At 58.3% G+C, this 92,456-nt stretch carries 81 protein-coding genes, 2 tRNA genes, 2 pseudogenes and 1 other annotated feature; of the genes and pseudogenes, 49 read left to right on the forward strand and 36 right to left on the reverse strand.

All coding sequences use genetic code 11. From position 1 onward, the window contains the following. Window positions 1–93: 93 nt before the first annotated feature. A pseudogene (locus ACVW0B_RS04870) lies at window positions 94–441 on the reverse strand (RNA-guided endonuclease TnpB family protein); the annotation flags it as partial. 256 nt (window positions 442–697) lie between these two features. Between ACVW0B_RS04870 and gcvT the strand changes: the two are divergent. Then, the gene (gene gcvT, locus ACVW0B_RS04875) at window positions 698–1,822 is read left to right on the forward strand and encodes a glycine cleavage system aminomethyltransferase GcvT (protein ID WP_414413391.1); all 1,125 of its coding nucleotides are present in this window, start codon (window positions 698–700) and stop codon (window positions 1,820–1,822) included. Window positions 1,823–1,831: 9 nt separating this feature from the next. Here the strand turns inward: gcvT and ACVW0B_RS04880 are convergent, their stop codons facing one another. Continuing rightward, the gene (locus ACVW0B_RS04880) at window positions 1,832–2,791 is read right to left on the reverse strand and encodes a sigma-70 family RNA polymerase sigma factor (protein ID WP_011432772.1); all 960 of its coding nucleotides are present in this window, start codon (window positions 2,789–2,791) and stop codon (window positions 1,832–1,834) included. Window positions 2,792–3,725: 934 nt separating this feature from the next. Here ACVW0B_RS04880 and ACVW0B_RS04885 point away from each other — a divergent pair. The 5 genes from ACVW0B_RS04885 (at window position 3,726) to ACVW0B_RS04905 (ending at window position 11,807) form a co-directional block, all read left to right on the forward strand. Next, the gene (locus tag ACVW0B_RS04885) at window positions 3,726–4,100 is read left to right on the forward strand and encodes a DUF1257 domain-containing protein (RefSeq protein ID WP_457384385.1); all 375 of its coding nucleotides are present in this window, start codon (window positions 3,726–3,728) and stop codon (window positions 4,098–4,100) included. A 22-nt stretch (window positions 4,101–4,122) separates the two neighbouring features. Then, window positions 4,123–5,238 (forward strand): pentapeptide repeat-containing protein, encoded by a 1,116-nt coding sequence (locus ACVW0B_RS04890; RefSeq protein WP_457491095.1) that lies wholly within the window; start codon window positions 4,123–4,125, stop codon window positions 5,236–5,238. A 111-nt stretch (window positions 5,239–5,349) separates the two neighbouring features. Then, window positions 5,350–7,725, forward strand: a complete 2,376-nt coding sequence (locus ACVW0B_RS04895; RefSeq protein ID WP_457491096.1) for a phosphoketolase family protein — start codon at window positions 5,350–5,352, stop codon at window positions 7,723–7,725. Window positions 7,726–7,873: 148 nt separating this feature from the next. Beyond that, complete coding sequence (mraY, locus tag ACVW0B_RS04900) at window positions 7,874–8,920, forward strand: phospho-N-acetylmuramoyl-pentapeptide-transferase (RefSeq protein ID WP_414342713.1); 1,047 nt, start codon at window positions 7,874–7,876, stop codon at window positions 8,918–8,920. Between the two features lie 295 nt (window positions 8,921–9,215). After that, on the forward strand, window positions 9,216–11,807 hold the full coding sequence (locus tag ACVW0B_RS04905; RefSeq protein ID WP_457491097.1) for a DUF3536 domain-containing protein: 2,592 nt from the start codon (window positions 9,216–9,218) through the stop codon (window positions 11,805–11,807). Window positions 11,808–11,989: 182 nt separating this feature from the next. Here ACVW0B_RS04905 and ACVW0B_RS04910 read toward each other — a convergent pair. Further along, window positions 11,990–12,063: transfer RNA gene (locus ACVW0B_RS04910), tRNA-Pro, on the reverse strand. Window positions 12,064–12,206: 143 nt separating this feature from the next. Here ACVW0B_RS04910 and ACVW0B_RS04915 point away from each other — a divergent pair. Beyond that, complete coding sequence (locus tag ACVW0B_RS04915; RefSeq protein ID WP_457491098.1) at window positions 12,207–12,662, forward strand: HHL1-like protein; 456 nt, start codon at window positions 12,207–12,209, stop codon at window positions 12,660–12,662. Here the strand turns inward: ACVW0B_RS04915 and ACVW0B_RS04920 are convergent. Beyond that, the gene (locus ACVW0B_RS04920) at window positions 12,659–13,570 is read right to left on the reverse strand and encodes an alpha/beta fold hydrolase (RefSeq protein ID WP_457491099.1); all 912 of its coding nucleotides are present in this window, start codon (window positions 13,568–13,570) and stop codon (window positions 12,659–12,661) included. The two genes, ACVW0B_RS04915 and ACVW0B_RS04920, sit on opposite strands and share 4 nt — an antisense overlap. A 308-nt stretch (window positions 13,571–13,878) precedes the next feature. On the opposite strand from ACVW0B_RS04920, the gene ACVW0B_RS04925 reads away from it, so the two are divergent. From ACVW0B_RS04925 to ACVW0B_RS04935, 3 genes are all read left to right on the forward strand, one after another. Beyond that, the gene (locus ACVW0B_RS04925) at window positions 13,879–15,072 is read left to right on the forward strand and encodes an RNA-guided endonuclease InsQ/TnpB family protein (RefSeq protein ID WP_457491100.1); all 1,194 of its coding nucleotides are present in this window, start codon (window positions 13,879–13,881) and stop codon (window positions 15,070–15,072) included. A gap of 235 nt (window positions 15,073–15,307) precedes the next feature. Then, complete coding sequence (locus ACVW0B_RS04930; RefSeq protein ID WP_457491101.1) at window positions 15,308–16,735, forward strand: folate/biopterin family MFS transporter; 1,428 nt, start codon at window positions 15,308–15,310, stop codon at window positions 16,733–16,735. Between the two features lie 117 nt (window positions 16,736–16,852). Next, window positions 16,853–17,308, forward strand: a complete 456-nt coding sequence (locus tag ACVW0B_RS04935; RefSeq protein WP_457491102.1) for a DUF6679 family protein — start codon at window positions 16,853–16,855, stop codon at window positions 17,306–17,308. Window positions 17,309–17,459: 151 nt separating this feature from the next. On the opposite strand, the gene ACVW0B_RS04940 is transcribed toward ACVW0B_RS04935, so the two are convergent. Next, window positions 17,460–18,212 (reverse strand): segregation/condensation protein A, encoded by a 753-nt coding sequence (locus tag ACVW0B_RS04940; protein WP_414349871.1) that lies wholly within the window; start codon window positions 18,210–18,212, stop codon window positions 17,460–17,462. Between the two features lie 156 nt (window positions 18,213–18,368). Here ACVW0B_RS04940 and ACVW0B_RS04945 point away from each other — a divergent pair. After that, window positions 18,369–18,440: transfer RNA gene (locus ACVW0B_RS04945), tRNA-Val, on the forward strand. A 125-nt stretch (window positions 18,441–18,565) separates the two neighbouring features. Here the strand turns inward: ACVW0B_RS04945 and ACVW0B_RS04950 are convergent. Beyond that, the gene (locus ACVW0B_RS04950; protein ID WP_457491103.1) at window positions 18,566–19,759 is read right to left on the reverse strand and encodes an RNA-guided endonuclease InsQ/TnpB family protein; all 1,194 of its coding nucleotides are present in this window, start codon (window positions 19,757–19,759) and stop codon (window positions 18,566–18,568) included. Between the two features lie 275 nt (window positions 19,760–20,034). Between ACVW0B_RS04950 and ACVW0B_RS04955 the strand changes: the two genes are divergently transcribed. Both ACVW0B_RS04955 and ACVW0B_RS04960 read left to right on the forward strand, forming a co-directional pair. Further along, the gene (locus ACVW0B_RS04955; RefSeq protein ID WP_238376922.1) at window positions 20,035–20,475 is read left to right on the forward strand and encodes a hypothetical protein; all 441 of its coding nucleotides are present in this window, start codon (window positions 20,035–20,037) and stop codon (window positions 20,473–20,475) included. After that, window positions 20,463–21,359, forward strand: coding sequence for a sulfatase-like hydrolase/transferase (locus tag ACVW0B_RS04960; RefSeq protein ID WP_011432786.1), 897 nt, complete (start codon window positions 20,463–20,465; stop codon window positions 21,357–21,359). The genes ACVW0B_RS04955 and ACVW0B_RS04960 overlap by 13 nt, the downstream gene beginning before the upstream one ends. A gap of 153 nt (window positions 21,360–21,512) precedes the next feature. Here the strand turns inward: ACVW0B_RS04960 and ACVW0B_RS04965 are convergent, their stop codons facing one another. The 4 genes from ACVW0B_RS04965 to ACVW0B_RS04980 form a co-directional block, all read right to left on the reverse strand. After that, window positions 21,513–22,661, reverse strand: coding sequence for an AI-2E family transporter (locus ACVW0B_RS04965; protein ID WP_414341734.1), 1,149 nt, complete (start codon window positions 22,659–22,661; stop codon window positions 21,513–21,515). A gap of 32 nt (window positions 22,662–22,693) precedes the next feature. Next, window positions 22,694–23,470 (reverse strand): enoyl-ACP reductase FabI, encoded by a 777-nt coding sequence (fabI, locus tag ACVW0B_RS04970; protein WP_011432788.1) that lies wholly within the window; start codon window positions 23,468–23,470, stop codon window positions 22,694–22,696. Between the two features lie 219 nt (window positions 23,471–23,689). Next, the gene (aspS, locus tag ACVW0B_RS04975; protein WP_011432789.1) at window positions 23,690–25,495 is read right to left on the reverse strand and encodes an aspartate--tRNA ligase; all 1,806 of its coding nucleotides are present in this window, start codon (window positions 25,493–25,495) and stop codon (window positions 23,690–23,692) included. A gap of 72 nt (window positions 25,496–25,567) precedes the next feature. Continuing rightward, window positions 25,568–26,506: a metal ABC transporter solute-binding protein, Zn/Mn family gene (locus ACVW0B_RS04980; RefSeq protein ID WP_457491104.1), complete on the reverse strand. Its 939-nt coding sequence runs from the start codon at window positions 26,504–26,506 to the stop codon at window positions 25,568–25,570. A gap of 63 nt (window positions 26,507–26,569) precedes the next feature. Between ACVW0B_RS04980 and ACVW0B_RS04985 the strand changes: the two genes are divergently transcribed. Further along, window positions 26,570–27,331 (forward strand): metal ABC transporter ATP-binding protein, encoded by a 762-nt coding sequence (locus ACVW0B_RS04985; protein ID WP_457491105.1) that lies wholly within the window; start codon window positions 26,570–26,572, stop codon window positions 27,329–27,331. A 24-nt stretch (window positions 27,332–27,355) separates the two neighbouring features. Next, complete coding sequence (locus ACVW0B_RS04990; RefSeq protein WP_011432792.1) at window positions 27,356–28,189, forward strand: metal ABC transporter permease; 834 nt, start codon at window positions 27,356–27,358, stop codon at window positions 28,187–28,189. Window positions 28,190–28,257: 68 nt separating this feature from the next. Here ACVW0B_RS04990 and ACVW0B_RS04995 read toward each other — a convergent pair whose 3' ends face one another. The 3 genes from ACVW0B_RS04995 to ACVW0B_RS05005 form a co-directional block, all read right to left on the reverse strand. After that, window positions 28,258–28,542, reverse strand: coding sequence for an RNA recognition motif domain-containing protein (locus tag ACVW0B_RS04995; RefSeq protein ID WP_011432793.1), 285 nt, complete (start codon window positions 28,540–28,542; stop codon window positions 28,258–28,260). A gap of 196 nt (window positions 28,543–28,738) precedes the next feature. Continuing rightward, a complete protein-coding gene (rsmG, locus tag ACVW0B_RS05000; protein ID WP_414341738.1) occupies window positions 28,739–29,521 on the reverse strand; it encodes a 16S rRNA (guanine(527)-N(7))-methyltransferase RsmG in 783 nt (260 codons plus the stop codon). Then, window positions 29,518–30,507 (reverse strand): hypothetical protein, encoded by a 990-nt coding sequence (locus tag ACVW0B_RS05005; RefSeq protein ID WP_457384376.1) that lies wholly within the window; start codon window positions 30,505–30,507, stop codon window positions 29,518–29,520. Before ACVW0B_RS05005 ends, rsmG begins: the two co-directional genes overlap by 4 nt. 420 nt (window positions 30,508–30,927) lie before the next feature. Between ACVW0B_RS05005 and guaA the strand changes: the two genes are divergently transcribed. Continuing rightward, window positions 30,928–32,478: a glutamine-hydrolyzing GMP synthase gene (gene guaA, locus ACVW0B_RS05010; RefSeq protein ID WP_414331898.1), complete on the forward strand. Its 1,551-nt coding sequence runs from the start codon at window positions 30,928–30,930 to the stop codon at window positions 32,476–32,478. A gap of 45 nt (window positions 32,479–32,523) precedes the next feature. Here the strand turns inward: guaA and ACVW0B_RS05015 are convergent, their stop codons facing one another. The 5 genes from ACVW0B_RS05015 to ACVW0B_RS05035 all read right to left on the reverse strand — a co-directional run bounded on the left by ACVW0B_RS05015 (window position 32,524) and on the right by ACVW0B_RS05035 (window position 36,306). After that, window positions 32,524–32,745 (reverse strand): hypothetical protein, encoded by a 222-nt coding sequence (locus ACVW0B_RS05015; protein WP_011432797.1) that lies wholly within the window; start codon window positions 32,743–32,745, stop codon window positions 32,524–32,526. A 2-nt stretch (window positions 32,746–32,747) separates the two neighbouring features. Further along, a complete protein-coding gene (locus ACVW0B_RS05020) occupies window positions 32,748–33,074 on the reverse strand; it encodes a hypothetical protein (RefSeq protein ID WP_414329244.1) in 327 nt (108 codons plus the stop codon). A gap of 91 nt (window positions 33,075–33,165) precedes the next feature. Next, window positions 33,166–34,203 carry a CobW family GTP-binding protein gene (locus ACVW0B_RS05025; RefSeq protein ID WP_457491106.1) on the reverse strand — a complete coding sequence of 346 codons (1,038 nt, stop codon included), beginning with the start codon at window positions 34,201–34,203 and terminating at the stop codon, window positions 33,166–33,168. Between the two features lie 449 nt (window positions 34,204–34,652). Next, entirely contained in the window at window positions 34,653–35,600 is a 948-nt protein-coding gene (locus ACVW0B_RS05030; protein WP_457491107.1) for a DUF4335 domain-containing protein, read from the reverse strand. A 61-nt stretch (window positions 35,601–35,661) separates the two neighbouring features. Continuing rightward, window positions 35,662–36,306 carry a DUF3038 domain-containing protein gene (locus ACVW0B_RS05035; RefSeq protein ID WP_414341745.1) on the reverse strand — a complete coding sequence of 215 codons (645 nt, stop codon included), beginning with the start codon at window positions 36,304–36,306 and terminating at the stop codon, window positions 35,662–35,664. 391 nt (window positions 36,307–36,697) lie between these two features. On the opposite strand from ACVW0B_RS05035, the gene ACVW0B_RS05040 reads away from it, so the two are divergent. From ACVW0B_RS05040 to ACVW0B_RS05080, 9 genes are all read left to right on the forward strand, one after another. Then, window positions 36,698–37,225, forward strand: coding sequence for an FHA domain-containing protein (locus tag ACVW0B_RS05040; RefSeq protein ID WP_011432802.1), 528 nt, complete (start codon window positions 36,698–36,700; stop codon window positions 37,223–37,225). Window positions 37,226–37,255: 30 nt separating this feature from the next. Beyond that, window positions 37,256–37,999: a class I SAM-dependent methyltransferase gene (locus ACVW0B_RS05045; protein ID WP_457403382.1), complete on the forward strand. Its 744-nt coding sequence runs from the start codon at window positions 37,256–37,258 to the stop codon at window positions 37,997–37,999. A 17-nt stretch (window positions 38,000–38,016) separates the two neighbouring features. Beyond that, window positions 38,017–38,799 (forward strand): ABC transporter permease, encoded by a 783-nt coding sequence (locus ACVW0B_RS05050; RefSeq protein WP_414349888.1) that lies wholly within the window; start codon window positions 38,017–38,019, stop codon window positions 38,797–38,799. Between the two features lie 341 nt (window positions 38,800–39,140). Further along, the gene (locus ACVW0B_RS05055; RefSeq protein ID WP_457491108.1) at window positions 39,141–39,854 is read left to right on the forward strand and encodes a DUF4394 domain-containing protein; all 714 of its coding nucleotides are present in this window, start codon (window positions 39,141–39,143) and stop codon (window positions 39,852–39,854) included. 555 nt (window positions 39,855–40,409) lie between these two features. Then, the gene (locus ACVW0B_RS05060; protein ID WP_457385903.1) at window positions 40,410–40,991 is read left to right on the forward strand and encodes a sigma-70 family RNA polymerase sigma factor; all 582 of its coding nucleotides are present in this window, start codon (window positions 40,410–40,412) and stop codon (window positions 40,989–40,991) included. Beyond that, window positions 40,988–41,743, forward strand: a complete 756-nt coding sequence (locus tag ACVW0B_RS05065; RefSeq protein ID WP_457491109.1) for an anti-sigma factor domain-containing protein — start codon at window positions 40,988–40,990, stop codon at window positions 41,741–41,743. The genes ACVW0B_RS05060 and ACVW0B_RS05065 overlap by 4 nt, the downstream gene beginning before the upstream one ends. 149 nt (window positions 41,744–41,892) lie before the next feature. Next, window positions 41,893–42,114, forward strand: coding sequence for a DUF2839 domain-containing protein (locus tag ACVW0B_RS05070; RefSeq protein WP_414329235.1), 222 nt, complete (start codon window positions 41,893–41,895; stop codon window positions 42,112–42,114). 40 nt (window positions 42,115–42,154) lie between these two features. Next, on the forward strand, window positions 42,155–42,982 hold the full coding sequence (locus ACVW0B_RS05075; protein ID WP_011432809.1) for a carbon-nitrogen hydrolase family protein: 828 nt from the start codon (window positions 42,155–42,157) through the stop codon (window positions 42,980–42,982). A 9-nt stretch (window positions 42,983–42,991) separates the two neighbouring features. After that, window positions 42,992–43,252 (forward strand): glutaredoxin family protein, encoded by a 261-nt coding sequence (locus ACVW0B_RS05080; RefSeq protein ID WP_011432810.1) that lies wholly within the window; start codon window positions 42,992–42,994, stop codon window positions 43,250–43,252. Between the two features lie 37 nt (window positions 43,253–43,289). Here ACVW0B_RS05080 and ACVW0B_RS05085 read toward each other — a convergent pair whose 3' ends face one another. Further along, window positions 43,290–46,787 carry a DNA polymerase III subunit alpha gene (locus ACVW0B_RS05085; RefSeq protein WP_457440610.1) on the reverse strand — a complete coding sequence of 1,166 codons (3,498 nt, stop codon included), beginning with the start codon at window positions 46,785–46,787 and terminating at the stop codon, window positions 43,290–43,292. Between the two features lie 112 nt (window positions 46,788–46,899). On the opposite strand from ACVW0B_RS05085, the gene selD reads away from it, so the two are divergent. The 3 genes from selD to ACVW0B_RS05100 all read left to right on the forward strand — a co-directional run bounded on the left by selD (window position 46,900) and on the right by ACVW0B_RS05100 (window position 49,887). After that, entirely contained in the window at window positions 46,900–47,967 is a 1,068-nt protein-coding gene (gene selD, locus ACVW0B_RS05090; RefSeq protein ID WP_414406871.1) for a selenide, water dikinase SelD, read from the forward strand. Window positions 47,968–48,110: 143 nt separating this feature from the next. Then, on the forward strand, window positions 48,111–48,608 hold the full coding sequence (locus ACVW0B_RS05095; protein ID WP_457392207.1) for a hypothetical protein: 498 nt from the start codon (window positions 48,111–48,113) through the stop codon (window positions 48,606–48,608). Window positions 48,609–48,750: 142 nt separating this feature from the next. Then, window positions 48,751–49,887: an ABC transporter permease gene (locus ACVW0B_RS05100; protein WP_457491110.1), complete on the forward strand. Its 1,137-nt coding sequence runs from the start codon at window positions 48,751–48,753 to the stop codon at window positions 49,885–49,887. Window positions 49,888–49,934: 47 nt separating this feature from the next. On the opposite strand, the gene ACVW0B_RS05105 is transcribed toward ACVW0B_RS05100, so the two are convergent. Then, on the reverse strand, window positions 49,935–50,876 hold the full coding sequence (locus tag ACVW0B_RS05105) for a hypothetical protein (protein WP_457442968.1): 942 nt from the start codon (window positions 50,874–50,876) through the stop codon (window positions 49,935–49,937). A gap of 307 nt (window positions 50,877–51,183) precedes the next feature. On the opposite strand from ACVW0B_RS05105, the gene ACVW0B_RS05110 reads away from it, so the two are divergent. Further along, complete coding sequence (locus ACVW0B_RS05110) at window positions 51,184–51,771, forward strand: hypothetical protein (RefSeq protein ID WP_414329849.1); 588 nt, start codon at window positions 51,184–51,186, stop codon at window positions 51,769–51,771. A 221-nt stretch (window positions 51,772–51,992) separates the two neighbouring features. Here ACVW0B_RS05110 and ACVW0B_RS05115 read toward each other — a convergent pair whose 3' ends face one another. Beyond that, a complete protein-coding gene (locus ACVW0B_RS05115) occupies window positions 51,993–52,877 on the reverse strand; it encodes a hypothetical protein (RefSeq protein WP_457440618.1) in 885 nt (294 codons plus the stop codon). A gap of 503 nt (window positions 52,878–53,380) precedes the next feature. Here ACVW0B_RS05115 and ACVW0B_RS05120 point away from each other — a divergent pair. Both ACVW0B_RS05120 and mnmA read left to right on the forward strand, forming a co-directional pair. After that, window positions 53,381–54,130 carry a HEAT repeat domain-containing protein gene (locus ACVW0B_RS05120; RefSeq protein WP_457491111.1) on the forward strand — a complete coding sequence of 250 codons (750 nt, stop codon included), beginning with the start codon at window positions 53,381–53,383 and terminating at the stop codon, window positions 54,128–54,130. A gap of 102 nt (window positions 54,131–54,232) precedes the next feature. After that, on the forward strand, window positions 54,233–55,339 hold the full coding sequence (gene mnmA / locus ACVW0B_RS05125) for a tRNA 2-thiouridine(34) synthase MnmA (protein ID WP_457491112.1): 1,107 nt from the start codon (window positions 54,233–54,235) through the stop codon (window positions 55,337–55,339). A 58-nt stretch (window positions 55,340–55,397) separates the two neighbouring features. Here the strand turns inward: mnmA and ACVW0B_RS05130 are convergent, their stop codons facing one another. The 5 genes from ACVW0B_RS05130 to uvrA all read right to left on the reverse strand — a co-directional run bounded on the left by ACVW0B_RS05130 (window position 55,398) and on the right by uvrA (window position 63,750). Beyond that, on the reverse strand, window positions 55,398–56,123 hold the full coding sequence (locus ACVW0B_RS05130) for a glycerophosphoryl diester phosphodiesterase membrane domain-containing protein (RefSeq protein ID WP_457491113.1): 726 nt from the start codon (window positions 56,121–56,123) through the stop codon (window positions 55,398–55,400). 110 nt (window positions 56,124–56,233) lie between these two features. Continuing rightward, entirely contained in the window at window positions 56,234–56,953 is a 720-nt protein-coding gene (locus tag ACVW0B_RS05135; RefSeq protein WP_457491114.1) for a hypothetical protein, read from the reverse strand. A 65-nt stretch (window positions 56,954–57,018) separates the two neighbouring features. Then, window positions 57,019–58,332 (reverse strand): FAD-dependent oxidoreductase, encoded by a 1,314-nt coding sequence (locus ACVW0B_RS05140; RefSeq protein WP_457491115.1) that lies wholly within the window; start codon window positions 58,330–58,332, stop codon window positions 57,019–57,021. 50 nt (window positions 58,333–58,382) lie between these two features. Beyond that, window positions 58,383–60,623, reverse strand: a complete 2,241-nt coding sequence (locus tag ACVW0B_RS05145) for a WD40 repeat domain-containing serine/threonine-protein kinase (RefSeq protein ID WP_457491116.1) — start codon at window positions 60,621–60,623, stop codon at window positions 58,383–58,385. Window positions 60,624–60,846: 223 nt separating this feature from the next. After that, the gene (gene uvrA, locus ACVW0B_RS05150; protein ID WP_457491117.1) at window positions 60,847–63,750 is read right to left on the reverse strand and encodes an excinuclease ABC subunit UvrA; all 2,904 of its coding nucleotides are present in this window, start codon (window positions 63,748–63,750) and stop codon (window positions 60,847–60,849) included. Window positions 63,751–63,933: 183 nt separating this feature from the next. Here uvrA and ACVW0B_RS05155 point away from each other — a divergent pair, with 183 nt between their 5' ends. The 4 genes from ACVW0B_RS05155 (at window position 63,934) to ACVW0B_RS05170 (ending at window position 69,953) form a co-directional block, all read left to right on the forward strand. Continuing rightward, window positions 63,934–66,300, forward strand: coding sequence for a transglutaminase TgpA family protein (locus ACVW0B_RS05155; RefSeq protein WP_457491118.1), 2,367 nt, complete (start codon window positions 63,934–63,936; stop codon window positions 66,298–66,300). A gap of 246 nt (window positions 66,301–66,546) precedes the next feature. After that, window positions 66,547–67,896 (forward strand): alkaline phosphatase, encoded by a 1,350-nt coding sequence (locus ACVW0B_RS05160; RefSeq protein ID WP_457491119.1) that lies wholly within the window; start codon window positions 66,547–66,549, stop codon window positions 67,894–67,896. Window positions 67,897–68,232: 336 nt separating this feature from the next. Further along, the gene (locus ACVW0B_RS05165) at window positions 68,233–68,658 is read left to right on the forward strand and encodes a MarR family winged helix-turn-helix transcriptional regulator (RefSeq protein WP_011432828.1); all 426 of its coding nucleotides are present in this window, start codon (window positions 68,233–68,235) and stop codon (window positions 68,656–68,658) included. Between the two features lie 83 nt (window positions 68,659–68,741). Next, window positions 68,742–69,953, forward strand: a complete 1,212-nt coding sequence (locus ACVW0B_RS05170; RefSeq protein ID WP_457491120.1) for an RNA-guided endonuclease InsQ/TnpB family protein — start codon at window positions 68,742–68,744, stop codon at window positions 69,951–69,953. Between the two features lie 64 nt (window positions 69,954–70,017). Here ACVW0B_RS05170 and ACVW0B_RS05175 read toward each other — a convergent pair whose 3' ends face one another. Next, window positions 70,018–70,992 (reverse strand): ABC transporter permease, encoded by a 975-nt coding sequence (locus ACVW0B_RS05175; RefSeq protein WP_457491121.1) that lies wholly within the window; start codon window positions 70,990–70,992, stop codon window positions 70,018–70,020. 80 nt (window positions 70,993–71,072) lie between these two features. Then, on the reverse strand, window positions 71,073–71,348 hold the full coding sequence (locus ACVW0B_RS05180; protein ID WP_041436392.1) for a hypothetical protein: 276 nt from the start codon (window positions 71,346–71,348) through the stop codon (window positions 71,073–71,075). Between the two features lie 246 nt (window positions 71,349–71,594). Here ACVW0B_RS05180 and ACVW0B_RS05185 point away from each other — a divergent pair, with 246 nt between their 5' ends. Beyond that, window positions 71,595–72,128, forward strand: a complete 534-nt coding sequence (locus ACVW0B_RS05185; RefSeq protein WP_414342801.1) for a TM2 domain-containing protein — start codon at window positions 71,595–71,597, stop codon at window positions 72,126–72,128. Window positions 72,129–72,146: 18 nt separating this feature from the next. Here ACVW0B_RS05185 and ACVW0B_RS05190 read toward each other — a convergent pair whose 3' ends face one another. The 3 genes from ACVW0B_RS05190 to mfd form a co-directional block, all read right to left on the reverse strand. Beyond that, the gene (locus tag ACVW0B_RS05190; RefSeq protein WP_414355804.1) at window positions 72,147–72,929 is read right to left on the reverse strand and encodes an ABC transporter permease; all 783 of its coding nucleotides are present in this window, start codon (window positions 72,927–72,929) and stop codon (window positions 72,147–72,149) included. After that, window positions 72,926–73,861, reverse strand: coding sequence for an ABC transporter ATP-binding protein (locus ACVW0B_RS05195; RefSeq protein ID WP_457491122.1), 936 nt, complete (start codon window positions 73,859–73,861; stop codon window positions 72,926–72,928). The genes ACVW0B_RS05190 and ACVW0B_RS05195 overlap by 4 nt, the downstream gene beginning before the upstream one ends. A 120-nt stretch (window positions 73,862–73,981) precedes the next feature. Next, the gene (mfd, locus tag ACVW0B_RS05200; RefSeq protein WP_457491123.1) at window positions 73,982–77,470 is read right to left on the reverse strand and encodes a transcription-repair coupling factor; all 3,489 of its coding nucleotides are present in this window, start codon (window positions 77,468–77,470) and stop codon (window positions 73,982–73,984) included. Between the two features lie 465 nt (window positions 77,471–77,935). On the opposite strand from mfd, the gene ACVW0B_RS05205 reads away from it, so the two are divergent. Together ACVW0B_RS05205 and cydB are read left to right on the forward strand one after the other, a co-directional pair. Further along, window positions 77,936–79,369 (forward strand): cytochrome ubiquinol oxidase subunit I, encoded by a 1,434-nt coding sequence (locus ACVW0B_RS05205; RefSeq protein ID WP_457491124.1) that lies wholly within the window; start codon window positions 77,936–77,938, stop codon window positions 79,367–79,369. 193 nt (window positions 79,370–79,562) lie between these two features. After that, window positions 79,563–80,612: a cytochrome d ubiquinol oxidase subunit II gene (cydB, locus tag ACVW0B_RS05210; protein ID WP_011432837.1), complete on the forward strand. Its 1,050-nt coding sequence runs from the start codon at window positions 79,563–79,565 to the stop codon at window positions 80,610–80,612. An 87-nt stretch (window positions 80,613–80,699) separates the two neighbouring features. Here the strand turns inward: cydB and ACVW0B_RS05215 are convergent, their stop codons facing one another. From ACVW0B_RS05215 to ACVW0B_RS05230, 4 genes are all read right to left on the reverse strand, one after another. Further along, a complete protein-coding gene (locus ACVW0B_RS05215; RefSeq protein WP_457491125.1) occupies window positions 80,700–82,292 on the reverse strand; it encodes a mechanosensitive ion channel in 1,593 nt (530 codons plus the stop codon). A gap of 547 nt (window positions 82,293–82,839) precedes the next feature. Further along, entirely contained in the window at window positions 82,840–83,373 is a 534-nt protein-coding gene (gene rimI / locus ACVW0B_RS05220) for a ribosomal protein S18-alanine N-acetyltransferase (protein ID WP_414523126.1), read from the reverse strand. Window positions 83,374–83,379: 6 nt separating this feature from the next. Further along, entirely contained in the window at window positions 83,380–83,829 is a 450-nt protein-coding gene (locus ACVW0B_RS05225; protein WP_414342784.1) for a hypothetical protein, read from the reverse strand. Continuing rightward, window positions 83,826–85,010, reverse strand: a complete 1,185-nt coding sequence (locus ACVW0B_RS05230; protein ID WP_457394142.1) for a 5-(carboxyamino)imidazole ribonucleotide synthase — start codon at window positions 85,008–85,010, stop codon at window positions 83,826–83,828. Before ACVW0B_RS05230 ends, ACVW0B_RS05225 begins: the two co-directional genes overlap by 4 nt. A gap of 108 nt (window positions 85,011–85,118) precedes the next feature. Between ACVW0B_RS05230 and ACVW0B_RS05235 the strand changes: the two genes are divergently transcribed. The 11 genes from ACVW0B_RS05235 (at window position 85,119) to rplL (ending at window position 91,975) form a co-directional block, all read left to right on the forward strand. After that, window positions 85,119–85,313, forward strand: a complete 195-nt coding sequence (locus ACVW0B_RS05235) for a hypothetical protein (protein ID WP_414329471.1) — start codon at window positions 85,119–85,121, stop codon at window positions 85,311–85,313. 159 nt (window positions 85,314–85,472) lie between these two features. Further along, the gene (locus ACVW0B_RS05240) at window positions 85,473–86,627 is read left to right on the forward strand and encodes an RNA-guided endonuclease InsQ/TnpB family protein (RefSeq protein ID WP_457491126.1); all 1,155 of its coding nucleotides are present in this window, start codon (window positions 85,473–85,475) and stop codon (window positions 86,625–86,627) included. 116 nt (window positions 86,628–86,743) lie between these two features. After that, on the forward strand, window positions 86,744–87,142 hold the full coding sequence (locus ACVW0B_RS05245; RefSeq protein ID WP_414329472.1) for a hypothetical protein: 399 nt from the start codon (window positions 86,744–86,746) through the stop codon (window positions 87,140–87,142). Between the two features lie 5 nt (window positions 87,143–87,147). Continuing rightward, window positions 87,148–87,903, forward strand: coding sequence for a tRNA (guanosine(37)-N1)-methyltransferase TrmD (gene trmD, locus ACVW0B_RS05250; RefSeq protein WP_414522949.1), 756 nt, complete (start codon window positions 87,148–87,150; stop codon window positions 87,901–87,903). Between the two features lie 3 nt (window positions 87,904–87,906). Continuing rightward, window positions 87,907–88,284 carry a hypothetical protein gene (locus tag ACVW0B_RS05255; protein ID WP_414351005.1) on the forward strand — a complete coding sequence of 126 codons (378 nt, stop codon included), beginning with the start codon at window positions 87,907–87,909 and terminating at the stop codon, window positions 88,282–88,284. Between the two features lie 103 nt (window positions 88,285–88,387). Next, window positions 88,388–88,660 carry a preprotein translocase subunit SecE gene (gene secE, locus ACVW0B_RS05260; protein ID WP_414329112.1) on the forward strand — a complete coding sequence of 91 codons (273 nt, stop codon included), beginning with the start codon at window positions 88,388–88,390 and terminating at the stop codon, window positions 88,658–88,660. Between the two features lie 62 nt (window positions 88,661–88,722). After that, window positions 88,723–89,388, forward strand: coding sequence for a transcription termination/antitermination protein NusG (nusG, locus tag ACVW0B_RS05265; protein WP_011432848.1), 666 nt, complete (start codon window positions 88,723–88,725; stop codon window positions 89,386–89,388). 9 nt (window positions 89,389–89,397) lie between these two features. Further along, window positions 89,398–89,823: a 50S ribosomal protein L11 gene (gene rplK, locus ACVW0B_RS05270; protein WP_011432849.1), complete on the forward strand. Its 426-nt coding sequence runs from the start codon at window positions 89,398–89,400 to the stop codon at window positions 89,821–89,823. A gap of 106 nt (window positions 89,824–89,929) precedes the next feature. Next, window positions 89,930–90,640 (forward strand): 50S ribosomal protein L1, encoded by a 711-nt coding sequence (gene rplA / locus ACVW0B_RS05275; RefSeq protein ID WP_414421788.1) that lies wholly within the window; start codon window positions 89,930–89,932, stop codon window positions 90,638–90,640. A 79-nt stretch (window positions 90,641–90,719) separates the two neighbouring features. After that, window positions 90,720–90,879, forward strand: a sequence feature (ribosomal protein L10 leader region). A 58-nt stretch (window positions 90,880–90,937) separates the two neighbouring features. Beyond that, window positions 90,938–91,501: a 50S ribosomal protein L10 gene (gene rplJ / locus ACVW0B_RS05280; protein WP_011432851.1), complete on the forward strand. Its 564-nt coding sequence runs from the start codon at window positions 90,938–90,940 to the stop codon at window positions 91,499–91,501. Between the two features lie 63 nt (window positions 91,502–91,564). Continuing rightward, window positions 91,565–91,975, forward strand: coding sequence for a 50S ribosomal protein L7/L12 (rplL, locus tag ACVW0B_RS05285; protein ID WP_414350999.1), 411 nt, complete (start codon window positions 91,565–91,567; stop codon window positions 91,973–91,975). A gap of 57 nt (window positions 91,976–92,032) precedes the next feature. Here rplL and ACVW0B_RS05290 read toward each other — a convergent pair. Then, window positions 92,033–92,296 (reverse strand): annotated as a pseudogene (locus ACVW0B_RS05290) (hypothetical protein); the annotation flags it as partial. Window positions 92,297–92,456: the final 160 nt, after the last annotated feature.

Consider the following 92,456-nt stretch of genomic DNA (forward strand, 5'->3'; position numbering starts at 1 on the left):
GTGAAGACTTCTTTACTACTGATCAATCCATCCTCCTTCCGAAGTTGGTTTGCTAAGTGCTGCTATTGTACCCCTTGAGCCCTTAACAGGCTGTAGCTTCCAGCCGGACAGCTTGTACTCGACCGACCGACAGTTCTTCTTGAACTGCGGATAGCCTTTCCTTGGCTCTTTGTTCTTGCAACGGCGGTAGAAGTTGGAGAGGGCAGACCAAGCTCTTTCGGCACTAGCTTGACGGGCGGCAGAGTTGAGCTGGCGGGCGAAGGGGAACTCTTTGGCCAAGTCCTTGCAGAGGGAATACAGAACCGCTTTGGTCGCGCCCCGGTTATCCATCCAGTACCGTAGACACTTGTTTTGCACAAACTGCGCAGTGCGAATGGCTTCATCCAGAGCTTGGTACTGCTCTGCTGTGCCGTTGAGCAGCTTGGCTTCTCTGACCAACATATTGCTATTTTAAAGTGCTACGCACCGCTACCGCGAACAGCGTTCCTGAAGGGATAAAACGGTCTGCGCCTTACATCCCTACCCTCAAGGGCAGGGCTTTACGGCGTTTTTTCGGTAAAACCGCAGGGAGCGCTCCAGGTTGCCGACGCGGATCATGGTGTGGAGAAGGCGCATGGCACAAGCTCCGAGAAATGGGCGATGCTGCACTTATTTTAGTCTTTGACCTTTTAGTCTTTAGACCGCTGAGGATCCCTTGATGAGCCAAACGCCTCTGCAACGCACCCCCTTGTTCTCCCTTCATCAAGCTTTGGGGGCGCGATTTGTCTCTTTTGCCGGCTGGGAAATGCCGCTGCAGTATCGGGGAGTGATAGCAGAACATCGGGCAGTGCGGGAGAGGGTGGGGACATTCGACATTTCCCACATGGGCAAGTTCACCCTCTGGGGGCCGGAGCTGGGATCCCACCTCAGCCGTCTGGTTCCCAGCGATCTGAGCGCCGTTCCTGTGGGATCCGGTCGCTACACCGTCCTGCTCAATCCACTGGGGGGCATTTTGGATGATGTCATCTTCTACCGGCATCCACCGGAGGGTGAGCTGGAGCACTGGAGCGTGATCGTCAATGCAGCTACCCGGCAGAAGGATTGGGATTGGCTCAACCACCACTTCCAAGGGATCCCCGGAGTCAACCTTCAGGATCACTCCGACACTCGGGTCTTGTTGGCGGTGCAGGGGCCGGCAGCCGAACAGGTTCTCCAGCCCTTTTTGGAGGGATCCCTGAAGGCTTTGCGCCGGTTTCAGCACGGTCAGTTTGCCGGAGCGGCGGGAGCCTTGGGAGAGTCTATCTTCGTGGCCCGCACTGGCTACACCGGAGAAGATGGCTTTGAAGTCATGCTCAGCCCCGAAGACGGCATCCGCCTTTGGGAGCAACTGATTCAGGCCGGCGTACAACCCTGTGGGCTGGGCTGCCGCGATACCCTGCGCCTGGAGGCTGCCTTCCATCTTTACGGGCAGGACATGGACGAGAGCACCACTCCCTTAGAAGCCGGCTTGGGCTGGTTGGTGAACAACCCAGGGGACTACATCGGCAAGCCCGCCATCGAAAGCCAACGGCAGCAAGGGATCCCTCGCCACCTGGTGGGGTTTCGCATGCTGCATCCGGCCATCCCCCGCAGCGGCTATGCCATCTACGCTCCCAACTCCCCTGAGCCGATCGGACGGGTAACCAGCGGCACCCATTCTCCCAGTTTGGGCTACGGCATCGGCTTGGGCTATGTCGCTCCGGCTTGGGCCAAGGTGGGATCCCGGCTGGAAATTGAAATTCGGGGGCAGCGCCAGCCTGCCGAAGTGGTGAAAAAACCTTTCTACAGTGCTGCGCACCGCTGACGCAAACGGTTACAGGTTCCCGTTAACCCAGGGTTTGGCAGCTTTGGGCGTGGAGTATTCCTGTTGCAGCCGCCGCAATTTCCGCAAGGCCCGCCGCTCAATTTGTCGGACTCGCTCTCGCGAAAGGCCGATGTGCTCCCCAATTTCCCGCAGCGTTAGGCCCCTCGATCCATCCAGCCCATAGCGAGCCACGATCACCTGTCGTTCTCGTTCACTCAGTTGGCCCACCAGCGCGCGGACTTCCTCTCGACGGGCAAGCTGGGTTAGGTGTTCAACAGGGTCGTTGTCTTCATCTGGGATGAAGTGCTGCAGCTCGGTGCCGTCTTCATCCCCTACCCCCACATTCAAGGAACGCATCTCTGCCATGTGGCGGGTGATCAGCTCCCGGTAGTTATCGCCAATATCCAGAGAATCAAAAACTTCTTCCGCTTGGGGACGGGATCCCCTTTCGGCAGATAACTCGCGGTAGCGCCGCTTCACCTGGGAGACCTTTTCGTACATGTGGGCCGGCAGACGGATCATCCGCCCCTTGTTTTGGATGCCCCGGTTCACGCTTTGCCGGATCCACCAAGTGGCATAGGTGGAGAACTTGTAGCCACGGGTGGGATCGAACTTTTCCACGGCGCGGGTGAGGCCGATGGTGCCTTCCTGAATCAGATCCAGAAACGGCAAGCCTCGATTGCGATAGCGCTTGGCAATCGACACCACCAAGCGGAGGTTACACTCCACCATTCGTTTCTTGGCTGCTTCCCCCTGCCGCAGGATCTGCTGCAGCTCTGCTAAAGGGATCCCCAGCCGCTGGCTCCAACCTTCCACAGACTCATGGGGCTGCCGTTGCTCCAAGAGCGTCACCATCCGCTGCACCTGGTGAGCCAGGCGGAGCTCTTCTTCAGCGGTGAGCAACGAGTAGCGGCCAATCGTCTTTAAGAAACGCCCCACCGCATCTTGCAAGTCAAGACTTTCTGACATATCAAACCCCACACCATAAATTCATGTCCTGTCAGAATCTCTACTTCTCCTGCTGCATCGGGCCCTCTTCCTACACACGAAGCTGACCTTTCTGCAAACGGCACCTTATTCATACCAGCACAAAAGCCTTTTCGTAAAGGCTTTGACTTCGAAAAATCTAATCCAGAACTCGGTGTTTGACTCACTAAATTTATTGAGGCTGCTTCACTAGACACTACCGGCAGTGCTTTAAGTCCTTTTTTATTGAGTAGTAACTCTACCTTAAGTAGGAGGGAAGAGATCAACTATTTTATAAACTCAATCTTAAGTTCTAGATAGATTGAAAAAATTATTCCACTTGCTTGACCAGTTTTTGGTACCAAATCAGATCTTCAAGAGATCTTCAAGAGACAAAAAAGCAATTTTTTCATCCAATTTGTGGGACTAGAGATGAGTATTTTTGTTCGCAGAGCCATCGGAAAAGCTTACTTGGCAAGGCACAGCAAGGGTCATCGGCGGGTTTTTGGAACGGCTTGGGGCTGGTTTGGTACCTCATCGCCGGCAATTCCAGCCGGAGACAGACGAGAACAGATCCCTGTGGGACAGATTTTTGCTGCTGCCTCCAAACATAGTGGAGACTATCGTCAATTCTTGACTTTAGACTCTAGATGTAGATCCAAGATTTCTGTGTTACCGAACACGCCAGGCGCGGATGCCTCAGCCTTGGTGCTCCGTACCGCTATCGCGAATGCCGCAGCGCGCGCCTACATAAGAAGGCAGGTCAGGCCAGCCCAGCGACCCTCCAGGCCCAGGTGTGTTGCACTCCTGCGGGAGAAAGGGGGAGCTGCGTTCCGCTCGCTCGACCCACCGCAGGATGGTTTACATTTCTTCCACCACCCCAAGGGCGCTTTATAGTGAGGATCCGGTCTCCATCGGTCAAAGGATTGGAAGGGCCATGTCTCACTTCACCACCCTGCAAGTGCAAATCAAAGACGCCGATCTCCTGGAAGAGACTCTGAAGGAATTGGGCTACGCTGTGCAGCGGAATGCCAGCCTGCGGGGCTATCTCTGGAACCGCACCCGCGCCGATCTGGTGATCCGGCAAAAGAATGGCTTCGACATCGGGTTTCGTCGCAACGGGGATCACTACGAGCTGGTGGCCGATCTGTGGGGGGCGGGCATCGATCCCAAGACCTTCCTGGAGCCGATTTTGCAGCGCTACGCCCACAAAAGTTTGCTGCGCTCAGCCCGTGAGCAGGGCTATACCATCGAGGCCGAAGAAGTGCTGGAGGATGGCACCATCCGCGTGGTGGTGGGGCGTTGGGTATAGCTAGGCCCATCGGCATCCGCCCATGGTAGGTAAGCCTCAGCCGGCTGTCAGGACTGACCAGGGATCCCGGCCCCAACCTTGGGATCTGGTGTTGGGGGGGCAAATGGCAACCGGGAGCGCCCCGGCCCATGCCTTAGTGCTGGGAGGTCTCGAGGGGGCGCGGCGACGACTCGCCCACAGCGATGAAGCCGTGCGCTTGGCCACCCTGCCCCAGTTGCTGCAGTACGGGTCGGCGGGCCTGGCCGAACTCATTGAAGCCCTCGCCGGCAATAGCTCTTGGGCAGTCCGCTTGGCAGCTTGGCGGCTGTTGTCTCAGCTTGGCCAGCCGGAGGCAGAACGGGCCTGTCGCACCTACAGCCCTTTTCGCCCGGTGGGGGGAGCGCAAGGGGTGATCGTGGCCTATCGGCGGGGGGAGCGGGATTTTGCCTATGCAGACCTGGAGGGAGCCGACCTTCAAGAAGCACGGCTGGGGGGGATCAACCTGTGGGAGGCCAACCTGAGGCGGGCCAACTTGCGCTTTTGCAACTTCAACGGCGCCCGGCTGCGCCGGGCGGATCTGCGCCAAGCGGATTTGCAAGGGGCCAAGCTGAGCGGAGCCGACTTACAGGGAGCCGATCTGCGGGGATCCGACCTGAGGGGGGTAAAAGTTAGCGGCACCAGCCTGCGGGGATCCCGGCTTTCGGAAGAGACCCACCTAGAAGAACGGGTGCGCCACATCTGGCAGTTGCAGAACTGGGGGGGACAGGGACAGGATTTCTCCGGCCAAGACCTGAGCAAAGCCGATCTGCGGGAACTGGTGCTCTGTCAGATCCGGCTGAGGGGAGCGGATCTGAACCGGGCCGATCTGCGTGGATCCAACCTGGAGGGAGCGGACTTGGGGGGAGCCAACCTACAGCGGGCGGACTTGCGGGGGGCCAACTTGCAAAATGCCGACCTGGAAGGGGCCAATCTCAGCGGCGCCGAGCTGCGTCAGGCCCAGTTTCAGGGGGCTAACCTGCGGCGGGCCGATGTCAGCGGGGCCAACCTAACCCAAGCCAACCTGGAAGGAGCTCAGATCGAAGGGTTAAAGCACAGCGGATCCCGGATTGCCGGCCTGATCTTTCCCGACGGCACCCCGATCAAGCCCTGGTGGTGGTAACAGGTGCCTACCGCTCACCCAATGAGCCAAATCCAAAGGAATCCCAAGATCCCCCGGCAATTGGGCAAACCCGGATCACCATAGGAGTAGAGATACCTATGGGGTACAGCTATGGTTCTGGCAGAACAGCTCTCGACAAAACCGCTCACCGCCGACGAGCTTCGCAAAATGGATGCCTACTGGCGGGCCGCCAACTATCTGTCGGTCGGGCAAATCTATTTGATGGACAACCCGCTGCTGCGAGAACCCCTAAAACTGGAACATGTGAAGCCACGCCTGCTGGGGCACTGGGGCACCACACCCGGGTTGAACTTCATCTACGTGCATCTCAACCGCATCATCAAACGGGAAAACCTCAACATCCTCTACATCACCGGCCCCGGCCACGGTGGCCCTGCTCTGGTGGCCAACACCTACTTGGAAGGCACCTACAGCGAGGTGTATCCCAACATCGGCCAAGACGCCGAAGGCATGCGCAAGCTGTTCAAGCAATTCTCCTTCCCCGGCGGCGTGCCCAGCCACGTGGCTCCGGAAACCCCTGGCTCCATCCACGAGGGGGGAGAACTGGGCTATGCCCTGGCCCACGCCTTTGGGGCTGCCTTTGATAACCCCGATCTGCTGGTGGCCTGTGTGGTGGGGGATGGAGAAGCGGAAACCGGCCCCTTGGCCGCTTCCTGGCATTCCAACAAGTTCCTCAACCCCATCCACGATGGAGCAGTGCTGCCGATTCTGCACCTGAACGGCTACAAGATCGCCAATCCCACTGTTTTGGCCCGCCTCAGCCGTGAAGAGCTGCAAAGCCTGTTTGTGGGCTACGGCTACAAGCCCTACTTTGTGGAAGGCTGCGAGCCGGCAGAGATGCACCAGTTGATGGCCGCCACTTTGGACACGGTGATCCACGAGATCCAAGAAATCCAGCAGCATGCCCGCAGCAAAGGGGATCCCACTCGTCCCCAATGGCCGATGATCATCCTGCGCACCCCCAAAGGCTGGACCGGCCCCAAAGAGGTGGACGGCAAAAAGGTGGAAGATTTCTGGCGCTCCCACCAAGTGCCCCTGGCGGATCTGGCCAAAAAACCCGATCACCTCAAAGCTCTGGAAGACTGGATGCGCAGCTACAAGCCGGAAGAACTCTTCGATGAAAATGGCCGTCTGCTGCCGGAGCTGCAAGAGCTGGCCCCCAAAGGGGAAAAACGCATGGGCGCTTTGCCCCACGCCAACGGCGGCCTGCTGACGCAGGAGCTGAAAATGCCAGATTTCCGCCGCTACGCCGTGCCTGTCCCCCGCCCCGGCACCACCGAAGCCGAGGCCACGCGAGTGCTGGGGCAATTTCTGCAGGATGTGATGAAGCTCAACCCCCACAACTTCCGCCTCTTTGGCCCCGACGAGACGGCTTCCAACCGCTTGGATGCTGTGTTTGAGGCCAGTGACCGCACCTGGGTAGCTCCCATCTACGATTGCGACGAGCACCTCTCCCCAGATGGACGGGTGATGGAGATCCTCAGCGAGCACGTCTGTCAGGGCTGGCTAGAAGGCTACCTGTTGACCGGGCGACACGGGTTCTTCTCCTGTTACGAAGCCTTCATCCACCTGGTGGACTCCATGTTCAACCAACACGCCAAGTGGCTGAAAACCACCCGTCACATTCCTTGGCGGCGGCCCATCCCTTCCCTCAACTACCTGCTGACTTCCCACGTGTGGCGGCAGGATCACAACGGCTTTAGCCATCAGGATCCCGGCTTTTTGGATCACGTGGTCAACAAAAAGGCCGAAATCATCCGCGTCTACCTGCCCCCGGATACCAATACTCTGCTCTCGGTGGCCGACCACTGTCTGCGCAGTCGCCACTACGTGAACGTGATCGTGGCAGGCAAACAGCCGGCCCTGCAGTACCTGGATATGGATGCGGCCATCAAACACTGCACCCAGGGCTTGGGAATCTGGGAATGGGCCAGCAATGATCAGGGTTCAGAGCCGGATGTGGTCATGGCCTGCTGTGGCGATGTGCCCACCATGGAAACCCTGGCGGCGGTGGACTTTTTGCGGCAGCACCTGCCGGAGATCAAGATCCGGGTGGTGAACGTGGTGAACCTAATGAAGCTGCAGCCGCCCAGCGAACACCCCCACGGCATTAGCGACAAGGAGTTTGTCAGTATCTTCACCCCCGACAAGCCCATCGTGTTTGCCTTCCACGGCTATCCTTGGCTCATCCACCGCCTCACCTACCGCCGTCCCAACCACCACAACCTGCACGTGCGCGGCTACAAGGAGGAAGGCACCACCACCACCCCCTTCGACATGTGCGTTCTCAACCAGGTGGATCGCTTTAACTTGGCCAACGACGTCTTGGAGCGGGTGGATCGCTTCAAGTACCGGCGGGATCACGTCCAGCAGCTTATCCGGGACAAGCTGGTGGAGCACAAGCAGTACATCTGCAAACACGGGGAAGATCTGCCGGAGGTGCGCAACTGGAAGTGGCCCTATTGAAGGGATCCCCACTCAACTAACTTTCGCCTCTGAGCTCTGGCAGGATAGAGTTTTTGAGGGTTTGGAGGTTGAGGGTGTGAGGGGTTCAGAAAGGGTGGATGCGGATACACTTCCCGATCTGGAGGTGGAAGAAACAGAGTGGGGCGGGATGGCGCTCTCGCTGGGGCTGGGTTTAGCCCTCTCGGCCCTTGTGATTGGGATCCGCCCCCAGGTGGTCGTTCCTTTTGGATTGAGCGCGTTGGGTTCGGCCCTGCTGGGATCCCTGCTCATCCCCGGGTTGCGGCGCTGGAAGGCGGGGCAAGTGATCCGCCAGGAGGGGCCCCAATCCCACCAGAAAAAAGCAGGCACACCCACCATGGGCGGGATCAGCTTTTTGCCCGTGGGGCTGCTGGTGGCCGGGATCTGGAAAGGCCTACGGCCCGCTTACGCGAACGGCTGGGATCCCCATTGGCTGGCCGTCGCGCTGCTCACGCTGGCCTACAGCTTTGTCGGCTGGCTGGACGATTGGCTGGTGATCCGACAGCAATCCAACAAGGGGTTGTCTCCCCAACACAAGCTGTTGCTCCAGGTGGGAGTTGCCCTTGGGTTTTGTGTCTACCTGGCCTGGCAGGGGATCCCGACCAGTCTGACCTTGCCGGGGATAGGCACCCTCTCTCTGGGCTGGCTGTTCTGGCCCTTGGCCCTGTTTGTGTTGGTGGGCACCAATAATGCCGTAAACCTCACCGATGGTATGGACGGCTTGGCGGCAGGGGTGGTGGCCATCCTGCTGATTGGGCTGGGGCTCCTTCACAGGGATCCAGAGCTATCGGTGTTGGCTTTCACCCTGAGCGGTGCCTGCTTGGGGTTCCTGGTTCACAACCACCACCGGGCGCGGCTGTTCATGGGCGATACCGGATCCCTGGGGTTGGGGGGCGCTCTGGCCGGGTTGGCGCTGCTGGGGGATCAGCTCTGGGCCTTGGCCCTGATGGGGGGAGTGCTGGTGGCAGAGGCGCTGTCGGTGATGCTGCAGGTGGGCTACTTCCAATACACCAAACGCAAAACCGGCACAGGCAGACGGCTGTTGCGCATGTCGCCCTTGCACCACCATCTGGAGCTGGGGGGCTGGTCGGAGGTGCAGGTGGTGGGATCCCTCTATGGGATAACGGCGCTGCTGGTGGGGCTGGGCTGGGCCTGGTGGCACTGGACCGGAATGTGAGTTCGAGCTGGGGATCCACCGGGATTCCAATGGGGGCCTGACCTCAAACGGGTTGTTCGGCGTGGGAAATGGCCACTGGCAGATCGGCCCCCACCCGCTAAGTCCCGGGATCCCTTCTGTTGTGAGGAAAACGCAAAGATTACTGACCGATGTTTGTTCCCTGTCAAATTTCCAACTGAATCTTTTACATTCACCGTTGCAGATCGGGGATCGCTGTAACGTATGGATATGAACTTAAGTTAACATTGCCTTCCCCTGTAACCCAGTTGGAGGCCTCTAAAAGGAGTGTAATCTCATGATGCCGAGTGGCTCCAAAAATTCCGATAGGCCAGCGGCACAGTCAGGCCACAGCGATTTGGTCTCCGACCCGCCGATGCAAGCGGCTCCTTCTCCGGCAGGTGCTGCTGAGCTTTCCTCTGCGCGGCCGTACGTGGTGTTGCACGGCCATTTCTATCAGCCGCCCCGAGAGGATCCCTGCCTCAACCGCATTCAGCGACAGCCGAGCGCCAGCCCCTTTCACGACTGGAACGAGCGCATTTGGGCGGAATGTTACCGCCCCAACGCCTTTGCCCGCGTTCTGGACGACCAAGGACGGGTGGTGCGCATTGTCAACAACTATGAATTCCTGAGTTTTAACTTCGGCCCCACTCTCCTCTCTTGGTTAGAGGAGCATGACATTGAAGTTTACCAACGCATTTTGGCCGGCGACCGCCTCAGCGCTGAGCGGCTGGAGGGTCATGGCAATGCCATCGCCCAAGTCTACAACCACGTCATCCTGCCCCTGGCCAACGAGCGAGACAAGTACACCCAGATCCGCTGGGGAATTGCCGATTTTCAACACCGCTTTGGGCGCCATCCCCAGGGGATGTGGCTGGCCGAAACCGCCATTGATGCAGCAACGGTCACGGCCTTGGTCGAATGTGGGATCCGCTTCGTCATTTTGGCCCCCAGCCAAGCGCAGCGCATTCGCCCCTTGGGACAAACGGAGTGGATCGACGTTAGCCAAGGCCAGATCGATCCCCGTCGGCCCTACCGCTGCTTTACCCCCGATCGGGAGGGGTACTTGGATATTTTCTTTTTCGATGGCCCCATTTCCCGTGACTTGGGCTTTGGGGATATCGTCTACAGCACCCACTCTCTGGCGGAGCGGATCCGTTCCGCTCTGCGCCCGGACAAAGAGGGGGAAGCCTATCTGATCAACTGTGCCACCGATGGCGAGACTTTTGGCCACCACAAGCGGGGTGTAGAACGCACACTGGCCTATGCCTTTTGCGAGGAATTTCCCCGCCGGGGCTGGCAGGTGGGCAATTACAGCCATTTTCTCAGCCAACATCCCCCCACTTGGGAGGTGCAACTGAAACCGGTCACCGCCTGGAGCTGTGCCCACGGGGTAGGACGGTGGTCGCGAGACTGTGGCTGCGGAGCGGTGGGAGGGTGGCACCAACGCTGGCGGCAACCGCTGCGGGAGGCCCTCAACTGGCTGCGGGATCAGCTGGCCGAGATCTACGAGACGGAGGCCAGAGCCTACCTGCGGGATCCCTGGCTGGCGCGGGATCGTTACATCGAGGTGATTTTGGATCGGGAGCGCTGTGATGCCTTTTTGCAGGAGCACCAAAGCCACCGCCTCACCGCCGAAGATCGGGTGCAAGTGCTGCGCCTGTTGGAGATGCAGCGCTACAGCCAGTTGATGTTCACCAGTTGTGGCTGGTTTTTCGAGGAGCTATCCCGTCCTGAAGGGGTGCAGATCCTGCGTTACGCGGCACGGGCTATCCAGTTGGCAGCAGCAGTGGCGGATGTCAACCTAGAAGAGGAGTTTTTGCAGCGCCTGAGCAAGGCCCCCAGCAACCTCGACCTCTACAGAGACGGCAAGGGGGTCTATTGCGCCTTGGTGCGCCCCAGCTTGATCAGCCCGCAACGGCTGGTGGCTCAGCACGCCATGTTTTCCCTGTTTAACGGGATCCCCCGTTCCCAAGGATATGTGCTGGATCAAGTGGATCAAGATCGCCTGACGATAGGAGGATCGACACTGGCTATCGGGCGGGTGAAGCTCTCCTTTCCCACCACCCGCGAAGAGCACGACCTGATCTACGCCATGCTCCATCTCGGCGGCTGGGACTTTCAATGTGGCGTCAAGCCGTTTGCCGGGCGGCGCATCTACGAGCAGATAAAAGCGCGGCTGCTGGCCGGATCCCACAGTCGGATCCAGATGATCCTGACCCTGCAAGACCTATTTGGGCCGGAAACCTTCGACTTGAACGCCCTCGACGACGAAGACCGGCAGCAGATGATGCGCTGGCTCACCCAAGATACCCTAGACCGCCTGGCCCAGCTCTACCGCCAAACCTACCTGGACAATTACGGGGTCTTGATGGCCTTTCGGGCCGACGGCCTGCCGATCCCGGAAGAGTTGTTGGCTGCCGCTCAGATCACCCTCAACCAACGCCTGTTGACCAGTTTGCGGGCGATGGAAATGGAAGAGGGCAAGCGGGATCACCTGCTGGAATTGCGGGCAATTGTGCGCGAGGCCGAGCAGTTGGGGTGTCAGTTGCGGCGGGAAGAGGCAGCCCGGGTTCTGGATCGGCTCCTACAGCGGGGGATGTGGCACCTTGCCCACGCTTTTGAGCCGGAGACCTTCGGCGAACAGCTCTACAACCTGGAAGAATGGCTGCAATTGGCTGCAGACCTGCGCCTGCCCATCAACTTGGATCGCCTGCAAGAGCTCTATCTGACAGCGCTGGAGCGTCAAATTGGCCCGCGTTGCCCAGCTTGGCCCCAAGAAGACTGCCGAGACATTTCTGCCGAAAACCTGCACCGCCTCTTACAGGTTGGGCAGCGAATTCGGGTCAACGTCAATGCCTGGCTGCGTCACTTACAACTCCAAGATTAGGGTCATTTCAATTCAAAATAGGACACTGCACCTACACCCAAAACGTTGGTCGCGTCGTCGCATCTTCGCGTCAGCATTGCGGAGCAATAATGCACAGGCTTGTAGGGCTTTTCTCAGCAGCCCAGGCGTCTCACCCTGACCCGAAAAACTACCAGTTGACAGCTAAGTGAACTTCAAGCCTATCGGGATGACAGGATTCGAACCTGCGACCCCTTCGTCCCGAACGAAGTGCGCTACCAAGCTGCGCTACATCCCGACTGACAGGCCCCTTTAACCGCCCGCCGAAGCTCAACAAGTATAGCACGCCGGCTACGGACAATGAGGACAAGGGATCCCCAGCAGAGAAGGGGATCCAATCTGCGCTAAGCTGCAAAAATCCCCCCTCTCGTCAGCCCAAGTATGAATCCGTCTAAGGGTTTTCGCAAATCCAAGCCTGAGAAAAAACCGGCCAGCTCCAACACTGCCAAGCGTAAGGAAGCCGCCCAACGGTACGACGAGCTGAAAGCCAAGGGGATGCCGGAGTTCAACATCTTTGCCCGCCGTCGCCAGCCCGCGCCTGGCCAGCCCAATCCTTGGCTGCCGGTGGGATCCCTGGCAGTGGGACGTTCCAGCGCCATTCACCAAGCCATTTTCCAAAATGAGGAAGAACTCAAAAAAGCAGCCGTCAGGCTGTTCCCCCGTCTTGGCAAAGTGAAAGACGAGCTGGAGTTTGGGTTTCGCCTCAAGGACAAGGACTTCCAAGACGAGCCGATCCAGGTGGCGATCCGTCCCCAGCCTTCACCCCTTCAAGTCTGGATGGCCAAAATCCGAGGTTGGTTGGGCCTCTCCGGCAAAGGAACCTCCAAAAAAGCTTAGACCGCCGCAAAGGCCCTGGGCAGCCAGCCCAAAATCAGAGGGTTGACCACCTCTGGGCGCTCGTCGTGGGGGCAATGGCCTGTATTGGGAATGGGCAAGAACTGGTAGTCGATCCCTTTCACGTGGTTTTGAAAGCCGCGACCCCGTTGAATGGGCGTCCAGGGATCCCCCTCTCCCCAGAGCACCAACAGCGGGCAGCGCACCTGAGGCAATAGGGCTTCAGGAGTTGGGCCAGGGGGAGCGGTGAGAATCGAGGCAAACACCTGCTGAGCGCCCACATCACAGGAAGGGGCATAGAGAATCTCCACCAGCTCATCCGTAATGGCGGCGGGGTTGCGGTACACCTGCTCCAGAGTTGCGCGAATACGCTGCCGCTGCCGCACCCGATCAAACAAAAATGGCCCCGTCACCGGAGAGGCCACCAGAGCGGTGAAAACACCCATGAAAAGGCGGAAAATCGGGCTGAGCTCATGGGAGCGATGGTTCAGTCCCCCGGCGCAGTTGAGCAGCACCGCCCCTGCTGTTAACTGGGGATGCCGGGCAGCCATCATCAAGCTGAGCAAGGCACCAATGGAATTGCCGATAAACACAGCAGGCTGCTGAATGTGCTGCTGCCAAAAATCCACCAGCAACTCCGCCCAGAGATCCAGGGTGTAGGGGAGGGCAGGCTTGGCCGAGCCGCCAAACCCGAGCAAATCCAGGGCATAGACCCGGTATCCTGCCGCAGCCAGCACGGGGATGTTGTGCCGCCAATGGCCGATGGAAGCCCCGAATCCATGCACCAAAACCAGGGGGGATCCGGATCCCTGCACCACATAGCGAATGGCATGTCCGCGCCAGCTCCAGACTTGGGGAGCAAAAGGAGCAATGGCATCAACCGCAGAACCGGCAGAAGAAGCAGTCAGCACAGCCTGAAAACAGACCCAGTTAAAGATGTAGGTAGAAACTCAGAGCCATCCCTGTTCATCATAGCTTCGGAATGCCTTTGTCTCCCGTCTCTACTGCCCTGCCTGCTGCTGCAGTTGCGGGTTCAGGTGCCGCCGAGGTGGGGTTGGGCCGGTCAACATGGGACGAAAGCATGCTGGACTTCTTGGGATCCCCGCCCTTGGCTGGATGGCATAGCACCCGGGGATCAGCTAGAAATCGCAGGAGCCCCGCACTGTACCCGTAGGGTCAGTGTCGGGAGGAATGCGCTTTGATGAAGTACAATGAACTTATGAGCCAAATCCTGACCATATCCTGCAAGCTCAAGGTGTCCCCGTCGCAAGCCGCTAAATTGGACGCGACGATGGATGCCTTTGTGCAGGCACTGAACTGGGTCAACCAGAACACGCCGGAGAAGATCGTCAATGCGGTCAAACTGCAATCCCTTTGCTACTACGAGATTCGCGCCCGATTCGGCTTGTCCAGTAACTTGGCCCAGCAGGTCTGCAGACGGGTGGCCGGCGCTCGCAAAGTGGCGAGACAGCGCAACCGTCCAGTTAAAGAGTTCAAGCGTAGGTTCGTTACCTACGATGCACGTATCTTTTCATTCCGCGAGAAAGACTGGACGGTGTCGCTGACCACGGTGGAGGGTCGGGAGCGCTTTGAGCTGTCCATCGGCAACTACCAGCGTGGGATACTGGCTGGTTCCAACCCAAAAGCCGCCACGCTGGTCAAGCGGAAAGACGGCTCCTACTACATCCAGATTTGCGTAGAGGAAAAGCCACCCAAGCAACAAGATACCGACAAGGTGATCGGGGTGGACTTGGGGAGGACAGATATTGCCCATACATCGGAAGGAGATAACTGGAATGGACAGCAGTTGAACAGAGTCCGAGACCACTACTCCCGGTTGAGGGCGGTACTCCAACGCAAAGCCAGTAAGGGCACCCGCAGTTCGCGGCGCAGATGCAGAGAACTGTTGCAACGGCTGTCTGGCAAGGAGAGACGCTTTCAAACGTGGGTCAATCATCGCATCTCCAAAGCTATTGTCTCTAGGGCAAAAGCTACCAACAGCGCTATTGCTCTGGAAGACCTGACAGGGATCCGGAAAAGAGTCAATCAACAACCCCGCAGCAAAGCCGAGCGGCGCAGGGCCAACAGTTGGGCGTTCTACCAACTACGCCAGTTTCTGGAATACAAGGCGAGGGTTGCAGGGGTTTCTCTGATTCTTGTGCCGCCTGCCTACACGTCGCAGACCTGCCACAAGTGTTTGCACATCCATCCCGATCCTGCGCAATCCTATCGCAGTGGCAAGTCGTTCAAGTGTGGGCACTGTGGATGGGAAGGGGATGCGGATTTGAATGGTGCGAATGTGATTGCGCTTTTGGGGGCTGTCGTAAACCAGCCTAGAGGTCCGGGCTTGTTTTGTTCTCTGGTAGAGCAGAGCAGGCCCAGGGCTACTGAAAGCCCGCTCCGTACCGCTTAGCGGTCGGAGCCGGGTAGTTTACCTTTCGACCTCATTTCGACCTCATTATTTTGTAGATTTTGTAGCTCGGCTGGGTTGAGCAGAAAGAGCGCTGGGAAGCGCAACCCGTCCAAGGAGGTCGGAGCCGGAAGCCAGTTGGACAGGTTAAGGTGAAGAGACTGTTAAGATTCTTATGGTTTTGCTGTTGCCAAGGCAACACCGCACCAACTAACATCTCGCTACACTGCGACCGCTCATGATTCATCCTCTGCTGCAACGGCTGCACCAATCCACCCTGACCCCGCTGCGGGATATCCACTGGACGCCGGAATTGTTCGGAATCCTCTTGGTGTACTTTGTGCAGGGGGCGGTGGGGCTGGCACGGCTGGCCACCAGCTTTTACCTGAAGGATAGCTTGGGCCTCAGCCCGTCTCAGGTGGCGGCGTTGATGGGCGTTGCCATGAGCCCCTGGATCCTCAAGCCCCTCTACGGCCTGCTGTCGGATACCGTACCGGTGGCGGGCTATCGGCGTCGTCCCTACCTCTTGTTGTCAGGGCTTCTGGGGTGTGGGGCTTGGCTGGGGATGGCCCTGTGGGCACCGACGGCTGGTCTGGCCACCCTGTGGATGGTTTTGGGATCCCTGGCGGTGGCGGTAGGGGATGTAATCGTAGATTCGCTGGTGGTGGAGCGGGTACACGGCAGTGACTGGGCGGGGACGGGCACGCTGCAATCTTTAACTTGGGGAGCAACGGCCTTGGGATCCCTGCTCACCGCCTATTTGGGAGGAGCGCTCTTGGCCCATTATCCGCCGCAGGTGGTGTTTGGGCTGACGGCCTTTTTGCCGTTGTTCATCGCTCTGGCAGCTTGGGTTATTGCCGATCAACCGGTGGCGTTGTCCCAGGGCTGGGATCCCTTGCAACAACAGGTGGGGCAGGTGTGGCGGGCGCTGCGGCAACCCAGCATTTTGCTGCCGGTGCTGTTTGTGTTCGTTTGGCAGGCCACTCCCAGCGCCGATGCGGCTCTTTTTTACTTTGTCACCAACGATCTCGGCTTTGGGCCGGAATTTTTGGGTCAGGTGCGCTTGGTTACCAGCATCGCCAGTTTGCTGGGGGTAGGGATCTTCCAAGTGTACCTGCGGCGGCTCCCACTGCGGCCCCTGTTCGGCTGGATGACGGTGATCTCGGCGGCGTTGGGCCTGACCAGCCTTATCTTGGTCTATCACCTCAACCGGGATTGGGGCATCGACGATCATTGGTTTAGCTTGGGGGACAGCCTGGTGCTGACGGTGGCAGGACAGATTGCCTTTATGCCGGTGTTGGTCTTGGCCGCCCGCCTCTGCCCCCCTGGGATCGAGGCCACCCTCTTTGCTCTGCTGATGTCGGCCTTTAATTTGGCGGGGTTTCTCTCCCAAGAGCTGGGATCCCTGCTGATGCATGGGCTGGGGGTAACGGAGACCGATTTCAGCCGGCTGGGGCTGCTGCTGATCCTGACCAACCTTTCTACCCTCTTGCCCCTGCCGTTTTTGGGCTGGCTGCCGGAAGAGAGCATGACCCTTGGCGGAGCAGAACTGGAGGCGGAAGCCCATGCCTCTCTGGAATCCTTTCTGCGGGATGTGCAGGCAGAAGAAGCGGAGACAGCCTTGGCGATGGAAGGGGTCTCTCTGGCCGAAACCGACCCAACCTAAAGAGACTCTGTCTGCCCTCGGGAAAGGCATACAGCCTCGGTGTCCAGACGCTAAGATGGAGGGATGAGCTGGGTAGCCCCCACAACTCACTCGGATCTTTCACTTCAGGAGGGGACCGTGCTTCATCGTAGGATCTATCAACTCAGCCGCGAAGGCAAGGATGTGTGGATCTATCTGCGGGATCAGGGACGCTGGCTGGAACGGGCCAAGATCCTCGATATCGAAGGGGACACCATCCTAGTTCGCTACGAGACAGAAGATGAGGAGGAGATCTGCTCCTGGGAGGAGATGATTCGCCTGGAAAGCATTGGAGCTGTTGCTCAGCGCCTTTCCACCATTCCCAAGGGGATGCTCAGCACGTCAGATTTGCTCACCTCAGAAGACTGCCCTCCGGCTGAATTGCTGCATCCGCCACTGTTGCCTACCGAAGGAGAAGATCATCCCAGCGGCGAGCGCCTCGTGGAGGATTACTACCTGGATCGGGAGGCTCCTGCCGAGCTGCCGGTGCGCTCCAGTGGGGAAGATCTCAAACGGGCGGATCGTGCCCGGCACGATGCTGAAGGCACGGATTGAGTTCTCCGTTTGCCAGAGCGGCGCAGAAGAGCGCTTGACATCCTCAGGTTCAGACGCCAGCTCAGAAGCCTAGAGGTGGATGGCCCGGCCACGGCCAGAAAAGTTCTCTAGAGTTCACCTTGGCAGATGAAGGGGATCCCAAGGGCGGGATCTACTTTGCCAGGCCCTCAGTTGTGCAGGGTCGGATGGTCAGTGGGCCGTAGAACTCCTCTTGGCACAGCTCCACCTGAGAGCGGGCAGCCATTAGCAGCAATGACCAGAAGACTTGAATGGGGTGAATGGTCCCGCTGCTGCCGTTTTGATAGCTTTTTTGGCAAAAGTGTTGCTGGAGATCGACAAAGCTGATCTGGGTCAGACCCTGCTGCCAAAGCTGAGCCAGCAGAGATTCTAGCTCGGCGGTGGTTTCCAAAAGGTTTTCCGGGTGGGCTAGCTGAGTGATAGCCGACAGCGCTTGCTGGCGAGAAATCCGTTGGGCCAGCGGCTTTGGGGCAGCTTCGGGCTGGTGTTCCAGCAGGGTTTCCAGCTCTTGCAGGTGGGCGATGAGTTCTTTGAGGGTGATGGGCCGGGTACGTTGAAGACGGGGTGCTGCCCTGGGTTGCAACACGCGATCCAAGTGCGCCAAAGACCAGCTTGGCCAGGGATCCACTTCTACCTCCACCGGGCTGGGCTCACTTTCTTCTGCTTCTGGTTCTGCCAAAGCCATCGCCTTAAGATAGACCAACATGGCAGCGTGGAGCAGGGCTTGTCCCGACTCAGACAGGTCATGGCTGCTACTGGTGGGAGCCATACGGGCCAGAAAGCGATCGATAACCTCGATGACCTGCACATCCCAGGGATCGATCTCGCCTCGTTCTGCCAAATCAATGAGCAGAGCAATTGCCTCTTCGGTCGGTGAGTAGGCCATAGCACCCCACAGCTCCCTGACCCTTACTGTAGCCCTCAGGCCGGATCCCGGCTATCTCTAGCCATCTCCCATGCCGATCCGAATCCTCTGGCTCAATCGCTGACGTGGTAATATAGAGATCCTGCTCTAGTCGATAGCTGCTAGAGTGGTATCTGCGGGCGGTTAGCACAGTGGTAGCGCACTTCCTTCACACGGAAGGGGTCACAAGTTCGAATCTTGTACCGCCCATACCCGCAAACCTGCTCCTGCAGCGAGCTTCAACAGTCCAAGTCCTTCTCCTGGAGGAGAGATACAGGCGGCTAGAAACGACTTTTTCCGCCCCGGGGTCTCCGTAAACTACCCGACTCCGACCGCTAAGCGGTACGGAGCGGGCTTTCAGTAGCCCTGAGCCTGTTCTGCTCTACCAGAGAACAAAACAAGCCCGAACCTCTAGGCTGGTTTACGACAGCCCCCAAGAGCGCAATCACATTCGCACCATTCAAATCCGCATCTCCTTCCCATCCACAGTGCCCACACTTGAACGACTTGCCACTGCGGTAGGATTGCGCAGGGTCGGGATGGATGTGTAAACACTTGTGACAGGTCTGCGACGTGTAGGCAGGCGGCACAAGAACCAGAGAAACCCCTGCAACTCTCGCCTTGTATTCCAGAAACTGGCGTAGCTGGTAGAACGCCCAACTGTTGGTTCTGCGCCGTTCGGCCTTGTTGCGCGGCTGTTGATTGACTCTTTCCCGGATCCCTGTCAGGTCTTCCAGGGCGATAGCGCTGTTTGTGGTCTTTGCCCTAGAGACAATAGCTTTGGAGATGCGATGATTGACCCACGCCTGAAAGCGCCTCTCCTTGCCAGACAGCCGTTGCAACAGTTCTCTGCATCTGCGCCGCGAACTGCGTGTGCCCTTACTGGCTTTGCGTTGGAGTACCGCCCTCAACCGGGAGTAGTGGTCGCGGACTCTGTTCAACTGCTGTCCATTCCAGTTATCTCCTTCCGATGTATGGGCAATATCTGTCCTTCCCAAGTCCACCCCGATCACCTTGTCGGTATCTTGTTGCTTGGGTGGCTTTTTCTCTACGCAAATCTGGATGTAGTAGGAGCCATCTTTGCGCTTGACCAGGGTGGCAGCTTTTGGGTTGGAACCAGCCAGCATCCCACGCTGGTAGTTGCCAATGACCAGTTCAAAGCGTTCTCTCCCTTCCACCGTGGTCAGCGACACCGTCCAGTCTTTTTGACGGAACGAAAAGATACGGGCGTCGTAGGTAACAAAGCCGCTCTTAAACTCCTTGACGGGACGCTTTTTCTGCTTAGCCACTTTGCGGGAACCCGCTACCCGTCTGCACACCTGTTGAGCCAAGTTACTGGACAAGCCAAACCGGGCTCGAATCTCGTAGTAGCAAAGGGATTGGAGTTTGACTGCGTTGACTACTTTTTCTGGTGTGTTTTGGTTGACCCAGTTCAATGCCTGTACAAAGGCATCCATCGTCGCGTCCAATTTGGCGGCTTGCGACGGGGACACCTTGAGCTTGCAGGATATCGTCAGGACTTGGCTCATAAGTTCATTGTACTTCATCAAAGCGCATTCCTCCTGGCAGTGACCCTACGGGTACAGTGCGGGGCTCCTGCGCTAGTAAGCTGAAGCGCGCCTTAGGGAGAGGGCTAATGGCTGTTGAGAACAACTCCGCTTGAGCTTCCAGCGTCTTTGCTGCCAGGCCAGTGGAGAAAGGGAAGAATGGTAGCCTAATAAAGGGTAGGGTTGAGGCCATGCAAGAATTTCGTCCCGCTAACGCGATCAGAAACCTTCGCTTCATACTCCTGGGCTTGTGGATCTTGAGCCTGCTCGTTCTCCTCATCCAAAACTGGGGATCCCCGGCAAGGGTTGTGGTGGGTGGGCAATCGGGATCCCCGCTTCCTCTATCGTTGGTGCTATTGGCCTCTTATGGGGCAGGGATGGGGCTGGGATTTTTGTATGTAGGCTCCTGGCGATTGCACGACCGGGTGTTCCAGCGACAGGCAATCCGTAAGTTAACTCAGTTGAGCGACCGAGTTCGCTTTTTGGAAGCCCAGCTGATTCCCCCCGACCACTATTTGCCCCAAGATCTGCCGGAGTACGAGCCGGATCCCCAAGCAGGCCGCTATTCCTATTCCAATATCCCGCCGGAACGCATTCGCGATCCCGCTCCTGAGGACGACGATGCGGCAGCAGCTCCCAACTGGCGGATTGTCCAGCGGCCCTACGCCGACGAGGAGGAGGAAGGATGGGATTCCTAAACTGGTGGAAATCGTCTGCCGCTCCTGCGTCTGAGCCCGACCCCCGCCCTGAACCGCGGGGACAGAACAACTATCTGCTCATCGTCCTAGACAGTTGCCGCTTCGACAGCTTGCTGGCGGCCAACCCCAAGCACTTGCTGAAGTTGGGCCCTCTGGAAAAGCGCTGGAGCTACGCTTCCTGGACGGCCCCTGCCCATTACAACCTGCTCATGGGCCTGCTGCCCCACACCAGCCCCATCCACGTTTTTGCGTCCGAGCACTACAAGCAAGATTATCTGCGCTACAACGAGCGGCTCGGCACCCGGCAACCCATTGAGTTCAAGCATCTGCTGCCTCATCTCTATTTGCCGACGCTGCTGAAGCATCAACTGGGCTACACCACCCACGCCATGGTCTCCATGCCGGTGCTCAACCCCAGCACGCTGCTGAATCGGGATTTCGATTCCTACCGCCTCATGCCCCAGCACAACGATATGGCGGCCATGGTGGAACAGTTGCGCTTCGAGCCGGATCGCCCCAGCTTTTACCTGTTAAACGTGGGCGAAACTCACTATCCCTACGCGCTGCCCGATGAGGATCCCAGCTTGTGGCCCCGCATCTCGGGGGTGAATGGGGTGTTGAAGCGGCTGGATGAAGGAGAAGAGGACGGGATCCCCTTTTTCGATTCGGCCCAGTTGGAAGAGCTACGGCAGCGACAGATCCAGGCGGTGCGCTACCTGGATGGGATCTTTGAACAGCTGTTCGACCTGGTTCCCAAAAACACCTACATCACGGTTACAGCCGATCACGGCGAACTGTTTGGGGAGGGAGGCTACTTCGGCCACGGCCCTATCCACCACGAAAAAGTGCTGGAGGTGCCCTTTATCGAGGGCAAAATTCGCTAGGATGAGGCCCTCACCCCCAGCCCCTCTCCCTGAGGACAAGGGTGGCCATCGATAGCCCAGCAACTGGGCTTACCAGGATTGAGCCTCTGTTTGCCTGCCGGTTAACGCGATCGCCTGAATCGCATGGGCAGAGCCTCTTCCCTTTTGGAGCAGCTAGATCTGCTGGGTCTCCGGCTTGGGCAGGGTAGGATCCCGGCGGGGTTCGCCGTTGGCGCTACTCGGACGGAGCCCTTGCGGGGATCCTTTTACACCGGAACCCAACCCATCTTCGGCGGCCAGGTCGGCAGAGCGGGCGATCTCGTAAAGGCTTTTCACCACACTGCTGAGGGGAATGGCGACGATCACGCCCAGGATGCCCCCCAGTTGCGCCCCCACCAACAGGGCAATCAAGATCCACACTGGATTTAGCCCGATCAGCTCTCCCATCAGGCGGGGGGCGATGACCCGATCCTTCACCTGCTGCACGATCAGGGAAACCAGCACCACTTTAAGGCTGAGCCAAATGTCCTGAAAGGCCAGCAACACCGCCGCCGCCCCAATGCCAATCACCCCCCCCACCAGGGGGATGACCTCCAGCAGGCCGATCAGCAGGCCAAACAGGAGCCCGAAAGGTACCCGCAAAAACCCAAAAACCGGCACCAGCATCAGGGCCATGATGAACCCCAACACCAACTGGCTGATCAGAAAGTTCTGAAAGCTGAGGGCTAGGGCTTCGCCAATGCGCGGCCCCCAAGGTTTGGGGAAGAGGCTGAGCAACCCCTGCCAGAACTGGCCCCCGTAGAGCAGCATGTAGAGGGCCAACACCAGCACCAGCACCAAGTCGATCACCTGGTTGAACGTACCCAGAAGGAGATCCAGGGATTGGCCGGCAATTTTCTCGGCGCTGGCCTGCAGGCGGTTGAGAAGGGTATTGACCAGCTCCGTCTGGCCAAGGTTGATGTTGCGCTCGGCGGCCCAAAGGCTAATCTGGTCGAGCCAATTTTGTAAGGTGTCCACCCACTCTGGGATCCGCGCCCCCAGCTGCACCACTTGCTTGGCCAAGACCGGCACCACGGCGATCCCCACCAAGACCAGCAGCACCACCGAGAGAGCAAAGACCAGGGTGACCGCCAAACCTCGACTGACCCGATAGCGCCGCAGCACCTGCACCGGGTAGTTGAGCAAAAAGGCCAGCACCGCCGCTGTCAGGATGGTGGTGAGCAAATGCCCAAACAGCCGACCCACCTGTATGGCCAGCCAGCCGCTGATGACGATCAAGATCCAGGTGAGCAGCAACCGCTGCAAGGGTGAGAAGCGATTCATGCCGGAGCCATCCCCAAGGGATCCCAAAGCGCTTAAAAACCCAGGATGCTATACCCACTATCCACGTAGATCACCTGGCCGGTAATGCCGCTGGCCAGGTCGCTGGCCAGAAAAGCCGCCACATTGCCCACCTCTATTTGAGTGACATTGCGCCGTAGGGGAGCTTTCTCCTCCACAGCATGCAGCATGGCATGAAAATCGGAAATGGCCGATGAGGCCAAGGTGCGGATTGGGCCGGCAGAAATGGCGTTCACCCGGATCCCGGCAGGGCCCAGCTCGGCAGCCAGGTAGCGGACACAGGTTTCCAGGCCCGCTTTGGTGACGGCAGCCATGTTGTAGTTGGGCACCACTCGCACTCCTCCCAAGTAGGTCAAGGTGAGGACACTGCTGCCGGATCTCAGTAGGGGCTTGGCAGCCCGGCAGAGGGCAATCAGGGAGTAGGTGCTCACATCCATGGCCAGGGCAAACCCCTCCCGCGAGATATCGCTGAAGTTGCCGCTCAGCTCCTCTTTTTTGACATAGGCCAGGCAGTGAACCAGAATATCGACCTGACCCCATTTTTCGGTTACCCCCTGAAACAGATCGCTGATCTGCTGATCGCTTTGCACGTCGCAGGGGAGGAGAAAATCTGGCTGCAAGGGATCCGTGAGTTGCTGAACTTTGGTTTTGAAGCGATCCCGCTCGTCCGGCAGATAGGTAACCCCTAGGCTGGCCCCCGCTTTGTGCAGTTGCTGAGCAATGCCCCAGGCAATGGAGCGCTCGTTGGCAATGCCGGTTACCAAGGCTTTCTTTCCCGTCAGCTGTAGCATGGCAAAAAAAGTAGGGGTGTATTCCTTTCTATCCTCCCACAGGTGGGAGCTGGGGCTGGGAGAAGGGATCCCAGGCACTCCTGAACTCCCGTTAAAAAGGCCCGGCTTCCACAATGAAAGTCCTTTTGGTTGAAAAGGAATATTGTCTGCTGGATCTCCGCAGCCCTGTTACCCGTGCCGAAATCATCGAGCACCCGTGGTCGTTGGAAGATACCTCCCTCAACCGGGCTGATAGGTGGAAGCAACGTGCAGTTCCTTGAGCTGCTTCGCCTCAACGCTGGAAGGAGCGCCGGTGAGCAAACATCGCGCCTGCTGGGTTTTGGGAAAGGCGATGACATCCCGGATGGAATCTTCCCCGGCCAGCAACATCACCAGCCGATCCAGGCCGTAGGCAATGCCGCCGTGGGGCGGGGTGCCATACTCAAAGGCTTCCAACAAAAAGCCAAACTTGTCCCGCGCCTGTTCGGGGGTGAGGCCAATCGCTTGAAAAACCTGCTCCTGAATTTCCCGCTGGTAAATCCGCAGGGATCCCCCTCCTACTTCCACGCCGTTCCACACCAGGTCATAAGCCTGGGCCCGCGCCGTTTTCAGGTCGGCCAAGTCGTCGGGGTGGGGGGCGGTAAAGGGGTGGTGCAGGGCTTCCAGGCGATTTTCTTCGGCGTTGAACTCAAACATGGGAAAGTCGGTGATCCAGAGGAGATTCAAGGCGTTCTCTGGGATCAAACCCAGCTCCTGGCCCAGGTGCAGCCGCAGCCGGCCCAAAGACTCGTTCACCACTGCCGCCGGCCCTGCCCCAAACAGCAACAGATCCCCTGGCTTGGCCTGGGTGAGATCCAGCAACCGCTTCTCCTGCTCGGGGCTCAAGCTCTCTTTCAGGGCGCCGATGGTATCGAGGCTGTCGGGCCGCACCCGGATAAAGGCCAAGCCGCCCGCCCCATACTGGGTGACCAGCTTGAACAGATCCCCGCCTGGTTTGATGCGGGTGTTGGAGATCTTTTCATCGCCGCCGGGCACTGGCAGGATTTTGATCAAACCGCCCTCAGCCAGCACTTTGGCGAAGACTTTGAATCGGGATCCCTGAAACACCTCCGAAACATCCACCAACTCCATCCCAAAGCGGGTGTCAGGCTTGTCGGAGCCGTAGCGGGCCATGGCCTCGGCATAGGTCAGGCGCGGGAAGGGACGGGGCAGGTGGATCCCTTTGACAGTTTTGAAGATATGGCAGATCAGTCGCTCGTTGAGCTCCAGGATCCCTTCTTGATCCATGAAGCTCATCTCCATGTCCAACTGGGTGAACTCCGGCTGCCGATCCGCCCGCAGATCCTCATCCCGAAAGCAGCGGGCGATCTGGTAGTAGCGATCCACGCCAGCCACCATCAGCAGCTGCTTAAAGAGCTGGGGCGACTGCGGCAGGGCAAACCACTCGCCGGGGTTGACGCGGCTGGGCACCAGGTAGTCTCTGGCCCCTTCTGGGGTGGAGCGGGTGAGAATGGGAGTCTCCACCTCGACAAAGCCCTCCTCGTCTTCTAGGAAACGGCGGATGGCCTGGATGACCCGGTGGCGCAGTTGCAGGTTACGGGACATGCGCTCCCGCCGCAAATCCAGGTAGCGATAGCGCAGGCGGATCTCTTCTCGCACTTCCTCTGCTTCTTCTCCCGAGACGCTGAAGGGGAGCTGCTTGCCGACTGGACTGAGCACTTCCAACTGTTCGGCGTAGATCTCGACCTCGCCGGTGGCCAGGCGAGGGTTGAAGGAGTCGGGGGGCCGTTGCTGGACAGTTCCCGTTACCCGCACCACATATTCGTTGCGCACTTCCCCCGCCAGTGGATATGACTGCGGAGTTTTCTGCGGATCCGCCACCAGTTGCACAATGCCAGAGCGATCCCGCAAATCCAGAAAGATCACCCCCCCGTGGTCGCGGCGGCGGTCGATCCAGCCGTAGAGGGTGACGGTCTGGCCAATGTGGGCCGGGCGGACTTCGCCACAGTAGAGGGTGCGGGCCGGGCGATGGATGGCAGCAGGCATGGAAGAGGTGAGAGAACAAGGGTCTGAGCCCCTATCATACAAAACTCAGACCTCCTGCCTCGACTCAGCTTCTCAGGAGCATTCAGGGGATCCGCCCAGGGCTACCACAATCGTGCAGGTGTTGTGGCGCATCATGGCAACGTAAGTTTCGGCGCCGCTGCCTGGCTCCCCCAAAGAGTCCGAGTACAGTTTCTGTTCGGCTACCTTGACCCCGGCTTCGGTGGCCACCGTTTGGAGGAGAGCGGGGTTGAGGGTGGTCTCAGCAAAGATAGCCGGCACCCGCAGAGCGCGGATCTCCTCCACTAAGCGGGCCACTGTCTGGGCGCTGGGCTGTTCTTCGGTGCTGATCCCCAGCAGGGATCCCCCCATTTTCAGGCCGTAGGCTTGGGTGTAGTAGGCAAAGGCATCGTGAGTGGTCACCAAAACCCGGTTGGGAGGGGGGATGGTCTGAATTTGCTCCCCAATCCAGGCATGAAGCTCCTCCAGCTCTGCTCGATAGGCAGCAGCATTGGTTTGGAAGAAGGTCGCCTCGCCAGGCACCTGTTCCGCCAGCTCTTGGGCGATGCGCTCCACCATGCGGATGACGTTTTCCACATTGCCCCACACGTGGGGGTCGGGAGTGGGGATCCCATCCTCCTCATTGGTGACGATGGGATCGAGGATCTCGGCCAAGGCAACCCGCCGCGCTCCTTGGGCCGTGGCTTCGATGAGACGCATCAACCCCGGCTCCAGGTTGTAGCCATTCCAGAACACCAAGTCTGCCTGCTCTAGGGCCACCCCATCCGCCGGCGTTGGCTCGTAGACATGGGGATCCATTCCCGGCTGCAGCAGGCTGGTGAGCTGGATGCGATCTTGGCCCACCTGCTCCACCCAATCGGCGATCAGTGTGGTGGTGGCCACAACGCGGGGACGCGCCCAACCCGAACCGGCTAGGGCCAGAAAACTGCTGATCGCCAAGCCGAAGGCCGCTACCCAACGGCGCCGCCCCCAAAGGAAGACAGGACTTTTCATTATCGTTTCATGATTTAGGTACCCCTTTAGGGTACACTGGACTTACTCGAAAATGAAAGCAAAATGAAAAAGCAATCTGCTCCTCTCCCTCTTGGTCCGGCCAGGGGATCCCTGGTGGTGCGGGATCTGACGGTGCGTTACGGCAGCCTGCAGGTGCTGCAAGGGATCCAAGCTGAAATCGCGCCGGGCCGCGTCACGGGCATCCTCGGGCCCAACGGGGCCGGCAAAAGCACCTTTCTCAAGGGGCTGTTGGGGTTGGTGCCGCTGGAACGGGGGGAAGTGCGCTACGGCGGACAAGCGCTGCGGGGAGAGCAAGTGGCCTATGTACCCCAGCGCTCGGCCATCGACTGGTCGTTTCCCGCCACGGTGTGGGATGTGGTGTTGATGGGGCAGGTGAGAGCTGCTGGCTGGTTTCGCCGCATCGGGAAAAAGGGGCAGCAGCGGGCTGCTCAAGCCCTGGAGCGGGTGGGGATGGGGGCCTACCGGGATCGCCCCATTGGAAAGCTGTCGGGGGGACAACAGCAGCGGGTGTTCCTGGCGCGGGCCTTGGCGCAAGAAGCGGAGATCTACGCCCTTGACGAACCCTTTGCCGGGATCGATCAGCCCAGTGAGGCTATTTTGTTCCAGGTGATGCGGGAGCTGGCAGATGCCGGCCACATCGTGATGGTAGTGCACCACGATTTGGGGCAGGCCCGGGCCTACTTCGACGAAGTGCTCCTCCTCAACCGTGTCTTAATTGCCCAGGGATCCCCGCGGGAGGTGTTGCAGCCAGCGGTGTTGCAGCGGGCCTATGGCCGAGCCCTGCTGCTGGACTCAGCTGCCTAGGGAGAGTTTGAGGTCAACAACGTTATGGAATGGCTCTGGCACAGCCTGGCGGATCCCTTGAGTTTTGCCTTCATGCAACGGGCTCTGCTGGTGGCGGTGGCCGTCGGCATTCTCTGTGCCGTGGTGGGCAGCTATCTGCTGGTGCAAAGCTTGGCCCTCCTGGGGGATGCCATCAGCCATTCGCTGCTGCCGGGCCTGGCCATTGCCTACATGCTGGGCCTCAACCTGTTTGTGGGAGCCTTTGTGGCCGGTCTCCTCAGCGCCCTCTTAATTCAATGGATCCGCTCCGCCAGCCCCCTCAAGCCGGATGCAGCCATGGGGATCGTCTTTTCGGCCTTTTTTGCCTTGGGGATCCTGTTGATCACTTTGATCCAACGGCGGGCTCGCATCGATCTCAACCACTTCCTCTTCGGCAACCTCCTGGGGGTGAATGCTGTCGATGTGCTGACAGTGGTGGGCATCACCCTTTTGGTGTTGGGGTTAGTGGCCCTCTTCTTCAAGGAATTGACCTTTTACAGCTTCGATCCCTTGGGGGCCAAAGCAGCCGGCCTGCCCACCGAGCGGCTGGGGTGGGGGCTGATGGTGCTCACTTCCCTGACGTTGGTGGCCAGCATGAAGGCAGTGGGCGTGCTCTTAGTGTTGGCCATGCTGATCACGCCAGCGGCAACCGCCTATCTGGTGGTGCCTCGATTGCACCAGGTGATGCTGCTGGGATCCCTATTTGGGGTGAGCGCCAGCCTGCTGGGGATGTACGCCAGCTACTACCTCAATGTGGCCTCCGGCCCGGCCATCGTCCTGGTGGCCTCCGCCTGGTTTAGCCTGGCCTTTCTGGGCAGAGTGTTCTCAGGAACGCGCTAGAAACCAGGGATCGCAGGTCGGGATCCCTGGCTCAAACCTCATCTGAGAAAGGGTAGATGCATGTTAACTCAAAAGCGGGAAGAGCGGCCATCCCGACCGCCTGCGCTGGTCTGCCGAGGCAACGCCTTGTTGACCCTCAGATCCCGGCCCATCCAAGTAGCACCGTCCAGCTCGTCGATGGCTTTTTGCTCATCAGCTTCGTTTTCCAGCTCCACAAAGGCAAAGCCCCGTTTACGGCCAGTCTCCCGATCCACCGGCAGCTTAATTTGCTTAACGGTGCCGTATTCGGCAAACACAAGCCGCAGATCTTCTTCGCTGGCCTTGAAGGACAAATTACCTACAAAAATGGTCATGGCGTAGCACACTCCGAACCTTACCCTTTAGCGTTCAGTTCGGAGGCTCACCTGGTTAAACCATTCGCTCAATCCGAACCTCATGCCAACCACATCTTAGTCTTCCCAATGGCATTTGCAAAGCTATCCTTGCAGCTTTTTGTCCGAGAATTGGGAGAAGATTTTGTAGCAAGATGGAAACTCAGGATCCTAACCTTCATGGGCGATTGCTTTGGCCCAACGGTTGGCGTTTGGGAGTGCCGGGAGAGCGGGGATAAGGAGGCGGCGTGGGGGCTACTTTCTCCAGCAGTAGGCAGTGGCGCACCCCACGGCTGCGGGGTGTGGTGAAGGCTTCTACATGGATCAGTTTTCCGCCCAGGAGCTCAAGGGCCTGCTCCAAAGTTTGGGCTTCTGCCTCGGTCCAATGGCCGCGATAGAGGATGGCGCGTCCCCCCACCTTGAGCAGAGGCAGGCAATACTCGGCGCAGGTCTCCGCCGAGGCCAGGGCCCTGGCCAGAGCAATATCATAGCTGCCCCGTTCCTGCGGGTCTTGCCCCCAAATTTCGGCCCGCTGAGCCACTGCCCGCGCTTGGGTGAGGGAGAGCCTTTGCAAGGTGTCCTGTACAAAGGCAATCTTGCGTTGGGTGCTGTCCAGCAGGGTAAAGCGGGTTTGGGGCAGGGCAATTTGGGCCGGGATCCCTGGAAACCCTGCCCCGGTGCCGATGTCGATCCCCCGCCAGGGTTGAGCTTGGATTGCCTCCCAGGATCCCAGCAGGCGTAGGCCCCGCAGCGAATCCCACAGGTGTTTCTCCCAAAAGTCGATGGGATCGGTGATGCGGGTCAGGTTCTGGGTTCGGTTTCCGGCCATCACCAGCGGATAGAGCTGTTGCAGTTGTTGCTGCTGCTGTTCAGAAGGCTGCCAACCCAGCTCCGCCAGCCAGCTTTCCCACAGCGTCTTGAGCTGTGGGGGCTCAGAGGAAGAAGCGTCAGCCTTCTTCATCCCAGGGATCCCAGTTTCAATCCGGCAGGGATGGCTCTGTCGGCCCAGCCTTTCAGCTCTTGGGTCAAGCCCTGCAAAGAACGGTCGGTGCCCAGCAGCTCTTGGTTTAAGCAAACCAACTCCTGCAAATCCAGCTCCTGACAGCTGGCCCAATCTTCCGCCAGCAAGTTGATCGGCTGCGGCTGAGCCTGAAGCAACTGATGAGAGGCCAACTCCAGCTCTACATTCAAAAGCACCTGCTCCAACCGCTCTACCCGCTCCTGCATTTGCGCCAGCAGGGCTGCCAACTGCTGACAGCAATGGTGAACCCGCTGAGCATAGACCTTGAGCGGCAGGGTCAGCGGCAGCAACGACTCAGACAACAGTTGAATCAGGTGCTGGGCCTCCAGTTCTTCCAGTTGCAGGTCTTGCCAAATGGCGTGGTAAAGATGAAGCGAGCGACGACAGGCTTCCAGGCGCTGGTAGCAGGGCTGTAATACAGAACCGCGCAGCTCCTGCAGGTAGTCGGCCCACAGTTGCCCAGCCTCTACTACCCAACCTGTCTGGAAAAAACTCCACCCCTGAGCCAGCAGCCAACTGACGAACAGGCCCGCCAACAATTGGTTTTTTTGTCGCAACAGGAAAGGCGAAAGGTGCTCTCCCCAAACGGCTAACCCCAGCCAGATCAGGGCAGCCAAAGTCAAATGGGGCAAGCTGATCATCTCGGCCAACAGCTGGGCAGACCAGCGCTGGCGCAGCATCCAGATCACCCCGGCGCCCAAGCTGTACAGCCCTCCCCCCAACAGCGGGATCAACACCAGCCACAGGGGTTGTCCCCTCCACAGGTGCGATAGTGACCCATCTTCGCCCAGCGCATCCCAACTGAGCAAGTACAAAGCCAGCAGAGCCAAAACCACGACCCAGCCCTGCTGTCGCTTGAGACGGCGGGCTAGAAGACGACGGCGGCGGCGCAGATAGGTTTGAAAGGACTCGGCAACAATCGACATAAAAAAATGGCACTGCGGATCCCTACCAATACCCCCACCGGCCTGGAGCGCTCCTTCACGATCATAAGTCTTAACTTTGCTAGGTCATCTGGCTTCTGTATTGCGTTGTTGGCGGGAGTCATGCCCAGCCGGTGGCCAGCTTTTTCAGGGGCTCATCAGGCGGTTTTTCGGCGAGACTCCTCCGAGAAGCGCTGTTTTCTCGGCAAGCCTGACAGAGGCTTTTTAGAGCAGGCAGCCGCGTGCAAGCTCTCCACCCCTGTTACCATGGAAGAGCCCTTAATGTTTCTTTCGTATCCATCGTATCCATAGCCAAGCTAGTCTCTTGGACCGGCTTTTTTATTGTGCACTGTGCCAGGTTTTGTGATCCCTTCTGCATCTCCTCCCAGTTCCGGCCTTTCCCCCCTCGAAGTGCAGCGCCAGATGATCGTCATTCTCGATTTTGGATCCCAGTACTCTGAGCTGATTGCCCGCCGCATTCGCGAAACCCACGTCTATTCGGAAATCCTTTCCTATCGCACCACTGCTGAGCAACTGCGGCAACTGCAACCGCAGGGCATTATCCTCTCCGGGGGCCCCAACTCGGTGTATGAGCCAGCCGCTCCGGTGTGTGACCCCGAGATTTGGAACCTAGGGATCCCGGTTCTGGGGGTGTGCTACGGCATGCAACTCATGGTGCAGCAGTTGGGGGGCAAGGTGGAAGCAGCCCAGAAGGGGGAATATGGCCGTGCCGCCCTGCACATTTTGGATCCCACCGACCTGCTCACCAACCTGCCGGAAAACAGCATCATGTGGATGAGCCACGGGGATTCGGTTACCGAACTGCCGCCGGGCTTTCACACCTTGGCCTCTACCGACAACACCCCCTGTGCCGCCATTGCCGATCCAAGGCGTCGTCTCTACGGGGTGCAATTTCATCCGGAGGTGGCCCACTCAGAGGCTGGCGCCTTTCTCATCCGCAACTTTGTCTATCACATCTGCGGTTGCGAGCCCACCTGGACAACGGCAGCTTTTCTGGAGGAAGCCATTCGAGAGGTACGTGCCCGTGTGGGCAATAAGAAGGTGCTGTTGGCCCTCTCGGGGGGGGTAGACAGCTCTACTTTGGCTTTTCTGCTGCACAAGGCCATCGGCGACCAGCTCACCTGCGTGTTCATCGACCAAGGGTTTATGCGCAAGGAAGAGCCCCAGCGGCTGCTGCGCCTTTTCCAAGAGCAATTTCACATTCCCGTCCACTACGTGGATGGCCAGGAGCGGTTTCTCCGGCAGTTGCAGGGGGTTACCGATCCCGAAGAAAAACGCAAACGAATTGGGGCAGAGTTTATTCGCGTGTTTGAGGAAGAATCCCAGCGGCTGGGTCCTTTTGAGTACTTAGCCCAAGGCACTCTCTACCCAGACGTGATCGAGTCTGCCAATACCCATGTGGATCCGGTTACTGGAGAACGCATTGCCGTCAAGATCAAAAGCCATCACAATGTCGGCGGCCTGCCCGAAAATCTGCGCTTTAAGCTGGTAGAGCCTTTGCGCAAGCTCTTCAAAGACGAGGTGCGGCAACTGGCCCGCTCTTTGGGTCTGCCGGAAGAGATTGTGGGCCGCCATCCTTTTCCGGGGCCGGGGCTGGCCATCCGCATTGTAGGCGAGGTTACCAAAGAACGGCTGGAAACCCTGCGAGAAGCGGACATGATCGTGCGGCAGGAGATCAACCGCTCCGGCTACTATCCCAAACTTTGGCAAGCCTTTGCCGTGCTGCTGCCAGAGGTGCGGTCGGTGGGGGTGATGGGGGATAAGCGCACCTATGCCTGCCCGGTGGTGGTGCGGCTGGTTACCAGCGAAGACGGTATGACCGCCGATTGGGCGCGAGTTCCCTACGATCTCTTGGCCACCATTTCCAACCGCATCGTCAACGAGGTGCCCGGCATCAACCGCGTGGTTTACGACATCACCTCCAAGCCCCCTGGCACCATCGAGTGGGAGTAGGCGGGATCCCTTGCGTCTGGCCTCGATTCCCGGCTGGATCGATGGCTACCTATGGCCAGCTTCCGGCAGGGAATAGGAAGGGCTTGAGCTGAAGGGCTGAGCGGCTTGGACTTCCATTCGGGCCAAAGTCGTAGCGGCATCCGCCAGTTGCAGAGCAAGGTTGGCACGGCTAATCGGATCCCGGGCATTCCAGAGATCCTGTCCCAAACAAAACACCCGATAGCGAAAGGCTTTGATCGAGCGCGATGGGATGACCTTGACAGTCATGGCTACAACCTCTTCTCCACAGAGACGTGAATAGTCAGCAGAACCCGCTCGGGCTCAAGGTAAACAAATGTTACCAAAACAACCTCGTCCTCAGAGGTAATGCTTACCGGGCAGGTGGCTTTCGGGGGTTCCACCCGTTCATGCCGTACCCCCACAGTGTATTCTCCAATTGGCAGGTCATCAAATCCAGCGTCCGCATAGATCAACTCAATGGTTTCTTCTGCAATCAACTGCCCCTCTCGCTCCAGGAAACTGAGAAAAGGGATCCCATCGATGGAGGTGAGCGCGTTGTTGGCCTGGTTGCGGATCATCACGAAGATGTCGGACATGGAGGGTGCGCCATCACCTCAGGGGTTTATGATCGAGGGTGCTGGAATGTAGCCCGACTTTCTTTAGCCTGGACTGCCGCCAAGTCCTGATTCAGCGACCAAACCCTTGACCCCGCGTGGCCGGGCGGGCAAGACAGGCTTGGAGTTTTTCCCGCAACCGGGCTGTATCGAGGCGCTGACCGATGAGCACCAACTGGTTTTTGGGCTGGCGAGGCCACTCATCGCTGCTGAGGGTATAGCGCCGACCGCTGAGGTGAAAGATATGTCGCTCTGGGCTTTCCTCGAACCACAACACCCCTTTGGCACGAAAGACTGCATCGGGCAACTCGTTGAGAAAATTTTGGAAAGCATCCAAAGAGAAGGGCTGATCGCTCTCAAAGGCTAGGGAGTTAAAGCCGTCGGCCTCGATGTGGCTGTGATGGGAGTGGTGGTGGTCATGATCGTGCTCATGGTCATGGTGGTCGTGACTGTCGTGATCATGGGCTTCTTCTTGGGGCAAGGAACTGGCCTGAAACAAATCGGTATCCAAGATTAGCTCCAGGGGAACTGCGCTGTTGACGGTGCGCAAAATGCGGGCATCTTCTTTGATCTCGCGGATGCGTTTTTCCAGACGCTCGATCTCGGCTTCCTCGACCAAATCGATTTTGTTGAGGAGAATCACATCCCCATAGGCAATTTGGCTGTAGGCCACGTCGCTGTTGAACAGATCGGGGGCAAAGTTGGTGGCATCTACCAGGGTGATAATCGAGTCTAGCCGCGTCAGATCTCGCAATTCTGGCCCCAAAAAGGTGAGGGCAACCGGCAAGGGATCCGCCAATCCCGTAGTCTCCACCACCAGGTAGTCGATCTTGTCGGAACGTTCCATCAACCGCAACACGCTTTCGGCGATGTCATCTCGGATGGTGCAGCAGATGCAGCCGTTGTTCAGCTCCACCAAGTCTTCTTCGCTGGAGACGATCAGCTCCGCATCGATGCTGATCTCGCCGAACTCGTTGACCAGCACCGCTGTGCGCATCCCTTTCCGGTTGTTGAGGATGTGGTTGAGAAGGGTGGTTTTTCCACTGCCCAAAAAGCCTGTGATGATGGTGACAGGTAAGCCGCGCTGGGGCACTTCGATGGTTGCAGTCATGGAATGGCAGCGATCCGATATAGAGGGAACTCTTCCACTTTATCCTCTTGTCCTCATTGCCCTAGCTGTCTGAAGCCGATTAAACCCTTCAGATGCGATCAGTAGAGCCTTTGCGCCTCGGCATTGGCGGCAGCCTTGGCTGTCTGAACTGGATGGTCTCTCTCTTTCCGGCTTAATCCTCCAGGGTCAGATCGCTTCCTCTAATCCCCCGGCCCTGAAAGTATGGTCATTTCAATGCAAACTAGGACACTGCACCCAACACCTAAAACGCTGGCCGCGTCGTCGCGTCAGCGTTGCAGAGCAATAATGCACGGAACCAGAAAGCTTTCCTCAGTAGCCCAGGCGTCTCACCCTAACCTGAAACAACTATAATCCTCTGAAAGCTCCAGAAACAATGTCTCTGGGTAGACCACAGTACAGAGCCACCCTAGCTTGGCCTGTCGGGATGCCTACCTGTCCTGAGTCACTTCCACCTGGTTGCCCGGCTCTAGGCTGACGCGGAACTGTTGTGCGCCTGTTGGCAAGGGATCCGGCGGTAGCTCCGGCAGGTCGGCAAATGGGGTTTCGGCTCGGCGCTCTCGGGCAAGCTCATTCTCCGGCTCGGCGGCCAGGGGGGATCCCGTCTCATCTACAGTTACTCGATAGACCAAGCTCTCTGGCCAATCGGGGGGAGACTGCCACTGCTCTGCCAAAATGTCTCGCAGACGGGAAAGGGGATCCGCCCCTGCTGCCTCTCTTCCCGCTGTTGGGTCAGATTCTTGAGGGGATGTGACCAAAGGCTGCGATTGACCCGTCAAGGCAGGGATGGTGAGCTGCTCTTGCGGGGAAGGGGAAGCTGCGGGATCCCTAGGGGGGCGACTGGCCCAGATCCCAACACCGGCCACAACTGCGATCCCTCCCACCAGCAGGGCCGCGATCCCAGTGGGCTGTCGATACCAAGCCCGCGCCACCGGAGTTCCCAGACTGGCCAGTTGGGGAATATCGTCGGCCACCTGGGAGAGGTTCTCCAGCAGGTCGTACAACTGCGTCATCGACAAATCCACCTGCGCGATGCGATCTTCCCCTTGGCGCACCGTGAGACGATGAAAAATAAAATCAAGCGGACGGATGGCCACGGTACCGCTGAAGGTTCCCTTGGGTTCCCCACTCAAGTGGGATCCCACGTAGCGGTCGATTACGGTGATCAAATCGTTGAGCCAAACGTTATCGCCGTGTAAAGTTTTGACTGTCTCCCCCTGGCGGATTTCCAACTGACACTCGAAGCTGCGCTGGATGGCTTGCAGCGGCGGCGTTGCAGAGGAGTCTGAAGAATTGGAATCGGCAGGGGCTTCTCCCCGTACAGTCAGCGTAGAAGTGGGCTGTTGATAGGTGTGGCTAACCAGGGTAAGGTTGGGCATGGCAACTGCGGGCGAACAACACGGGTAGAGGGCTACAGAGGCGATAATTGACAAAACTGCCTCAAGAAGAGGGTGAGGTATCGGGGCCGGAGCTGTGGGCTACCCCCTCTTCTTCCAGATCGCTGCCGGCAGGCAAATCCATCTCAGGACGGCTGAGCAAGGCTTTCCACAGGCGCTGAGCGCCTTTCGGGCTACTGTAGAACATCAGCTCAATCAAGATGCGCAGGGCCAGCTCGGTGAGGCTATTCTCATCGCGCACGTCCCCATCCACCATGCGGCTGCGGTAGTGGGAGAGAAATTCGTCCAAGTAATCCCCCACCAGCGGTTGACGGAAGGGGCTGAGCTCTTGATCGACAGCGGCTTCCAGTTGCTCCAAGGTGCTGCGGATACGGGCTTGTTGCTGAGCAGCCAGATAGGCAATCACCATCACCAGGGCGCGGGCCTCTTCGATATCGACCTTTTTGCGCCCACCGCTGCTGCGGCGCAAGGGGTTAGCATTGCGCAGTCGCCAGAGGGTCACCCGGTCGCCAATCTGCTCTTCCAAGTTGAGGGCTTTGGCTGCGGCCAGAACCGCTTCGGAACTTTCTCCGCTCAGGGACTCCAACCCCAGCAGTAGCAAGTCCAACTGGGCTTTGATGGTACCGGTGGCTGTGTTCAGGCCAACGGGCCGACTGTCTAACTGAATGTGCTTGTGTTCCACCGTCACGCTGTCAATGGGAGCTTTGGGTTTCGACGAAACTCTATGATCTCCTGTCCAAGCCAAACCTGCAACCTACCTCCCTGCGCTCTAGTCTAAAAGACTTTGGGCATGCTAGACTGCTCGCCAGCCTGCCGAGAGTTGAGCTCTCAGGGTTCTTCCCCAAAACGGGGTAACTCTGGATGCATCTTAGACCAATAAGAATGGGTTTTCTGGGCCGGTTTCTGTTTCGGCAACACCCCTACTCCTAGCTGAACTTGGGCTTTTGGACTCAGGGGGATGGCTACTTATAATGGGGAAAGCAGCTGCTGCTTTGGCCTTTAAGAGCTAAGTGACTACCCACCTTTATTGAGTTTCCCTTTTGTTGACACCAGCGACTCTAGGTGCAGCTTGATTCATCATGGCCTCTTCTGCTCGCTGCAGTACTCAGCCTGTCCCTGTTCACTGGGTCTTGATCTTCAGGGATCGATTGGGGCAGAGGGGGGTTGTTCTGGATAGTATCTATTACTCAGTGGGACGGTCTAAAGACAATCATATTCGCCTTTACGATCCCTGCGTCTCTCGGAAACACGCTTCCCTCATCCGCATCCCAGGTTCAGGGCCAACTGCACAGGGATCCCTGCAGTACAGCTACATGGTATTCGATGGCAGTCCGGGATCCAGGCCCAGCACCAATGGCCTATTCGTCAACGGAAAACGGGTTTTGTCCCATCGCCTTCAGCTCCTAGATAAGATAAGGTTTGGGCCGAACGTAACGGCAATTGTGGAGACAACGGATCGACTCAGCCCGGAAACCCTAGCCAAGTTATTGCAGCCTCTGGATGCTGCTAGCTCTACATCCCCATCCACCTTTGATTTTAATAAAGACACGGAGCCGAACCCGGAAAACCTGGCTCAGCCAGAGGAAGAGGATTTCACTGTTGCCTAAGCCAACCCAACCAGTCTTCTGAATCCTCCTGTGCTCCCCATCCCACCTGCTCTGAGCGGCTACTGGCAAAATGCCTTTGACCTAGAAGCCCATCTGGGATCCTTCCTGGGCCTTGGGGCTGCCGATCTGCGGGAGAAACTGCGGGCAGGGCAGCAGCAATTGGCGGAGTTGGGCCGGCGAGACTTTGGCTGGGATCGGGCAGATGCGTTTTATCGGGATCAGGTGAGATCCGCCTATCTGCTGGATTTGGCGGCTTGGCACCTGAGCAGCACCGACTACATCGGCGATACCTTACGCCTGGTGGCGGATCATGCCCGCGGGTTGGTGTTGGATTTTGGCGGCGGCATCGGCACCCATGCTATCGGGGCGGCCCTCTGCGCAGCGGTGGATCAGGTGATCTTCTGGGATATCAACCCCATCCATCGGCAGTTTGTGCAATGGCGGGCGGAAAAGCTGGGCTTAACTGAGCGCATCCACTGTCCAGAAAACTTCCCAGAAGAGATCTTTTTTGACACGGTCATCTGCTTCGATGTGGTGGAACATCTGGCGGATCCGGCAGCGCAGTTGCGGCAGTTTTACGACTGGCTCAAGCCGTCAGGTAAGCTTTTGATCAACTGGTACTTTTTCAAGGGGTTTAACGGCGAGTTTCCTTTTCACCTGGACGACCCGCAAAAGGTAGAGCAATTCTTTCAGGTGCTGCAAAGCTGTTTTTTGGAGGTGTTTCACCCCTATTTCATTACCGCCCGCTGTTACCGCAAGTGGGATAAAAGCTGAGATTGGAGAAAACCAAGGTGCTGCGCTATTTGCGGATATTGTGGCTGTTTTGGAGCACCTCAATCGCGGCAGAAATGGAGTACCGTGCCAATTTTTTCTTTGCCAGCCTCAGCAGTCTGGGTGGCTTGGGATCCGCTCTGTTTGGGCTGTCGTTGTTTTACCAGCAGGGGCACCGGCTGGGCGGTTGGAGTTGGCCGGAAGCCCTCATCGTGTTGGGGGTGTTCACCATTCTGCAGGGGGTGTCGGCCAGTCTCTTTAACGTCAACCTCAATCGCATTGTGCAGCAGGTGCAGGAAGGCACCTTGGATTTTGTTTTGCTAAAGCCAATAAGCAGCCAGTTTTGGCTGTCGGCCAGGGTGTTTTCCCCCTGGGGCCTGGTGGATATCGGCTTTGGTCTGTTGCTGATTCTCTACGCCGGGATCCAGCTCCATTTGCCTGCTTGGGCCTATGCTCTGGGGCTGCTGCCTCTGCTGCTGGGGCTGATCATCCTCTACAGCCTCTGGTTTATGTTGGGAGCCACCAGCATTTGGTTTGTCAAAATCTACAACGTGACCGAGGTGTTACGGGGCTTGGTAGAGGCAGGACGATTTCCGATAGTGGCCTATCCGGTGGCCTACCGCGTGTTTTTCACCTTCGTCGTGCCGGTGGCTTTCCTGACCACCATCCCGGCAGAGACCCTGCTGGGGCGAGCCCAATGGCCGTGGCTGCTGGGATCCGCTCTGCTGGCGGCAGGGCTGTTGTGGGGATCTCATCTCTTCTGGCGCTTTGCCCTGCGCTTCTACACCAGCGCTTCCAGTTAAAGTCTGGGCCAAAAAGCTTGGATCCCACGCATCCGAGTTTCCAGGAGTTGAGTAATTTCTACAGACGCGCCCCACGCGCTGACATCGCGGAGAACAACTGCCTTCAGTACAAAGCAGAGGGAATCGCAGAGTTCTCTGGGTTGAGGGCAAAAAAGTTTTCACTGCAGCGCTTTGCAGCCACAGGCTCTGTGGTTTAGGGGGGCTTGTCTGTCAGTGGTTTTGATGGTTTGTCGATCTTTTGAGGAGCCTGTTCAATGCACAAACACACAAGCTTTGTAGCAGCATCTGTGATAGCCGGCAGTTTTGCTCTCTTGGGCTGCGGCAGCAGCACTTCGTCTTCGATGATGCCTTCCCAAGCGGATTTGGTGGCTTTGAGCAGCGGCAACCGCCTCACCTTTATCCGCTCCGCCGATGCCTTTGTGCAGGGATCCCTGACGGTAACAGGAGTGAACGGCAACCTCATTGGTATCGATGTGCGCCCTGCCAACCGGCTGCTCTACGGGCTGACCGACACCAGCATCCTTTACACCATCAACTTGCAGACCGGTGTCGCTACCGTGGCCAGCACTCTGTCGGTTCCCTTCACCGCGGGCACGCTTTCTGGCATGGATTTCAACCCTGTTCCGGATCGGCTGCGCTTGGTGGGAGCCAATGGCCAGAACTTCCGCATCAATGTGGATACGGGCGAAGTGATCCAAGATAGACCTTTGGCCTTTGGCCCAATGGAACTACAGGGATCCCAGCCGGCCATCACCGCCGCCGCCTACACTAACAATGTGGCGGGTGCCCAATCCACGCGGCTGCTGAACATCGACGGGCAACGGAACCTGCTGGTGTTGCAGAATCCCCCCAACGATGGGGTTCAGGTGCCCATTGGCCCCCTGGGGGTGAACTTCGGCCCTATGGGTGGGTTTGACATCCGTACTGCTGATGGAGTGGATACCGGCTTTGCCATCGGCGGCTCCACCTTGTATCGAATTGACCTCAACACCGGTCGGGCCACATTCCTGGGCACCCTGCCGGGTGGGCCGTTCTTTGGCTTGGCTGCCCTCTAGGAAGGCCGATTCCTATTTGCCTATCTAAATCAAGATTCATCAGCGTTAATCAACATTTTGAATTCATGGGTTTGGATCAACTTTTTGAAATCATTGCCGCAGTTGATCCCTTGCGTGGCCCGATCCCAGCTCAGGATTGGGCCTTCTATTTCCCCACAAGTCAGGGTTGACCTCCGCCTATGCAGACGATAAATTATGAGAGCCGCTGCCCTGGTTGGATTACTCTGGGCGATGCTTGTGCCTCTGCAGTTTCTTTCTCTTTTCCATCCCGTTTCCTGATACATTCACGCTGAACTCTCCTGAACATGGTTCAGGAAAGAAGCGATCGCATCCTGCCTATCTCTGAGCAGGAAGGCGGTATCCCGCAAAGCCCTGAGGAATACCCCCCGAGCGCTTTCCCCCTTCACTTCCCGGCAACCGTTGCGGTGGACTCAAGGATCAGGGGGAAACTTGGTCTACTATATCCCTCTCAATGACTTTTGCCAAACCGCCTAAAGCTCAGTAAATTCAGCAAAGTTCAGGGTTTTGGGGGTTAGAGGCATGCTCTTCCCACTCATGAAGATCGAGGGTGACAAAGCTGAGGGATCCCTGCAGGAAAAAACCGATGCAGAGGTGTTTGCAGCCCTAAAAGCAGGCCGGTCACAAGCTCTGGCCATTCTCTACGACCGACATGCCGGCTTGGTGTACGGAATTGCCTGCAAAATGCTGGGCAGTACTGCCGAAGCCGAAGATCTCACCCAGGATATTTTTTTGAACTTGGCTCGTTCCTCCTTTGATCCCAGACGGGGATCCCTGCGCACCTACCTGAGCATCTTGGCTCGCTCTCGCTGTTTGGATCGGCTGCGCTCTTGGCGGAATCGACAGCGCTCCCTGGAACAGGGCAGAGTGGAATTGCAGGGTAGTCCTGCTGCGGATCCCACCTTGGAGCAGTTGGCCCAAGCGGAACGGGTGGCCGAGGTGCAAACGGCTTTGGCCGAGTTGTCCGAAAGTCAACGGCAAGTCTTAAAGATGGCCTATTACGAAGGCATGAGCCAAACGGAAATTGCCAAGCAACTGGATCTGCCTTTGGGAACGGTCAAAGCCAGAGCTCGGCGGGCTCTGCTGCGGCTGCGCGAGTTGTTGGGAGGCCCCTCATGAAAGCCGAATCTGTGTCTCCCGAAGAACTGCAACTGTGGCTGGCGGGCTACGTGCTGGGGGATCTCTCCCCGGAAGAGGCCGACCGTCTGGAGGCATTGCTCAAGCTGCGCCCGGAGCTGCACCGAGAACTGCAAGCGTTGCAACGGGCGTTGGAGACAGCCTACGGCGTGGAGGAAAAGCAACCTCCCCCCGCCCTGCGGGCTTCTCTGTTGCAGGCACATGCGGAGCAGGCAGCCCAACCGATGCACACCCCCACCTGGGTTGCCAAGGGATCCCGTCTCTGGCAACGGGGCTTGGGGGCGGTGGCCGCAGGCTTGATCGTCGCTTTGGGGCTGGGGAACCTCTACCTGTGGCGCAGGCTGCAGCTAGCCCAGACGCAAGGGATCCCTGGCGAGGTGTTGACCTATGAATTGCAGCCGACTGCGGAGAACCTGGCCGGCTCGGTCAAGCTTGAGGTGGATCCCCAGCGCCTGCAAGGGCGATTGGTGGCCCAAGGGTTGCCGCCTTTGCCGGAAGGCCGGGTCTATGCCCTGTGGGTGGTGCTGGAACCGGAGGCGCCCTTTACCACCGATAGAGCGGGGGCCGTTCTCGTGGCAGCTTTTCCGGTGGATGAAACAGGAAATCGCCAACAGGAGCTGCGCCTACCGCCGGTGTTTGAATCTACAGAATGGGTGCGGGCTGTGGCCATTACCGAAGAGGATGGCAATCGTCCCCAAGAGCACCAGGGATCCCCTTTGTGGATTTCCGGCTAGGGAAAGCATCGGCAGGCCCATGGATTGGCGTGGCCTGATGGCGTAAATAGGCGATTATTATGCAGATTGATATCCACCCAGTCTTGTGACCCAGACAGAAAACCTTAAGATAAAAGTCGCCACCCGGCGAAGAACTCGGAGGCTACCCCATGGGCGAAGCAAAGCGCCGTAAAACCCGCATCAGCCAAGATCCCGACCAAGAGCTGGTGTTTCCCAACCTCAAAGACATTCCCCTCACCAAAGGGCAAGCTCGCGCCATCTACAATTGGACAACCCGTGGCGCTTGGGCAGGCATCATTCTCCTGGCCATCATTTGGGTGGTGATCCGATTTGTAGGGCCTGCCTTCGGCTGGTGGCATCTGGTCGGCTAGCCGGCCGGATCCCCTTTAGCATCCTTTGGAGTTTCCGTCTATGCGCTCTTATCTGGCAGCCGCCATTCAAATGACCAGCATTCCCGATCTGGCCAGCAACTTGCAGCAGGCGGAAGAGTGGATCGACTTTGCAGTGCGCCAGGGATGCGAGCTGGTGACGCTACCAGAAAACTTTGCCTTCATGGGGCCGGAAGCCGAGAAAGCCCGCCTTGCTCCTGAGATTGCGGAGCGGGCGGAGGAGTTTTTGGCCAAGATGGCCCAGCGTTACCAAGTATTTATTTTGGGAGGAGGGTATCCTGTGCCGGACGGGCAGGGCAAAGTTTACAATACCGCTGCCCTCTACAGCCCTGACGGCAAAGAGCTGGCCCGCTATCGCAAAATCCACCTGTTCGATGTCAATCTGCCCGACGGCAATACCTACCGCGAGTCGAACACGGTGGTCAGCGGAGATGAGGTGGTCACCTGCGAGCAAGAGCAACTGGGGAACCTCGGTTTGTCGGTCTGCTACGACGTACGCTTTCCAGAGCTGTACCGATCCCTGGTGGATCGCGGAGCCCAGATTTTGCTCATCCCTGCTGCCTTCACGGCCTACACGGGTCGGGATCACTGGCAGGTTTTGCTGCAATGCCGGGCCATTGAGAACACCTGTTACGTGATAGCCCCCGCCCAGGTGGGCACCCACTACGAGCGGCGACAGTGTCACGGCCATGCCATGATCGTGGACCCCTGGGGGACTATCCTGGCGGATGCGGGTGGCGAAAAACCGGGGGTGGCCATTGCTGAAATTAACCCAGAGCGTTTCCAGTTGGTCAGGCGGCAGATGCCTTCCCTACAACACCGTCGGCTGGCCTGCACCGTCACCCGCTAGGGATCCGCTGTGCCTTGGCCCCCCCTGATTCTCTACAGCAAACCCGGCTGCCACCTCTGCGAGAGCTTGGTGGAGAAGTTGCGGCAGATCCCCGAAATCCGTGATCTGGAAGTCCGCGACATCACCTCCAACCCGAGTTGGTGGGAGCAATACCAACTGGAAGTTCCCGTGCTCACCCTGGCAGGGGATCCCGAGCGACCTTTGCCACGTCCTTCCCCTCGGCTGACGGTGAGCCAGTTGCGGGCTTGGCTTGAGAAACAGCTCCGTTGAATTTCTCCTGCTGCTGCCGGAGCTTTCTCTGCCATGCCTATGGAGAGAGCAGCGATTCGCTGCGGGCGGTGTAGCCGGCTTGACGCAGGGCTTCAACGGCGGCTTGGGCATTGTTAACCCAAAATTGGGATCCCATTCTCACCCAAAGGGTATGGGGATGGGCGGTGATGGCAGCCACGACAGGAATGCGATTTTCTTCTTTAATTTCCGAGCGTTGGCGAGCGATTAGCGTCTGTAAACGGTATCGATCCTCCAGTGTCCCAGCAGAGTCGAGAGGGATCTCCACCGTTACCCAGCTAACAGATTCAATCGGTTGCAAATCTTCCACAATCAGTTGCACCTGTTCATCCCGCTGATCCACTTTGGCCCAGACCCACAGCCGTTGATCCACCTCCAGGCAACCGCGCAAACGTTCATAGGTTTTGGGAAAGATCACCGCTTCACAACTGCCGGTGAGATCTTCCAGTTGCAAAATGGCCATGCGATCCCCTTTCTTGGTTGTGACATTTTTAATGGCAGTCACCAGGGCGAGAACGCCCACAGAGGCATCGGCTGCACAGCCGCCCAGGTCAGCTAGGTTGACGGGGGCCAGTAGCCGCGCTTGCTCCTGAATGCGCCGCAGCGGATGATCCGAGACATAAAACCCCAGCAGCTCCCGTTCTAGCCTCAACTTTTCCTGAGGTGGAAAATCTTCAGTAGCCGGCCCACGCGGAGCCTCCACAAATCCATTGCCGGCGCTGCTATTGCTCCCCAGTAGATCGAACAAGCTGGCTTGGCCGATGGCTTTGGACTTGGCTCGCTGCGCTGCCCAACTGAGGATGGGATCCAAATCGGCAATTAGTTGTTTACGATTTCCAGAAATACAATCAAAAGCGCCCGCACAAATCAGGGCCTCCAGGGCACGACGGTTAACAATGCGCAGATCCACCCGCTGGCAAAAATCCGCCAGAGAGGTGAAGGGGCCATCAGCTTGACGGGCAGCCAAAATGTTTTGAATGGCCCCCTCCCCTACATTCTTCACTGCCCCCAGACCAAACAAAATGCTGGATCCCTGGGGAGTAAAGTCCATTCCAGAACGGTTGATATCCGGCGGCTGAATTTGGATCCCAATTGACAAGCAATAGGTAATGTAGCGCTGTACCTTGTCCTGATCTCCCCCCACAGAAGAGAGCAAGGCTGCCATATATTCCGTTGGGTAATTGGCCTTGAGGTAAGCTGTTTGAAAAGTAATCAACCCATAGGCAGTAGAATGCGATTTATTGAAGCAATACTCGGCAAAAGCAACCATTTGATCAAACAATTCTGTGGCAACTTCTTGGCTTACACCCCGCTTGGCTGCCCCCTGCACAAATTGCTCGCGGTGTTTCTCCATCTCGGAGACTTTCTTTTTCCCCATCGCTCGCCGCAGCAGATCGGCTTGGCCTAAGGTGTATCCGGCCATGTCTTGGGCAATGCGCATGATCTGTTCCTGGTAGAGGATGGCTCCGTAGGTATCCTGAAGAATGGGCTTGAGGAGTTCGTGGGCATAGGTTACCGGTTTGCGACCGTGCTTGCGATCGATAAAGTCGGGGATCATGCCCGTATCCAATGGGCCTGGCCGGTACAAGGCCAATACTGAAGAAATATCTTCCAGGTTGGAAGGTTTGAGCTCCCGCACCACCTGCTTCATGCCAGAAGATTCCAGTTGGAAGATCCCTTCCAGCTCTCCCTTTTCCAAAAGCTGGTAGGTTTTCTTGTCGTCTAGGGGTAGGTTATCCAGATCTATATTGACGCCATTGTGTTCTCGGATCAGTTCCACTGCCCGCTGAATCATCGTCAGGTTGCGCAGACCCAAAAAGTCCATCTTCAGCAAGCCCAAAGACTCGATATCTTCCATCGAGTACTGGGTGATAATTTGGCCTTCATTGTTGTACTGCAGAGGCACGATCTCATCTAAGGGATCCTTAGCAATCACCACACCGGCAGCGTGAACCCCGAAGGTTTTGTTGGTGCCCTCCAACAAACGTGCCAGCTCGATCCAGCGGTGGGTGGTTGGGTCTTTCTCGTATTTTTCTTTGAACTCTGGAGCGGGAGTATCCTCGCCAATCATCTCTTCCAATTTTGCGGGCTTGCCTCGGGATACCGGGATCAATTTCGCCATTTTGTCGGCTTCTGAGTAGGGAATGTCTAAGACTCGACCGACATCTTTGAGAATGGCTTTAGAGGTCATGCGGTTAAAGGTGATGATCTGGGCGACTCGCTCTTGGCCGTATTTGCGGGTCACATAGTCGATCAGCTCTCCCCGCCGCTCGATGCAAAAATCCGTATCGATATCCGGCATCGATTGACGTTCTGGATTGAGAAATCGCTCAAACAGTAGGCCGTATTTAACCGGGTCAATGTTGGTAATTTGTAGGGCATAGGCCACCAGGGATCCTGCTGCCGAGCCTCGCCCCGGCCCCACCGGGATCCCCTGCTCGCGGGCATAGCGAACGTAGTCCCAGACCACCAGGAAATAGCTGGAGAAGCCCTTTTGTTGGATGATGTTCAGCTCAAAGCGCAGGCGCTCCTGGTAGTTTTGGGGGATCTGATCCGGCTGAGCAACACCGCAGCGCTTCGCCAGCCCCTGCCAGGCCAATTCTGTGAGATAGCTATCGGCAGAATGGCCCGGTGGAACCGGGTAGTCGGGCATGCGCATTTCCCCAAATAGGTCATAGCCCTCGATCTTTTCCAGCACCTTCAGGGTGTTGGCGATGGCCTCGTCAATCACCTCCTGTTCCAAATGGTCACGGCAGAGACGGCGCATCTCTTCTGGGCTTTTCAGGTATTCGGTTCCGGTGTAGCGAAGGCGATTTTTTTCAGTAAGGGATTTGCCTGTTTGAATGCAGAGCAGCGCATCGTGGGCCTCTACATCCCAGCAGGAAATAAAATGGCTATCGTTGGTGAGGATGATCGGGATCCCCAATTCGCGGGCGATGCGCACCAACTGCACATTGACAAAGCGATCTTCTTGATAACCGTGATCCTGAATCTCGATGTAATAATCATCCCCAAACTGCTCTTGGTACCAAGCGGCAACTTCACGGGCAATTTCTGGCCGCCGCTGCAAAATAGCTTGAGGCACTTCTCCTGCCAAGCAGCCGCTGGTGACGATCAGCCCTTCTTTGTATTGCACCAAATACTCTTTGTTAATGCAGGGGCGAGAGAAAATCCCTTTGCCTTGAATGCCATGTAGATGGGAAATGGTGGTCAGCTTTACCAAGTTTTTGTAGCCCTGGGTATTTTTGGCCAGAACCACCTGGTGATACTTGGGGTACTTGCGGCTTTTGTCGCGGATATCGCCGTTGATTACATACATTTCATTGCCGATGATTGGAGTAATCCCTTTGCTTTTACACAGTTTCACCAGCTCCAATGCCCCATACATGACACCGTGATCCGTCAGGGCCAGCCCCGGCAAACCCATAGCCACCACCTGCTCGATCAGACGCGGCAATTGGCTGGCGCCATCCAAGAGGCTGTATTCGCTGTGGAGATGCAAAGGAACAAAAGACATGGCAACGCTATGGATAGTGGGATCCCTTTAACCTTAACTCAGCGTGTCCATTTCTCGACTGCCTGCAGATGCCGCTACAGTAAAGTCAGCTGATGTTTTTTCCCTTTTCTTGATGGATGCTCCCATTCGCCTCACCCAGTACTCCCACGGCGGTGGCTGCGGCTGTAAAATTGCCCCGGCCCTGCTGCAACAAATTCTTAAGGATGTGCCCCTGCTATCCCCAAATCCGGCTTTGTTGGTGGGAGCTGAAACCAGCGATGATGCGGCTGTCTATCAACTAAACGACCACCAAGCCCTAATTTTGACCACCGACTTCTTCATGCCGATTGTGGATGAGCCGGTGGATTTTGGTCGGATCGCGGCAACCAATGCCCTTTCCGATGTCTACGCGATGGGGGGCACTCCCATTCTGGCTTTGGCAGTTTTGGGCATGCCGGTCAATACCCTGCCGATGCAGGCCATCCAAGGGATCATGGCCGGAGGGATCCAGGTTTGCCAAGAAGCCGGGATCCCTTTGGCAGGGGGGCACTCCATCGATTCGCCGGAGCCCATCTTCGGCTTGGTGGCAGCAGGTTTGGCCCATCCACACCACATTCGCCGCAATGCCACGGCCCAAGCCGGGGACGATCTGATCCTGACCAAGCCGCTGGGGATCGGGGTGATGACCACCGCTCTGAAAAAGGGTCAGCTCAGTGCGGCAGGCTACGCGGAAGTTTTGCAGGTGATGACCCAGCTGAATCGCATCGGCTCGCAACTGGCTCGGCGACCGCAAGTTCACGCCATGACGGATGTAACAGGGTTTGGCCTGGTGGGACACTTGCTGGAAGTCTGTCGCGGCTCGGGGGTGGGGGCCAGTTTGGATCTGGCTTCCATTCCGTTTTTGGCAGAAGCGCTCTCGCTGGCAGAGGCAGGGATCTTTCCAGGGGCGGCTCGTCGCAATTGGCAGGGCTATGAGGGGGTACAGGCAGAATCCCTGCCCGAGTGGCAGCAACTGCTGCTGGCGGATCCCCAAACCAGCGGGGGCTTGCTGGTGGCGGTGGATCCCGGCTACACCTCAGACCTCTTGCAAGAGCTGCACAGTGCCGGCTACCCCTACGCCCGTCGCATTGGCCGATGCCAAGCTGGAGACACCAGAATCCATGTTACCGGCAAGATCAGCCTCAGCCCAGCGGCAGCCTGAAGAAGACCCTCTGGCAATACTCACCATGCAAAGTCTCATGCAAAGTCTCGATAGAGGGCTCAGTATGAAGATTGCGTCAAGCAGCTCTGAGAAAGTTAAAGATACCATGTGAGGCAAGGGAAGGTTGAGATATCCTGAGAGCTATGAGCGAGCTTCCCCCCAGCCGTAGTCTGGTTCAGCGAGTTGAGCCTGGCCAGCTGATTCGAACCCTCAGCAGTGGGCAATTGCTGATGGTGGATCCCCAGCGGCACAACGCCCTGATCATCTGCAAGACGTTTCATGCTGAGTTTGCCGGGCCGGGTGCTGCTGTTGGGGGGCCATTGGATGTGGAGTCCGGCGGCGTTGTCCCCATTGGGGATGTGGTTTTGCTGCATCCGCAAGACTACCAAGAGCGGCAAAGTGCCTATGCCAAGCGGCTGCACTGGATGCGTTGGCTGCAGCAAATCACCGATAATCCTCTGCCGGCGCAACGGGCGCGGGTTTTGCTCTTTAGCTTAGAGGAATTTTTCTCTGCGGATTTGGTTAGCCAATTGCCCGATGACATTTTGGCACGGCTGGTGGGGGTGCTGCCCCAGACGATTGCTGCGGTGCGGATGGAGATGACGGCCCTCTACAGCCCCAGCTATTCCTTGGCAGGCTGAGCTTGTCTTGGACTGGGGAAGGGACTCGTCCTGCCAGCATGAATCGGTGACACCTTGCAGCCCTCTCTGCAACTGGAACAAGACACGATCAGCTACACTGCTGGCATTTGGTTCAACTGGACTCGACTGGAATCTCTGCCTTATGCAGTGGTGGAAACGGCTTCGCCGCAATCGATGGGCCCAAGCAGGAGCCTACATTCTTCTTGTTTTCTACGCCTGCGCCATTTTTGCCGAGTTCGTTGCCCCCTACAGCCCACTGGAATCTCAACCGGGGGGATCCCTTCTGCCGCCCACCGCCATTCACTTTTGGGATGAATCGGGCGCTTGGATTGGGCCCCACGTTTATCCAACCCGCCAGGGGCCAGTGGATCTGGAAACGGGAGAACGCCCGCTCTTGGTGGATACCAGCCGTCCAGCCGGGATCCGCTTGTTTGTGGCCGGTACTCCCTACCGTTGGTTGGGGTTGATCCCCTGGGATCGGCATCTGTTCGGCACCGTCCCGCTGCGGCCTGTTGCAGAAGCAGGACAAGTGGGATCGCAAATCAGCGAAGAGCCACCTGTGGCACGGCTGCACCTGCTGGGCACAGATGATCAAGGTCGGGACTATTTCAGTCGCTTGGTCTATGGCGGGCGCGTCAGCCTGTTTATCGGCTTGGTGGGCATTGGCATCTCTTTCCCCATTGGCCTGCTGGTGGGGGCCATATCCGGCTACTTTGGGGGCTGGGTGGATACGCTCCTGATGCGCTTGGCAGAGGTGTTGATGTCGATTCCGACGCTGTATCTGCTGGTGTCGCTGGCAGCGGTGTTGCAGGTGAATCCGCTGACCGGGGTGCCTTTCAGCAATGCCGAGCGCTTCTTGGTGATTGTGGTGATCCTCTCTTTTGTCGGTTGGGCGGGCCTAGCCAGGGTGATTCGTGGGCAGGTGCTGTCCTTGCGAGAGCGGGACTTTGTGCAGGCAGCGCGGGTAGCCGGGGCTGGATCCCTGTATCTGCTGGTGCGGCATATTTTGCCCCAGACAGCCACTTATGTGGTGATCTCGGCAACCTTGGCGGTGCCCGGCTACATTGCGGCAGAGTCGGTGCTGAGCCTCATCGGGTTGGGGATCCAACAGCCGGATGCCTCTTGGGGCAACATGCTCTCGCTGGCCACCAACGCTTCGGTGATCATCCTACAGCCCTGGCTGGTGCTGGCCCCCACTTTGATGGTGGTGCTGACCTCTCTATCCTTTAACCTGCTGGGGGATGGTTTGCGGGACGCCCTCGATCCTCGGGAAGGGTGAGCTGCTTCCCCATTGCGCCGAGTGAGGGGAATGGAGTGGCCTGCAAATCACCGCTTTCCGTCGGGATAGAGCCGGTTTAGACCCTTGCGAGCCTTAGCATGGACATCCAGGGTGGCATCCATTTTCAGGATCTGCCGGTAAACTTGCTCGGCACGAGCCACTTCCCCTTCCTGTTCCAACTTTTGTCCTAGCTTGAGCAAGTTTTGGGCTGAGAGATCTGCCCAAGGATTCTGTTCGGCTGTTGGCTCCTGCAGTTGCCGCAGCTCTTCTAGGCGCTCTTGCACCATCGGTCGTAACAGCCAAGAGTCATCCAGATCCAAAACCTCTCGGTAGTAGCGCTGGGCCTCTTTAAAGTTCTTTTGCTCGTCGTAGGCTTCCGCCAGTTGTAGCGCCAGTTCCGCTGTGGGCTGATCCTTAAACTGGCGATGCAGTTGGTTCAGTCGCCGCACAAAGGGGGATCCCTGCTGCGGGTTTTTCAAATCCGGGGCGTGCTGAACCGGCAGATAGTCGTCCCTCTCCGCCGATGGTTGAGGGGAAGGGGCAGGCTCTGCAGCTTGAGGTCGAAGGGGCGCTTGGCGGCTGATACTTTTGGGATCGATGGGGGTGGGCTTGTAAACCCAAATTGGCTGATCCGGAGGAGATGCGGGTGGGGTTGGGCGTGGGATCGGCTGCGGCAAGGGAATGGTCTTGCGATCCGGCGGTTCAGGAGATGGCTGCTTCAGCTCCTCAAGGGTGCCGGGAGGTTTGGGGGCCTGAAATTGAATCGCTTTGGGAGTCTCCCTGCGCTCTTGGGCCAATTCTCGGTACAGAGCGGCCAATTGAAGGTAACCCGCCTCCTCGTAGGCGGTGGCCAGCCAACGGGCATTCTCTGGGCTGGGATCCGCACGATAAGCTCGCCGGAGCAACTGCAAAGCAGTGCCGTAGTTGCGCTCTCGAATGGCTGCCCGTCCCAAACTCGCTGAGCTGACCCCGATGGTATCGCTGGCCATAGTCCCCCATCTATCTTGGCGCCGACAATAGAGCTAAGAGTCAAGGCTGAGCTGCTGATAATTCAGGTTTTCCAAGCCAGCCACGTGGGTTGACGCTTGCTTAATATAACTGGATTCCTTGGCCATAGCATACCCTCACCAGCCGGGATGTTATCTGCTCGGACAGCTCCCTCTTGTTGAGATCTCTCGCTTTATATCAATTCAATGTCGATATTGAGGGTGGGATTGGATTGAGATCTGGATGCCAAGTTAACTTTCGGGCTAGCTTGTATTCAGAGCTTCAGCAGCAACAGGTTCTGACGCCAACATGATCCAAGACTTTCGAGAGCGGTACCCCATGGGCAGCTTGCTCACCGATCTGTTGCGGGTGGAAGAAGGGATCTACATTGTCAGAGCCCAGGTGGTGGTGAACAACACGGTTTTGGGCAGTGGCATGGCTGGCTCGAACACCGTCGAAGAGGCGGAAGATGCTGCCTTGAAGCGCGCCCTCCACCACGCAGGATTTGGTCGCCCCACTTCCTCTTTGAGTTTGGGCATGGATTCTGCTGCCGCCAGGGTGCCTTATCTGCCAACTCCTGAGTTGGCCAACGGACACGCTCAGTCTTCCCCTGCTTCTCCAGCCCCCGAGTCGATAGGGATCCCTGCAAAGCCAAGTTCCCCAGAGCTGCCCGGTCTAAGTGAGCCGGCGGCCTATGGAGATGACCTATCGGACATCATTGCCCAAACGGATGTGGAGATGCAGCGCATTGGCTGGGGCCGCAAGGAAGGACAAGAGTTTTTGGAACGTCGCTTTCAGAAGAAATCTCGCCACCAACTCAGCGACGCCGAGCTGCGGGAGTTTTTGCGTTATCTCAAACAGCAGCCCTCCCGCCTCAGCAGTGAACCCCGCTTTTGAAGTCTTCTCGGCCTTGCCGCCAAGATCTCGGGATCTGGAGATCTGGCAACTCCTATCTTCCAACTAGGGTTGTTCCGAGCCCGTTCAAGTAGCCTCTGACCCTTGCCCCCGGCCCCTCTGGAAGGGGGAGTTGGGAATCAAGCCAGCCAACTGTTTTACTGCTAGTTGGCTGCTACTTGGAATAAGCCCGTTCTACCGTCGGTGTCTTGCTGCTGCTGAAGCTAGGGCGCACCTACAATCACGCTGGTGTCTTCCATTTGCTTCACGACCGTTTCTCCCCCTTCCGAGAGCACAACCCGTCGCTCTGGCACCGATACTCCGGCCACCTTGGCGGTTTGGTAGTTTTGCCCGGCCTGCACCACAGCGGGAATGACACCTGGGCCAGAAACCAGAGCAAAGGACTCGCCGCCGATCTGTATCATCCCGGAAACCTGTACACTGCGGGCAAAGGCAGCCGGGTCGGGGGTAGGCGTTGGGATCGGGGTGGCCACGGCTACAGGGGCGCCATTGCCGCTGCCAGGAGGGGGCAAAACCGGAGGTGGAGGCAGGGGCGGCAGGACAATCTGCGGTTCAGGAGCACGCACGTTTTGAGGCACAAAGGGATCCACACGGCCAGCCCCACTCAAGGCCCGCTGGGTTTCCTGCTCTCGATCCACTGGCGGGATCAGGCTAGAGGCAGCTTGGGTAGCCTGCAGAAGGGAGGGCACCGGCGGCGGGGGTTGATCGGGGGCGGTCTGGCCAAAGCCGGCAGGCAGGTTCACCGTTTGTTGCCGGGCGAGAGCTTGCATCTGGCTGGCTCCGCGGGCCAAGGTGGCGCTCATATCCTGTTCCCAAGTCCCTGCAGCATTCAGCCGCATGATCACAGGGCTGGTTCCCCCCCGAGACTCCACCCAAATTTCCGCTTCTGTGTCGCTCAATCGCCGCGAGCTGAGGATCCGGGATCCCGGAGCCAAGAGGGGCCGAAGCGCCAGTTCGGCCTCAGGAACAGCCTGTTCGTTGGCCAGAGCCGGGAACCAACGGGGGGCCAAAAACGCAACGCCCCCTGCCAACAGCAGGCCGGCTACAAGAAAGCAGGACAATGGGCGAGCAGGCAGCGATTTCAGCATAGAGACCACCGGGAGAGCATGACTCTAGTCAATAATAAGCTCAACTATACTGAAAATAATGTATAATATGTTCAGTACGGATTACTACCAGTTAATCTTTCTGTTTACTTTCGAGTCTGCCAACATGGTAGCCAAAGCAAAGCAGAAAATTGGTAGTAAGACGACACGGAAACTGCGCTTTGGGTATTCTACTCAAAGCTTTGCGGGATACCGCCATTCTGGTTGGAAACAAACAGAATGCTATCGCTGCATAGTTGAACAGTGATGTTCAGCAGTGTTCAGCGTAAATGTATCAGCCTCGTATCCTCTCCACCAAAATATCCAAAATCTTCGTGATGGGGCCAAGTCAACCTGCTTTTCTCGACAACAGTGCTAGGATTTGTCGATCGAAACAGTGGCACCATGTCCCCAGAGATCCCGACCGGGCCAGACAAAGACGGCCTCTGTCCAAGCGCAGCCTCGTTTGCCATACTGAAGAAAGATTGTAAATATTTGTTAACGCCATGACTGTCTCTGCTTTGGATCCCGCCAACCCCGCCCGTTTACAGGAGATCGCTCAACGCTTGCGCAGCCCGCGTTCTGCAGACCGGATGGTGGCCTTGGCCCAGTTGCGGGATGTGCCGGCAGAGCAGGCGGTGCCGCTGATTTTGCAGGTCATCGACGATGAGAACCTGCAGGTGCGCTCTTTTGCCGTCTTTGCCCTGGGGATCAAGCAAACGGACGCCTGTCTGCCCAAATTGCTGGAAATCCTCACCCAAGACCCGGATTATGGCATTCGCGCCGACGCGGCAGGTGCCCTGGGCTATTTGGAAGATCCGCGGGCTTTTGAAGCTTTAGTGCGTGCTTTCTACGAGGATGTAGAATGGCTGGTGCGCTTCAGTGCCGCGGTGGCCTTGGGGAACTTGAAGGATCCGCGGGCTTACGAGGTGCTTCTGCGGGCGTTGGAGGGGCCAGAAGAGCTGCTACAACAGGCGGCCATCGCAGCTTTGGGAGAACTGGGGGATCCGCGGGCCCTGGATCACATCCTGCGGTTTGCCCAATCGGAAGACTGGCTGGTGCGGCAGCGGCTGGCCCAAGCGCTGGGCAATTTGCCTTCCCCCAAGAGCGTTTCTGCTCTCAACTACCTGGCCAGGGATCCCCACGATAACGTTGCGGCGGCGGCTCTGGATTCGCTGCGGCGCTTGCGGCAAAGGGGCATCTCAGAAACCACCCCTGAGAAGGGATCCGGGCCAGCCAATTCTGAGGAAGGCTAAGGTAAAGATCCCGGCTCAGCTTGTTCCGGGTTCCCCAATTCCCAGAGAGAGGCTTCCTCTGTTTCCGGCTGAGCCTTTCTTTTCCCAGGATCCCTTGTCTCAATGGTTATCAGCCCCCACTCATCGGTTTCACCTGTTGCATCCCCGTCGCGGCCCCGCATTGTGGCGGCCCTTTCTGGGGGTGTGGATAGCTCTACGGTGGCGGCCCTTTTGCAGGAACAGGGCTACGCCGTGGAGGGGGTCACCCTCTGGCTCATGAGGGGGAAGGGGCAGTGCTGTACCGAAGGCTTGGTGGATGCGGCAGCTGTTTGTGAGCAGCTGGGGATCCCGCACCATGTGGTGGATAGCCGCGAGCTGTTCCAGGCCAACATTGTCGATTACCTGGTAGCCGGCTATGCGGAGGGCATTACCCCCCTACCCTGCTCCCAATGCAACAAGCTGGTGAAATTCGGCCCGTTGCTGGCCTATGCCCGCGAAAAGCTGGGCATCTCGCAGATGGCCACCGGCCACTACGCACGGGTGCGCTTTAACGCCGAGCTAGGACGTTACCAACTCCTGCGGGCGGTAGATCGGCAGAAGGATCAGTCCTATTTTCTCTACGACCTCAGCCAAGAGCACCTAGCCCATAGCCTCTTCCCCTTGGGCGAGTACACCAAGGCCCAAACCCGTCAGTTGGCTGCCCGCTACGGGCTGGTTACAGCCGACAAGCCCGAAAGCCAGGATCTCTGCTTGATTGAAACCTATGGCTCGATGCGGAGCTTTTTGGATCAGTACCTTGGGCAAAGGCCAGGGGAAATCGTCGATACCCAGGGGCGAGTGCTGGGATCCCATGAGGGCATCCACCACTACACGGTGGGCCAGCGCAAGGGGTTGGGGATTGCCTCTTCCCGTCCGCTTTACGTGGTGCGCATCGATGCCGCCATGAACCGCGTGGTCGTGGGGGAACGGGAGGAAGCCACCCAAGCTGAAGCATGGGTAAGACAAGTGAACTGGGTCTCGATCCCGGCGCCGACGGCATCCTTGGCTGTTGAGGTTCAGGTGCGCTACCGTACCCCCCCAGTGCCCGCCATGGTGATCCCGGAATCGCCAGAGCGGGTAAACCTGCAGTTTGCCGAGCCGCAGTTTGGGGTCACTCCTGGCCAAGCCGCCGTCTGGTACCACGGGGATCTCCTGCTGGGGGGAGGGATCCTGGAGCGCCCTTCTCCCTAGGCCAACTGCAACTTCCCTCTCGCCAGGGGGGAAGGATTGGGGGTGAGGGCAAGCCAAACTACGCTGCTTGCGCTTGCAGCTGCTGCAGGGATCGGAACAGGAGCACTGTATAGATATCGAGGATAGGCGCAACTACCGTGGCGGCAGCATTCCCAACCACAGCCGCACCTAGGGTATCTCCCAGGATCCCCCCAACAAAAAACGAAATCATCAGGATCGCGATGCCGAAGATCAAACCCACAGCCAGAAATGCCCAAAACACCCCCCACCAACGGCCCCTGACGAGGTTCCAACTGTAGCCCAACCCTTCTGTGGCCCCTTTGTCTTCCAGGGCAATCGCGTAGAGGGTAAAAGCTAGCCTCACCCCCCAGTAGATGCCGGGAAGCACAAACAACAGCATCCCCAGCGAGACAATCAACACCAGCAGGATGCTGCCGAATACCAGAGGCACTGCCCTAGAGACAGCCCGATCCAGACTGTTGCCCAGGGAAGGAGTGCGCTGCTTCAAGTGCTGATCCACCAACCAGAAGGCTGCCCCGGCCAGGATGGGCGCACCAATCAGGCCATAGGCCAAGTTGAGGATTCCCCCGAAAAGTGGGATTAGCTCGGCGATGATGGAAATGATGAAGCCGGGAGAGGCCAGGATCAGCAGCGGCCCATAGATGGGGCCCGCCATCTCGAATGACCGCTGCAGGAGCGGGATGGGGCTGAGGGTAGCGTTTTGCATGACAGAGGGATCCTCGTGGGCGACCAAGTCCACCCCCTTCATACCACGGGATCTCACCTAGGACATCTTGGGTTGAGCCGAAATCCCAAAAAGGGATCCCTTCTCATCTCAAAGCTAGGCACGGGGAGCACCCTTTTTGCTATCCCCAATGGGGGCAAAAGCGGAAACTAGGAGGCTGCTTGCCCCTTCAATCGTTGCAGGGATCGGAACAGGAGCACCAAATAGACCCAGAAGATGGGCTGAACGGCTGTGGCAGCGGCAGCCCTAACTACGTTCACCACAGAGTCGCCAAAATCAGCCACAACTCTACTGACAAGTACAACTATCAATCCAACCCCAAAACCGAGAATAAAGCCCCCAATCAGAAGGGCCCAAAACACGCCCCACCAACGACCTTTGACGAGATTCCAACTGTAGCGCAGCCCTCCTGTAGTTCCTTGATTTTCCAGAGCAATGGCACAAAACGTGAAAGCCAGCTTAACCCCCACGTAAATGCCTGGAATGATCAGGAGAATGGAAGCAAGGAAAGAGAGGAGTCCTGCCAAGATGCTGCCGAAAACCAGAGGCACTGCCTTCGAGACAGCTCGGTCGAGGCTGTTGCCTAGCAGGGGAGCTTGCCGCTTCAGGTGCTGATCCACCAGCCACAAGGCTGCCCCTGCCAGGATGGGCAGGCCGATCAGGCCATAGGCCAAGTTGAGGATTCCCCCGAAAAGTGGGATTAGCTCGGCGATGATGGAAATGATGAAGCCGGGAGAGGCCAGGATCAGCAGCGGCCCATAGATGGGGCCCGCCATCTCGAATGACCGCTGCAGGAGCGGGATGGGGCTGAGGGTAGCGTTTTGCATGACAGAGGGATCCTCGTGGGCGACCAAGTCCACCCCCTTCATACCACGGGATCCCAGCTTTGTTGCTGGGAATAGGCTTAAGAAAGTCTGTATTGCTTTGTACAGATTTACGCCGATTTTTGGAGAATCCACGCCGCTGCCTGTTCGCCGCTGCGCAGGGATCCCTCGAGGCTGCTCTGGTGGGTGTATTCCCCGGCCCAAAGGAGGCCCGGCAGGCCGCTAAAGGTGGGAACCAGATGCTGCTGAAAGCCGGGGGGTTGTACAAACTGGGCAAAAGGGATCCGGTACACCCGCAGCAGGCGCAGTTGCTCCAAGGGGGCTTTATCGCTACGCGACACTGCCGCGACGGGGAAGTAAGTTTGCAGCTCGGCCCGGCAGGCTTGGGCCAGCTCCTCGTCACCTAAGGGGGGATCCCCTAGCACCACCACCGAATACAGGTGTTGGCCAGGAGGAGCCAGCGCCGGGCTGATGCGGGTAAGTTGGACCCAATGGTTGATCCAGCCCTGGCCGGTGGCGTTGAGGTACAAGTAGGCGCCGCGGCTGAGGGAAAAGGGGGCGCAGAAGTAGAGACAGGTCACCGCTCGCCCCTGGGTGGGAATGGGGGTGGGGGCTTGAGGGCACAGCTCCGCCTGCCAGGCCCGTGCCTGAGGGGCATCAGTAGCACAAACTACCCACTCGGCAGGGATCTCTTCACCCTTGGCGGTGCGGATCCCGCGCACTTTCCCGTCTTCTGCCAGGATGCGCTCCACCGGGGTTTGGTAGCGAATCTGTTCGGGGGACAGGTGACCGGCCAGTTGTCGGGCCAGTTCTCCCATACCCAAGGCCGGGGTGACAATGGATCCCTCGGCCATCATCTTGAAATAAAAGGCAAAGAGGCGGGCGCTACTGCCCAGATCCGGATCTAGAAGGATCCCGCGGAAAAAGGGGTAGAAAAAGTGCTGGCAGATCTGTTGGGAAAAGCCGTACTGCTCCAGAAACTCCCGCAGCGAGCAATCGGATCCCCCCAGACCTTCTTGAAAGACTTGCTCAGGGCTGCGGCGCGCCAGCTCGGATCGCAATTGCAGCACCTTGAGCTTGTCCCCAAAGCTGGCCAAGGGGTTGAGCAAAGAGGGGAGAAGGCTGGACAGATCCCGTAGGGGATCCCCCAACAGCCAGCAGCGACCGGGTTGAGCCAAAATAGCGCCGGGCCGGTAGGGACGGGGATCGAGCTTGCCCAGATCCAAATGCTGTCGCACTTTGGGATAGGCGGTGAACAGCACCTGAAAGCCGCGATCCAGGCGAAAGCCATCCACCTTGTCGGTACGCACCCGCCCCCCAGGGCCATCGCTTTTTTCCAAGACGAGAACATCCCTCTGGCCCCTCAGCACCTTGGCACAGGTCAGCCCTGCCAGCCCCGCGCCGATAACCACCACTCTGCCCATGCTCTGCCGGGATCCCTTCTTCGTCGAGTATTTTATCTGCTTGGATCCCACTAGGGCTGAGCTGGGTCGGCTGGCCCCCAAATGCGAATTGAGCCATCGGCGCCACCACTGAGAAGGGTCTGCCCATATCGCTGCGCGACGCTTCCGCGACCGGGGCCAAACAGCAAGACGCTCACCATCCAAGTCTGGCCGCCCAGGGTGCGCAACTGTTCTCCGCTGCGCAGATCCCAGAGCTTGATCTGGTGAGCGCGGTAATCGGTGCCGCTGGCGAGCAAGCGGCCATCAGGGCTGAGGGCAAGGGCGGCCAAGCCGGACAAAGTCTGGGGCAAGGTGCGCTCTAGGGCTCCCACGCCCAGGTTCCAGACCAAGATGCCACCGGTACTGCCGGCAAGCAAATAGCGGCCATCTGGGCTCAGAAGCACCTGCTCGATGGGGTAGTCGGCCTTTAGGGTTTCCAGCAAGGCCCCGCTGCCGGGATCCCAAAGGTGAACGGTGGGATCTCCATTGGCGGCCACCAAGATCCAAGGGGGGATCCCTTCAGATTGGTGGGAAGTATTCATACGGGTAGGTCTTGGGCCAAAGGCCACTGCTGTAATGCCAGCCCTCTGAGGGGTCTCCTGGGCGGCAGCAGTGGGAGGCGCCAGGGTGCGGATCAACTGGCCGTTGTCGGCCTGCCAAAGGCGGATGGTGCGGTCGGCGCTGCCACTGGCAATCCAACGACCATCGGGGCTAATGGCGACACTGTTGATCAACCCGGTGTGCCCTTGCAACTGCAGCCGCGCCAGCACATCCCCAGGCCAGAGAGCCGGATCCCCCAGGGTCGCCAGATCCCAGACCCGTACCGTCTTGTCTGCCCCACCACTCACCAAAAAGGTACCATCTGGGCTGATGGCCAGTGCCTCAACGGATCCCTCGTGGCCTGCCCAGCTCTGGAGCAGTTGGCCAGCCTGGGGATCCCAAAGCCGGATCACGCCGTCGTCTCCCCCGGCAGCAAGGAGATTTCCATCCGGGCTGATGGCCAGAGCAGTGACGGCGACAGGGCCTTCCAGCGTAGCCTTGAGCTGCAAAGACTTGGCCCAGTCTGCCGGGTCGTTATCGCTACGCGACGCTTCCGCGACCGTGACGGCGGTGGGGACGGAGGCATGAGAACCGTTCTCGCGAGTAGGACGGAGTCCCAGGCCGTTGCGCTTTGCCGGGCTAGAGGATCCCGTTCTCGTGAGGGGGACAGAATCCTTGGGCTCCCCCCGCAGGCCAAGGTTCGCCCTCATCTGCCATACCCCTGCCACCGTCAACGCCAGCAAAGCCGCCAAGCCGCCTCCTGCCCAAACCGGTGGGATCCGGGGACGCGCCCGCAGCGATACCGGAGAACGCGGTGGGGTGGTTGGCTCCTGTAAGGGCTCGGCGGCGACAGGGCTGGGCTGGGACAGGAGTTCGGCGGCAGGGGGGCTCTCGGCGGGGGGCAAAGCCTGCAAAGTGGCCAGAGCTGCTGTTGCTGAAGGAAAGCACTGTTGTGGGTTGCAGCTCACCAAACGATCCAGAAAAGCAGCAAAAGGAGCGCTAGTAGAGGCCAGATCGTGCCAGCGCAACTCCCCCGTCAACGGGTCGCGAAACAGCTTCTGGGGCGGGATCCCGCAGAGGGCCTGCAGGGCAATCAGCCCAAGAGCATAGAGGTCGCTGCAATGCCTGGGGCCATAGGGGTTCCCGAAGCCAGAGCCGGAAAAAGCCAGACCCTGTTCCTCACCCCCCCACTTCAACAACACCCATCGCCCATCCGCCTGACGGTAGATCAAGCGAGAGGGCTGCAGGTTGCAGCAGCTCACCCCTTCCCCATTCAGGAAGGCCAAGGTTTGCAGCACATCCTGCAACAAGGCTCGTACCTCAGCCTCTGTCCAGTCGTGCCCCCAATGGCAGTGCATTTGGCGGGACGGAGTCGTTAGCTGGCCCCTCTCGGTTGCGTTACCTAGCAATAGAGCTTGTTCCAGGGTGGGCCCTTCAACCCATTCTTCCACCCAATAAAACTCCCCCTCTTGCTCAAAGCAGGCCAACAGGCGGGGGATACCCTCGTGGGATCCCAGGTGCTCCCGCAGCGCCACTTCTTGCTGAAAGAGATGCCGTAGCGAGGCGGAGTCCTCACTGTGTTCGCGGTGCGGAGCATTTTGGCCGGCCTGCCAGCGTTTGAGCACCACCCGAAGCCGCTCAGGATGATGGCTATCCTGTGCCAAGTAGGTTTGTCCGCTGGATCCCAGTGCTTCCAAGATCTGATAGCGGCCACCCAGGGTCTGCCCTACCATGGGGAGAGTGCGAACCTTTTCCTTCCGACCCATCATGCCATAGCGACGTGAGACTCAGGCTAACCGTTCACCCTTGCGTTCACGGTGCGGAGCACCTGGGTGGGATAGAGTCCTCGCCGCATCAGTCCTCCACCGCCATGGCTGAGGTGAGCAGAGCAAAAAGCGAAAGGGGATCCCGACAGCCGCTTTCGGTCAACTTTCTCCCTGGAGCAGGCTGAGTTGCTCAGCGACCTGGGGGATGTTGTTGCAAAACCTGCTTCAAATATCGCCCTGTATGGGATCCGGGGTGCTCAGCCACCTGTTCTGGAGTGCCAACGGCGATGATCTGGCCGCCGCGGTCGCCGCCCTCTGGCCCCAAGTCAATAATCCAATCAGCACAGCGGAGAATGTCCAGGTTGTGCTCGATCACCAGCACGGTGTTGCCTGTATCCACCAGCCGCTGCAGGACGTTCAAGAGCTTGTGGACATCGTAAAAAGACAAGCCGGTGGAGGGCTCATCCAGCAGATAGAGGGTTTTGCCGGTGGAGCGGCGGGCCAGTTCTGCGGCCAGCTTGACCCGTTGCGCTTCCCCACCGGAGAGGGTAGGAGCTGGCTGGCCCAGCTTGATGTAATCGAGGCCCACATCGGCCAAGGTCTGCAGGATCTTGGCGGCAGGAGGCAGGGCAGCGAAAAACTCCAGCGCCTCCCCCACCGTCATATCCAGGACTTCGGCGATGTTCTTGCCCTTGTACCTGACCTGCAGGGTTTCGCGGCTGTAACGGCTGCCCCCGCAGACTTCGCAGGTGACGTACACATCGGGCAGGAAGTTCATTTCAATCACGTTCACCCCCTGCCCTTTGCAGGCTTCACAGCGCCCCCCCTTGACATTGAAGGAAAAGTGGCCGGATGGGTAGCCTCTGGCCTTGGCATCCAAGGTTTGGGCAAAGGTTTGGCGGATGGGATCAAACAAACCCGTGTAGGTGGCAGGGTTGGAGCGGGGGGTACGGCCAATGGGAGATTGGTCGATGACGATCACCTTGTCGATGTGTTCGATGCCCTCAAGTTCTCCCATCTCCGCGGGTTGGGGCACCTTGTGTCCAAGATGGTGCTGCAGGGCAGGGTAGAGCAATTCGTTGACCAAGGTGGATTTGCCGGAGCCGGAGACGCCTGTAACACAGACCAACTTGCCCAGGGGGATCTCTACATCAATGTGCTTGAGGTTGTTTTTGTGGGCATTGGTGAGCTTGAGAGAAACCGCCTTGCCGGCCCGCCGCTGCGCAGGGGTAGGGATCCGCAGCCGCCCCGAAAGATAAGCTCCGGTGATGGAGCGCTCGCAGGCCATGATGTCCGCCAGGGATCCCTGGGCCACCACTTCCCCGCCGTGGATGCCGGCCCCAGGGCCGATATCGACGATGTGGTCGGCGGCACGGATGGTTTCTTCGTCGTGTTCCACCACGATCAGGGTGTTGCCCAGATCTCGCAGGCGAAACAGGGTTTGCAACAGGCGCTCGTTGTCCCGCTGGTGGAGGCCAATCGAGGGTTCGTCCAACACGTAGAGCACCCCCGTCAAGCCGGAGCCCATCTGGCTGGCCAGCCGGATCCGCTGCGCCTCGCCCCCGGAGAGGGTCATGGCCGGGCGGGCCAGCGTTAGGTAGTCCAGGCCCACATCCACCAAAAACTGCAGCCGGGTTTTGATCTCCCGCAGCACCAGCTCGCCGATCTGCACTTGTCGCGGGGTAAGTTTCAACTGCTCCAGGCGGTGCAGGCAGTCGCGGATGGAGATCTCGGTGAGATCGGTAATGCGGTAGCCGCCGATGCGCACGGCCAGAGCTTCCGGCTTGAGACGGGATCCCCCACAGGCGGAACAGGGACGGTAGGTGAGGTAGGCTTCCAGCTTTTGCCGATAGATTTCGGAAGTGGTTTCCTGGTAGTGCCGCTGCAATTGGGGAATCACCCCCTCATAGCGGCGATAGTACCCCCGGCCTCGGTACTGAGATTCTACCTCGGCGATGTAGACCTCCTGGTCGGCGCCGTAGAGGATGATCTGCTGTTGCTGGGGGGTGAGATCACACCAGCGGCTGCTGAGGTCAAAGCCAAAAGCCTTGGCGGCTCCCGCCAACAAAGCCAGATAGTAGGGGTTCTCCCGCTCTGCCCAAGGGGCGATGGCCGCGTACAAGGGGAGCTTGGGATCCGGCACGATCCGCTCGGGGTCGAAGATGGGCTCAAAGCCCAGCCCGTGACAGACAGGACAGGCCCCAATCGGCGAGTTGAAGGAAAACAGGCGCGGCGACAGCTCGCCCATCACCGAACCGTGCTCCGGGCAGGCAAATTGCTCAGAAAAGACCAGCTCCGTTGGCTTGCCGTTCAGGTATTGCCCCGCCGACTCGGCCACCTTTTGCAGCAGCTGTTCTCGCTCCTCTTCCCGCGGCAGCAGCTCCACCACCGCAATTCCTCCCGACTGGCGCAGGCAGGTTGCCAGAGAATCGGCCAGTCGCTCCGCTATGTCGGGGCTCTTGACCAGCCGATCCACCACCACCTCGATAGTGTGGGTCTTGTTTTTGTCCAAGGTGATCTCTTCGCTGAGATCCCATACCTGGCCGTCGACACGCACGCGCACAAACCCTTGCTGGCGCAAGCTTTGCAACAGGTTGGCATGGGTGCCCTTTTTCCCCTTCACCACCGGCGAGAGCAACTGAAACCGAGCCCAATCCGGCAGAGCCATGATCTGATCCACAATCTGATCCACCGTCTGCGGGGCGATCACCCGGTTGCAATGGGGGCAGTGCGGGATCCCAGCTCGCCCATACAGAAGCCGCAGGTAGTCGTAGATTTCGGTAACGGTGCCGACGGTGGAACGGGGGTTGTGGCTGGTGGACTTTTGATCGATGGAGATGGCCGGACTCAAGCCCTCGATGCGATCCACATCCGGCTTGTCCAGTTGCCCTAGAAATTGCCGCGCATAGGCGCTGAGGGATTCCACATAGCGCCGCTGCCCTTCGGCAAAGATGGTGTCGAAAGCCAAGGAGGACTTGCCCGATCCGGAGACGCCCGTGAATACCACCAGGCGATCCCGCGGGATCCGCAGGTTGACATTCTTGAGGTTGTGCTGCCGCGCCCCCACCACGTGAATTTCGTTTTGGCTGGACATCTCACCACCTTTTCGCGCAGCGTGTCACAGGTATCCCGTCGAGACCGGCGAGTAACAAAATCTTAACGATTCTTAGTTAACGATTCTAATGCTCTTCGCTTTGTCCAAAAGGGGATCCCAGGGAGGGCAAACCGGTAGCAAAAAAGACTTGGCTATGCTGGAAAGGACTGAATCCCAGGGGCCATGACCTGGACACTGCCATCCGTTCAAAAGGTGTTTGTTTACCTGTTGGTGGGGATCGCCTTCACGGCCCTTTGTCTGGGGGATCAGGCTCTGTCGCCACCGGTCATTGCCGTTTGCTTGGCCGCAGGGGCCTGCAGTTGGTTTTGGGAGCCGCCAAGGATTGCTTTTGCCCGCTATGCCCCCCTGTGGATGCCCCTGACGGTGGCGGTGTTGCTTAGCCTGCTGGCTTTGGTTATCTTTGGGACCCTTCCCTTTTCCGATGGGGCCATTGGCTTGGTGCTTTACCTAACGGGGGCCAAGCTGTTTCAGCGGGAACGGGCAGCCGATCACATCCAGTTGGCGGTGCTGTCTCTGCTGCTGATGGCCATTGCCACCCTGTTCAACGAAGACATCAGCTTTGGGCTGCTGTTTTTGTTGTACGTGGGGGTGGGACTGATCAACCTCACCCTTTACCACCTGCGCCTACAAACGGAACAGCACCCGCAGGCAGCCAGCCAAACCCGTGGCATCAACCTCAACTTTTTGGGCTTTCTCGGATCCCTGGCTTTGCTGGCGGTGATCCTGTCCGTGGCTTTGTTTTTCTTGTTCCCGCGGGTCAGTTTAGGAATTCTGGGTCGCCAGGCCCGCTCGCCGGTGATGACCACTGGCTTTGCCGAGGAAGTCAGCCTGGGAGCATTCGGCACCCTCAAAACCGATAACACCGTTGTCATGCGGGTGGAATTTCCGGCAGGGGTGCCGCCCCGTGTGGAGTCCCTCTACTGGCGCGGGATCAGCTTTGATCGCTACGATGGACGGGCCTGGTCGCGAACGCTAGACCGCTTCATCCCCATTTTCCCCAACGCAGCAGGGGTATTTGATCTCTCTGCCTCCAGCTTGATCCCCACTGCTCCCGACCTGCTGCTTCTCCCCTTGGAGCAGCTTATCTATCTGGAGCCGCTGGTCACCAACACCGTTTTTGGGGTGGCCCCGCTGGTGGAGATGGAATGGCTGGAGCGGGGCGGAGCAGCGACGGTGCAACAAGCTTGGCAACGGCAGAATCGCCGCCTCATCTTGAGCGAGACCGGAGATGTTGGCCATTCTCTGCCTCGGCAGGTGCCCCATCTTTACCGCGCCCGGAGCCGGATCTCAAGGGAGTTAAGCCCGCGCTTGCGCCGGCTAGGCCACGCGGAGCTGTTCAGTGCTCTCGACCCAGTCCAACAGGCAGCCTATCTGCAGTTGCCAGCAGACCTGGATCCGCGCATTCCCGCCTTGGCTGAAGACGTTACCGCTGGGATCCCCGATGTCTTTGGCAAGGTGACGGCTTTGCAGAACTACCTGCTGGAGAACTACGCCTATACCACCGATCTGCCGGATCCCGGCCCTGAACCGCCTTTGGAAGCCTTTCTGTTCACCCATCGGCGGGGCCACTGCGAATATTTCGCCACAGCCCTGACGATACTGGCCCGCAGCATTGGCATCCCGGCCCGGATGGTGAATGGCTTTTTGGGCGGGCGCTGGGTGGCGCAGGAAAATTATCTGGCAGTACGCAATGCCGACGCCCATTCCTGGACGGAGATCCCCTTTGGCCCCTACGGCTGGGTCATCTTTGACGCTACGCCGGCAGAGGCCAATGTTAGTCAGCGGCAGAGCTGGTGGGATCCCCTTCAAGATTTCTACGACAGCTTGCGCTTCCGCTGGTTTAAGTACGTCATCCAGTACGACCTATCCACCCAGCGGCAGATCTGGCGGCAGATCCAGGAGCTGGCCAGCCGCGTAACTGCTCCCCAGGAGCGGGAGGATGTCATCACTGCCTTCCGTCGTAGCCTGGTGGGTTGGGGGCAAACGCTGCAGCGGAATGGACTACCGCTACTGGGGGTGGTGGTGATCACCGGCTCTACGGCCTATTGGGGCCGCCGCCGCCGCTATCGGGCTTTGCGCTGGCAGGATAGGGGGTGGATTCTGTTGGCCACTGCCGCCAATGGGGTGGTGATGGGATCCCTGTGGCAGCCTCCGCCCCCCTGGCCCACCTGGATGGTTGGCCTCTTGCTACCGAGTCTGGCCTTTGCTGGGATGCGCTGGATCCCGGCGGCTCTACCCAAGTCGCAGCAGCGCCGCCAGCTTATCTCAAGGCTTTATCTGCAACTGCGGGATCTGGCGACGGCGGTGGGGATCCCAGCCCACCTAGGCCCTGAGGCCTGCCTGGAACACTTGCGCCACTCCGACTTACCACAAGCCCAGGTGGCCATCCAGTTCTTGGAGCGCTACCTGGAGGTGCGCTTCGGTGGGATCCCGTTGGAGGCGGGCGAATTGCAGCGCTGGCAACAGCAATTCAAACAGCTCAGACGAGCATGGCAGCCACTGGCCAAAACCCCCAGAAGAGCCGCCTGACCAGAAGGACGGCTATGCCCTGGAGCAGGTACCCCAAAAGCCCTGCGAGAAACCTTGACAGTTATGAGACAGTTAAGAGATAGTTAACGTTAGTTATAGACCCCGTAAGCTGCACTGTCAGACGGGGAAATCGCTCAGTGGCGCACTCGCTTCAGGCACGTTTCGCGCTGCTGCATTGCTATGCCCTTGCAAACTCATCTGAAGCTGTGTTACGTTTCTAACGTTCAGCTTCGAACGAGCAAGGGCGTGTTAGCTATGCGTAGCTACTCTTTGAGGGCGGCTTTGGCTGCAACTTTGTGTCTGCTGTCCTCGTCAGTTTTTTCCTCTAGTGTGGCTCAAGCGGCGCCTAAGCCAACCGGCAACGGTGCAATCTTCTTTCACCCAGATGGAACCTCAGCTTCCCACTGGGACATCACACGCATTCTCTACAAGGGCCCAGATGGCTTCTTGAACTGGGATCGTCTTCCCGTGATTGCCCCCTATCGCGGGCACCATTTCGACCAGCTTGGGGGAACTTCCAACGCCGGAGCGGTGACCCATGCCACAGGAACTCGTGTCCACGCCAAGAGCTTTGGGTTGGATCCGGACGGCAAAGAGTACCCCTCTGCCAACGGCACCCTGAACACGATCATGGAAGAGGCTGTGGCGGCAGGCTTGGGTACGGCTCTGGTGCAAACGGGATCCATCATTGAGCCGGGGACGGCTGCCTTCGTTGCCAAAGCTGCCAAGCGCAGCAACTATGAGGAGATTGCCCTGCAGGTGGTGGAGTCAGGGGTAGACATCATCCTCGGCGCTGGCGAGGAATGGCTGCTGCCGGAAGGTGTCCAGGGCCGCTTTGGCAAAGGGAAGCGCAAGGATGGCCGCAACCTGATTGAGGAGGCCAAGAAAAAGGGGTACGCCGTTGTCTACACCCGCGACGAGCTGCTCAAGCTGCCGGCAGATGTCTCCAAAGTTTTGGGGGTGTTCAACGTCGAGGACACCTTCTACGACAAGCCTGAAGAAGAGTTGCGGAAAGAAAACTTGCCCAACTACATCGCCAGCGCCCCCACCATTGCCGAGATGACCGAATTTGCCCTGGCGCGGATCTCCCGCAATCCTAAGGGCTTCTTCGCCGTCATCGAAGAAGAGGGCACTGATAACATGTGCAACAACCTCAATGCCTCTGGCTGCCTGGAGGCCATGAAGCGGGCCGACGATGCCATCGGGGTGATTCTCAACTTTATCGAGAAGAATCCCAAGACCTTCATGATTACCACCAGCGACAGCAATGCCGGTGGCATGCAGTTGGTGGATGTCGAGTCCGCCGATGAGCCGTTGCCCCCTACTGACCCCGAAGGCAGTGGTGCCCCCATTGACGGAGTTGACGGCACCGGTAGCAAGCCGTTCATTTCCGCTCCCGACAAAAATGGCAAGCGCTTTCCCTTTGCCGTGGCTTGGGCTACCGGAGATGACGTCGGCAGTGGAGTCATCGCTCGCGCTGCGGGCTTGAACGCTCGAGAGCTAGTGCCGGTCACTGGAATCCTGAACACAGACATCTACCGCATTCTCTACTTCGTGCTCTTCGGGGAGCGCATCCCCAGCGAGCTGAAGCCCTAGTGTCTGCTGTGGTCACCTGCCTTGGGCGGGTGTTTGCCCCACAAGCTCTGTCCGTCACGGGGGATCCATCCAGTGGATCCCCTTTTTTTATGAGAACCACATAACGGCGAAGGGGCTAGCTCAGCAAAGCAGATAGACGTAGTTCATTTTGCGTTAGAACTGTACTACAGTGGGCTATCATGGAGCCGAGACTGTCCTTTGGGTTTGAGTTTGTTCCACCAACGCGAACTGCGATCTTCAACCATGCCCACTCCCGCTGACTCCTCTCCATCCCCCCTTCTCCAAAGCGACGAGGTTCTCAAGCCTGAGGACTCTGTTCCGCTGAGGGGGACGGTATTGGCGGCCCGTGAGCCTTTTTTGGGGCTGTTGCGGGATCTGGCGCGGGCCTACCAAGCTTTTGAAAATTACGCCGGGGTTCACATTCGGCAAATGGGGCTGACGGCCCCCCAATTCGATGTGTTGGTTACCCTTGGCAATACCCCTGGGATGACCATGAATGTCTTGGCCCAAAAAACGCTGGTGACCAAAGGGACACTGACCGGCATTGTGGATCGCCTGGAACAAAAAGGGCTGGTGCGCCGGGAAGTGCCCCCGGAAAACCGACGCTGCTTTAAGGTCGTGCTGACAGAAGCGGGGGAAAAACTGTTTGAGGAAATTTTCCCGGCCCACGTCGCCTACTTGAAAGAGCGCTTCCAAAAGCTGGATCCCTCGGAGATGGCGCAGATCCAGGCTTGCCTTAAAAAACTGCAGGCTATTTTCTAGCGCTTTCAGCTAGAAATCGCAGGAGCCCCGCACTGTACCCGTAGGGTCAGTGCCGGGAGGAATGCGGAAGTTATGATAGAACCATGACCCAAGTCCTGACCGTATCCTGCAAGCTCAAGGTGTCCCAGTCGCAGGCCGCCAAATTGGACGCGACTTTGGAGGCTTTTGGCCAAGCCTTGAACTGGGTCAACCAAAACACACCCGAGAAAGTCGCCAACGCCGTTAAGCTCCAGTCTCTGTGCTACCGCGAAATCCGTGCCCAGTTCGGCTTGTCCAGTAACTTGGCTCAACAGATATGCAGACGGGTAGCGTCTGCTCGCAAGGTGGCACAACAGAAAAACCGCCCCGTCAAAGCGTTCAAGGGTGGCTTCGCTACCTACGACGCTCGTATCTTTTCGTTCCGCGAGAAAGACTGGACGGTGTCGCTGACCACGGTGGAGGGTCGGGAGCGCTTTGAGCTGGCGATTGGCCGCTACCAGAGAGAACGGCTGGCGGGCTCCAATCCCAAATCTGCCACTCTGGTCAAGCGTAAAGACGGCTCCTACTCCATTCAAATCTGTGTGGAAGCGGAGCCATCCCCACCGCAACGCACGGGCAGAGTGCTGGGGGTGGACTTGGGGAGGACGGATATTGCCCATACGTCAGAGGGGGACAATTGGAATGGACAGCAGTTGAACAGAGTCCGCGACCACTACTCTCGATTGAGGGCGGCACTCCAACGCAAAGCCAGTAAGGGCACACGCAGTTCGCGGCGCAGATGCCGTCAACTGTTGCAACGGCTGTCTGGCAAGGAGAGACGTTTTCAGGCGTGGGTCAATCATCGCATCTCCAAAGCTATTGTCTCTAGGGCAAAAGCTACCAACAGCGCTATTGCCCTGGAAGACCTGACAGGGATCCGGAAAAGAGTCAATCAACAGCCGCGCAGCAAAGCCGAGCGGCGCAGGGCCAACAGTTGGGCGTTCTACCAACTACGTCAATTTCTGGAATACAAGGCGAGGGCTGCAGGGGTTTCTCTGATTCTTGTGCCGCCTGCTTACACGTCGCAGACCTGTCACAAGTGTTTACACATCCATCCCGATCCTGCGCAATCCTACCGCAGTGGAAAGAAGTTTAAGTGTGGGCACTGTGGATGGGAAGGGGATGCGGATTTGAATGGTGCGAATGTGATTGCGCTTTTGGGGGCTGTCGTAAACCAGCCTAGAGGTTCGGGCCTGTTTTGTTCTCTGGTAGGGCAGAGCAGGCTCAGGGCTACTGAAAGCCCGCTCCGTACCGCTTTAGCGGTCGGAGTCGGGTAGTTTACATTCCCCTCTCCGATCCGGCTGATCAGCGACCCCCAAGCCGCAGTGCCGGAAGCAACCTCTAGCCCGGTTCAAACGGCTGCCCCAGAGCTGCCGGCGGCGTGGCCTTCACCGCCTGCTGGATCCAGCGCCGCAGCCGAGGTGGGATCCCGCGCAAGCCGTACTCCCACCATTCCCCAGAAGTGAGCACCAACACCAAAATCATCAACACGAAGGGGGCCACCGTGAAAACTTGGGTGGGCACGGCGCGGATGGTGGTCTGGGCAACCCCAGCGAAGGACTGCAAAATGCCGAACAGGTAGGCCCCCAGAGCTACCCGCAAGGGGTTCCAGCCACCGAAGATGACGATGGCCAAGGCAATCCAGCCATACCCTGCTGTATGTCGGTGGCTCCAGCCGGCCTTGAAATCCAGAGAAAAGGCAGCCCCCGCCAAGCCCAATAGGGATCCCCCCACAAGGGTATAGACATAGCGCCAGAAAATGACATTGGTGCCGCGGGCAAAAGCCGCCGCCGGCTGTTCTCCCATAGCCCGCAACATCAGGCCAGGCCGAGTGCGATACAAAAAGAACCAAGTTCCCCCGATGAGCGCGTAGCTGGCGTACAGCAACAGATCCCCTTGGAACAGGAGTGGCCCCAGCAGCGGCACCTCTCTCAGGAAGGGGATGGGCAGGCTGGGCACCGTTGGCCCTGGGATCCGCACGAACGGATTGCCCAAAAAGGAAGACAAATCCGCCCCCAATAGGGTCAAGACGAAACCAATGGCAATTTGGGATCCCTTCAGGGTCAGCGAGCCGAAGGCCACGATCCCAGCAAACAGCACTCCCACCGCGGCGGCAGCCAAAAAGCCCAATACCAAGCTTCCCGTCAGCTTGGCCACGGCGAACCCAACCATGGCCGCCAGCATGATCGTCCCCTCTGCGGAGAGGTTGATCACCCCTGCCCGCTCGGTAATGGTTTCCCCCACACAGGCGAAGACCACCGGTGTGGCGGTGGCAATGGCAGTGGAGAGAATAGCAACCAGTTGGGCAGCGGTCATTATGAGCCTGTCGAGAACTCGGGTTGGGTTAACGCATTTGCAGTTGCTGCGGGAATGCGCCTGTCGATCTGGTCATCGCCTCACCCCAACACCCAGAGCATGAAAGCCACCCCCAAGGTGACGGCACCAAACAGAGCATAGCTGATCCGGCGCAGCGGCCTCAGTTGCAGGGCATGCAGATCCTTAAGCCAGCCCAGCCCCAAGGATTCGACAAAGCGATCCAGCACCGCCTGCATAGGGTAGGCGTAAACCGATCCTTGCTCCTTAAAGTTCACCAGCACAACCAGCAGTGTAGCGTAGCCCCAGAGGAGGCCCCAGAGCACAGCGCTCAACCCGATTAAAATTGGCTCAAACATCGACTTTCCCTTGCCTTCTATAGGCATGTCCACTGCTTGCGTGAGCGGGAGACGGAGTTCTTTGAGCCTGGGGGACTTGGATCTCATTATTCCGGTTGTTTTCCCGTTGAGGCTGCCCTCCCTCAGACAAGAGCGTAGAAGGGATCCCAGCTTGCTTGCAGAGATCACGCCGGTTCTCTTCTGCCCGTCCAGGCCAGAAGATGACAAACTGGAAGTACCCGCTCGGAGTTATCTCGTCAAATCCCCATGAGTTCTCGCTACCTGCTGCCCCCCGCTGAACCCAAGTCTGTCGGTACTGCCTATATCCTCTGGGCGTTGGGCATCTTCGGGATCTGTGGCGTCCATCGCTTCTACCTGGGCAAGACTGGAACAGGCATCCTCTGGCTGTTCACCTTTGGCCTGCTGGGCTTTGGCCAGTTAATTGACCTGTTTTTGATCCCAGGCATGGTGGAGAACTACAACTTCAAGCTGGCCGTCCTGCAGGGATCCCGACCCTCCCCATCCCCAGCTTCCTCAAAAACCACCTCAGCACCTCCTCAGCCCCTCAAAGGTCAAGCTCTGATGCGGGAGATCCTGCGGCTAGCCCAACAGCGGCAAGGGATCCTCACCCTTGCGGAGATAGCTATCGACTTACCTGCCGACTTTGACGAAATTGAAAAGGCGCTGCAAGAGCTGAGCCGGCGGAGCATGGCTTTCCCCGAAAACAACCCGGTCACTGGAGCGGTAGAATACCACTTCCCTCACCTGCTGCACCGCTCCCCCGACCAACGTTCGCTCTAGATGCCCTCCTGCAGACCTCTACTGGGATCCCAGGATCCCTTGGCGCTTGGCTGCCCGAACCGCCCGGCGAAAGGTCAGCAAGCCCAGGCCGAAGTAGAAAATGCCGCTGGTCAGAGCCATGATCAGCCGCACGGGATCCAAGCCCGCCTCCCGCACCATCACGTCTCGCAGCAGCCCAGCCCCCGCCGTCATGGGCAGACTTTGCCCTAGCCACCTCAGGGATCCCGGCCATTCTTCCGTGGGAGCAGCCAACAGAAAAAGCAAGCCGAATTGGCTGATAATTAAAAGCTGCTGAATTCGCTTCCAAATCAGAGCGGCGGATCCCAGCAAAAACGAGAAGCCGTAGGCCCCCAGCACCACGCTCACCAAAGGCAACACTAGAGCAGGGGGAAACCGCAACCGGCTGCCCGTCAGCAATAAGATGACGCCCAGAATGACGACGACAATGGAAAAGCGCAACACCAAGCTGGCACAAGCCCGTGCCAAGAAGAGAGTGGCTGCCGAAAATGGCGAGAGCAACACCTGCTCCAAGGTGCCTGTCTGGGCTTCCACCTGCAGGTTGAGGGCGATGTCGTTCACCACAAAAATGACCAGCGTCCAGAGCACATAGCCGATCACCACCGCATCCAACCGTTCGCCAAATTGGGAGGCAGGCCCTGCCACATATTGGGCGCCGGCAAAGAGGGCATAGAAGAAGAACGTGGTGATCAGGATCCCGCCCAGGGCCTCCGCCGGATAGCGAATGTACTGGATCCAGGCCCGCTTCAGTTCAGCCCAAAACAGGTGTATCACCGGCATCATCCTTGCCCCTCTCCCCTTTTCAACAACTCGAGGAAAATATGGGTGAGATCGGCTTCCTCTCGTTTGAGGCTGAGCAAGGGCAAAGGCTTCAAGATCTCCAGCACCTGATAGAGCATCTCTGGCGGGCCGCTGAACCGCACCCGATGGGATCCGAGAATCTCCACCCCTTGGCGGGCCAGTTGTTCAACCCTCCAGGGATCCAGCCCCTGTTCCAGCTCGATCCGGTAAGTACCGACGGCGCCGGCAAAGTGCCGGATCAACTCTCCCGTGGGGGCTTGGGCGATGATCACCCCTTGTCGAATAACGGCTACCTGATCCGAGAGCGCTTCCGCAATATCCAGTTGATGGGTGGTGAGCAAGATGGCCCGACCCGAAGCGGCAATTTGGCGGATCAGGGATTTCACCGCTTGCGCCGATTCCACATCCAACCCCAGGGTGGGCTCATCCAGCAGCAACAGGGCCGGTTGATGCAGGAGGGCGACGGCAATGGCCACCTTCTGCTGCATGCCCCGCGAAAGGGTTTGCACGGCCACATCTTGTTTCTCCTGCAGGCCAAAGGTCTCCAGCAGCTCTAACCCCCGTTGCCGAGCGGTTCTGGGGGATAGCCCCCGCAGCACACCGAAGTACTCCAGGTTCTGTAGGGGGGTCATCCGCCAGTAGAGGTTGCGATTGCCTTCCAGCACTGCCCCCACCTGGGCCAGGGCCCCCGGATCGGTATGGGGATCCCGTCCGAGAACGCGCACTGTGCCCGCGTCGGGTTGGATCAGGCCGGCAATCATCTTAATGGTGGTGGTCTTGCCGGCCCCGTTGGGCCCCAAAAAAGCCAGGATCTCCCCTGCTGCCAGCGTCAGGGAGACATCCACCACCGCCCGCACCTCCCTGCCTCCTTGCCGGTAGGTTTTTTGGAGGTGGTGAGCTTCTAGAACTTTCATGACGCGAACCCGATGCAAACGCGAAGCCGATGCAAAAAGGAGCGCTGAAGAGAGGAGGGCCGGCCATTCCACTCTCTCACACCAGAGCATGGGCCCGCCTCGAGAGGGATCCGGCAAGATCTAGGGGGTCATTGGGATCCCAGCCTCCATCCGGCTCAGGGCCAGGCTCATCTTGTCCAGCCACTGCAAAAGGTTCTCCAGTTGCTGCGCCGCCGGCACCATCCCCAGCCCTCGCACCGTCACCTTGCCCGGTTGGTAGACAAAGCGAGGCTGCAGGTGAGTGGGCAGAGCCTCTTTCAGGCGATTCCAAGCCGGCTCCTCCATGGGGGTTTCCAAAAGGACATGCTCTTTGGCCGGTTTGATGCGGGAAAAGCCCAGGGCTCGGGCCAGCACCTTCAGCTCCATTACCCGCAGCAGCTCCTGAGTGGGCTTGGGCAGGGGGCCAAAGCGGTCTTGCCATTCTTGGGCAATTTGCAACAGCTCGACCCGAGAGCCAGCAGCGGCCAGTTGTCGATAAGCCTGCATCTTTTGATCTTCGTCGGGGATATAGCTTTGCGGGATCATGGCGGTTACATTGAGGTCAATTTGTGTGTCCTCCACCTGTGGGATCTCCTGGCCGCGAATTTCTCGAATGGCTTCTTGCAGCATTTCCAGGTAAAGATCGAAGCCCACCGCATTGACTTGCCCGGATTGTTCCGTTCCCAGCAGGTTGCCAATGCCACGAATTTCCATATCCCGCATTGCCAACTGATAGCCGGATCCCAGTTGGGTAAATTCCTGAATGGCCTGTAGGCGTTTGCGGGCCTCCTCGGTGAGGATCCCGTCTTCTCGGTAAAACAGCCAAGCATGGGCTTGGATCCCAGCCCGGCCCACCCGCCCCCGCAGCTGGTATAGCTGAGCCAATCCAAACTCCTGAGCATTTTCAATCAAAATGGTGTTGACGCGGGGAATATCCAAACCGGATTCGATAATCGTCGTGCAGACCAGGATATCGATTTCCCCATTGTTAAAAGCCAGCATCGTTGCCTCTAGCTCCCCTTCCGGCATCTGCCCGTGGGCAATGGCAATGCGAGCACCGGGCACCCACTCCCGCAATTTGGCACTGGTTTCTTCGATGCCTTCAATGCGGTTGACGACATAGAAGACTTGACCGCCGCGATCCAACTCTTGGCGGATAGCCGTACGGATGACTTCGGGGTTGTAGGGAGAAAGGTGAGTTTTGATAGGCCGGCGGGAAGGAGGCGGAGTTTGGATCAAGCTCATTTCCCGCAAACCCGACAAGGCCATATACAGAGTGCGGGGAATAGGGGTGGCGGTGAGGGTGAGTACATCCACCTGGGTTTTGAGAAGTTTGATTTTCTCTTTTTGGTTGACGCCAAAGCGCTGCTCTTCGTCAATAACCAAAAGGCCTAAATCCCGAAATTGCACATCCTTGCCCAAAAGCTGGTGGGTGCCCACCACAACATCCAGTTCGCCACTCTTGAGACGGGATAGGATTTCTTTTTTCTCCTCCGAGGTGCGGAAGCGGTTGAGCAAGCCCACTTGAATAGGATAGGGAGCAAAGCGCTCTTTGAGGGTGTGATAATGCTGCTGGGTGAGAATGGTGGTTGGCGCCAGGAGAGCCACTTGCTTGCCGGCGGTTACGGCTTTGAAAATGGCACGGATTGCCACCTCTGTTTTGCCAAAGCCCACGTCCCCACACAGCAGCCGATCCATAGGGCGTGGAGATTCCATATCCCGCTTGATCTCCTGGACAGCTCGGAGTTGATCCGGCGTCAGGGGATAGGGGAAAGAATCTTCCAGCTCCTGTTGCCAAGGAGAATCGGGCGGGAAGGCATAGCCCTCCTGTTCGGCGCGTTTGGCATAGAGCTGCAGCAGGTCAAAGGCCACTTTTCGCAGGCTCTTTTTGACTTTTTGCTTGGTCTTTTCCCAAGTGCTGCCGGACATCTTGTGCAGGGCAGGTGGTCCATCCCCGCTGGCGCGGTAGCGGGAGAGGGAGTTGACCTGGTCGGCAGCTACCCGCAACAGGCCATCGCTGTATTGAATGACCAGATACTCGCGGGTTTCGCCCCCGATGGTGAGGGTTTCCAGGCGCAGGAATTGGCCGATGCCATGCGCCTTGTGGACAACAAAATCCCCCGGCTTGAGCAGGTTGGGATCCACCTGGCGGGAGCTGGCTTGGCGGCGCTTGCGCACATAGGTCGGGGTGGCCAGGCTGTGTTGGCCGAAAAACTCGCGGTCGGTGAGCACCACCCATCCCAGCGTGGGCAGGAGAAACCCCTCCAGATCGGCCAAGCCGGAGTACTTCAGGGCCACCGGGGTGTAAGACTGTAGCTGCCGCTCGATGGCGGGGAAGTCTTTGGGGTTGGGCACATACTGGGCGGGGCAGTCGTGTTCTTGCAGCAGAGCCACGGTGCGGGAGGGCTGAGCAGAGAGGATCCACACCTGCAACTGCTGCTTGCGGTACTCGCGCAGGGCTTTGGCCAGGGATCCAAACTGGTGGGGGATGGCGGGAACGGCCCGGCTTTTCAGGTCGATGGCGGCGGATTCTCCCGGAGTGAGAGCGGCGTGGAGCGCTATGGCACGGGCCAACAGGCGGGGGAAGGGATCCCAGTCGGGAGCATGGAGATCGAAGGGGCGGTGAAAGGGCTGCAGAGCCGGCTCCGCAACCTGGGCCTGTTTCCACTGTTCTTGGGCGTGGTAGAGCCACTGCTGGCTGTGGGCCTGGCACTGCTCTGGCTCGTCGATCAGGATGAGGGTGGTGGGATCCAGATAGCTGAGCAGATTGGCGGGAGGGGTGTAGAGCAGGCCGAGAAAACGGCGCAAGCCCTCCGGGGGGGTGGGCGACTGCTCCAACTGCTGCCGTAGGCCCTGGGAGAGCTGATCGGCTTTTTCCTGCAGAGCCGGCCAGAGGATAGGCCCATAGCCGGTGGGAGTAAGCCAAACGTGGGGGATCCCATCTTGGGAGCGCTGGCTCACCGGGTCGAACTCCCGCAGTCGCTCCAGCTCGTTGCCAAACCACTCTAGGCGCACCGGCCATTCGCAGGCCACCGGGAAAACGTCGAGAATATCGCCTCTCTGGCTCCACTGCCCCTCGCTTTCCACCAGACTCACCCGCTGGTAGCCCAGACGAGCCAACTGCTGCCCCAACTGCTGCGGCGACATCTCCAGGCCGGGTTCCAGCTGGAGACAAAAGGCCCGCAACACCTCTGGGGGAGGGAGGTGGGGTTGGAGGGCCCGCTCTGTCGCCACAATGGCCATGCCCTTCTTCCCCTGGAGGCAATCGGCCAGCACCTGAAACTGGCCCCACACCAGCTCCGGTTCCAGGTCAAAAGGTTCGTAGGGGGAAGCCTCTGAAGTAGGGTAGAGCTGCACACTCTCCCAGCCCATGCCCTCCAATTGCGCTGTCCACCGGCCCGCTTCTTCCAGCGTGGCAGTGACCACCAGCAGGGATCTTCCCTCCTGCTGGGCCAAAGCCGAGGCGATCAACCCCTTGGCAATCCGCCCTGCCCCCTGCAGATTTGCCCGTCGCTGCGATCTCAAGCAGGCGGCCAGCTCTTGAATCAAGCCGGACTGGCCTAGAAAGTGCACCAGCGGAATAAACGACATCTTCCACCCCACACTGCAAACTGGGATCCCAATTCTGGCAGGCTCCGGGGACGATCAGCAGCCGTTTGCCGCCACCGTAGACCGGCAGTCGTCCCTTGCCGGGAAGCGCTCCTGGATCTATACAACAAGACAACAGTTTTGTTGTTTAACCAAAATCCTATACTAGCGGCCTGCCAGGCTTTGGCCGCTAGGTTCGCAGTGCGCTCTTTGTCTTGTAGTCTAAATTACAAAAAAGGGTTCACACTTCCAGAATCCTAAAATTAACCTTTAGAGTCGGACGGCCTGTCAATTGTCTTAGCCAAGATTCGATGTTAGAAGGAACAACGAACTACGGCTTTCCCGACCTCATCTGATGTCTGCCAGTCAGCAAGATGTTTTTCATGCAAGAGATGTAGCTGTATCAATTGCAGCAGATGTTGTCGGAAAAAGCTGCATGAATCAATCCACCTAAACTTGGTACAAATTATGTTTCTAGACACCGTCGCACTTTCTCGGCTACAATTTGCCCTCACGGCCATTTTTCACATGTTGTGGCCGGTTTTAACAACGGGGATGGCCATTTACCTTGTTGTTATTGAGGGACTTTGGCTGAAAACCCGCAACTTAGATTACTACCGCCACGCCCGTTTCTGGTCAAAACTCTATGTGTTGAACTTCGGTATTGGCGTGGCCTCAGGCTTGCCAATGGCCTTTCAATTTGGCATGAACTGGGCACCCTTTTCCGAAGCGGTGGGAGATTTTTTTGGAACCATCCTGGGCTTTGAGGGCACGATGGCCTTTATGCTGGAGGCCAGCTTTCTGGGGATCATGCTGTTCGGCTGGGAGCGCGTCCCGCCGGTGATTCACTGGATCTCGACGATCCTGGTGGCCTTTGGCGCCAACTTATCCACCTTTTGGATCCTGACGGCCAACTCTTGGCTGCAGACACCGGCAGGTGGCGTGTTCGTCGATGGGAAATTTGTGGTGCGGGACTACCTGCAAGCAATCGTCAACCCCTTCATGGTCAATAGCTTTCTGCACATGTTTTTTGCCACCTTGGAAACCTCTTTGTTTGTTATCGGTGGCATCAGTGCTTGGTACATTCTCAAGCGGCGGCACAGCGAGTTCTTCTCCCGCTCCCTCAAAGTGGTCTTGGCAATGACCCTGGTGGTCGCCCCTTTGCAGGTGTTCGTCGGCCATCTGAGCGCGGAGCAAGTCTATCGCTATCAGCCGGCCAAGCTGGCGGCCATGGAGGCCCAGTGGGAGACGATCCCCGCCGGTGAGCGGGCGGACTGGAGCCTGTTGGCTGTGCCCAACGACCGTGAAGAGCGCAACGAGTGGGAGGTGAAGATCCCTGGCGCGCTGGGCTATCTGCTGGAGTTTAAGCCCCGCTTGGATCGACCCATTCAAGGGCTCAAAAGCTGGGATCCCCAAAATCGTCCCCACATGGTCGGCCTCATCTACTACTCCTTCAGAACGATGGTGGCCATTGGTCTTTTTCTGGCCGGGCTTATCGGAGTCACCCTTGTCCAATGGCTGAGGGGCAAGCTCTCAGTGGAGGCCCTTTCTCAGCAAAAGTGGCTGATGAGAGCTTGGATCTTCGCAGCACCCCTGGGATACATCGCCGTTGAAACCGGTTGGATCGTCCGCTGTGTGGGTCGGCAGCCCTGGATTGTGTATGGACAACTGCGCACGGTGGAATCGGTTTCGCCCCTGCCGGCAGGAGAAGTGCTATTTTCTCTGGTTGGCCTGACCGCGTTGTACACTGTGTTCTTCGTTGCCGCTCTCTACTTTGGCAGCCGCATCATCCGCGAAGGGCCAAACCTGGAGTTGCCCGCCCCTGTCCCGGCAACGCAGCCGGTGATCGTGGTCGAGCCTGCCCGCCACGAGCCGGATCGCCGTCCTGCAGAAGCTCGGTAGCAGCAGTTTGGTAGCCATCTAACTGGTGACTCCAAGTAGCAACAGGGCAACGTAGCAGGCCCATTCCCCACAGCAGTGAAACCCTTCGCTACGTCAACTCCCAACTTCCCTTCCCTAGAGGGAGAGGGACTGGGGATCGCCATCGGGAACTGTCTCGCACTGGTCAGAAATACTCAAAGCAGAGGGAACAGCGATGGAATCTTTTGAGCCTTTACAGCGGTTTCTGCCCCAGGTTTGGTTTTTTATCCTGGGCCTATTCCTATTTCTCTACGTTCTGCTGGACGGGTTTGATCTGGGAGTTGGTATCCTCTCCCTGACGGCCTCCAGCGAGACCCGGCGCAGCATCCTCATGACCAGCTTGGGCAATGTTTGGGATGCCAACGAGACGTGGCTGGTGTTGATGGGGGGATCCCTATTCGGATCTTTCCCCCTTGCCTACGCCACCATTCTCAATGCCCTCTACATACCCTTGGTGATCATGGTGGTGGGCCTGATCTTGCGGGCCGTTTCCTTCGAGTTTCGGGAAAACGCCGACAACAAGTTGGTGTGGAACCTGGCCTTTGGAGTGGGCAGCTTTTTGGCAGCCTTGGGCCAGGGATTTGCCTTGGGCAGCGTCTTCGAAGGGATCCGCGTGGACGAAGCCGGCCACTTTGCCGGCAGCCCCTGGGATTGGCTGACCTGGCGCACGCTGTTGGTGGCTCTTACTTTGATCCAGGGCTATGTGTTAATCGGCTCAGCCTACCTAATCGTTAAGACCACCGGCGAGCTTCAGGAAACCTACTACAAGACGGCAACCATCGCCACCTGGACAACTTTACTGGGGGCAGTGTTTATCACCATCAGCACTCCTATCATGTCCGAGCAGGCGCGTGCTCAGCTTTTCTCGCCCCCTCTTTTCTACATCTTTGCTGCCATCCCAGTTCTGGGACTTTTGTTGGTGGCGTTGTTGCTGCGCAGCCTGCGCCGGCGGGAAGAAAATAGCGTTTTGGTTTACACTTTTTTGATCTTTGCGCTTTCTTTTATCGGCTTGGGGTTCATGGTCTTCCCCAACATCATCCCCCCCAGCGTCACCATCTACGAAGCGGCAGCCTCCCCCAGCTCGCTGGTGTTTATGCTCACCTTTATTGGCTTTCTGATCCCGGTTATCTTGTCCTACAACATCTACAACTACGTGGTGTTCCGGGGCAAGATCGTGGTGCAGGAAGTGGCGGCGGAAGAGGCCAAAGTTCCAGAGGCAGTTTAAGCTGGCCTGAGGATGCAGCAATAACCCCGCCCGGTGATGGGCGGGGCAATTTTTTAGGTGCAATCGAACGTCTACAGAGAAAGGCTCTCACTCTCTCTTGAGCCATTGCCGGATCTGCTCGGCAGCTACATCGCGACCTCCCAACCCAAAAGCCAACGCCACCGCCACGGCAATCGCCCCCAGAACCAGACCAAAAGCCAACACCACAATGTCGGTGGCCACGCCCATCTGCTGCAGGGCCATGGCGCCAACAAAAACCAAGATAGCCACCCGCGCCGCCTGGGCCAGTACCCCTGAGGAAGGGCTACCCAAGCTCTTGATCATAGAGTGGGCCAAATTGGCCAAATAAAGACCGATCCCAAACACCAGGGCGCCGATGAGCACCCGACCGGAAATCAGCAACAGCCCCTGCACAATGTCGGTTAGGGCGGCAAACTGCAGCAGCTCCACGGCTGGCACTGCCCCGAGCAAGACCACGCCCACCCAGACCACCAAGCCAGCAATCTCAGAGGGAGTGCGCCGCTTCACCAAGGTTGAGGGATCCCCTTCGGCGGCGGGAGCTTCAGGAGCAGGGGCCGAGGGCAAACCAAGGCCGGCAGCCAAGCGGTCGAAACCGATTGCCTGCAGCAACTGGGTCACCAAGCCAGCCAAAAACTGCCCCAGCCAGTAGAACACGGCCAGGATGAGAGCAGATCCTGCAATTCGGGGAATGGCCCGCAACACCTGCTCCAGCATCGCCACTGCTGGATCGGAGATGGCCCGGATTTCCAGGGCCTTGAGGGCGGCAATCACTGCCGGGATCAACACCAAGACGTAGGCCACTGTGCCCACCGTTTGGGCCAGCTGGGGAATGCCAAAGCGTGCCCCCAAGCGGTTAGCTCCCGCTGAATTGGAAACGATCCCACGCACGATGCGGGCCAAAAACCAGCCCACCACACCGATGATCAGCGCCCCCAAAATCCGCGGCACCATCGACAGCAACTGATCCAGCAGGTTTTGCACCGGCTGCAGCGGCCCCTGCAGGTTCAGGGTATCCAGGATGATCGGCAAAAAGAACAGCAGAATCAGCCAGTAAAGGGCATTGCCCAAAGTTTCATTCAGCAGGAAAGGGGTGACCTCTGTACCTCCCTCTTGGCCGGTTGGGGTTCCTTCTGCACCTGCCTCACCGGCAGTGCTTTCCTGTTGCAGAGGCCGGGCCAACTGCTCATCGAGGTTGAAACGCCGCAGCCCCTGGATGACCGCCAGCCGAGCAACAGTGGCCACCACCCAGCCCACAGCCAGCAGCACCAGCGCCCCACCCACCCGTGGCAGATAAACGAAGATTTCCCCCAAAAACCTGTTGAGCGGATCGGAGACAGCTTGAAGCTGCAGGGCATTCAGTACCGCCACCAACACAAAAGCAAGAATCACCCAGTAGACGGCAGCGGCCACCCAGCGATCCGTTTGGGGCAGCTTCTCGCCGGGCTTTTGGCCCAAAACCCAAGCAGCCAAGCGATTGTCCAGTTGCGTCCTTTTGAGCAGTCCTCTAACGCCGAAGGCTACTGCCATGGCCACTATCCAACCCAGAATTAAGATGGCAATCGCCGCAAGGAGATTGGGCATAAAATCGATAAGCCTAGACCGAAGACTGACGACAAAAGAGATGGCCTCATCTCCAATGGTGTTTCCAGAGGTGTCCATAATGATCCTCACAGCTTGAAAATGCTCAGGATGGACAGATAACAAGTGTAGGTTAACCTGAAGTGTTTTTTCAGGCAAGTTGGCCAAAGGGGGAATGTGATATGAAAAATATATATTGAGGCAGAAATGTCGGATCTCGAAATAAAACTTCACATTCTATTAACCCAAGGGCTCCAGCCATCAGTCAAAGCTCCGATGGGCCATCGAACGGCAAGGATCGAATTCAAGTTGTTGATACCGCAGGCTATAGCTTTTCCCCACCGAGCAGGAGCTTTGTAGATTAAGTCAGGATCTCTGTTGTGCGATGGATGCGGCTGCATTGGCTAGAGTCAGTGTTGCTGGGAGGAACTGTAGCGGGCAGTTTGCATCCACAGAATGAGAGCATTTTGATGACCTATATAAAGAATCAAACGGGCAATCGACACTCGGTCAATGGGTTGGATCCCCTGTAGCCTTGATATGCTTAGCCTATTGGCTTGCTCACTGTCTGGCCTAAGGTGTATCCCGAAATACGTTTGCAGTTCTTCAATTTACAATTGATAGCCTTCTAAATCGGTTTCTTCCAATACACCAGCGCATCTTCTCCGTTGTAATACCCCTTGCGACGTCCCAGCCGTTGAAACCCTGCCGATTCGTACAGGCGGATTGCCGCTTGATTGGAAGCCTTTACCTCCAGAGTGGCCCAGCGGCAGCCTGCTGCTCTCGCTTGGTTCAGCAGTTCTTCCAGAATCCGCCGGCCCAAGCCCTGTTGCCGGTGCTCGGGATCCACCGCCAAGGAGATGATATGTGCTTCTTCTTCAATACGCCAGAGAATGCCGAAGCCCACCAGCTCTTTTGTCGTCTGCGTCGGCGAAGTGGGGTTTGGAGAGGGAAGGGGAAACTCGGCTCGGCCCGAGCCACACGAAGCGCCAACGGCAGCGGGTTCCGCCACTACCCCAATCACCGTGCTTGTGGGTCGTTCCAGCTCCGCTCGATATCCCTGTTCTCCCCAGTATCCCCCATAGCACCGTCGATCCAGCTCCAGCAGTTGGGGCAGGGCAGTGATGTCCAACAGCTGCAGCCGATAACTCGTACTGCTCATAGTGGCCTAGTCTCGCAATTCGCAGAATTCCGCCAACAACAACTGCCCCAAGGGATCGTCATCGGGAGCCGCGTAGGGCAAGGCTCTGCGGCTGATGCTCAAGATTTTGCCCCCCGATTGGGGATGGTGCTCCGCACCGCTTTCGCGAACAGGCTTGAGTTCGTAGTCGATCCCTTCGGTGAAGCCGGCTTCCTGTAGGTAGTCTTGGGCGGCTTTGAGGATCCCTTCTCGCAGTTGCGCTTTGACCGCAGGGGCCATGAGGTGGCGAACAAACCACTGGGCGCTGGCGGGATCCACCTCGGCCAGGTATTGGAGGGCAGGGGTCAACACAGCAGGGCGCTCTTGAGGGGACAAGCCGTTCACCTGCTGAGCTACCGCGGGCACATCCCGCCGTTGCATCGCCTGGATCAGGGCTTGTGTGGCTGGAGAAAATGAGGGATCCTGCGCTTGGCTCATGGCTGGGGGTACCAGAGGGATTCGAGGGTGCGGACAAGGGCTGCTGCTTCGAAAGGAGAGGGAGCAGTCGGCAGACAGACGGTTACATGGCCCAGTTTTCGCCCTGGGCGGGCAGGGGTTTTGTGGTACCAATGCACCGTGGCATTGGGGAGCTGGGCCAGGCGCTGCCGCTTTTCTGGGTAATCGCCGGTGGCATGCTCATAGCCCAAGAGATTGACCATCACTGCCCCCCCACACTTGAGGGAGGGATCCCCCAAAGGCAGGCCGAGGATGGCCCGCAGGTGTTGCTCGAATTGTGAGGTGTGGCAGGCTTCCAGGGTGTAGTGGCCGGAATTGTGGACCCGCGGCGAGATTTCGTTGATCCAGATCCCGGCCTTGGGGTGGGGCGGCGGCACCCAGAACAGCTCGATGCCAAACACGCCAACTGCACCCAATTTTTCCATCAGATCGGCTGCCAAGCGCCGGATCTCGGCCTCGGTGGTTGGGGGGATGCGGGCAGGCACCAGGACATGGCGGCAGATTTGCTCAATCTGCACAGTTTCCACCACCGGATAAACCCGGATCTCTCCCTTCAGCCCCCGCGCTACCATCACCGCCAGCTCCCGCTCGAACGGGATCCATTCCTCCAGCAATAGCGGGATCCCCTCAGATTGGCTAAGGGCCTGCTGCAAAGCCGCTCGCTCGTGCAAGATGCGGGTGCCCTGCCCATCGTAGCCCTGCCGCCGTCGCTTGAGCACCACCGGAAAGCCCAGTCCAGCCAGGTCTGCCGAATCCAACACCGCCTCCAGCGGAAAAAAAGTCGGCACCGGCAACCCCAACCGCGCCAGGAACTGCCGTTGGTGCAACTTGTCCAGCAGCGGCTCTAGCGTGCTGAGGCTGGGACGAAAGCGGGATCCCTCCGGATCCAGTTTTTTCAGCTCCGGCAGAGGGATAAACTCGTTTTCAAAAGTAACCACCGGGCAGCGCTCCAACAACTGGGCCGTGGCCTGGCTGTCGGCTGTGGATCCCCAAACCACCCCATCGGCCACTGCCACCGCCGGATCGGTGGGAGCAGCAGCCTGCACCACCAGCGGGATCCCCATCTGGCGAGCTGCCAAGGCCAACATCTGCGCCAACTGCCCGCCGCCAATCACCCCCACAGGTTGGGATCTCTGGTCTTTTGAGGATACCTGGGTTTCCACAGCCGTACCGTTATACTGGTATACTGGGTAGTGGGCCGCTGTCCATTGCTTCTTGGATCCAGAACCCCATTATGGGACCCCTTGCCCTCCAGCGCTAGGAGAAAAACGGTGGAACCCTCTCAACCCTCTGAGCTGAGAGCTCTAATCAACCGGGCTTTGGCGGACAAAGTCTTGACTCGCGCCGAGCAACAGCAGATTCTCAGTGCCGTCATGGCCGATCAAGAAATTTCCCCAGAAGAGCACGAACTGCTGGAATCGATTGTGGAGCGCCTAAACAGTGGCGAGATCCGCGCTGTCGATTGAGCCCTGCCTTAAGACTGAGAGTGTCCCTAGGATTTTGGAGAATTGGATCCCAGTCTGTCCTTCGGCGCTGGGTATTCAGCTTACTAGCGCAGGAGCCCCGCACTGTACCCGTAGGGTCAGTGTCGGGAGGAATGCGCTTTGATGAAGTACAATGAACTTATGAGCCAAATCCTGACCATATCCTGCAAGCTCAAGGTGTCCCCGTCGCAAGCCGCTAAATTGGACGCGACGATGGATGCCTTTATGCAGGCACTGAACTGGGTCAACCAGAACACGCCGGAGAAGATCGTCAATGCGGTCAAACTGCAGTCCCTTTGCTACTACGAGATTCGCGCCCGATTCGGCTTGTCCAGTAACTTGGCCCAGCAGGTCTGCAGACGGGTGGCCGGCGCCCGCAAAGTGGCGAGACAGCGCAACCGTCCAGTTAAAGAGTTCAAGCGTAGGTTCGCTACCTACGACGCTCGTATCTTCTCGTTCCGCGAGAAAGACCGGACAGTGTCGCTGACCATGGTGGAAGGGCGAGAGCGCTTTGGACTGGCCATTGGCAACTACCAGCGTGGGATGCTGGCTGGCTCCAACCCAAAAGCCGCCACGCTGGTCAAGCGGAAAGACGGCTCCTACTACATCCAGATTTGCGTAGAGGGAAAGCCACCCAAGCAGCAAGATGCCGACAAGGTGATCGGGGTGGACTTGGGGAGGACAGATATTGCCCATACGTCAGAGGGGGACAACTGGAATGGACAGCAGTTGAACAAAGTCCGAGACCACTACTCCCGGTTGAGGGCGGTACTCCAACGCAAAGCCAGTAAGGGCACACGCAGTTCGCGGCGCAGATGCAGAGAACTGCTGCAACGGCTGTCTGGCAAGGAGAGGCGCTTTCAGGCGTGGGTCAATCATCGAATCTCCAAAGCTATTGTCTCTAGGGCAAAGGCGACAAATAGCGCTCTTGCTCTGGAAGACTTGACAGGGATCCGGGAAAGGGTCAATCAACAGCCACGCAGCAAGACAGAGCGTAGGCGGGCAAATAGTTGGGCGTTTTATCAACTCCGTCAATTTTTGGAGTACAAGGCTCTGCGTGCAGGGGTTGCTTTGATTCTTGTTCCGCCTGCCTACACGTCGCAGACCTGCCACCGGTGCTTACACATCCACCCTGAGCAGGGTAAGTCCTACCGCAGTGGCAAGTCGTTCAAGTGTGGGCACTGTGGATGGGAAGGGGATGCGGATTTGAATGGTGCGAATGTGATTGCGCTCTTGGGGGCTGTCGTAAACCAGCCTAGAGGTTCGTGGTTGGCTTGCCAACTGCAGGGCTACTGAAAGCCCGCCCTGTACTGCGAAGCAGTCAGGGTCGGGTAGTTTACTCTGCAATGCTTGGGTCAATCCCGGTGGGTGGATCGCCTAGAATAATCCACAACCCACCTCTTTCTGCTGCCATGAGTTCTCACTCTTCAGATTGGTTCACGCGGGCTCGCCACATTTTTTACGGCACGGCCACCGCTCTGGTGGAGATCCTGCAAGACCCGGAAAAGCGCACCGAAAACCTCAACCGCCTTTCGATGGACTTGGGCCAACTGGCGGCAGAGCTGGAGCAAAAGGGAGAGTTGATCGAGCAGGAGGCAGTTCGTTACGTTGAGAGTCTCAGGGATCCAGCCGCCAACGCCCCCTCGGCAAGTCCTGACTCTGAAGCGCCTGTCGAGAATGCTCCCCCGACACCAGCTTCCTCCCCCAACAAGCCGGCTATCTCCAGAGAAGAGATGGCTGAGTTGATGGAGCTGATCCATCAGATTGAGTCCTTGCGCCTGGATTTGGAGCGGTTGCGCACCTCGTCCTGAGTCCTGTGCGGTTCGATATCCTTACCCTTTTCCCCGAATTTTTTGAAACGCCGCTGCGCATTGGGCTGGTGGGCAAAGCCCTACAGCAGGGGATCGCCGAAGTCCACTGCACCAATCCACGCGACTTCGCCACCGATAAGCACCGCCGTGTCGATGATGAGCCCTACGGGGGTGGGGTGGGCATGGTGCTCAAGCCAGAGCCTTTCTTCGCTGCTGTCGCCTCCCTGCCCCGGTTGGATCCCTGCGAGATCATTCTGCTGACGCCCCAGGGGCAACCGCTAAACCAGGCGCTGCTGCAGGAGCTGGCCCAGAAGGCGCAGCTGATCCTGCTGTGTGGCCAGTACGAAGGCTTTGACGAACGCATCCGCCAATACCTGGCCACCCGCGAGGTGTCGCTGGGGGATTTTGTCCTGACCGGGGGGGAAATTCCGGCGCTGGCCCTGATCAACGGCGTGGTGCGGCTCTTGCCGGGCACTGTGGGCAAGGTAGACTCGTTAAAGAGGGAAAGCTTCCAGGCGGGGCTGCTGGACTATCCTCAGTACACCCGCCCGCCAGAGTTTCAGGGGTACAAGGTGCCGCCGGTACTCCTCTCAGGCGACCATCAAGCCATTGCCCGTTGGCGTCTGCAGCAGCAGCTGGTTCGAACCTGGCAAAGGCGGCCAGACCTGTTGGCCAAGCGCCCCTTGACCGCCGAAGAGCAGCAGTTGTTGGTAGAGGGGCTGGCGGAGCAGCACCCTCGTGTAAACGAAGCGGAGAAATAAATCATGCTCGGCAAGCTTCTCAACCGTCTCCTGAATCCATCGCCCGTCTGCTGGCGTGGGATCCCCTCGCCCCCAGTGCTGCTTCTGGTGGGAATGGCCTTGAGCTCGGTTCTGAGCGGTTCTGGGGTGGCCCTGGCCCAAAGCGGAAGTGTCAACGATGCCATTCGCCGCGACAGCAATCCCCCTCTGTTGGATGGCACCAGCATCAACGTCAACGATCTCTTCCGGGCTGCCGACTTCCTCTCCCGCCAGAATGCTGCTTCCCGCTGGGACGGCAAGGCCAGCGTTGATGCTGCTGTGGAGCAATTTAACCAATCCCGCCGCCGCTCCCTCCCGCTTTCTCCCGGTTCCTTGGCACCTGAGCCCACCCCCACTCCCTAAGGTTGGATCCCATTCCCGGTAAATCTGTTAGGATCGCAAAGCCGATCCCGTGCCTGCTGAAATGCGGTACACCGTTTTCGGGATCCATTAGGAGAACACCGCCGTGGTTAAGAGCACCCCCTCCAGCAAAACCGATACGGAGCAGCGTTTGGATCCCGCCAGCCGGGGCCACTCCAAAGACAGTTCCACCGCACCCAAAGGGATCCTGGGTTTTATTCAAGAGACCCGCACAGAATTAAGCAAGATTGTTTGGCCGAGCCGCCGGCAATTGATCGGCGAGTCGGTAGGGGTCTTACTGATTGTGTTGGCTTTTGCTTCCTTCATCTACCTGGTCGATCAAGTGTTTGCTTGGGTAGCCACTCAGCTGTTCTTGTGATGTTCTGTCCTGAGGGGCAAGAGAGTCATGTTCAAGGATGGCTACAGGGAGGATGTGAGGTGATGAGGCCAGAGCAGCAGCGAAAACGTCGTGGGGGCCGTGTGGAGCACTTTGAGCCTGCAGACGCGATCCCGGAACCAGACGAGGGGGAAGGTCAAGAGCGTCGCAACCTGCGCTGGTACGCCGTGCAGGTGGCCTCAGGCTGCGAGAACAAAGTGAAGAGCACCCTAATGCAACGGGCGGCTGCTTTGGATGTGGCGGATCAAATTGTCGAGGTGGTGATCCCGAAGCGGACGGGCTTCAAGCTGGATCGATCCGGCAAGCGCCAGGAGCAAGAGGAGAAGATTTTTCCCGGCTATGTCCTGGTGCGCATGGACATGAACGACGACACTTGGATGGTGGTGAAAACAACCCCCAACGTGATCAACTTTGTCGGCACCGAAGAAAAGCGGGCCTACGGTCGCGGTCGGGGGCATGTTACACCGCGTCCCCTCAGCCAAAGCGAAGTCCAGCGCATCTTCAGCAGCGTCGAGGTGGAGGAAGTGCCCCTCAAAATCGACATGGCCCCTGGGGATCGCATCGAGGTGCTATCCGGCCCCTTCCAGGGTTTCTACGGCGAGGTGGTGGAGGTCAGCCCAGAACGGGGCAAGCTCAAGGCGTTGATCTCGATTTTCGGGCGCGATACCCCGGTAGAATTAGAGTTTGGTCAAGTGCGAAAAGAGGTGTAACTGCGTTTCATGGCTAAGAAGTTGGTGGCCGTGGTCAAGTTGGCCATTCAGGCGGGCAAGGCCACCCCCGCTCCCCCCATTGGCCCAGCCTTGGGTCAACACGGGGTCAACATCATGGCCTTTTGTAAGGAGTACAACGCCAAGACGGCGGATCAGGCCGGGATGGTGGTACCGGTTGAGATCTCCATCTTCGAGGATCGCAGCTTTACCTTCGTCCTCAAGACGCCGCCGGCTTCGGTGTTGATCAAGAAGGCTCTGGGCATTGAGTCTGGCTCCAGCGAGCCCCACAAAACCAAGGTGGGATCCCTGACCCGAGCTCAACTGCGCCAGATCGCCGAGCAGAAGCTGCCGGATTTGAATGCCCACGATGTGGAGGCGGCCATGAAAATTATTGCCGGAACTGCTCGCAGCATGGGGGTGACGGTGGTGGATTGATGGAGGGATCCCTTGCCCGGTCTGAGGTGTTCACGGTCTTGAAAAAGTTGTTCTAGCAAACCACTGTGGGGGAGAGAAGTTCTCGCCAGTACCCCGAGGAGAAACGATGGCTCGAAAGCTTTCCAAACGTATGCAGGCTTTGCGGGAGAAGGTGAAGCCCATTGCCTATGCTCCCGAAGCGGCTTTGGCCCTGATGAAAGAGACGGCCACCGCCAAATTTGAAGAGGCGGCAGAGGTTCACATCCGCCTGGGGATCGACCCCAAGTACGCCGACCAACAACTGCGCACCACTGTAGTCTTGCCCAGGGGCACCGGCCAAGAGATCCGGGTGGCGGTGATTGCCCGTGGCGAGAAAGTGACGGAGGCCCAAAATGCAGGGGCGGATCGAGTTGGCTATGAAGACCTGATTGAGGAAATCGGCAAGGGAGTTATAGATTTTGACCTTCTGATCGCCACCCCCGATGTGATGCCCCAAGTGGCCAAGCTGGGGCGGCTGTTGGGGCCGCGCGGCCTCATGCCTTCTCCCAAGGGGGGAACGGTGACCATGGATCTGGCCCAGGCGATCAAAGAGTTTAAAGCCGGCAAGCTGGAGTACCGGGCGGATCGCACCGGCATTGTGCATTTGATCTTCGGCAAGTGCAAGTTCCCTGTCGAAGCTCTGCTGGAGAACCTAAAGGCAGTGCAGGAGTCCATCGATCGCAACCGTCCCTCTGGAGCCAAGGGCAAGTATTGGCGAACCCTACATGTTTCTGCTACAATGGGCCCCTCGATTGAGGTTGATATCAATGCCCTGCGGGAGCTGAAGTTGGCGACCTAAGCCTGGCTTCGGCGCTGCGATGGGTTGAAAAGGGTTTGAGTGAGTGTAATTTGGAGGAGGATCCCGGCAGAACATCTTTCCCCAGTCGAATAGCAAGCCGAAGACAGCAGGTGCCCGCGGGCTTAATGTCCTGCCGAGGTTTGAGCGAAGTTCAAAGGGATCCCTTCTTGGATCGCTTTTGACGGTGCGCTTATCTCCATGCGTCTCGGCCACGGCTGGGACGCATTCTGTTTGGCAGAACCCAGATTCACCACCCGTTAACCCTGGGTGACCATTGACAACAAAGGAGGTGAGCGCATGGGCAAGCAACCTTTAGCGAAGAAAGCGGAGATCGTCGATAAAGTCCGATCCCTGCTGCAGGCCAGCCAAATGGTGCTGGTGATCGACTACAAGGGGCTGACCGTTGCGGAGATGGACCAACTGCGGGCAGAGCTGCGCAAGTCGGATTCGGTTTGCATGGTTGTTAAGAATACCCTGATGCGGCGAGCCATCGCCGACCAAAAAGCTTGGGCAGGGATCATTCCCTTTTTGGCGGGGCCGACGGCCTTTATCTTGATTCGGGGCGATATTTCAGCCGCCCTGAAGGCGTATCAAGATTTTGCCAAGCAAACCAAGAAAACCGAGTTCCGCGGTGCTGGCATTGAAGGGCTATCCCTGACCTTGGAGCAGGCCAAGGCCATCGCCGAGCTACCGCCCAAGGAAGTGCTCATGGCCCAAGTGGCGGGCAGCCTCAAGTCGGTGGCCACCGGCCTGGCGGTCGGGCTCAATGCTGTGCCCACGCAAGTGGCGCGCGGTATCCACGAGATCCCAGCCTCTCTGGGGCGGGCCATCCGGGCCATTGCCGACAAGGAGGCCGCATAAAGGGCTTCAGTTCATCAGCCCAAACCTGTGTATCGATTCTGTTACCCCCAAGGAGAAGCCATCATGTCTTCAGAGCGCGTTGCAAAGATTTTGGAAGAGTTGAAAGCCTTGAGCTTACTGGAAGCTTCCGAGCTGGTGAAAGCCATCGAGGAAACCTTTGGCGTCAGTGCAGCAGCCCCAGCCGGCGGCATGGTCATGGCAGCTCCTGTGGCAGCGGCGGCGGCAGCTCCGGCGGCAGCCCCTGAGCCGGTGGAAGAGCAAACTGCCTTTGATGTCATCCTCGAGGCTGTGCCAGCCGACAAGAAGATCGCCATCCTCAAGGTGGTGCGCGAGTTGACCGGCTTGGGCCTGAAGGATGCCAAAGATCTCGTCGAGGCGGCTCCCAAGCCTGTCAAAGAAGGAGTTCCCAAGGAGGAAGCCAACGACATCAAGAAAAAGCTGGAAGAAGCCGGCGCCACCGTCAAGATCAAGTAGTTCCAGTTACGAGGAGAGCGCCTCTCCCTGCTCTGACGAGGAATCTAATCAAGACTCTCAAACCCAAGGGGGGCTGCTCCGGCCCCTCTTTTGGGTCTGCCCGACCATTGGCGTGGGTTCGGGATCCCTGCTCCGCCGCGCTTCCACCTCTCCGTGAGCTTTCAAGAGGGCAGCCAGCTTGCGACGCATGACGATGCTGGGTTTATCGGTAAACATGTGCTGCTCCGCCTTGATATCGAGGGGAACGTCATAGTCGGTGCTTTCCAGAACCCGTTGATCCTCAAGGGTCACCTGCCGATCGAAGGCGATGATACTCTCAGCTAGAAATCGCAGGAGCCCCGCACTGTACCCGTAGGGTCAGTGCCGGGAGGAATGCGGAAGTTATGATAGAACCATGACCCAAGTCCTGACCGTCTCCTGCAAGCTCAAGGTAGCCCAGTCGCAAGCCGCCAAATTGGACGCGACTTTGGAGGCTTTTGGC

The organism is Thermostichus sp. MS-CIW-23, assembly GCF_054059455.1.

What these genes read in the sequence shown, in the direction of transcription:
- ACVW0B_RS05065 (WP_457491109.1), top strand. Translation starts at nt 40,988, where the DNA reads ATGAAAGCCGAATCTGTGTCTCCCGAAGAACTGCAACTGTGGCTGGCG.
- ACVW0B_RS04990 (WP_011432792.1), top strand. Translation starts at nt 27,356, where the DNA reads ATGGAATGGCTCTGGCACAGCCTGGCGGATCCCTTGAGTTTTGCCTTC.
- guaA (WP_414331898.1), top strand. Translation starts at nt 30,928, where the DNA reads ATGATCGTCATTCTCGATTTTGGATCCCAGTACTCTGAGCTGATTGCC.
- ACVW0B_RS04890 (WP_457491095.1), top strand. Translation starts at nt 4,123, where the DNA reads ATGGTAGGTAAGCCTCAGCCGGCTGTCAGGACTGACCAGGGATCCCGG.
- ACVW0B_RS04885 (WP_457384385.1), top strand. Translation starts at nt 3,726, where the DNA reads ATGTCTCACTTCACCACCCTGCAAGTGCAAATCAAAGACGCCGATCTC.
- ACVW0B_RS05120 (WP_457491111.1), top strand. Translation starts at nt 53,381, where the DNA reads ATGACTGTCTCTGCTTTGGATCCCGCCAACCCCGCCCGTTTACAGGAG.
- nusG (WP_011432848.1), top strand. Translation starts at nt 88,723, where the DNA reads ATGAGGCCAGAGCAGCAGCGAAAACGTCGTGGGGGCCGTGTGGAGCAC.
- ACVW0B_RS04940 (WP_414349871.1), bottom strand. Translation starts at nt 18,212, where the DNA reads ATGGCCTACTCACCGACCGAAGAGGCAATTGCTCTGCTCATTGATTTG.
- rplJ (WP_011432851.1), top strand. Translation starts at nt 90,938, where the DNA reads ATGGGCAAGCAACCTTTAGCGAAGAAAGCGGAGATCGTCGATAAAGTC.
- ACVW0B_RS05060 (WP_457385903.1), top strand. Translation starts at nt 40,410, where the DNA reads ATGAAGATCGAGGGTGACAAAGCTGAGGGATCCCTGCAGGAAAAAACC.
- ACVW0B_RS04995 (WP_011432793.1), bottom strand. Translation starts at nt 28,542, where the DNA reads ATGACCATTTTTGTAGGTAATTTGTCCTTCAAGGCCAGCGAAGAAGAT.
- ACVW0B_RS05245 (WP_414329472.1), top strand. Translation starts at nt 86,744, where the DNA reads ATGAGTTCTCACTCTTCAGATTGGTTCACGCGGGCTCGCCACATTTTT.
- ACVW0B_RS05070 (WP_414329235.1), top strand. Translation starts at nt 41,893, where the DNA reads ATGGGCGAAGCAAAGCGCCGTAAAACCCGCATCAGCCAAGATCCCGAC.
- ACVW0B_RS05145 (WP_457491116.1), bottom strand. Translation starts at nt 60,623, where the DNA reads ATGGTAGGGCAGACCCTGGGTGGCCGCTATCAGATCTTGGAAGCACTG.
- ACVW0B_RS05175 (WP_457491121.1), bottom strand. Translation starts at nt 70,992, where the DNA reads ATGACCGCTGCCCAACTGGTTGCTATTCTCTCCACTGCCATTGCCACC.
- ACVW0B_RS05155 (WP_457491118.1), top strand. Translation starts at nt 63,934, where the DNA reads ATGACCTGGACACTGCCATCCGTTCAAAAGGTGTTTGTTTACCTGTTG.
- selD (WP_414406871.1), top strand. Translation starts at nt 46,900, where the DNA reads ATGGATGCTCCCATTCGCCTCACCCAGTACTCCCACGGCGGTGGCTGC.
- ACVW0B_RS05225 (WP_414342784.1), bottom strand. Translation starts at nt 83,829, where the DNA reads ATGAGCCAAGCGCAGGATCCCTCATTTTCTCCAGCCACACAAGCCCTG.
- ACVW0B_RS04980 (WP_457491104.1), bottom strand. Translation starts at nt 26,506, where the DNA reads ATGAAAAGTCCTGTCTTCCTTTGGGGGCGGCGCCGTTGGGTAGCGGCC.
- rplA (WP_414421788.1), top strand. Translation starts at nt 89,930, where the DNA reads ATGGCTCGAAAGCTTTCCAAACGTATGCAGGCTTTGCGGGAGAAGGTG.
- mfd (WP_457491123.1), bottom strand. Translation starts at nt 77,470, where the DNA reads ATGTCGTTTATTCCGCTGGTGCACTTTCTAGGCCAGTCCGGCTTGATT.
- ACVW0B_RS05020 (WP_414329244.1), bottom strand. Translation starts at nt 33,074, where the DNA reads ATGTCCGACATCTTCGTGATGATCCGCAACCAGGCCAACAACGCGCTC.
- ACVW0B_RS05135 (WP_457491114.1), bottom strand. Translation starts at nt 56,953, where the DNA reads ATGAAGGGGGTGGACTTGGTCGCCCACGAGGATCCCTCTGTCATGCAA.
- ACVW0B_RS05195 (WP_457491122.1), bottom strand. Translation starts at nt 73,861, where the DNA reads ATGAAAGTTCTAGAAGCTCACCACCTCCAAAAAACCTACCGGCAAGGA.
- mnmA (WP_457491112.1), top strand. Translation starts at nt 54,233, where the DNA reads ATGGTTATCAGCCCCCACTCATCGGTTTCACCTGTTGCATCCCCGTCG.
- gcvT (WP_414413391.1), top strand. Translation starts at nt 698, where the DNA reads ATGAGCCAAACGCCTCTGCAACGCACCCCCTTGTTCTCCCTTCATCAA.
- ACVW0B_RS05040 (WP_011432802.1), top strand. Translation starts at nt 36,698, where the DNA reads ATGGCCTCTTCTGCTCGCTGCAGTACTCAGCCTGTCCCTGTTCACTGG.
- ACVW0B_RS05075 (WP_011432809.1), top strand. Translation starts at nt 42,155, where the DNA reads ATGCGCTCTTATCTGGCAGCCGCCATTCAAATGACCAGCATTCCCGAT.
- ACVW0B_RS05255 (WP_414351005.1), top strand. Translation starts at nt 87,907, where the DNA reads ATGCTCGGCAAGCTTCTCAACCGTCTCCTGAATCCATCGCCCGTCTGC.
- ACVW0B_RS04985 (WP_457491105.1), top strand. Translation starts at nt 26,570, where the DNA reads ATGAAAAAGCAATCTGCTCCTCTCCCTCTTGGTCCGGCCAGGGGATCC.
- ACVW0B_RS04915 (WP_457491098.1), top strand. Translation starts at nt 12,207, where the DNA reads ATGAATCCGTCTAAGGGTTTTCGCAAATCCAAGCCTGAGAAAAAACCG.
- ACVW0B_RS05110 (WP_414329849.1), top strand. Translation starts at nt 51,184, where the DNA reads ATGATCCAAGACTTTCGAGAGCGGTACCCCATGGGCAGCTTGCTCACC.
- ACVW0B_RS04950 (WP_457491103.1), bottom strand. Translation starts at nt 19,759, where the DNA reads ATGAGCCAAGTCCTGACGATATCCTGCAAGCTCAAGGTGTCCCCGTCG.
- rplL (WP_414350999.1), top strand. Translation starts at nt 91,565, where the DNA reads ATGTCTTCAGAGCGCGTTGCAAAGATTTTGGAAGAGTTGAAAGCCTTG.
- ACVW0B_RS04960 (WP_011432786.1), top strand. Translation starts at nt 20,463, where the DNA reads ATGGGATTCCTAAACTGGTGGAAATCGTCTGCCGCTCCTGCGTCTGAG.
- ACVW0B_RS05180 (WP_041436392.1), bottom strand. Translation starts at nt 71,348, where the DNA reads ATGTTTGAGCCAATTTTAATCGGGTTGAGCGCTGTGCTCTGGGGCCTC.
- ACVW0B_RS04930 (WP_457491101.1), top strand. Translation starts at nt 15,308, where the DNA reads ATGATTCATCCTCTGCTGCAACGGCTGCACCAATCCACCCTGACCCCG.
- ACVW0B_RS05185 (WP_414342801.1), top strand. Translation starts at nt 71,595, where the DNA reads ATGAGTTCTCGCTACCTGCTGCCCCCCGCTGAACCCAAGTCTGTCGGT.
- ACVW0B_RS05140 (WP_457491115.1), bottom strand. Translation starts at nt 58,332, where the DNA reads ATGGGCAGAGTGGTGGTTATCGGCGCGGGGCTGGCAGGGCTGACCTGT.
- ACVW0B_RS05025 (WP_457491106.1), bottom strand. Translation starts at nt 34,203, where the DNA reads ATGACTGCAACCATCGAAGTGCCCCAGCGCGGCTTACCTGTCACCATC.
- mraY (WP_414342713.1), top strand. Translation starts at nt 7,874, where the DNA reads ATGGCGCTCTCGCTGGGGCTGGGTTTAGCCCTCTCGGCCCTTGTGATT.
- ACVW0B_RS05240 (WP_457491126.1), top strand. Translation starts at nt 85,473, where the DNA reads ATGAGCCAAATCCTGACCATATCCTGCAAGCTCAAGGTGTCCCCGTCG.
- cydB (WP_011432837.1), top strand. Translation starts at nt 79,563, where the DNA reads ATGGAATCTTTTGAGCCTTTACAGCGGTTTCTGCCCCAGGTTTGGTTT.
- ACVW0B_RS05205 (WP_457491124.1), top strand. Translation starts at nt 77,936, where the DNA reads ATGTTTCTAGACACCGTCGCACTTTCTCGGCTACAATTTGCCCTCACG.
- rsmG (WP_414341738.1), bottom strand. Translation starts at nt 29,521, where the DNA reads ATGAAGAAGGCTGACGCTTCTTCCTCTGAGCCCCCACAGCTCAAGACG.
- ACVW0B_RS04965 (WP_414341734.1), bottom strand. Translation starts at nt 22,661, where the DNA reads ATGAATCGCTTCTCACCCTTGCAGCGGTTGCTGCTCACCTGGATCTTG.
- ACVW0B_RS05100 (WP_457491110.1), top strand. Translation starts at nt 48,751, where the DNA reads ATGCAGTGGTGGAAACGGCTTCGCCGCAATCGATGGGCCCAAGCAGGA.
- ACVW0B_RS05005 (WP_457384376.1), bottom strand. Translation starts at nt 30,507, where the DNA reads ATGTCGATTGTTGCCGAGTCCTTTCAAACCTATCTGCGCCGCCGCCGT.
- aspS (WP_011432789.1), bottom strand. Translation starts at nt 25,495, where the DNA reads ATGCCTGCTGCCATCCATCGCCCGGCCCGCACCCTCTACTGTGGCGAA.
- ACVW0B_RS05085 (WP_457440610.1), bottom strand. Translation starts at nt 46,787, where the DNA reads ATGTCTTTTGTTCCTTTGCATCTCCACAGCGAATACAGCCTCTTGGAT.
- ACVW0B_RS05015 (WP_011432797.1), bottom strand. Translation starts at nt 32,745, where the DNA reads ATGACTGTCAAGGTCATCCCATCGCGCTCGATCAAAGCCTTTCGCTAT.
- ACVW0B_RS04880 (WP_011432772.1), bottom strand. Translation starts at nt 2,791, where the DNA reads ATGTCAGAAAGTCTTGACTTGCAAGATGCGGTGGGGCGTTTCTTAAAG.
- uvrA (WP_457491117.1), bottom strand. Translation starts at nt 63,750, where the DNA reads ATGTCCAGCCAAAACGAAATTCACGTGGTGGGGGCGCGGCAGCACAAC.
- ACVW0B_RS04925 (WP_457491100.1), top strand. Translation starts at nt 13,879, where the DNA reads ATGAGCCAAATCCTGACCATATCCTGCAAGCTCAAGGTGTCCCCGTCG.
- ACVW0B_RS04905 (WP_457491097.1), top strand. Translation starts at nt 9,216, where the DNA reads ATGATGCCGAGTGGCTCCAAAAATTCCGATAGGCCAGCGGCACAGTCA.
- ACVW0B_RS05055 (WP_457491108.1), top strand. Translation starts at nt 39,141, where the DNA reads ATGATGCCTTCCCAAGCGGATTTGGTGGCTTTGAGCAGCGGCAACCGC.
- ACVW0B_RS05215 (WP_457491125.1), bottom strand. Translation starts at nt 82,292, where the DNA reads ATGGACACCTCTGGAAACACCATTGGAGATGAGGCCATCTCTTTTGTC.
- ACVW0B_RS05095 (WP_457392207.1), top strand. Translation starts at nt 48,111, where the DNA reads ATGAGCGAGCTTCCCCCCAGCCGTAGTCTGGTTCAGCGAGTTGAGCCT.
- fabI (WP_011432788.1), bottom strand. Translation starts at nt 23,470, where the DNA reads ATGCTACAGCTGACGGGAAAGAAAGCCTTGGTAACCGGCATTGCCAAC.
- rplK (WP_011432849.1), top strand. Translation starts at nt 89,398, where the DNA reads ATGGCTAAGAAGTTGGTGGCCGTGGTCAAGTTGGCCATTCAGGCGGGC.
- ACVW0B_RS05190 (WP_414355804.1), bottom strand. Translation starts at nt 72,929, where the DNA reads ATGATGCCGGTGATACACCTGTTTTGGGCTGAACTGAAGCGGGCCTGG.
- ACVW0B_RS05170 (WP_457491120.1), top strand. Translation starts at nt 68,742, where the DNA reads ATGACCCAAGTCCTGACCGTATCCTGCAAGCTCAAGGTGTCCCAGTCG.
- ACVW0B_RS04895 (WP_457491096.1), top strand. Translation starts at nt 5,350, where the DNA reads ATGGTTCTGGCAGAACAGCTCTCGACAAAACCGCTCACCGCCGACGAG.
- ACVW0B_RS05105 (WP_457442968.1), bottom strand. Translation starts at nt 50,876, where the DNA reads ATGGCCAGCGATACCATCGGGGTCAGCTCAGCGAGTTTGGGACGGGCA.
- rimI (WP_414523126.1), bottom strand. Translation starts at nt 83,373, where the DNA reads ATGAGCAGTACGAGTTATCGGCTGCAGCTGTTGGACATCACTGCCCTG.
- ACVW0B_RS05030 (WP_457491107.1), bottom strand. Translation starts at nt 35,600, where the DNA reads ATGCCCAACCTTACCCTGGTTAGCCACACCTATCAACAGCCCACTTCT.
- ACVW0B_RS05115 (WP_457440618.1), bottom strand. Translation starts at nt 52,877, where the DNA reads ATGCTGAAATCGCTGCCTGCTCGCCCATTGTCCTGCTTTCTTGTAGCC.